Raw genomic sequence first — 86,288 nt, forward strand, 5'->3', positions numbered from 1 at the left:
TGGAGAGATAGGGATTTGAACCCTAGATAGGCTACAAACCTATGCCGGTTTTCAAGACCGGTGCATTCGACCACTCTGCCATCTCTCCGCACGGCCTGCATAATAGGGAAACCCATTGGCTTTGTGAAGCTTTTTTTTAAAAAAATTGTTTAAGTGCTTAAAAAACAATTAATTTGTTTAAAGATAAAACAAAAAACTCATTTTTGGTGGTTAAATGAACTTTAATTAAAAAATAACACTCTATTGATCTACAAAGGTTTGCCCAAACATATAAGAGTTGGTAATCTAATTTTAGTTAAATTATCGAAACAAACATGTTTCACTTAAAGGAGCTCTACAATGGCATTTAATCATTCGTACAATACCGCTAAACCGGTAATGTCGACCATTGAAACAAACAAGGTACTTAAAAACACCTATTTCTTACTGGCCATGACATTAGCATTTAGTGCTGTTACGGCGGGTATTTCAATGGCATTACAATTACCTTACTTTATGGGAATTGTGTTCACACTGGTTTCGTTTGGTTTATTATTTGTTGTAAACAAAAAAGCAGACTCAGCTTCAGGCGTATTTTGGGTGTTTGCTTTTACAGGCTGTATGGGCGCAGGCCTTGGCCCACTTCTTAACTATTATGCGGCTATGCCTAATGGCCCAATGCTTATTATGCAGGCGCTTGGTTCTACTGCATTAATATTTTTTGGACTATCGGCTTATGCATTAAACACTAAAAAAGACTTCTCATTTATGGGTGGTTTTTTAACAGTAGGTTTATTAGTGGTTATTGTCGCAAGCATAGTTAACATATTCATTGGCAGCTCGCTAATGTTTATGGCGCTTAACGCAGCTGTTGTGTTAATTATGTCTGGCTTAATCTTATTTGATACTAGCCGTATTATTAATGGCGGCGAAACTAACTACATTCGCGCTACAGTGGCTTTATACTTAAACGTGTACAACTTATTTACTTCTTTACTGCACCTTCTTGGCGCAAGTGATGACTAATTAAATAGTTCTGTTAAAATAGCCCCTTTATTGGGGCTTTTTTATTGGAATTGTTTTGGCGCGATTTGTTCTTTCTTTACATACTCCTCCTTCAGATCATGACTCAACGCAACGTATTATAAAGTTTGCACATGCATGTTTAGCACAAGGCCACACCATAGATGCACTTTTTTTGTATCAAAATGGTATTTATCACGCATCAACTCATTTTGAGCTGGCCTCTGACGAGCTGCAAATCCCTATGCACTGGCAACAACTTGCAGACAAAAATATTAATTTAATGCTTTGCGTTACTGCAGCAGAAAAACGCGGTTTAAGTACAAGCCAAACCGGTGTGTTTACAGTTGCTGGGCTTGCAGAATTTGCCATGCTAGCCAGTGATGCAGATAAATGGATACAGTTTAAATGAAAAATGTTTTAGTCATGAGCCAATCCAGTCCCTTTGATGAACTTAATACCCGCGATGCCCTAGACATGTCGCTTATATTTGCCGCAGTTGATCAAAATATTAGCTGGCTATTTAGCGGCCCCGCCGTGCTTGCTTTAAAACATAATCAATCAACAGAGCAACTGGGTGTAAAAGATTTTTTTAAAAACATCAAAACGCTTGAAATCTATGAAGTAGAAAACATATACGTATGTGAAAAATCATTACTTGATTACAACTTAAACAAATCTCAATTAATTATTGATTCAATCAGCCTCAATTACACTGAGCAACAACAGTTGATCTGCCAGCAAGATTTTGTGGTGAACCTATGAGTACATTACATATTTTTTCTAAGCCACTGGCTTATTACGACTCAACCCAGCTTGAAAACTTAATCAAAGACACTGATAAAGTACTCCTTGTTGGTGATGCCTGTTACGCCGCTAAGCAATATTTTCAATTAAACGATTCGCTATTGTTGCTTTTAGAGGATGCGCATGCACGCGGGGTTAAACTAAGTCCTGGCCAATCAATTATTAATTACGATGAGTTTGTTGCCCTGACACTATCTACTAACCAATCTATTACCTGGTAACCTATGCTTGAATTTAATAATCAACAAATCGATACAGATAAACAAGGCTACTTGCTCGATTACACCATGTGGACAAAAGAGTTGGCCCCTATTATTGCCGAGCAAGAAAACATTATCTTGAGCGAACAACACTGGGAAGTGATTAATTTTGTTCGCGATTTTTATTTAGAATATAACACCAGCCCAGCGATAAGAATGCTTGTTAAAGCCATGGCTAAAGCACTTGGCGAGGACAAAGGCAATAGTATTTATTTGTATAAATTATTCCCGAAGGGGCCTGCAAAACAAGCGACTAAAATTGCCGGATTACCTAAGCCCGCTAGGTGTATTTAATGGTGAATAAACCAATGCATAACCGCGCAACTAAAAGCACTAACAAACGCACTACAGGTAGAACTTACTCACGCAGTGCATTCACTAAAAAAAGCACAACTTCGCGTGAAGTTAAACCCGCGATAGCAGCTAAAGATAGAAAAATTGTTTTATTTAACAAACCATACGATGTGCTTTGTCAATTTACAGATGATGCCAATAGAAAAACGTTAGCTGAATTTATTCCCATTAAAGATGTATACGCAGCAGGCAGACTCGACCGCGACAGTGAAGGGTTATTACTTTTAACAAACTGCGGAAAGCTTCAAAATACCCTTACCGCACCAAGTAAAAAAACCAATAAAACCTATTGGGTGCAAGTTGAAGGCGAGCCAAGTGCAGACGCTATTAATGCCCTATGTAAAGGTGTTGAACTAAAAGATGGTATTACCTTACCCGCAAATGTAAAAATTATTGATGAGCCTGAAGTTTGGCCTCGCGTGCCACCGGTTAGAGAGCGAAAATCGATTCCTACAACGTGGTTAAGCATTACAATTAACGAAGGACGTAATAGGCAAGTTCGTCGTATGACTGCGCATGTTGGGCACCCCACATTAAGGCTTATTCGCTACAGCATTGGTAATTATACGCTTGATGGCATTGAGAGCGCTCAGTACAGTGTTATCAAAGGTGGTAAAAATGCATAAGCCCCATGTGACGGTTGCTGCTGTAGTAAAAAAAGGAGACCGCTTTTTACTAGTAAAAGAGCGAGATAAATTTACTGCTACTATTTGCTATAACCAACCTGCCGGCCATTTAGAACTAGAGGAAACACTGGCTCAAGCAGCCAGCAGAGAGCTTTTTGAAGAGACAGGTTTAACCTTGACCCCAATTGGTTTAGTCGGTATTTACAACTTACATGCAGCAAACGGAATACATTATTTGCGCTTTTGTTTTCTGTTTGATGGCGCTCAAATCACTACTGAGCCCTGCCCAAAAGATGCAGATATAATGAGTGCTGGCTGGCACACTTTAGAGGACATAAAAACGCTGCCTCTCAGAAGCCATCTCGTTTTAAAATGCATTGAAGACAGCCTGAATCGCCCTATTCAGGACGTTAGCTTTATTTATGACGATAATTAAACATTTTCACTTTGTATAATTCTCAAATCTATATAAATAGTCCAAGGCTATAAATTAACTTAATGCTAAACAATTTCGTCCCTGCCTTTTTGAATAATAAAGTGCGCTATCGGCGGCCTTAACAAACTCTTTTTGATCGCAATTATCATCTTCACCAATCGCGTTAATACCCATACTAAGGGTTAAGTAACCGGTAAAACTATCTTCATGAGGGATACGGAGCTCTTCAATTGCCTTTTGAATATGCTCAGCTATAAACAAAGCCCCTTGTTTATCTGTTTGTGGTAGCAATACAACAAACTCTTCACCGCCATAACGCGCTACAAAATCTTCGGTACGGCTTACCGTACACGCTATTGCTTGCGCCACGTTATACAAACATAAATCACCTTCAACATGTCCGTAGCGGTCGTTAAATAGTTTAAAGTGATCAATGTCAATTAAAATAATCGCTAAATCGTCACCACATTCAACAGCTTTTTCAAACTCTTTACTTAGCTTTTCATCAAAACGACGTCTATTTGCTATTTGCGTTAGTGAATCTAAAAACGCCATATCGCGTAAAATATTTTGATCTTCCAAACGTTTGGTCGCATCGTTAAATACAGCAATATATTCATCCCCTAAGTTAATGCCAGATACTTCCATCGTAATCGTATTACCGTTTTTACATGTAACATGATAATCATGCGCGGGGATGTCTTGCCCTGTTTCATTGCCCACTTCTAACGCCGCTTGCCACGTTTTTTTCACAGATTCTCGATAGTGAGGGTCTGGGTATGCATTAACCCACCATTGCTCTAAGTTAGGTAAGTCATCGACGGTATAACCAAATACATCTATAAAGCGTTGATTAACCCTAATAATATCACCTGTTTTCGCACATACATTAGAGATAGGCATAGGCAAAATAGTAAATAAATGGGCGTAGTGGCTCATCTCGTGGCGCTTCATAGGATGATGCATTTTTTTAGATAAGAAACTGTACGGCGCATCTTCTTTTTCGTGCGAAAGTGAATGTTCCATTGTTAATACAAAGTACCACTCTTTCCACCACTTTTGTGTTGCTTCAATTAAAGCTACTTCAGATTGGTTTATTAAATCTAGAGAACTGGAGACAGAATTAAAAATATCATCAACTGGGCAAGCGTGTTGAAAATCTACAGGTAAGGTATGTTTAAAAATTTCATGGAAAAGTTTATAGGCTGATTGCTTAAACTCACTCGTCGGGTTTTCTAGTAACTGCTTCACGTGAAAACTAGAATTTGTGGTATAAAATGTTATTAAAGTCGAAAGTTTTTTTACCTGAAAGGCGTAGTTCATATATTCATTCCATTGAAAATATTAAGGCTATAAATGCAGAGTTAATACAAAAATCCTGCTTGCCTCTTAAATTATTCTGCAAACACAAGGTAATATGCTCAACATTATTATGTGCTCGGACAATAATGGCACCGAAATAACTTTTTACAATGGCTTATTTAAATTTTTCATCATTTTTTATTTCAAATGCGATTCAGTCTTATTTGCTATTTGTTATATGAATAAAATAACGACAAAAACGTGCGTTTGCGCTACTCCTCCCTTTAAGCAAAAACAAAATGCGTGCTATAATCGCGGCCTTTCCAAGTTAACAGCAATCTGTATAAGCGAAATTATTCATGAGCGTAAATAGTCACATTAAAGTCATCGTTGGTATGTCCGGCGGTGTTGATTCTTCTGTATCTGCATATTTATTACAGCAACAGGGCTACCAAGTAGAAGGCCTGTTTATGAAGAACTGGGAAGAAGACGACAATGACGAATACTGTGCAGCCGCTGAAGATTTAAAAGATGCGCAAGCAGTGTGTGACAAATTAGGCATCGAGCTTCATACCGTTAACTTTGCAGCAGAGTATTGGGATAACGTTTTTGAGTACTTTTTAGAAGAGTATAAAGCGGGCCGAACGCCAAACCCTGATATTATGTGTAACAAAGAAATTAAGTTTAAAGCGTTTTTAGAATTTGCTGCCCAAGCACTTGGCGCCGATTTTATTGCTACAGGCCATTATGTTCGTCGTGAATTACGCGACGACAAGTACGTTATGTGCCGAGGCTTAGACGATAACAAAGATCAAAGCTATTTCTTATACACTTTAAGCCATGAGCATATAGGCCAAACCCTTTTCCCAGTAGGTGATATAGCTAAACCTGAAGTACGCCGTATCGCAGAAGAGCAAGACTTAATCACCCACGATAAAAAAGACAGCACCGGTATTTGTTTCATTGGGGAGCGCAAATTTAAAGACTTTTTACAAAAGTTTTTACCTGCTCAACCAGGTGTGATCGAAGACACAGATGGCAACAACGTAGGTGAACACGAAGGGCTTATGTATCATACACTAGGCCAGCGTAAAGGGTTACTAATTGGTGGCATGAAAGAAGGCTCTGGCGAGCCATGGTATGTTGTAGATAAAGACGTTGAGCGCAATGTACTGGTTGTAGGGCAAGGTAAAGACCACCCTCGCCTTTACAGCAATGGCCTAAACGCTAATCAATTACATTGGGTAGACCGTGTTGGCCCGCAAGGCACCACGCGCTGTACCGTTAAAACTCGTTACCGCCAAGAAGATATTAATTGTACCCTTCTCGTTGGCGAAGATGGTATGGCACGCGTATTGTTTGATGAGCCACAAAAAGCCGTTACACCGGGTCAGTCAGCTGTATTTTATACCGATGAGGTGTGTTTAGGTGGTGGTATTATTGATTCGGTGATCAAGTAATGAATGAACACCAAGTCATGGCGCTTGCCGCCATGTGCCAAGTGGCTAAACAAGTACAAAAAATTGCCCAGTACGGCAGTGCAAACGATTCAGATTTAGATGTGCTTTTTACAAGTATTGTACAAACATCTCCCGCATCACCGGTTGATGTTTATCAAGGTACGCATAACTTACGCGACGGCTATAAAACATTAATGGCACAGCTGACTGCTGGCACTCAAAAAGATGTCGAAATAGTTAAGTACGTAGGTGGTTTAATGCAACTTGAACGTATTTTAAATAACGAGCCAAAAAGCTTAGCTGAACTTGGCCGCCGTATCGACGACATTCATCGTCGCTTAGATCACTTTGCCATAACCGATGACACCGTAGTTGCCGGTTTAGCAGATATATACTCGTCGGTGCTAAGCCCCCTTGGGCACCGAATTCAGGTTTATGGTAAACCCGAGTTATTAAAACAGCAGCAAACGCAAAATAAAATTCGTGCACTTTTATTAGCAGGAATTCGCAGTGCTGTATTATGGCGACAAATGGGCGGTAAACGCCGTCACTTTTTCTTTGCAAAAAGAAAAATTCTCGCTATTGCAAAAACAAAAATTTAATTATCGTTCAAAACTAAAATTTAGGAGTTATTATGGAGCTTTCAGCGTTAACCGCTATCTCTCCAGTGGATGGTCGCTACGGCAGCAAAACCACTGAACTACGCAGTATTTTCAGCGAATTTGGCTTAATCAAATACCGCGTAACCGTTGAAGTGCGTTGGTTGCAAGCCTTAGCTGCAGCAAGCGATATTAAAGAGGTACCTGCATTTAGCGAACAAGCCAATGCACTATTAAATGCCATTGTTGATAACTTCAGCGAAGCAGATGCACAGCGTGTAAAAGACATTGAACGCACCACAAACCACGATGTTAAAGCGGTAGAATACTTACTAAAAGAAAAAGTAGCCGATAACAGCGAAATCAACGCTATCAACGAGTTTATCCATTTTGCTTGTACCTCGGAAGATATTAATAACCTATCTCATGGTTTAATGCTTACAGAAGCTCGCGATAAAGTTTTATTACCATACTGTGACCAATTACTTAACGCCATAAAAGAAAAAGCCATTGAGTACAAAGCAGTGCCTATGATGACGCGTACCCATGGCCAGCCAGCTACGCCCTCAACTATGGGTAAAGAGTTTGCTAACGTATACATGCGTTTAAAACGCCAACGCGACCAAATCGCACAGGTAGAAATGCTAGGTAAAATTAACGGTGCTGTAGGTAACTACAATGCCCACTTAAGTGCTTACCCAGATTACGATTGGCACACTCATGCAAGTAACTTTATAACAAGCCTTGGTTTAACGTTTAACCCGTTCACTACCCAAATAGAACCGCATGACTACATTGCCGAACTATTTGATGCTATTGCTCGCTTTAACACTATTTTACTTGATTTTGATCGTGACGTTTGGGGTTACATTGCCCTTAATCACTTCAAGCAAAAAACCATTGCTGGTGAAATCGGCTCTTCAACGATGCCGCATAAAGTAAACCCTATCGACTTTGAAAACTCAGAAGGCAACCTAGGCATCGCAAATGCTATATTTGCTCATCTTGCTCAAAAACTGCCTGTTTCTCGTTGGCAACGTGACCTTACCGACTCTACGGTACTGCGTAACTTAGGTGTGGGCATGGGCTACACGCTTATTGCTTATCAATCGACACTTAAAGGCGTAAGCAAACTTGAAGTAAATGAGCAACGCTTACTCCAAGAGCTTGATCAAAACTGGGAATTACTTGCAGAGCCAATTCAAACGGTTATGCGTAAATACGGTATCGAAAAACCATACGAAAAACTTAAAGATTTAACGCGTGGTAAGCGTGTAAATCAAGAGATTATGGCCGACTTTATTGATGGTTTAGACCTGCCAGAGCATGCAAAAGTTGAAATGAAAAAACTAACACCAGCCAACTACATTGGCCGCGCTGTTGAGTTTATTGACGATTTAGTTTAAGTAGTCAATTGCAAATATAAAAAGCGAAAGGATAATCCCTTTCGCTTTTTTTGTACTAAAAATTATAGGCCTACTCTATGTACCAATTAAAAATAAACACCCTCAGTGAACAAGAATTTTTAAACCAATATTGGCAAAAAAAGCCGCTATTGATTAAACAAGGTTTTACAGACTTTCAAGACCCAATAGAGGCAGAAGAGCTTGCCGGTCTTGCAATGGAAGAAAGCATAGAGTCGCGTATTGTTACTAACCATAATAACGATTGGCAAGCATACCAAGGCCCATTTGAAGACTTTGAAAAACTCACTGAGCAACACGCAACTTTACTGGTACAAGCGGTTGATCATTGGCATAGCGATGCTACACAACTGTTAGAGCCGTTTAGGTTTATACCTAACTGGCGAATAGATGACTTAATGATCAGCTACTCTACCCCTAAAGGTGGAGTGGGCCCACATTTAGACCAGTATGATGTATTTATAATCCAAGGTGAAGGTAAGCGCCATTGGCGTGTTGGCTTGCCCGACCCTACTCTTAAGCAATTTACACAAAATAAAAAACTACTCCAGGTTGAGCAATTTGAAGCGGTAATAGATTGTATTTTAGAACCCGGCGATATTTTATATATACCACCTGGGTGCCCACATGAAGGCTATGCTATAGAAAACGCCTTAAATTATTCAGTGGGTTTTAGAGCGCCTAACCAACAAGACTTATTTTCGAGTTTTGCCGATCATATTATTGATACTGACAGCGGCCAAAAACGCTATTCTGATCACACATTAACGCTAAGAGACGCTAAAGGTGAGCTTTTAGATAGCGAAGCCAATAAAGTTAAAACCCTTATGCAAGCGCTTCTTAATAACGATGAGTTATTTAAACAATGGCTGGGTAACACCCTAAGTCAGCCCAAGCATGAAATGGACTTAGCACCGCTTGAAGCCCCTTTAACTTGCGAACAAATGAGTGAATTAATAGCCTGCAATAACGATGAGTTTGAGCGTTTAGGTGGCACACGTGCTATTTTTCAGCAATGTGAAGATACCTTACTGCTAAGCATTAATGGTGAGAACTATTTATTACCCCTCTCGGATTTAAAAGCCGTTAGACTTTTAACTGATAATAGTTATTTTAACACTGAAGATTTAGACCAAGCCCAACCTAGCCTAGTTTTTATTCAAACCTTTACTACACTAGTTAATGAGGGAGTTTGGTTTAACTAGGGGTGTTCTATGAGCTATCAAGTTAATAAAGTAGAGTGGGATATACAAAAAGACCTGCTACAACAAATACGTGAAAAGGTTTTTGTATACGAATTACACATCCCCAAACGCATAGAATTTGATAGCCTCGATAAAATTGCTCACCACGTTTTAGTGACTGATGAATGCAAATTGCCTGTTGCTACAGGCAGGCTTTGTACCGACGGGTTAATAGGCCGAATTGCTGTACTGCCAGAGCACCGAAATCGTCATGTATACACATCGCTGCTGACCTTTATTGTTCAACTAGCCGCAAACGACGGCCATAAAGCCATTAGTATTAATTGCATATTAAATGAAGTAGAGCGTTTTAAGCAAAATGGGTTCAAGCAGCAAGGCACTGTATTTATGGAAGCAGGCATACCCAGACAGCGTATGCTCTGTGAAGTATCGCAGTTTGTTACCAAACCCTTTACGTTAGTACATTAAAAAAGGGCGTAAATTGCCCTTTTAGATGTTCATACATGCGTCTTTCTATTTTGGCTCATTGGCCCAAAGTTGCTCGTTTTCATGCATTTCGTATAAACCATGAGCACGGTTTATAAGTAAGTTAGCAAAATCGACTTGGGTTTTATCACGAGCGCCAACACTCATTATTTGATCGGCTTTTAATTGCCATTGTAACGAAAAATAACGCATGGCATCGCGTGCATCTTTTGCTGCACTTACTTCAGCATGATCTGTTGGTAAGCGCCCTGTTATTACCCAATAGCTCTTGCCGTTTTGTGCTTTAAATTTCCACATAGCACACAGTGGCGCTAAAAAACGGCTATCTTTGTCTATTACTGATTTAGGCATAATGCCTTTTTCTGCTAAATATTTTTGAGCGTTTTGAAAACATTCGCGTTGCCAAGCAACACGTTGCTGCTCTATTTGTGCTTGCTCTTGCGCTGTTAATGGTTTTTTTTCTTCTTGCTGCATTTTATTAACCTTTACTGCTTTTTTTTACACTCTAAGTGCATAATAAATAAGGTGCAAGCATAAAACAGCTGCTTTGCACCTTAAATACATCATTTGATTTGTTTTTAGCCACAATTACGTTTAAACAATAATAAATCGCTGTTATTTTATATTATGATCAAACGAGCCCACATCTCCTGGGAACACCACTGGCGATTCAATCCCGTCATTACTTATCGCTGCAACACCAAAATAGTAGTTATCAATAACCACATTTTTAAGTGTGGCCGTTGTAACTTTCCCAACATCTTGGCTAAATTGCCATTGTGGCTCACTGGTATAGCGCCAATAAATACGATAACCGGCTATATTATCATCATCTGACTTTTGCCACGAAAGCGTAGTATTAGCCTTAACCGCGCCTTCAATTTTCACCTGCTTAGGGGGTGCTGGGGCCCACGCCATTGAAGCCATAGTTACAGCGTTAAGCGAGGTAAGTTTTGCAGTGTAGTCAAAATCAACACCATCTATTGTATCGCCATAAACCACGCCATTTTCAGTGCGCAAGTCTTGATGCTGTCGGTCGTAATGCTCGTTAGTTTCCATAATTCTGACTGCAGCAAAACCTGCATCGTTAAAGGGTCTATGGTGCCCACCTCGGCCAAATCTATCTAACCGGTAAACTAACATTGTATCTAAATTTGGGATGTACCTATCAGCAATAGTATCTATATAGCGGGCTAAATTACGGCTCGCTGAGTCTACCTCACCGCCGGTAAATCGCCTCGTACGCGCCTGCTCTTTAGTTTCTACTACACGTGTTCCTTCAGAAAATATGCGTGCCGTTGTATTGTCGGTAACGCCATTAATACCGGTAATGTTGCCAATCATATCGTTATTTAAAACGCCATGAACTTGCCAATCATGCTTTTGCGCATACGCTGTGAGTATTTTACCACCAAACAAGCCTTGCTCTTCGCCCGAAAGTGCCGCATATACAACTGAGCCATTAAATTTATATTTGCTAAGTACACGTGCAGCTTCAATAACACCTGCCACGCCCGAGGCGTTATCATTGGCACCTGGTGAATCACTGGTAAAGTCCATAACATCACTCACGCGCGAATCAATATCGCCCGACATAATCACCATTCGGTTTGGCTCAGTACTGCCGCGCTGAATTGCAACAATGTTTACTACTTCAACAGGATTAGGGATTCGTTTTTCACCTGATATGGTGTCTTTAACTTCAATTACTTCTAGGCAGCCACCACATTGCGCTGATATTTTCTCAAACTCTTTTTTGATCCAACGCCTTGCAGCGCCTATGCCCCGCGTATCTGACTTAGTGTCAGAAAGCGTATGGCGAGTTCCGAAATCCACCAGCGTTTGTATATCACTCCCAATACGCTTAGCTGATACCTCGGCTGCAATATCATGTAGCTTTTGTTGTTCTTCATATTTTATGCTGGCATGAGCGTGTGCTATTAACCCTGCCGTACAAGCAAAAGCTAACGCACTCAATTTAATAAGTTTAGTTGTAATAGAAAAAGGGGTTTTGCGCATTATAAGCTCCTTATTTTTTACCTTACCTTTACTCAACAACCTAGTTAGTGCAACTATTTTGAGTTAAAGCTTTATACAAGTAAGCTCAACTGTAAAAATTAACCACAGTTACACACGCCTCCCTCGTTTATGCACCAAGCGTATTACAAACCTTGTTACATAAATATGTTATATACATTGCGTGTTTTCGTGGCAAACTAACAAGGTGTTTTATTTGTAATTGTAATCTATGCGCCAGCTTAAAGCCGATACGGTCTCTGCCAATTTAATAGCCTCTAGTAACAACCAATATGGGCCTATTTGTGTTTATCAAAATACGGCCTATCGCTGGTTAACACTTTCCCAAAATGCACAAAGCGATATTACTATTCAAGGGGTGATGAGCCTTAATAAAAATGAACAACTACTGATTGCGGTTAATCAATGTATGCTGTTATTTTTACTAAAAACAGCAGAGCCACTTCGGGTTTTAAATTTAGGTTTAGGCACTGCGGGCATTGAACGAGCCATTCATTATTTACATAACAAAACAGCTTATATAAATAACGTAGCTGTGTTTGACAGTGTAGAAATAAACCCCGCGATGATAAGCGTTGCTAAGGAGCATTTTAGTTTGCCCGCTAATCATACGGTGCACGTACAAAATGCAGAGTTGTTTGTTGCAACGTGCACGCGTACATACAATGTCATCACAATTGATATTTTTAGTGGCGATGTACACCAAGACTTTTTATCCGATAGTGTATTTTGGCAAAACATACGTCGCTGCAGTGAGCAAACCGCACAAATTATTATAAATTTAAACCCTAAAACAGGAAAAGAGCTTCAAGCTTTACTCGTCCTGTTTAGGCAACACTTTAGCTGCATCGCCCTTATAGAGTTTAACGAGTACAAAAATATTGTCGTGATACTTTCTCAGCTAAGCTTAATGCACATCAATAAAGAAGAAATAGCTCATTCGCTATTATTTAAAACATGGGCGCCCACCCTTCACACCGACATAAACAGCATTTATCACATAGAGTAATTTATCGCCCAGGTTCGTGTTTTTCATAGCATGGTAAACGGGTTTCTAATTGCTCCCAATTGGCTTTAGAGGTAACAAAATTATGCGAAATGACCTGTTCAGTAATATCACTGTCTATCAACCCTAAACGTATACGCAAGCGTGATTCATCCAGAGCGTTCGCACTGTAAATGGGTGATCCACATGTTTTACAAAAAAAGCGCGCACGCCCAGGTTTAAAATTAAATTCAGTTAAATTATCTTTACCTTTGGTAAGTGTAAAATCGCGAGTATTTACAAAACCATTTGTGGCAAAAGCAGTCCCGCTGTTTTTTCTGCATAGTGAGCAATGGCAATGAATGATTTGAGAAATAGGCCCTTTAATTTCAATGCTTACCGCTTTACATAGGCACGTTCCTGTATACATATAATCCCTTTATTATTTTAATTTGTGTGTTGTTAGCTATTTTACCCGTTTAAAATATAAACGTCAGCAGATTAGATACAACACAATATTGGTTGACTAATTTACAGTAAATTGGTTACATAGATTTCAAGGTTTAAAAATTAAAACCCATGTATTGGTATACCAATTTATATACTTACATTAGTAAAAGAGGGATTATGCGCGTTAAATACAGCTTACTATTAGTGGCCTGCTCAGGATTATTAGCCTGTAGCCAAAACAATCAAAACGCCCCCTCTGCAAAGTGGCTACTAGTAGATAACTTTGAACAACCACTAAAAGGCTGGACAAAGGCCGACACAGACAATCAAACTCAACCTTATGTCGCTAACCCACAAGTGACTAAAATAGAGGTTGAGGAGACAACCAAAGGGATTAACCATTTTTTAATTAAAAAGCCCGCCGAAAAGGGGATTGTTGGAAACCGTAAAGCCCTTAGCTATAAAAAGCTGCCAAAAACAGTGCCAGTTGGCGAAACCTACACTTTTTTTACACGTATTAATGTTGCCTCTTTTCCAAATAACCATGCTTTTGGCTTAAGTAATTTAGAGCCAGAGCAAATAAACGTTCATGGCTACGATGCCTTCGAAGCCACTCTTCGGGTTACAGATAAAACCGAATCAAACGGTTTAGTTAATACCGGTGCGCTAATGGTCAAAACTGATAAGGGCTATAGTAATATCCAAAACTATGCACAAGCGCAATCGGCTCAACCACTTGATACAAACAGTTGGTACAACATATGGTACGTTGTTAATAATGCATCGGTAAAAATGCAAGGTCAGCAATACAATGTATACGTGCAAGGCGGCGAATTTAAAAACCAAACCTTAGTATATAAAAATGCCACCTTTAGAATGAAACGCGAACGCCCACTTAGCTACTTTTTAGCTACCTGCAATACGGGCCCTCACAAAAATCCTTACGGAAATGGGGGGGTACGCTATGACGACATTTACATGATTAAAGGCGTAAACCTTACAAACCCTCTTCGATAAAATTAGCGGTATCATTTAGTCGTTAAAGTTCTACAGTGCGCTCCTTAAATGATATGATCCTTTTCTATTATTTGTCATTTAAGTTTATAAAATGTATCGATTATTCGAAAAAATGACCAACGCATTTCCTGAGCAAAAGCCAACTCAGCCACCCTCTACCTTATTTGCGTTTTGTCGTCATTACACTAAAGGCATGGAATTGTCGCTAGTTTTAATGTCTGTTAGTGCTGCCCTGCTTGCTATTTTAGAAGTATCGTTGTTTAGCTATATGGGCCAATTGGTTGATTGGTTGGGCACCTACACACCACAAACCCTGTTTGAAGAGCAAAAAGCCGAGCTTATAAAAATGGCAGTAGTGCTTTTAGTGGTGTTGCCTATTGTGGTGTTTTTTCACTCGGCTATTGTGCACCAAGCATTACTGGGTAATTACCCTATGTCGATTCGTTGGTTGGCGCATAGATACTTATTACGTCAAAGTGTGAGCTTTTATCAAAACGAGTTTGCAGGGCGTATCGCCACAAAAGTAATGCAAACCTCACTGGCCGTGCGCGAAGCCGTGATGAAGCTGCTCGATGTACTAATGTACATAGTGGTTTATTTTGGCGCTATGGTGTTTTTAGTTGCCGAAGCAGACTGGCGTTTAATGCTGCCACTTTTAGTGTGGGTAATTGCTTATGCCGCCATTCAAATGTACTTTGTGCCAAAACTTAAAAAAATTGCCAGCTCGCAGGCCGATGCACGTTCAGAAATGACCGGCCGAATAGTCGACAGCTATACAAATATATCAACCATTAAGCTTTTTTCGTACACGCAACGCGAAGAACAATACGCTAAACAAAGCATGGATGTTTTTTTAAAACCGGTTTATAAGCAAATGCGGTTAGTAACCAGCCTTAACTTTGCTATTAATAGCCTAAATTACTTATTAGTATTTAGCGTGGCCGCACTCTCTCTTTATTTGTGGTCGTTAAGTGCAATTAGCGCAGGCGCAATTGCAGTGGCTGTAAGTTTATCGCTTAGATTAAATGGCATGGCGCAGTGGATCATGTGGGAAATAAGCAGTTTGTTTGAAAACATTGGTACCGCCACCGATGGCATGAAAACCTTATCGACGCCAATCAAAGTAGCTGACAAACCCAATGCGAGCACGCTTGAAGTTACTAAGGGCAATATTGAATTTACAAACGTGCATTTTAACTATGGTAAAGCCGCTAACGAAACCAATCGTGGTCCTGTAATGAACGGCCTAAACCTACATATAAAACCCGGTGAAAAAATTGGCTTAGTGGGCCGCTCTGGCGCAGGTAAATCAACCTTAGTGAATTTACTCCTGCGTTTTTACGATACTGACTCTGGCACCATTAAAATTGATGGCCAAAACATTACCGATGTAAGCCAAGAAAGCCTTCGCCGTTATATAGCTATGGTTACCCAAGACACCTCCCTGCTGCATCGCTCTGTAAAAGATAATATTTTATACGGCCGACCCGATGCCTCAGAAGCTGAAATGCTCAGCGCTGCCAAGCAAGCTAAAGCGCTCGACTTTATAAGTGATTTAGAAGATAGCAAAGGCAATAAAGGGTTTGATGCACAAGTTGGCGAGCGCGGTGTCACCCTATCTGGCGGGCAACGCCAACGTATCGCTATAGCGCGGGTATTACTTAAAAATGCACCTATTTTAATACTCGATGAAGCCACCAGTGCGCTCGACTCAGAAGTAGAAGCTGCCATACAAGCAAGTTTAGATGACTTAATGACAGGAAAAACGGTTATTGCAATTGCCCACAGGCTATCGACTATTGCGCAAATGGACAGACTTATCGTACTTGATAAAGGTGGTGTGGTAGAGCAAGGCAGTCATGAAGAGCTTATTGCACAAAATGGTATTTATGCTGGCCTTTGGGCGCATCAAACCGGTGGATTTATTGGTGTAGATTAATTTCAGATAAAAACAAAAAAGCGAAGGGACTAACTACAGCCCTTTCGCTTTTTTATACAAACGCCTAAATAGCCTTTAACCACGTGATATTAAGCCAGTAACCTTAAGCCAATTAAAATTAGCATGACAATATTGGCAATAAAACTGATTAAAAAGAAGTAAGTGCGTGGGCTTGGGTTTTTCTCGGTAGCTATAACGTAATACAATACCATATGAATTAATCGCGCTATTACATACACCCAAACACACATAGCAAATATAGGGCTTTGGTAATTTATAACAAATGCAAACAGCACAGTACCAATAAATAGCGCACTGTTTTCTAGTGTGTTATGAAAAGTCCGATGAGCCCTGAATATAAAACTGTCGTGCGATAAATCATCGCTTATTTTACCTGGTACAGCATTAGGCTGTTTAGCTTTGCTAAAGGTAGCAACCGACCACTGTACCACTAACATTATTAAATAAACGTAAAACGCCATATAGGCAGAAAGCGCAACTTCAGTCATTTTTATGTCCTTAAAATTGTTTTAACTTAGTAGTTAAAGCAAGTTTCAAGCCTAAAATAAGTCATTTATAATTAATTACTTATAATTTATAGGGCCAGTAATAATGTAAAAGCTGCAAACCTATTTATAAATGTTACTCACGTATTAACTCCTTAACGTTAGCGTAATTGATACCACTGCATGATCGGTTGTTAAATCGTCTCGTTCGTATTCTGGGTTTATTAAATGCCTGTCGTATGTATGATAATCACTCACTTCATAAAAGCTATCATCGTAACTTGGGTCAAACTCACACGAGAGTAAAATATAATCAAGTACCGAACTACTTGGTCCATAGTAATGGGTGGGGCTGCGCATAAATAACGGCGCAGTATTATTTATTTGCGAAGTAGCTTCGTTTATTGACTGTTGCAGCGCAGCAGAGCCATTACTTTGTTGAGCATTTGTATGGCTGCCAGCGTTTTGCTGTGTGTTGTGCGCCGTAAGTTGGCTCATTTTTAGTGTTTTAAATAACTGCCACGCGTCATTTAAACAATATTTAGCAAGGTAGGCTTTAACGTCAAACGCTGGAGAAAATCGCAACGTTTTCGTTAATAAATGGCTCAACACGCCATCTGCTAGGTCGTTATTAAAATCGCCCATTAACACCATTGGCTGTTGTGTGGCTTCGCGTCGGGTAATCATTTCTATCATTAGTAAGGTGGCTTCACTGCCGCGCTGAATGGTGGAGCCCCATGAACCGGCCACATTTGCTTTAAACGCTTCAATTATGCTTTTTTCGGGCGAAAGTTCGTTATCTGTGATTGCCAATGATTTCGCGTTTTCGTCAGGCTCTAATAATGGCCGTTTAGATTTAAAGTGAACAACGTAGCAATCAGTATTACCTACATGGGGCAATGAAATAGTGGCTCTTAAAACTTTACGGCTAAACGTAAAGTCACTGCAAAGGCCAAGGTCACTTGCAAGGGCATTACTGTGCTTAACCGCAGCAACATCAACAATCTCAAATTTAGACGCTATAGCGACTACCGGGCGTTTAAAAATAAAGTCGTCAACCACCTCTGGCATATCAACCACAGCAAAATACGCGTAACCTTGCTGCGCGATTAACGCTTTTAGCGATTCAATACTAAATACTTCTTGAAAACCGACTACATCAGGCGCGTACTCATTTAAATAATCTACAATCCAGCGTTGTTTGCGGGCCCATTGCTCTGCGGTATAAATTTTTTCAAAATCGTAATACGCATTAGGCGGCTCAAGGTAGTTAAACAAATTAAACGTAGCCATTTTAAATTGCGTGTTTTTTACTACTGGCTCATTTAAATCGTCGGCAGATTCAGCCTCAAGCGCAGTGTGATGTAAAGTCGATTCAAAATTACTGATAACAATAGCCTAGCGTATTAAAGTGCGTTAATTATACCCTAAAGAGTTTAAAGTTCTAAGCCCGTGAATTATTCTCAACATGCAATTTAAAGCCGTAATTTACGCTATACTGCCCTCCTCGTTATTAGCGCACACATAGGTATTATGAACTACTCAAATTTTGGTACTAAATTTACACAACCCAACGGAATAACGCAGCTTATGGAAGATTTAGGCAGCGCTAACGCAAGCAATAATCCAAATATTGTTATGTTAGGTGGCGGTAACCCCGCACACGTATCACAGGTTAATGCCGTATTTTTAGATGAATTACAAAAGCTAGTAGCCAGTAATAAAGTATCGCAAGTATTTGGTTTGTACGATGGGCCAACTGGCAATGACGAGTTTAGAGCTGCCCTTGCTAAACAGCTAAATAGCGAGTTTGACTGGGGTTTAACAACGCAAAACATAGCACTGGGTAATGGCAGCCAAGCTAACTTTTTTGTGTTGTTTAATATGCTTGCGGGCAAAATGAGTGATGGCACTAATAAGCGTATATTGTTTCCGCTTGCACCTGAATACGTAGGTTACGCCGACCAAGGTTTATCTGATGATATGTTTGTGGCAATCAAGCCCGACATCGAAATTTTAAATACACCCAGTGGCTCTAAGCAATTTAAATACGTGATTGATTTTGGTGCGGTTGAAAATGTACTTGCTGAAGATAGCAGTATTAGCGCGCTGTGCGTATCGCGCCCTACCAACCCAACTGGTAATGTCATTACCGATGAGGAAGTACGCCACCTTGACGCCCTAGCACACAAGTACAATATTCCCCTAATTATTGATAACGCCTACGGCGACCCTTTCCCAGGCTGTATTTACACCGATGCAAACCTTACTTGGAACTCAAACATTATATTATGTATGTCGCTTTCAAAATTGGGCTTGCCAGGCCTGCGTACAGGTATTGTGGTTGCCAATAACGAAATAATTAAAGCCATTGGCCGTGTTAATGGCTCAATGGTGTTATCGCCTAACGCTATTGGCCCAAGCTTAGTAACCCGCTTAATTAACGAAGGCGAATTACTGCCTTTATGTAAAAATACGGTATTACCTTTTTATAAAAATAAAGCAGAGATAGCCATAAACCTGTTTGATGAAATTTTTGCAGACTTGCCTGTTTATTTACATAAACTCGAAGGCGCGTTTTTTATGTGGTTATGGTTTAAAAACTCTAAAATAACCAGCGAAATGCTTTATCAAAAACTAAAAGAGCAAAACGTATATGTAATTCCTGGGCATAACTTTTTTATTGGCATTGAAGATAGCTGGGAGCACAAACATCAGTGCGTACGTATTAACTACGCCAACGATGAAGCCACCCTTAGAAAAGGTTTAGAGGCAATTAAAGCGCTTATTATGTAGCGCTTTAATTAACGTTTTACATCGTATTTTTACGAGGTGGTTAATGCTTAGCGTAGCCACTGAGTTTTTTATTTAACCTACTGTTTAGGGGCTAACGCCTTAGTTAACAGGGCAAACAGCAAGCCACCTAGCGCACCTGCTAGTAACTGCAAATAAAAGCCCCATCCACGTGCGCCCGCTATAATATGAATATTCATAATCGACTCAATAGCCACTAAAACCACAGCAAAAGCAGTAATACCCGCAGCAATAAATAACGCCATACTGTATTGTTTAACTTTTTTAGTAAGCTTTGCAGTCACTAAAAACGCAATGGCAAGCGCTATGGCAATAATAGCGCCATAGGTAGGTAATAAACCTAACCAATCATCTAGCGTTAAATTGATACGCTCGCTTAAGCTGACGACTACGCCTACATTAACTAATTGATTGACAACGTATTGGCTATGAAACAAGCTAGCAAGAGTAAAGGTAAGTAACCAAGAAACTAAAAATATAGGGAGTACACGTGTTAAAAATGGCATGGTTATCTCAACTTAAAATAAAGCTTTTTTCTTACAGTAGCAAAGGCTTGCAATGTAAACAACGACTCTCTCAGTTCGCACTATGTTTATATGTAGGGCTTTTTGCATCAACGGCCAGTGCATCTACATTACCTAAAGAGCAGTACAGTACTCACACACTCGCTACCAAATTAAATTCGCCGTGGAGCATGGTTAAACTTCCAAACGGGACATGGCTAATCACAGAGCGCGACGGACACATTGTTATTGTAAAAAACAAAAAGCAAACAAGAGTAAATTTAAACCTTGAAGGCTTATACGTTGCAGGCCAAGGCGGCTTACTTGATATAGTGCTGTCGCCTAATTTTAACACCACCAAAGAAGTCATATTTACTTATGCTCAAGGCACTGCTGAAGCTAACCGCCTTGTAATTGCCAAAGCCACCTTTAATGGCACTGACTTTTCAAAGCCTAACGTTATTTATAAAGTAACGACTGATAAAAACACCCCACAGCACTACGCTGGCCGCGCCCTTATTTTACCCGACAACACCCTAATTTTCTCTACCGGTGATGGCTTTGATTTTAGAGAGCAAGCACAAGTAATAACCAGCCAACTTGGCAAACTATTACGTATAAACCTAGATGGCACCATTCCAACAGATAACCCATTTATTAATCACAAAAACCCAAATGCACACGCTGTTTATTCGCTCGGTCACCGTAACCCACAGGGCTTAGTATATGATTACGATACCAAGCAAATTGTCAGCCACGAGCACGGCCCCGCAGGTGGCGATGAGCTAAACTATTTAACCGCTGGCACTAATTATGGGTGGCCTGTGATCACCTACGGCAAAGATTATTCGCAAGCACGTATTTCGCCCTTTACCGAATATAAAGGAATGCAAAAGCCAAGCGTAGATTGGACGCCATCAATCGCCCCATCTGGCATGGCGTATTACGGCTCTAAACACTCTGCATTCCCTTCACTTGCACAACACGTACTCATCACCACGCTTGTTGATAAAAAGCTCTACAGCGTTAATTTGGCAAATGGTGAATTCACCCAGTCTCACGTATTTCCACAAGCAACAGGAAGATTAAGAGATGTTTATGTAACCACGCAAGGTCATATAGCGATATTAACCGATGGGAAAAATGCTAAACTTATATTGTTTAAAGCTGATTAATTCACAAAGAGAGTTAGAGGCGCTTCGCTTTTAGAGAGGTTATATTAGGGCGCTTTAGCTATTTGCAATTTGATGTCTGAAGTCAAGATTTGACCCCATTTATTTCCACAGAGTAAACTCATTTTAACCGTGTCATTTACACTGGCACGTCTTGGTTTTTCTGACAAAACTCTACACTCCATTTGCAGGGTACGACTTAATTGCTCTATTCACATAACAACTTTATCAGAGGACACTTTCCTCTTTTTATGAGTAATATATGTCCTCTTAATTACTTTTAATATTAATAACAAATCCTGTAACACATTGCCAGCTTTAAACTTTAAGTCAGGCTGTTCTTTTATTAAAATGAAGAAAAGAGGAAAACGTCCTCATTTCTTGACTTAGGAGGAAAAACACTAATACTGTATATAAATACAGGCAAATAGGGTTTGAAATGAAAACTAAGTCCCCTTTCCTTAATAGTATTATCGACTATATGTATAGCCATCATTATGCTAAAAAATCTATTGAAACTTATGTCTTTTGGATTACTGCCTATATCCATTTTCATAATAAGCGACACCCTACCAGTATGGGCAATAATGAAGTAGAAGTATTTTTAAATCACTTAACAGTTACTAAAAAAGTGGCAGCGAGAACACAAGCAACCGCTTTAAATGCACTTGCTTTTTTATATAAACATATTATCAAGAATGAGCTTTCATTAGATTTAAATTTCATCAAAAGTAACCGCCAACAGAAGCTTCCTGTCGTACTTACACAAACTGAGGTATCGCTACTTTTTAGAAATATAAATAAGCGACATTATTTGATAGCAAGCCTGCTATATGGAAGTGGTTTACGGCTGATGGAAGCAGTAAAAATAAGAGTTCAAGATATTGACTTCGACTATAAAAATATACGCATATGGAACGGTAAGGGTAATAAAAATCGTATTGTGACACTTGCTGAAGAATTAATACCAATGCTAAGAAATCAAATAATTCAAGTTGATGAATATTTACAGTTAGATTTAAAAAATGATGCTTACGCCGGTGTATGGATGCCTCATCGACTTAGTAAAAAATACCCAAGTGCTAATAAGTCATTACAATGGCAGTTTCTGTTCCCATCACATAAATTAAGTACAGACCCTGAAACAGGAGAAATAAGACGCCATCACTTAGATCGTTCAGGGGTAAGAAAGGCAGTTAAACTGTCTTCTACAAAAGCTGAAATTAATAAACACGTTACCCCACATACTTTACGTCACTCTTTCGCTACGCATTTGCTGCAAAGCGGCGCTGATATACGTACAGTACAAACACAGTTAGGTCACAGTGATGTACGTACTACACAGATTTATACGCATGTTTTACAACAAGGTGCTAACGGGGTTGTTAGCCCTTTTTCAAGATTATAAATAGCTCAGTAACAAGGCAAAAAGTTAGTTATATAGTTTTTCTACATGAGAAGTTTTTAACGCAGTTAATGAGTTATTTAGAGCGCTAAAATGATCAACGTTTTAATTCAGCGGGTATCCTACGCATGTTTTACAACAAGGTGCTAACGGGGTTGTTAGCCCTTTTTCAAAATTATAAACCTCCCCTATTCAAAACAAAAAAGCACAGCCCAAAAGCGCCATGCTTTTTAAATTCAAGCGTAAAAAACTTACTTTACAAACGAATACCGCCGTCTATTTCAACCACGCGACCGGTAAAAAAGTCGTTTTCGATTATGTATTGTGCAGTATGGGCAATTTCGTTGCTTTCGCCCAAACGCCCTACGGGTGTGACTGCAAGCATACGCTGTTTGGCTTCGGGTTTCATGGCGTCTGTCATCGCGGTGCTTATTACGCCTGGTGCAATAGCCCCTACGCGTATACCAAAACGGCCAAGCTCTTTAGCCCATGTGGTGGTAAGTGCTACTACGCCAGCTTTTGATGCTGCGTAGTTTGTTTGGCCTATGTTACCTGCGCGCGCTACGCTTGACATATTCACAATTACACCGCCTTTGCCTGATTCAATCATGTGGCTTGCAGCTTCTCGCCCTGCTAAAAATACGCCAGTAAGGTTTACATCAATCACCGATTGAAATTGCTCAAGGGACATTTTTTTTACCACTTTGCCGTCTTTAGCTTTTATAAACATGCCGTCGCGTAAAATACCGGCGTTATTTATAAGCACACCAATGTGGCCAAAATCGCCATTAATGGTATTAAATACGTTTTCTACTTCGCTCTCTGCGGTTACGTTTGCAGCGTAGCCTTTAATAGTGCCAGATACACCGTCAAGCTGTTTTAGTTGCTCGCATGCTTTGTTTAATAACTCTTGCGCCATATCTATAAGTGCAATGTTAGCACCCATAAGGGCAAATTTTTGCGCCATTGCAAAACCTAAGCCTTGTGCGCCACCAGTTATTACTACCGTGTTATTTTTAATTTCCACGCCTTGCTCCTACTTAGAAAACAGTTTAAAAATGGCACTAAAATCATCACTGCCTGCACCTTGGTGCTGAAGCATAGTGTATAAATTTTTAGCCATTGACCCCATTGGGGTTGATGAATTACTTTGCTGCGCGGCTTCCATGGCAAGGCCTAAATCTTTAGCCATTAAATCGACCATAAAGCCTGGTTTGTAATCGTTACTTGCAGGGGCTGTATCCATTACACCTGGGCACGGGTTGTAAAGTTCAAGCGTCCAGTTACGGCCAGAACTTGCGGTCATTATGTCGCTAAGTACTTTAGGATCGAGGCCGTTATTTATACCCATTTGTAGTGCTTCGCTGGTGCCTGCCATTAAAATGCTAAGTAGCATGTTGTTACATATTTTTGCAACTTGCCCTGCGCCAATATCACCTGCATGGAATATGTTTTTACCCATATCATTAAGCACAGGTTGTGCGGTATTAAACGCGGCTTTACTCCCCCCTACAATAAACGTAAGCGTGCCAGCCGCTGCGCCTGCAACGCCGCCCGATACCGGTGCATCTACAAAGCTAATACCCTGCTCGCCAAGTGCGCTGCCAACCACACGGGCCGACTCTGCATCTATTGTTGAGCAATCTATCACTAAGGTGTTTTTGCTCAGCACATTAATTAAGCCGCTATCGTCGTTATTGCCTAAATAAAGCGATTTAACATGTTTGCCTGCGGGTAACATACTAATGAGTATATCGGCATTGCTTGCACATGCTTTTGCATTTTCAGCGGCGTGTGCACCTTTACTTGCAAGTTCATTTAAGACCGACTGGTTTAAATCGAATGCCGTAACAGTGTGACCGGCTTTAATTAAGTTAGCCGCCATAGGGCCGCCCATATTACCTAAGCCGATAAAACCAATATTGAGTTTAGTCATCGTCTTTCCTTTATGTGTGTGATGGCGTGTGTAAGCCATTGAGTGGGTGATTTTCGCCAAAACGGTTAGCAAAAAAGCTATCTATTATTGTTTGTGGTACATCACTCAGTGTTTTGTATTGCCAATTAGGTGCGCCGTCTTTATCTATTAGTAGTGCTCTTACGCCCTCTTGAAATTCACCAACTTCGCCAGCGCGTATCGACATACCCAGCTCCATTTTAAAACACGTTAATAAGCTTTGGCCTTTACTGGCTTTTAATTGCTCACTAACCAGTGCACAACTTAGTGGGCAGCCATGCTTGAGTGACTTTTGGGCGCGTTGCAGCCATTTATCGTCAGTAGTTAGGCCTAAAATATAATCAACTTGTTCTTGTAGCGTATTAAATTCAGCTAATTTTTGAATGGTTGCTAAATTAGCTTTAATATAGCCTTTTGGCATACGCGCAGATTGGTTATCTAAATCGGTTAATAACTTTGTTAAACGCTCATGATTTAAACTTGGAGTTTTGCCCCACTTAGCAGCTAAAATTTGCGCTAGCATGGCATCGTACTTTGTGCTGTCGATAAAGTGATCGGCAAGCGATACAAAGCGTGCATCTTCACAATTAATAGAAGCCGACGTTAGCCCTAAAAATAGCCCCACACCTTGTGGCATTTTATGTAAAAAGTAACTGCCGCCTACATCTGGGTATAAGCCTATGGTTTGCTCTGGCATGGCAATGCGCGATGTTTCGGTTACTACGCGGTGGCTAGCACCAGCCATTAAGCCTAAACCACCACCCATTACTATGCCGTTACCCCACACTAGAATTGGTTTATCAAAGGTATGAATAAGGTAATCAAGTTTGTACTCAAGGGTAAAAAACTCTTCAACTAAACTTGTAGGTTTACCTTGCGCCATTGCATGATGCAGGCTCACTACATCGCCACCGGCGCAAAAGGCTTTATCGCCTGCGCCTTTTAAAATAACCATTGCAATTGCATCATCGTCTTGCCAAGCGCGCAGCTGCGGCTCGAGTAATTTGATCATGTCAAAATTGAGGGCGTTTAATGCTTTAGGTACGTTGAGTGTAATAAGCCCAATTAAGCTGCCGTTTTCTGCGATTGCCGTTTCAAATAGCACGGGGTCGTCGGCATTATTTAATAACGTTAAATTACTCATTAGCCATTTACCCAATTAGCGCGGCGTTTTTCTAAAAAGGCATTTACACCTTCTTGTTGATCTTGTGTATCAAACAAACCAACAAACAATTCACGCTCAAGCGGTAATACACTGGCCATAGGTTGATGGCGGCCTTTTTGTATAAGTGTTTTACACGCAGAAACTGAGCTTGGGCTTTGCTCGCTTACCTGGTTGGCAAGTTTTAACGCCGCTGCAAAGCTTTCGCCTTGGGGTACAACTTCTTCTACTAAGCCAATTTGTAGGGCTTTATCGGCTTTTAGGCGCTCGCCACATAAAATCATGCGTTTTGCCCAGCCTTCACCTACAAGCCATGCTAAATTTTGTGTCCCGCCTGCGCATGGTAATAAGCCCACTTTTGCCTCTGGCAATGCCATTTGTGCTTGCTCTTCTGCTATGCGTATATCACATGCAAGCGCCACTTCTAGCCCGCCGCCCATGGCATAACCATTTATTGCTGCAACCGATACCCCTGTAAAATTAGTCAATGCTTCAAAGGCTTCACCAAACACACGCGACATATCAGCAGCAACGCCTTTATCGCCACTAGCAAATACGTTTAAATCGGCACCGGCGCTAAAAAACTTTTCGCCTTCGCCAGTTAGCACTAAAGCATAAATATTTTTGTTGTTATTAAGCTCGTTAACTTTGTTTTTTAAATCTATTAAGGTGTCTTTTGTCCAGGTATTAGCTGGCGGGTTAGACATAGTTAAAATTGCAACATGCCCTTGGGTTGTTAATTCAATACACGGCTTTGATTGTGACATAACTTGCTCCTTATAAAACGTCGCTTGCAGATTCAGCTAAAATACGGCGCGCTATAATTACGCGCATAATTTCGTTTGTGCCCTCTAAAATTTGATGAACGCGCACATCACGTACATGGCGCTCAAGCGGGTATTCTTTTATGTAACCATAACCACCATGTACTTGCAGTGCCTCGTTACACACGGTAAAGCCAACATCCGTCGCAAAACGTTTAGCCATGGCGCAGTAGGTGGTTTTTTCACTATCACCGGTATCAAGTTTAAATGCCGCAAGCCTAACCATTTGCCGTGCAGCGACAAGCTCGGTATTCATATCTGCAATCTTAAACTGCAAAGCCTGAAACGCAGCCAGTGGCTTACCAAATTGAGTGCGCTCTTGTAAGTACTCTTTTGCTGTATTAAGTGCAGCTTGTGCAGTACCAATTGAGCACGTTGCAATATTAATGCGCCCGCCATCTAAACCTTGCATTGCAAATTTAAAGCCTTCGCCTTCTTTACCTAATAAGTTATGTGCCGGTATACGCACATTTTCAAAACTAATTAAGCGTGTTGGTTGTGCGTTCCAACCCATTTTTTCTTCTGCTTTGCCGTACTCAACACCTTGTGCATCGGCCGGTACTACAAATGCCGAAATACCCGCAGCGCCTTCGCCACCGGTGCGCGCCATGACCACTAATACTTCGGTTTCGCCCGCGCCCGATATAAACATTTTTGAGCCGTTAATAACGTACTCATCACCCTCAAGTACGGCTTTTGTTTTTAGTGATGCCGCATCTGAGCCCGAGCCTGGCTCTGTTAAACAATAAGAAGCAAGTAGCTCGCCCATTACTAGTTTTTCTACGTATGTGTCTTTAACTGCGTCGGTACCAAAACTTGCCACCATCCAGGTCGCCATATTATGAATAGTTAACATGGCCGTTGTTGCAGTACAGCCCATAGCAAGCTGCTCAAATATAATGCTTGAATCTAAACGTGATAAACCAAGGCCGCCGGCTTCCTCTGGCGTGTATAATCCGCAAAAACCAAGCTCGCCTGCGGCTTTAATCGTCTCTTTAGGAAAAATATGCTCGCGATCCCACTTTGCTGCATGTGGGGCAAGTTCTGATTCGGCAAATTGGCGTGCAGTTTCTGCAAAGGCGTGTTGATCTTCTGATAAGTTAAAGTCCATGTTAGACCTCTTTAATTGTGTGTTGTTAGTGTGCCCTATTGGGATAGGTGTGAAGAGCGGCAAAGGCTTATGTGTGTGTTCTAGTTGCTTGTCAGCGAGTTTAGCCTTTGCGCTCTTCTTTATTATTATTTTTGAGTGTGTTTATTTTAAATTAATGCTCATGTTTGGACCCGAAGCGATGTCGTCTTCAAACCAACGTGAGGTAATGGTTTTAGTTTCTGTGTAAAAACGTATACCTTGCTTACCATAAGTGTGCGTATCGCCATAAAACGAGCCTTTCCAACCTGTAAACGAGAAAAACGGCAGCGGAACCGGGATAGGCACATTAATACCCACTTGGCCTACTTCAATTTCGTGTTGAAATTTACGCGCCGCAGCACCACTTGAGGTAAATAGTGATGTACCGTTTCCGTATGGGCTTTCGTTAATAAGGGCAATTGCCTCTTCTAGCGTATCTACAAACATACAGGCAAGCACAGGACCAAAGATTTCTTCTTTGTATAAATCCATTTCTTTTGTTACATCGGTAAATAAGGTTGGGCCAACCCAGTTACCTTGCTCAAAGCCCTCTACTGTGAAGTTTGACCCGTCAATTAAACAAGTAGCGCCTTGCTCTTTACCGCTTGCAATAAGCGATAAAATACGCGCTTTTGCAGCTTTTGATGTTTGTGGGCCGTAGGCTGCGTCTTTGTCATCCCATACGCCTGGGCGTACGTTTTCAAAGCCTGCTTTTATTTCATCTACCCACTCACTTGCTTGGCCTACAAACACAGCCACCGAAATACCCATGCAGCGCTGGCCAGCGGCACCAACCGATGCACCAACCAGGTTATTAACTACGTGCGATTTGCTCGCATCTGGCATAATAACCATGTGGTTTTTAGCACCCACACACGCTTGTACGCGCTTAAGGTTTTGCGTGCCTTTAGAATAAATATAGGCACCTACGCCACACGAACCCACAAACGAAATTGCACGTACGGCTTTATCTTCTAGTAGGCGGTCTACTTGTGGTTTTGTACCGTGAACAATTTGTAATACGCCTTTTGGTGCGCCGGCTTCTATAAATAGTTCAGCTAAACGCATGGGAGTGAGCGGGTCTTGCTCAGAGGGTTTTAAAATAAAGGTGTTACCACACACAATAGCTAGCGGAAACATCCAAAGTGGGATCATCGCCGGAAAGTTAAACGGCGTAATGCCCGCACATACGCCTAGGGGCTGCATGTAAGAATAGGTATCTATTTTACGGGCAACGTTTTCCATTGTTTCGCCCATCATTAATGACGGTGCGTTAGCTGCTTGTTCTACTACTTCAATACCGCGCCATACATCGCCTTTTGCATCTTCAAACGTTTTACCTAGTTCGTGGCAAATAATGGTTGCAAGCTCATCGTGGTGCTCTTTTAATAGCGCTGCGTATTTCATCATAATGCGGGCACGCTCGGTAATGGGTACGTCTTTCCACGTTTTAAACGTTTCTGAGGCCGAGGCAATGGCTGCATCCATTTCTGAGTCGGTAGTACATGGAACTTGTGCAAGTACTTCTTGGTTTGCTGGGTTAATTACATCAATAAACTCGTTTGAAGCCGATTGAACAAATTCGCCATTTATAAGTAGTGGAACTTGGTGCATGGGTAAATCCTGTTGTTAGTGTGTTCTTTTAAAAAAATGGCACCGTTTTGTTATTAGTATGAGTACGGTGCATTTTAGTTGCTGTTATTTAATTAACTACTTTGTTAGTAAGCCTCTACAGCCATGGCTACGGCTTCGCCGCCACCAATACATAAAGACGCAATTCCTTTTTTAAGGCCACGGTTTTTAAGTGCGTGAATAAGCGTGACTAAAATTCGCGCACCGCTGGCACCAATTGGGTGTCCAAGTGCACACGCGCCACCATTTACGTTTACTTTGCTCTCATCAAGCTTTAACTCGTTAATAGCAAGCATAGTTACCATGGCAAAGGCTTCGTTAATTTCCCAAAGGTCAACATCAGCAGTAGTCCAACCTGCTTTTTCAAGCACGTTGTTCATAGCGCCTACAGGTGCTAGTGTAAATTCGCTTGGTTTTTGAGAGTGCGTACTGTGCGCTACAATTTTACAAAGCGGTGTTAAGCCTTGCGCTTTTGCTTTTGATTCGCTCATTAATATAAGCGCTGCGCCACCATCAGAAATTGACGATGAATTAGCCGCAGTAATGGTGCCGTCTTTTTTAAAGGCCGCACGAAGGCTTGGTATTTTTTCAGGGCGTGCATTACCCGGCTGCTCGTCAACAGAAACAGTTACATCGCCCTTACGGGTTTTTATGGTGTGCGGGGCAATTTCGTTCTCAAAGCTGCCATTTTCAATTGCAGTATTAGCCTTACTTAACGAGCCCAGTGCAAAAGCATCCATTTGCTCACGGCCAATGCCATATTCATCGGCGGTATCTTGTGCAAAACAGCCCATTGCTTTGTTATCGTAGGCATCTTCTAGGCCGTCGCTCATCATGTGATCTTTAATTTCACCGTGACCCATACGCATGCCGCCACGCGCTTTAGGGATAAAATACGGTGCGTTACTCATGCTTTCCATACCGCCTGCAATAGCGCAGTTTATAGAGCCTGCTTTTATTAAATCGTTTGCAAGCATGGCGGCTTTTAAACCAGAGCCACACACTTTATTTATGGTTGTAGCACCCGTGCCCAGAGCAAGGCCTGCTTTTAACATGGCTTGGCGAGCTGGCGCTTGGCCAAGGCCCGCTGGCAATACACAGCCCATAATTACTTCATCTATTGCATCATTAGCTAAACCAGTTTGTGCAAGGGCACTTGCAATGGCAGTAGCGCCAAGCTCGGTAGATTGTGCATCGGTTAATGCGCCCATAAAGCCACCCATTGGCGTACGCTTTGCAGCTACAATTACCACTGATTCTAAAGTCATAATTAACTCCGTTGTATTTTTATGCAAATAGTTGTTAGAATATTTGCTCTATTAATTTGGTATTCATTTATTATTTAATACCCATACACAATACTAACGTTTACGCTAACGTCAACTAAAAACAGCTTATTTTTTAGTTTTAAAAGTGTAAGGTTTATTTTCCAATAGCGAAGATAAGTTACAAGAAAAAAATAACCGATTGAATACTAATAACTTAATTTAACATTTCACCCTATCACTCCATTATAAACTGTTTCATAACATATCGAGCTTTACCTTTACGTAAACTTCACTTATATTGGAGTTATTCGAATGAGGTAAACACAACTATGAAACCAGATAATCAAACAAACTTTGCAAGCTCTGCTAAAGCACCAAGCAGTAACGATCAAACTTTTAGCATTAGTGATTTAGCTAAAGAGTTTGACATTACTACCCGCTCGATTCGTTTTTACGAAGACCAAGGTTTAATTACCCCCGAGCGCAATGGCCAAACCCGTATTTATTCAAAACGCGACAAAGTTCGCTTAAAACTTATTTTACGTGGCAAACGCCTAGGTTTTACGCTGGCCGAAACAGGCCGTTTGTTTGAACTGTACGACGCTGACAAATCAAGCGCTAAACAGCTGGTTACTATGCTCGATTTAATTGCAGAAAAAAAAGCTGACCTTTCTCAGCAAATGGACGACATAAAAGTTGTGCTTATGGAATTAGTTACAGCGGAGCGTCGCTGTAGAGACACGCTTAATAAAATAGACGAGTAGCCTATTTTAAAAATAAAAACACACTGATAACACACAAACAGGAATGAATCATGAGCACTATTTCACTTTATAAAGAGATGAACTTTGGCCTAGGCGAAACCGCCGATATGATCCGCGATCACGTCAATAGCTTTGCGAGCCAAGAAATAGCACCGCTTGCAGAACAAACCGATATGGAAAACGCGTTTCCTAATCAGCTTTGGCCACAAATGGGCGAAATGGGTGTACTGGGCATGACCGTTCCTGAAGAATTTGGCGGAGCTGGCTTAGGGTATTTAGAGCATGTAATCGCCATGGAAGAAATTAGCCGTGCGAGTGCTTCAATTGGCTTAAGCTATGGTGCACATTCTAACTTGTGTGTAAACCAAATTAACCGTAACGGTAACCAAGCACAAAAAGAAAAATACCTACCTAAACTGATCAGCGGCGAACACATTGGTGCCCTTGCCATGAGTGAACCTAATGCAGGCTCTGACGTGGTGTCGATGAAACTAAAAGCCGAGAAAAAAGGCGATAAGTACATTTTAAATGGCAATAAAATGTGGATCACCAACGGCCCCGACGCACACACGTTTGTTATTTACGCAAAAACAGATTTAGAAGCCGGCGCTAAAGGCATCACCGCATTTATTGTAGAAAAAGGGTTTGCTGGTTTTTCTACTGCGCAAAAGCTCGACAAGCTAGGTATGCGTGGCTCAAACACCTGTGAACTGGTGTTTGAAAACTGCGAAGTACCCGAAGAAAACATTTTAGGTAACCTAAACGAAGGCGTTAAGGTACTTATGAGCGGCCTTGATTACGAACGTGTAGTACTTGCTGCAGGTCCGCTTGGTATTATGCAAGCCTGTATGGATATAGTTGTACCTTATATTCATGAGCGTAAGCAGTTTGACACCCCTATTGGCCAATTTCAGTTAATTCAAGGCAAAGTAGCTGACATGTATACGCAAATGAACGCAGCACGCTCATACGTTTATACCGTTGCAAAAGCCTGCGACCGCGGCGAAACCACCCGTAAAGATGCCGCCGGCGCTATTTTATACGCTGCTGAACTTGCCACTAAAATGGCACTTGATGCCATTCAAATATTAGGTGGTAACGGCTACATAAATGAATACGCTACCGGTCGCTTACTCCGTGATGCCAAGTTATACGAAATTGGCGCAGGTACATCAGAAATACGCCGTATGCTTATTGGTCGCGAACTATTCACTGAAAGCCGCTAAGGATTAAATTATGACGATATTAAAATCGAGCGTTAATCCTCACGATCCTATTTTTGTACAAAATCATAAAAACATGGCGGCTTTAGTTGACGATTTACACAGTAAAGTTGCAACAATTAGTTTAGGCGGTGGAGCTGCACTCAAAGAGCGCCACGAAGGCCGAGGTAAATTATTTGTACGCGACCGCATCAGCACTTTATTAGATGAAGGCTCACCGTTTTTAGAAATCTCGCAATTTGCAGCCTATGGTGTGTACGAGCAAGAAATTGCCTGTGCAGGTGTAGTTGCCGGTATTGGCCGTGTTAAAGGGATTGAATGCATGATCATTGCAAACGATGCCACAGTAAAAGGCGGTACGTATTTTCCGCTAACTGTTAAAAAACACTTACGCGCACAAGATATAGCCGAGCGCTGCCACTTACCCTGTATTTACTTGGTAGACTCTGGCGGTGCTAACCTGCCTGAGCAAGACGATGTATTTCCCGATAAATTACATTTTGGCCGAATTTTTTACAACCAAGCCAGAATGTCGGGTAAAGGCATTCCTCAAATTGCTGTGGTAATGGGTTTATGTACTGCTGGTGGTGCCTACGTACCCGCTATGGCTGATGAAAGCATAATTGTAAAAGAGCAAGGCACAATATTTTTAGCCGGCCCGCCGCTTGTAAAAGCTGCCACAGGTGAAGTTGTCAGCGCCGAAGAATTAGGCGGCGCAGATGTGCACTGTAAAACATCAGGGGTGGCCGATCACTATGCAGAAAATGACGAGCACGCGCTTTCTATCGCTCGCCAATGTATTGAGCGTATTAATTATACGCGCCCTACAGCCCCTCTTTTAGAGGATGTTAAACCACCAAGGTACGATATAAACGAGCTTTACGGCATTGTAGGTACCGATCTTAAAAAACCATTTGATGTGCGTGAAGTTATTGCCCGTACGGTTGATGATTCATCGTTTGATGAATTTAAACGCTACTTTGGTGAAACACTAGTAACGGGCTTTGCCAGTATTTATGGTAACCCTGTAGGCATAGTGGCTAATAACGGCATTTTATTTAGTGAGTCGGCGCAAAAAGGCGCGCATTTTATTCAACTATGTGCACAGCGCAATATTCCTTTAGTGTTTTTACAAAATATTACCGGCTTTATGGTAGGTAAAAAATACGAATCCGAAGGCATAGCAAAACACGGCGCTAAAATGGTGATGGCAGTATCGTGCGCCGATGTACCTAAATTTACAGTATTAATTGGTGGCTCTTACGGCGCAGGTAACTACGGTATGTGTGGCCGTGCATTTGAACCTACCATGATGTGGATGTGGCCTAATGCCCGTATTTCTGTAATGGGTGGCGAGCAAGCCGCCGGTGTAATGGCACAAGTAAAGCAAGACGGCTTAGCGCGCAAAGGTCATAGCATGAGCGAGCAAGAAGTTAACGATTTTAAAAAGCCAATTATTGACCAATACGAAGAGCAAGGCCACCCGTATTATGCAAGCGCGCGCTTGTGGGACGACGGCATTATTGACCCTGCAGATACCCGTAATGTATTAGGCCTTGCTTTAAGTGCAGCTAAAAATGCACCACAGCAAGACTCTAAGTTTGGCGTATTTAGAATGTAACCGGAGCGCAAAATGTCAGTAACACTACAAATAACAAAATCTAATGTGGCTGTACTTGTTTTAAGCCGAGTTGAAAAGCGTAATGCTTTTAACAGTGAAGTAATACATGAGCTAATTCAGTGCATAGAGCATGCAAATACGCTCGATATTCGCGCTTTGGTTTTAAAAACTGAGGGTAAACATTTTTCAGCAGGCGCCGACTTAGCCTGGATGAAATCTATGGCTGATAACAATTACGCCGATAACCTTGCTGATTCAATGCAGCTTGCTAAATTAATGCAGGTATTAGCGACCTCTCCTCACCCTACTGTATGTGCTGTGCAAGGCGCGGCATTTGGTGGCGCGCTGGGCTTAATTGCCTGTTGCGATATTACTCTGAGTAAAGACGATGCCCAATTTTGCTTAAGCGAAGTAAAACTAGGCCTTATTCCTGCGGTAATTAGTCCGTATGTAATTAAAGCCATTGGTGAGCGCGCGGCACGGCGCTACTTTTTAACTGCCGAGGTGTTTGATGCCCACACAGCAAAGCAACTTGGTTTGGTTCATCAGGTTACCGGTAATTTAGACTGTGCGCTTGATAACCTTCTGCAAACATTAATCGACAATGGCCCTGTCGCTGTAAAAGCCGCTAAATCGTTGATTAATGATGTAGCAAATAAGCCTATTAATGATGAACTTATTGAGCTTACGGCCGAACGTATTGCAAACATTCGGGTATCTGACGAAGGCCAAGAAGGACTCAGTGCCTTTTTTGATAAACGCCCTCCCGCTTGGCAACTGTAGGATTAACTATGAACACACACACATTAAAAAAGATACTCATTGCCAACCGCGGTGAAATTGCGTGCCGAATAATGCGCACAGCAAAACAGATGGGCCTAATAACGGTGGCCGTTTATTCTGATGCCGATAAACACGCACAACATGTAAAAATGGCGGATGAGGCCTACCATGTTGGCCCAGCGCCAAGCAAAGATTCATACCTTGTAACAGATAAAATTATACATATTGCGAAAACAAGCGGGGCCGATTGTATCCACCCTGGCTATGGTTTTTTATCTGAAAACAGCGAGTTTGCTAAAGCCTGTGAAGCCAACAATATTGCGTTTATTGGCCCATTGGCTAGCAGCATAGAAGCCATGGGTTCTAAAACTCGCGCTAAAGAAATTATGGCCGCTGCCAATGTACCATTAGTGCCAGGTTACTATGGTGATAATCAAGACCCTACTTTTTTACAATCTGAGGCTGAAAAAATTGGCTACCCCGTGCTAATTAAAGCGGCCTTTGGCGGCGGCGGTAAAGGTATGCGTGTTGTTGAGCAAGCTAAAGATTTTATAAGTGCACTAGAAGGCGCACAGCGTGAAGCAATAGCTGGTTTTGGTAACGACTTAGTACTGCTTGAGCGCTATGTTAACCAGCCTCGCCACGTAGAAGTACAGGTATTTGCCGATAACCACGGTAACTGTGTGTATTTAGGGGATCGTGATTGCTCATTACAGCGCCGTCATCAAAAAGTTATTGAAGAAGCCCCAGCGCCTGGTTTAAGTGATGCACTGCGCAAAGAAATGGGCGAAGCTGCAGTACGCTGTGCCCTTGCAATAAACTACCGCGGTGCTGGTACGGTTGAGTTTTTACTGTGTGGCGATGAGTTCTTTTTTATGGAAATGAACACGCGTCTGCAAGTAGAGCACCCAGTAACAGAAATGGTCACCGGCGTAGATTTAGTTAATTGGCAAATTAATATTGCCGCTGGGCAAACTCTGCCGTTAACGCAATCTGACATACAACTACAAGGTCACAGCTTTGAAGCGCGAATTTACGCAGAAGATCCAAGTAACGAGTTTATTCCTTGCTCTGGCGTAATCGAATCATTAAATACACCGCTTAACAACGAGTTTGTACGTATAGATACTGGCATTGCACAAGGTGATGAAATAAGCCCGTATTACGACCCGATGATTGCAAAACTTATTGTGCATGATGATGATCGCGAGCAAGCATTAGGGCGTTTACGCCAAGCACTTGAGCAATTTCACTTAGCGGGTTTTAGCACGAACATTGGCTTTTTACATAATTTAGCAAGCCACCCTAGGTTCGCTGAAGGTGCGCCAAGTACTCACTTTATTGCCGAGCAAGGCGATGCATTGGTAAGTGTTGATAGCGCCGCGCTTGAAAAAGCACAACTCATTGCAGCTTTTGCCTACCTTGAAACGCTTAGCGCTAAAAACGAAGCTGTTCAAAGTGCAAGCCCGTGGCAGCAATTAAGTGGTTTTACGCTTAACGCCCCACAAAAAGTAGATGTTCCATTTAAAGACTTAACCATCAGTGGTGTTAAAACTAAAACGGGTTATGTTGTAACGCATAATGAAAAGTCGTTCGATATAGCAGGCTCTGTAAACCAAAACGTATGTAATGTGTTTATTGATGGGGAAAAATTTACCGCCCATGTTAGCCACTTTGATAGCAGTATTAGCGTGATGTTTGCTTCGCTACAAATTAAGCTTGCTTTAAACACTAAACATTACATTAGTAGCCATGAAAACGACGCCCTGCCCCTTGCGGCGCCACTTAATGGTACTGTGGTTAAGCATTTAGTTGATGTAGGCAGCACCATCACCAAAGGCGATGCTGTAGTGATTATTGAAGCCATGAAAATGGAATATACACTCAATGCACCGCACGATGGTATTTTACAAAGCTACTGCTTTGATGAAGGTGAATTAGTTTCGCACGGCGCTTTATTAGCAATTGTAGAAGACACCACGGCGCAGGAGGCATCGTAATGGCGGCCTTCCCCAGCGAAGTTAAAATTGTTGAAGTAGGTGCGCGTGATGGCCTACAAAACGAAAAATCGGTTACTGCATCTGATAAAATTTCATTAATAAATGCACTTAGTGATGCTGGCTTAAAAAATATCGAAGCCGGCGCCTTTGTATCGCCTAAGTGGGTGCCACAAATGGCCGATTCAGCCGAAGTAATAACGGCGCTTAATTTACCCAATGCAAATTTAAGTGCGCTTACACCCAACTTAAAAGGTGCCCAAGCGGCCCATGCCGTTGGCATAAAAGAATTTGCCATATTTACCGCCGCAAGCGAATCGTTTTGCCAAAAAAATATAAATTGCAGTATTGAACAAAGTATTGAGCGCTTTAGCGAGGTTATGGCCTTTGCAAAAGCCAATAACATACGTGTACGCGGTTATGTGAGTTGCGTGCTCGGTTGCCCTTATGAGGGGGAAATAGACCCGCATAAAGTACTTAGCGTTTCGCAAAAGCTTTTAGATTTAGGCTGCTACGAAATAAGCCTTGGCGATACCATAGGTGTTGGCACTGCAAACAAAGTTACTACGCTTTTAACACTTTTACTTGATCATATTGAAAAATCGAAACTGGCGGTGCATTTTCATGACACGTACGGGCAAGCGCTCACAAATATTTACGCAGCGTTAAGCTTAGGTATAGCAACGGTTGATGCAGCTGTTGCTGGCCTTGGCGGCTGCCCTTATGCCAAGGGCGCGTCAGGAAATGTTGCCACCGAAGATGTGGTTTACTTACTCAACGGGCTTGGCATCGAGCATGGAATTGATTTACAAAGGTTAAGTAGCGCTGGTTGGAAAATTACGCAAGCACTTGGCAAAACGCCTGTAAGCAAAGTTTCAATTGCATTAGGCAACACACAAAAATAATAGCTTAACTCGCCAATTGGCAGTTAATACAATGAGGAGAGACTCATGGCCGGTTTTGATAAAGTGGTTTCTAGTTACGAAGCTGCGATGGCAGGTTTAAAAGATGGCGATACCATAATTGCTGGCGGTTTTGGCTTATGTGGTATCCCAGAGGGCTTAATTAAACAAATTAAGCAAATGAATACCAAAGAGCTAACCGTGGTTTCTAACAATTGCGGTGTGGATGACTTTGGATTAGGAATTTTACTAAAAGATAAACAAATTAAAAAAGTAATCGCCTCATATGTAGGTGAAAATGCCTTGTTTGAGCAGCAATTATTAAATGGTGAAATAGATGTAGAGCTTACCCCGCAAGGTACACTTGCAGAAAAAATGCGCGCCGGTGGTGCCGGTATCCCTGCATTTTATACTGCAACAGGTTACGGTACGCCTGTTGCTGAGGGTAAAGATGTTAAAGAGTTTAACGGCCGCCCTTATATTTTAGAAGAGTCCATCACGGGTGAATTTGCTATTGTAAAAGCATGGAAAGCAGACCGATATGGTAATTTAGTATTTAGGCACACTGCCATGAACTTTAACCCTATGGCGGCAACAGCAGGTAAAATTACCGTTGCTGAAGTAGAAGAAATTGTAGAGCCAGGCGAACTAGAACCAAGTCAAATTCATACCCCTGGTATTTTTGTAAACCGCGTTATTAAAGGTAACTTTGAAAAACGCATTGAACGTGTAACAACACGAGATTAAGCAGGAGCAGACGTTATGGCATTATCACGTGAACAAGTTGCAATGCGTGTTGCACAAGAACTACAAGACGGTTACTACGTTAATTTAGGCATAGGAATTCCGACACTCGTCGCAAACTTTGTACCAGAAGGTATAGAAGTTATGTTACAGTCCGAAAATGGGCTTTTAGGGATGGGACCATATCCCACTGAAGCCGAACTAGACGCCGATATGATAAACGCGGGTAAAGAAACCGTGACAGCTGCAACAGGCGCAGCCATATTTAATAGTGCAGATAGTTTTGCCATGATACGGGGTGGTCATGTAGACTTAACAGTTCTGGGTGCATTTGAAGTTGACCAAAGTGGCAACATTGCGTCGTGGATGATCCCAAAAAAGCTAATTAAAGGTATGGGCGGCGCAATGGATTTAGTTGCAGGCGCAAAGAATATTATTGTTACTATGACCCATGCCAGTAAACATGGTGAGTCAAAACTGCTTGAGAAATGCGCTTTACCGCTAACAGGCGTTAACTGCGTAAAAAAAATAGTAACGGATTTAGCCGTACTTGAAGTTAAAGACGGCGCTTTTCATTTACTTGAGCGCGCACCAGGCGTATCGGTAGATGAAATTATTAGTAAAACAGCAGGTAAATTACTTGTTGACGGTGAAGTGCCAGAAATGGTTTTTTAACGCTTCACCATGTACCGACCTCATTCCCAGTGCCAATGGCGCTGAGTTACCCAAAATCCCTCGCTAGAGGGATTTTTTTTGCCCGCTTTAAATTTTTTTCACTTTTAATACAGTTGTAGTAAATATTATCTATAATATAAATAACTCTAAATGTAAGCGCTTAAATTTTTTGCACTAATTTGTAGATAGTCTGCACCTTTTTTGTGAACTAGCGCTATATTTAAAATTAAACTATTGATATTATTAATTTAAATTATTGGTTCGATTATTGCCTAATAAAGGCGTCTTTAATTAATTAAACGATTTTTGGAAAACATGCAAACTCCTATTCGAGGCCTCCGCTCTTTTTGCTTTGCAGCAAAAAGCTTAAGTTTTAAACATGCAGCTAAAGAGCTGTACCTTACCCCCTCTGCGGTAAGCCATCAGATTAAACAGCTTGAAGAACAGCTTGGTATAGAGCTTTTTCAGCGACAAACTCGTTCCATTAGCTTAACCGCTGCAGGTAAAAACTTTTTTGATGCTATTTCACCCATTATTTATACACTTGAGAACACCATCAACGAATTTAGTCAGTTACAGCAAAATACTAATATAACCATTACGCTGCCTGAGTTTTTTGCCAGTGAACTACTCATGCCTAAGCTTAGTGAGTGGACCTCAGAGCATCCAAATATAAACCTGCAAATGGATACGCTTAAAACCCGTAAAGAGCTAACCCGACACAGCGATTTATCGATTGTTTTATCATCTAGTAAGCCTACAGAAGGCCTGACAACAGAGTTATTTAATCTTGAATATATCCCTGCGTGTAACGAAGCACTGTTAAAACAGTGGAAAGACGATCATTGCCAAGCATTAAATCAAGTCCCCCTAATTCTGCATAAAGCAAGACCATGGGCATGGCACCAATGGGCTGAAAAAGCGGGCATAGATGACTTTTCTCCTACACAAATTATCCAAATTGATAGTATGTTTGGGGTCGCTCGCGCTGCCCAGCAAGGTATAGGTATTTCACTTATACCGCTACCTATCAGCCAAAGCTGGTTTGATGAAAAATGGCTTTATAAATTGTTTCAGCAGCCCCTTACAACTAAAGATAAATACTACTTAGTGCAGCACGAAGCTAATACGCCCAACCCAGCACTGGATTTATTTGCTAAGTGGGTGGTATCTACATTTAGCAACATTCAAAGTTAGTGTTGAAATAATATACGCCATGGTATTTTTGTTTGGTTACTCCCCTACTTTTAGTGTGCAGCACTTAGCATGTCCTAAGGCTGCACACAGTAAACTGTAGTCCTTCATTATTTTTTACGCTTACCCATAGCGTTTAATCATTTATTATTAATTATATTTTTTTATTTAAACTCTTACTTTTTACTGCAAGCGAGTCATTGAAAATTAACTTATTAAAAATCAATAATATAGAGAGAATACTTAGACTAAAGTCTATAGCTTAATTTTTTTCACTTATTGGTTTTATTTTTATCGTTTGTCTGACAAATACGATTATTTTAAAGTTAACCAATCAAAAGCAAACAGCTAAACATGTTTACTAATTAGATAGTATTTACTGTTTTGCACCAAATAAATGCAACCTTTTTAGATGTGATAGCTCTAATAAGGTAAGAAAAGAATCTTATATTGTGTGTGTAAGATGTTGTCAGTGTGAAAAAGCAGTTCAAGTTAGGTGGTGACTTGGTTTGAACTGTTTTTTATTCCACCAGCAGCACGCAGCAATAACTAAATTAGCTACTGTGTAGCAAACCGAATCTTATATTGTGTGTGTAAGATGTTGTCAGTGTGAAAAGCGGTTCATGTGAGGTGGTGACCTTATATGGGCCGTTTTTATTTTATAAGCACTATTTTTTTCCCCTGCCCTTGTACGTTAATACGCTTAGTTAAATGATCTATTTTGAGGCTAAGAACCATATTAATAGCTGAGTAAAAATTCGCTATTCAATTGTTTTAAATGCGCGTTTTAAACATACACAGCCACACATCACCCCCACCAAATGATTTACTATTATTGCGGATTAGAATCATTCAATTATAAAGTTATGCTTTTGCTTGAGCTGTTTAATGGTATTTTCATTCTCTTTTAAAAATACATTAAACTTTCTAATAAGATGTGGGTGCTTAATGCTCGATAGCATAAACGCTTGATGATCAACTGGCAGTTGATGCTGAAAAAACACAGGTACAGGGGTATCGAAAAACTCCTCAATATTATACTTAAGTACATCGTGTGAAATATATATACAATCAACTCGCTCTTTATGCAGCAAGTAAATCATCTCGATAACATTATCGTTTTCGATTACTTTTAAGTTAGGCATTGAAGTTAATTTATTAAGCCCTTGTAATGTAAAACCACGCACTTTTGCAAGTGACTTGCAATCTTCAAGTTTAATATTGTCTTTTAAACTTGCTATACCTGTATGTGTAACTAATGAAGGCACAGAATAATTAATGCTTTGCTGGTGCTGACGTTTGTAGCTTACTTGCCAATTAGGGTTATCTGGATACTTAAAATCAACATGGTGATGCTCTATAAACTCTTTATATAGGCGAGGAATTGGTAAAGTATAAAACTCAAACTTGATATTTTGCTGTTTTGCAAATAACTCCAGCAGCTCTTTGCTAAAACCAAAATAATCACGTTTGTAAGTACCACTACCATCGTAATAAGGCAGATATTCTATATTTTCTACGCCTATTACATATTTTTCATTTGGCTGTGCTTGGGTTGGGCTTATTGCTATAAGCCCATACACAAGTGCTAAAGTGTTAATCAGTTTGATAGTTTAACGTCACTTTTATTGGTTGATACCTAAACTTATATAACATAATTGCAGTTAATTAAAGTTTATATTTATTTAAAGAAGAGCGAACGAATCGCCCTTAAAATTAGCTTTTGTCGCGGGGTTTAAATTCCAACACTGTAGCATTAATGCAATACCTATCCGTACCTCTAGGCCCTTCACCTATAAATAAATGCCCTAAATGAATACCTGAACTTTTAGATTTAAGCTCAATTCGTGTCATACCCCAGCTTGTATCCTTGTGTTTAGTCACACTATTTTTTACTGGATGCTTAAACGACAGCCAACCTGTGCCCGAATTAAATCTATCTCGAGTATCAAACAAGGGTTCACCACTTAACTTATCTACAAATACGCCATCGGGGGTATTTTTAAATTCCTTATACTCTTTGCAATACGGTCTGTCTGTGCGCTCATGAAATGCCACCTCGTATGCATCACTATCACCTAACTTAAATGCACCCAGCGCTTTATAAAATTCAGCGGGAGACGCGTAGCCTAGATGTGCATACACCTCCTTACCATTTTCTAAAAATAAAATTGTAGGGGTTGCCCACGTTGCCGATTTTATAGTTAACCCCTTGAGCTCATCTGCATGGCGAAAGGTTAAAGGGATTGAGCCTTTATAATCATTTGCTACTAATTTTTTAAATTTTTCGCAGTAAGGGCAATACTCCCGTGAATCTAGTACCACAATGTGCTTGCCGCTTAGTAAAAAGTTATTGTCTGCATCTGCTTTTTTAGTTTTATTAAAAACCACACCTGTGGCGTGATCTGGGCAATAGCCATTAGGGTTCTTCTGTAGATAATTTTGATGGTACTCCTCAGCAGATACAAACCCCTCAAGCGGTTTTATTACTGTTTTTATTTGGCCATAACCTGCTTCTGTTAATAACGGCTGATACTCGGCTTTAACTTGCTCTGCAAGCTGTGCTTGCTCTTTTGTGGTGGTAAGAATAATTGATCGGTACTGCGTGCCAATATCATTACCTTGGCGGTTCAATTGAGTAGGATCATGGCTTTCAAAGTAATTTTGTATCAATGCTTTAGAAGAAATCACATTGCTGTTGTACATAACTTGCACTACTTCAGCGTAGTTATTTTCGTCAAAACGACGAGATTGGTCGGTAATATTTTTATAGGTTGCTTTAAAACCGTGTCCATCAGCATAACCCGACTCTGCATCTATAACCCCCTCTAGTGCTTCGTAACGTTTTTCGGCTCCCCAAAAACACCCTGAGCCTAACACTATGGTTTTTATGTGCATGGTGGCCGCTACGTTGCTGTGCTCTATTTTTTCTGTTGATAGGGCAAAACAGCCGGCGCTAAAGGTAATAGCAGCGCCCAATAAATAAACTGTTCGAGAAAATGTCATAAATACCTCTTAATACCTGCGTGTTTTAATTAAGACCTAACCAACCATGTTTTTATTTCAGCAAATAAATACGTACTAAATTTGTATTCAGTTTGAGTCTACATTTTATTTTCGCCGGTTTTCTTATGGCTAGGTACTGATTAAATTGACAAAACTATGTTAGCTTTGCTTCACGTTGTATAAAAAGATTAAATTATGACTGCATTATCACAGGTATTTACTTTAACAAATAACAGTTTGCTATTAGATGCCACACAGCATAAACAAAACAATGTGTTAGACACTCAAAAAAAAATTTGGGCGCTCACTAAGCAGCTAAAGCAAAGTAACGAATTTATCGATTTAGTCCCAGGCATGAACTCTTTAACGCTTTATTTAAAATCGGCTCATAATTTAGAAAAATGGAAGAACGCTCTCCCAGATTTATGGGACAAAGTTCACGCATCAACATTTACAGGCACTCATCATAAAATACACACTACTTATGAAGGAGAAGATTTAGATTTTGTTGCCAAACAAACTAACTTAACACCCCAACAAATTATTCAAATACACAGTCAAACCACTTACCACGTTTTATTTTTAGGGTTTCAGCCCGGTTTTGCCTACCTTCATGGATTAGACTCGCGCTTGCATATCCCACGCAGAGATACGCCGCGTACTAAAGTCCCTACAGGTGCGGTTGCTTTAGGTTCAGATCAAACCGCCATTTACCCTGCAGAAACACCTGGCGGTTGGCATATTATTGGCCACACTAATACGCCTCTGTTTGATAGCACACACGCAGAACCTTGCTTACTCAAACCCGGCGATACGCTATCGTTTGTTTCAATAAACACAGTGCAAGGAGCATAACGTGATAAAAGTTCTTAAAGCCGGCGTACAACTTACAATTCAAGATAGCGGACGCTACGGTTATCGACATTTAGGTGTTAGCCAAGCGGGTTGTTTAGACCCTTACGCACAAATAATTGCTAATAAATTAGTGGGTAACAAAGATAATGAAGCTGTGCTTGAGGTGACATTAGGCCTGTGCGAGTTACAGTTTGAAACCGATACAGTTATCGCATTACAAGGCGCTGATTTAAACGCTGCGCTTGATGAAACACCCTTGTACCCAGGTTGGAGTTACCAAGTAAGAGCGAAACAAACTTTAAGCTTTGATACGGGTCGCGCTGGTTTGCGTGCCTATGTAGCCGTACAAGGTGGCATTGATGTTAAAGATGTGATGGGCTCAAAATCAACCGATTTAAACGCGCTCTTTGGTGGTTTAGCAGGTAAAGCGCTGAGTGAGGGCGATATTATCCCGATAAAAACATCGCCCGTGCCAATAACGCGCTTTAAACAGCGCGGTGCTATTACCCCGCCTAAATTGAAAGTGATTCGGGTTCATGCAAGTCCGCACGCACAGCTATTAGGTGATACGCTTCTTAAACAGTTTTTTTCTACATCGTTTAAAGTCAGCCATAACAGTAACAGAATGGGACTTAGACTAACAAACGAAAGCCCCTTAACGCATAGTCATTCACTGCCCTCATTGGGCACAGGCCCAGGCTCGATTCAATTACCGCCCAGTGGCGAGCCTATTGTATTACTTAACGATGCTCAAACAACCGGTGGCTACCCATTACTTGGTACGGTAATAGAGGCTGATTTACATCAATTTGCCCAATTTAGACCCGGTGACTCTATTGAATTTAAGCAGGTAAGCCATGAGCAAGCTAAATTGGCAAAACAAAAGCTTGAAGGTCACTTACACCAGCTCAGCTTGGCGCTTAAATACAGTTAATTATAAAGTGGGCAATTAAGCCTCTATTTGGCGGCTATTTAAAATAGCTAACTGCGCTTTGCTTAGAGGCAATAATAAGCTGAGTTTAGGTAGTTAATAACTTTAAACACAAAAAATATACAGTAAGACAATTAAGTTTTACTTTAAATTTCGCACACATTTGGTGCGTTTGTGTGAAGTTCATTTTTTAAAACCATGCGCTAACTGCCTTACTAACGCCACTTTTTATAATAAATTTGGTTTAAATATAAGCTCACCTTCGCACAAAGCACCAACATGGTGCGCAAGCATTGCGCTTGGTGCATAAATTATTCTTAATTAATTGCAAAAGCAGTGTGACTTGAGTAATTATTTCTGATAAAACAAGGTTTCGCAGTACAGCAACGTTGCTTTGCTGCACACATAATAGGAATGAGGAGTTACTATGTGTTCAATTTTTGGTGTATTAGATATTAAATCTAACGCCACTCAGTTGCGTACCCAAGCAATTGAAATGTCAAAGTTACTAAGGCACCGCGGCCCAGATTGGTCTGGTGTATATTCATCTGAAAAAGCGATTTTAGTGCATGAACGCCTAGCTATTGTAGGTGTTTCAAGCGGCGCACAACCATTATATAACCCTGAAAAAACAAATATATTAGCGGTTAACGGCGAAATTTATAATCATAAAGAGCTGGCAGCAGAGTTAGAAGTTGATTTTGAATTTCAGACTCAATCAGACTGTGAAGTTATTTTAGCGTTATACAAACAAAAAGGGCCTGAGTTTTTAGATGACCTAAATGGTATTTTTGCATTTTGTTTATACGATGAAGAAAACGATGCGTACTTAATTGGCCGAGATCACATTGGTATTATTCCACTTTATACTGGCCACGATGAGCATGGTAATTTTTATGTTGCTTCTGAGCTTAAAGCGCTCTCGCCAATTTGTAAGCATATTGAAGAGTTTCCTCCAGGTCATTACCTTTATAGCAAAGATGGAGAGCTTAAGCCTTATTACAAACGTGATTGGGAAACTTTCGACGCAGTTAAAGATAACAGTGCACAAGCGCAAGACGTAAAAGAAGCGTTAGAGGGCGCTGTAAAACGCCAGCTAATGTGTGATGTCCCTTATGGCGTATTGCTATCAGGTGGTTTAGACTCGTCGGTAATTTCGGCTATTACGCAACGTTTTGCTGCTAAACGTATTGAAGATAACGATGAAAGTGACGCATGGTGGCCTAAGCTACATTCATTTTCTGTAGGCCTTGAGGGGTCACCCGATTTAGCCGCTGCGCAAAAAGTTGCGGATATGATTGGCACAGTGCATCACCCTATTCACTTTACCATTCAAGAAGGTATTGATGCGCTTCGTGAGGTTATTTACCACATTGAAACATACGATGTAACCACCATACGTGCTTCAACGCCAATGTACCTAATGGCGCGCCAAATTAAAGCTATGGGTATTAAAATGGTGTTATCGGGCGAAGGCGCTGATGAACTATTTGGTGGCTATTTATACTTCCATAAAGCACCAAACGCACAAGAATTCCATGAAGAGCTAAACCGTAAAGTGTCAAAGCTGCATATGTTTGACTGTTTACGTGCTAATAAGTCAATGGCTGCATGGGGCGTAGAAGCACGTGTACCGTTTCTTGATAAAGAGTTTGTTGATGTGGCTATGCGTATCAACCCTGAAGCTAAAATGTGTAAAGATGGCAAAATTGAAAAGCACATTTTACGTGAAGGTTTCGATGGCTACCTGCCTGAAGAAGTACTGTGGCGCCAAAAAGAGCAATTCTCTGACGGTGTTGGCTACAGCTGGATAGACACGTTAAAAGAGTTTGTAAACGAGCAAGTAAGCGACCAAGAGCTTGCTAACGCTAAGTTTAAATACCCTATTAACACGCCAGATTCTAAAGAAGCGTATTACTATCGCTCTATTTTTGAATCACACTTCCCTGGTGATGCATCAGCTAAATGTGTGCCACATGGTAAGTCGGTTGCGTGTTCAACCCCTGAAGCACTTGCATGGGATGCATCATTTCAAAATAATGCTGACCCATCAGGCCGTGCTGCAGGCGTCCACAACGACGCGTATGCAAGCAAAGGCTAAACGCACCTTTTTATCGCAATGTAGGCTCAAGCAGCCTATGTTGCGGTATATAAAGCATCTCTATTCAGTTCCTGTATTTTCTAGTTCACGTTTTAACTTAGCTGGTTCACGTGCGTTAATTGTTATTTATAAACAAGGGTTAAGTACGCGCGTAATGCAAAATATTGCCGCAAATTCGCAGCACCCTGCTAGCGTTTTTTTAAATGAAAGCGAAATTTCTCGCCATGTATGTAACATTCGCTGGTTTAACCAAACATCAGAAATTAAGCGCTGTGGCCATGGCACCCTTGCTGCTGCAAACTGTTTATTAGCCCACTTTAGCTTTTGCCCTTTATACTTTATTTCGAACGATAAAGAGCGGTTTAAAATGAAGCGTGATAAAGGCCGTGTGCAACTTCAGCTAGCGGCTATTAATTTAAAAAAGGTTGATGAGGAAAATAGCCTTAAAGGTGTATTTTCACATTCTATAAAAGCAACTTACTCAACAGCTCATAAGAGCGGTTATACCGTTGTACTGTTTAAACATATAGTTAATTTAAAGCAATTAGAGGTTGATTTTACGCGCCTAGCAAATATGCATAACAATGCGGTAATTGCATTGCAAATACATAGTATTGATAAAAACAATGCCTGCGCGCATTTTAGGTATTTTGCGCCGCAATTTGGGGTAAATGAAGATTCGGCTACAGGCTCCGCTGTGTCGGTTATAGCGCCACTTATTTTTAGACTACATGGTTTAAATGAAGCAACTCTTATTCAGCAGTCATCAAAAGGTGCGCTGCTAAACTATACGTTTAACAGCAACCAGGTCGTTGTAAGTTAAGCGGTTACATTGGCCTTAGTAGGCAAAGTGCAAAATAGCTTTTCTCGTCCTGCCATGTTTGTTCAAGCGATAAATTAGCTTGGGCAGCAAGGTTTTTAAACGCCTCAAGCGTATATTTGTGCGAGTTCTCAGTGTGAATGCTCTCTCCCGCTACAAAGTCTATTTGCTTATCGTTAATAACCACACTTTGATTACACCTGCTCACTAAATGCATTTCAATGCGGCTATGCACTTCGTTAAATCGCGATTCGTGTTTAAAATTATCTAAAATAAACGTGCCATTTAATTCGTTATTTATACGCTGTAGTAAGTTTTTATTAAAGGCGGCGGTAATGCCGGCTTTATCATCGTAGGCATCTAGTAACACTTGTCGCTCTTTTACTAAATCAATTCCTATTAATACGTAACCATCAACGCCGCACAAACGGTAAAAATTATTCATGATTTCTATGGCTTTTACTGGCGCAAAGTTACCTAGTGTAGAACCTGGAAAATAAACTAAATTTGTTTGGCTATCTAAAGCAGTGTCTTTTGTTAGCTGTTTAACCATTTGGCTATGGGTAAAATCACCTAATAGTGGCGTAATGGCCAGCTCCGGGAATAACGGCGATAAATGCGCTAACGAGTAATTAAGCATTTCTGATGATATTTCAAAGGGGACAAAGGTTTTTACGTTGCTCATATGGGCAAGTAAATACGCGACCTTTTTACCTGAGCCACAGCCTGGCTCAATAATTGATAGGTTTTCTGGCAATATATTAGCGATGGCTTTTGAGTGATTCTCTAAGATAGCAAGTTCAGTACGGGTAACATAGTACTCTTGCAAAGAGGTTATTTGCTCGAATAATGCCGCCCCTTTATCATCGTAAAAATACTTACACGGCAACGACTTTTGCTGTTGAGCAAGTCCATGTAATACATCATTTAAAAAGTCTAGATCGGTTATTGATTGCTGATTAATTGCTGTTACTTGGCTCATAGTAAGTCCTTTGCTAGTCTAATGCCGCTGCACATCCACGCTTGGTGTGGATAAAAAAAGTTACGGTAGGTCGGCCTTAAATGGTTTTTTGGGGTAAACACACACCCGCCACGTAAAACCATTTGGTTATTCATAAATTTACCATTGTACTCCCCTGCATCTCCGCTAAAGGGTTTAAAGCCTGGGTAAGGTAAATAAGCGCTATTAGTCCACTGCCAGCATGTATCACTTAATTGTGAGACGGTATCTGGCTGTTTACATACAGTTGGCGTGAGCAAATTGTTTTGCGGTTGTTTAAGTACTTGTTGCTGGGCTACATACTCCCATTCAAATTCAGTAGGTAGACGCGCACTCACAAAATTAGCGTAAGCTGCCGCTTCAAAATAATTTATATGACTCACTGGCGCATCTAAATTTAAGGGCTGCAATCCGTAAAGGGTAAATTCAAACCACTGCCCCTCAATACACTGCCAGTATAAAGGGTGGCTGACTTGCTGAGCTTTTACATTAGCCCAGCCATCACTTAACCAAAATGAGGGAGTTTTATACCCCCCCGCCTCTATAAATTCTAAATACTCTCTATTTGTCACTAGTCGGTTTGCAAACCTAAACGGATGAATAAGCGCTTGATGTTGAGGTTGCTCGTTATCGTACGAAAAGCCATTTTTGGCATCAGCCCCTATATTGGTTAGGCTTTGGCTAAATTCGGTATATTTTAAAGTGCCTAACGAATAACTCCCCTCGATTAGGTTACTCGGGGCTTGGCGGTAGACAGGAAAACTAGGATTAACCGAAAAATTATATTTAATATCCATCAGCATGAGCTCTTGATGTTGTTGCTCATGATTCAGCCCAAGTTCTATTATATTACACAGTGTTTGGTCAGTGCCTGATTGAAGTAGCTCATTGACGGCATTATCAACATAAGCTCTGTAGCGCATCACCACCTCTAAACTAGGGCGAGATAAACATCCTCTATTCGCACGCTTAAATTGCTCGCCTATGCCATTATAGTAGGAGTTAAACAATACCTTAAATTGTTCATCAAAGAGTGTGTAGTTAGGCAGGTACTTTGCAAGTAAAAATGTTTCAAAAAACCAGGTGGTGTGTGCTAAATGCCATTTTATAGGACTTACATCATCCATTGCTTGTAATTGGCAGTCTTCTGCACTTAAATCTTTTATAAGTGTAAGGCTATGTTGGCGAACTAGCTGAAATTGTGCCTGTGTTTTCTCAGAGCTGTGCACTTCGTTCGCTTGCGTGTTTAGCATATTTAAGTTCGTCCCTTTTCACTCTTTTGTGATTAAAATATAGCCTACCTCAGATTTTACCTTTATGCATGTTACATAATGATTAAACTGGTAATAAACCCGTTCATATTGAAGGGAAATTCATTTACTAATAAACAAATTTTATGAGGTAGCATTAATTTTAGTTTAATAACAAACTAATTTTTAACACTCACTGAATTAACAATAGCTTATATTTCTATCTATAAATAGCATTTAGCACTAAGTAATCAGTGATTTATAACCAAATAGTTTTACATTTACGATTTAACTCATACACTATTAAGGGTATGATCTATGATTAAATTAATTAGTTCTCAAATAAGTTTTATTGTAAATATTGCAACTTACTTTAGAGGTAATTAACTTAGTATTACGCCGGAGCTCTCTGGCTTGTTAGGACAACATAAGAGGTATTCATGAGCGAAAATCATGACAAGTATAGTATTGATAATACGGACTACACCGTAGGTCAAGATAATGTACAAAAATGGGGGTTTGATATACATAATCCTGTTTTTGGTATTAGTGCCGGTTTGATTGTCATCTTTTTAGTCGCCATTCTTGTTACTGATGCGCAAACAGCAAAATCAACACTTGATGGTATTAAACTCGATATAATAAATAACTTTGATGCGTTTTTTATGTGGGCAGCAAACTTCTTTGTTATTTTTTGCTTGGCGCTGATTGTATCGCCATACGGTAATGTCCGTTTAGGTGGAGAAGGAGCCAAACCAACGCACTCGCGTATGTCATGGCTTGCAATGTTATTTGCTGCAGGTATGGGTATTGGGTTAATGTTTTGGGGTGTTGCAGAGCCAGTTGCTTACTTTACAGGCTGGTACGAGACCCCGCTAAATGTAACCGCTAATACACCAGAAGCTGCAAAAGTAGCGATGGGAGCTACTATGTTTCACTGGGGGCTTCATCCATGGGCTATTTATGCTGTTGTAGCACTCTCCCTTGCGTTTTTTACTTATAATAAAGGTCTTCCTTTATCAATCCGCTCAATTTTTTATCCACTATTAGGCGACAAAGCGTGGGGATGGCCTGGTCATATTATTGATATTCTTGCTGTGCTTGCTACTTTGTTTGGCCTTGCAACCTCTTTAGGTTTGGGGGCACAACAAGCTTCTGCAGGTATTAATCATGTATTTGGTACCGATGGCGGTGTAGGCGCACAATTATTGGTTATTATTGGCGTTACCTTACTGGCTATTATTTCAGTTGTGCGCGGTATAGATGGCGGCGTAAAAGTACTTAGTAATATAAATATGCTTATCGCATTTGCCTTACTTTTGTTTGTTGGTTTAGTTGGCTTTGCAGTGGCAATTGGTAATGTACCAAACACGGTAATGGGCTACATCGAAAATATTATCCCACTGAGCAACCCACATGGCCGTGAAGACGAAACATGGATGCACGGGTGGACAGTTTTTTACTGGGCATGGTGGATTTCGTGGTCACCGTTTGTAGGTATGTTTATTGCGCGTGTTTCTCGTGGTCGTACAATTAGAGAGTTTTTAATCGCTGTATTATTAATTCCTACTGCGGTTACTATTTTATGGATGTCTATTTACGGCGGTATAGCCATCGACCAAGTTGTGCAAGGTGTAGGCAGCTTAGGCGTAAACGGTTTAACCGATGTACCTATGGCAATGTTCCAAATGCTAGACGAATTGCCAATGTCGAGCGTGCTTTCGTTCCTTGCTGTGGTTTTAGTATTAGTGTTTTTCATTACCTCTTCTGACTCGGGTTCATTAGTTATCGACTCTATCACAGCAGGCGGTAAAGTAGATGCACCTGTACCACAACGCATCTTTTGGGCTACGGTTGAGGGCTCTATTGCCGCTGCACTTTTATGGATTGGCGGTACAGAAGCAATTCAAGCGTTGCAAGCGGGGGCTGTTTCAACGGGCCTTCCGTTTACTTTAGTGTTACTACTCATGTGTGTAAGCCTATTGTTAGGGCTACGTACTGAGCCTCGTGCTGCTAAGTAGTTAGCTTTAATAACATAACTATAAAAAACGCCGCATTATTTGCGGCGTTTTTATTGACTAAAATAAACGTTGTTTAATAAATTTAAAAATAGATTTAGCTTAGTAACTCAGCCAATGGTGTGTCATCACGGAAATGATATTGCACCTGTGCAATCAGCAACTCTGCTGTGGCTAATGCATCAGTTAGCGCATTGTGATTATGATAAGCAGGCAAAGAGTAGCGACTTCGACAGTCAGTTAGCCTCAGTGAACCTACTTTTTGATTAAACAACCGCCCTATTAACCCTTGTCGGGCGCGCAATGCTCGTTGCTCAAGTTCCATAGTGTCGACTAACGCAAACTGGATCCCTTCGTTAATTCGCGCAAGTAACGCATTATTTAGAAAGTGCCGCTCTATCGCTGCATAATGTACGACCACGACTTTACCACTAAGTGCATTAAGTAGCGGTCTTAGCCGAGAGGTTAAATCAGGGGCATCATCTACCTCTGAGTGAGTAATACCATGAATAACAATCGACTCCTCACTTAAGCTTTTACGCGGTTGTACCACCCAATGTTTAGCATCTGTGCAATACACTCTTTGCAATGTAAAAGGGACTAAGCCAATACTAACTATATCGTCTACCTCACTATTTAGACCGGTTGTCTCAAAGTCAAGAGCCACAAACGAAATGTCTTTTATTGGCGTGTGCGTATCACCATAAGCGTGCTGATAAAACGCTTTTAAATGCTCATTTTTAGCGTTTTTAGCCAACGTTTTATAATGGGCCTGCCAGTCAAAATACGATTTTTTAGCCATTCGTTACTTAACACCCGCATTGGCTGAGTAGCTAAACTTTAAGTAGCTTTGTGCTTTTTCGAGTATGGCAAATGCTTCTTTTAAATTACGTTGCTCAAACGGAGAAAGCAAATGCGGGTCTATGTCGTTATCGGGCTCTTCTTCTTGCTCTATTTGCCATGCTTGATGGCGTATTCGCATCATGGCAATGTATTCTAACGCGTCACGTAAATCTTGCGCTTTACCCTCAGGTAACAGGCGTGACTCTATAATATCTTCAAGGCGTTCAAATGAATTTTGCTTACGAGAGCCTATCGCTAGTGCATGCACTCTTATTACATCAGAAAGCGGCGCGGTGCCTCGTCGCTTTAAGTTCATTGAGCGCTTATGCTGGCCGTTATGCTCCAGCACAAAGCCTTTAAAAAACCCAAGTGGCGGTGTGCGGTTTCGGGCATTAGCAGCCATATTCGCTATAAATACGCGGTTTTGTTTACTTTGTTTGGCAATAAAAATTTTTAGCTCATCGGCCCACTTTGTTTTACCCCACACCCCATCTAAATCAAAAAATATAGAGCTGTTAAGCAGTGCTTGTGGTTTGGGTAAGGCTATCCATTGTGAGAATTGATCAAACCATTGCGAGCGTGTTTTGCGCCACTTTTTAAACGAGGCCATAATCTCGCCACTGCAATAGGTATAACCACATTGCGCTAAGCCATCGCACACAAAATCAGAAATATTTTGAAAGTACTCGTTATGTTTTGCATCATCATAATTGTCATCTAAAATAAGCGCGTTATCTTGATCTGTTACAATAAGCTGCTCATCCCGCGCCATAGAGCCTAACGCTATAAAACAGTAAGGTACTGGCGGCGGACCATACTTTTCTTCAGCTAATACCAATAAGCGCTGTTTAAAAGTACGCCCTATTACGGCCATTGCCGTACCAATCATATGTGAATTAGCATCTTCATTTACCATACGCACAAATACACTCGGTAATTGGCGAGCATAATGTGCCAAATCTTCAATCGTTTGCTGCGCTAAAATACCGCGTACTAAAAGTAAGCTACTTTGCGACTCGTACCTTAAAATATCGGATAATGAAATAACCCCAATGGGACGGCGTTTTTGCACAACAGGTAAGTGGTGCAAGTTATCACGCAGCATAGCAAGCACGGCTTCAAATACATACGCATTTGAATCAAGTAGTACAAGGTTCGTCGACATAATTTTATCTGCGGTAACGTCAAGGCCTAGCCCTTGTGCTACCACTTTTGTGCGTATATCGCGGTCGGTGATAATACCGACAATTTGCCCATCGTCCTCTTCAGGATCGTCACTAATGGGTTTGTCTAAATCGGTAACTAAAACAGAAGATACCGCTTCTTCTGTCATTACTTTAGCAACATCTTGAATGGTTGTTTGAGTACTTAGCGTTACTACATCCCGGTGAATGAGTGATTTAACCTTGGCGGTTGTTAAGTCGTTACTGTCGGCTTGTTCAACTAACGCTTGGCGAAGACGTACATTGCCATCAGCTTCAAAATAATCAGCAAAACTATCAAACTCATCGCAATAACGATTAAACAATTCAAAGTTAATACAATAAACCAGCGTATCTTCCAATGCTTTAGCAGGAAAACGTACTTTACGGTTCATCAATAGGCCCATTTGGCCAAAAATCCCCCCTACATCTAAACGATTATAGAGCTCGTTATTACGACGATATATTTCCACAGAGCCACTGCGAACAATAAATAAATCAGCGATATCTTGGCCCAGCGTTAATATATCAGTTTGCGAGCGGTAGTAAGCAACCTCAACTTGTTGCGCAAGCTCGTTTAACGCGTTTGTGGGTAAGTCATCAAATGGCGGGTGCTGCGCTAGAAATTGCGCAATTTCAACTTGTTCGGCTTGCATTGAGGATTCCTTGTGGCCAGACAAAAGGCATGAATATGCTTAAGAAGCTATCTTAACAAACAAGGTCTGCCAATCAACCCATAAGCATGCCCAGCACATTATAATTTAAGAACATGGCTGGGCATGGCTTTAAGGTTAGTCTATTTTTTCAAGCTCTTGTGCGAGTTGCTTAGATTCATCCCCTCTTGGTGTGGTAAAACGTGCTAAGCCTAAGTAAATTACAGGAGTAAGATAAAGCGTAAACAATACCGCCAATGCTAAGCCGCCAAACACCACCCAGCCTATGGCATTTCGGGCCTCAGCCCCTGCGCCTGTAGAGAGAATTAACGGCAACGCACCAAGCAGTGTCGATATAAGGGTCATTGTAATTGGACGCAAACGCACCATTGAAGCTTGCTCGACAGCTTTTCTGACCGTTAAGCCTTGATCGCGTAACTGATCTGCAAATTCAACAAGCAAAATCGCATTTTTAGCGATTAAGCCTATCAGCATCACTAAACCTATTTGAGAGTAAATGTTTAACGACGTACCGGTTAAATAAAGCGCTAATATGGCCGAGGTAATACCAAAGGGAACAGTTATCATTACCACAATGGCACTATTTACATTTTCAAATTGCGCGGCCAACACTAAAAATACGATTAAAAAAGCAAGTACATAGGTTATGAGTACTTCGCTGGATGTTTCTTCATACGTTAGCGCTTCACCTTTAAACGCAAGAGCAATACCTGGCTCTAACGATTGTTCAGACACGGTTTTTATTTGCTCTACTAAAGCAGCTATGGTTAACGACTCTGGCAGTTCCATGCTGAGCTCTATTGAACGACGCTGAGCATGTCGCTCAAGTTCTGCAGCCACGCCTTCTTCAGAAATATACGCCACACTACTTAACGGAACTAAACTGCCATTACCCGCTCTGATGTATAAATTTGCCAAATCACTTGGACTGTTTATGGTTTGGTTTTGCGCTTGTAGCATAATTGGCACAGACTGATCGCCAATGTTTAAATCTTCTACGTCGTCGCCATTTATTGCTGCGCGCAAGGTAATGGCAATGTCGTTTAGTGCTACTCCTAGCTCTTGTGCACGTCGTCTGTCTATATTTACACGAAGTTGTGGCTGCGATGGTTGATACGAAATACGCACAGGTGCCACCTCAGGAACAGCTTTTTCTAAGGCCGCAGAAAACTGCTGTGCCGCTTTAAATATTTGCAAATAATCTTGACCAAGTAACGCTATTTCAACGCCTCCCCCTTGGCCGCGTAAATTTAAACTATTTGCACCACCTGGGTATGCCGGTGCTCCTGGAATATCGCCAAGCGGTTGTCGTATTTTGTTAATAATTTCTTGTTGGCTAAAATGGCGCTCATCCCAATGCTTTAAAGGTACAGTGATGAACACAATATTAGGGTCCCATTGGCCTACTACAGTATAAATAGACTCGATTTCGCCACTATCGACAAACGGAAGTAAAATGTCTTCCATTTTTATCGCTTGCCTATCCATAAAGTTAAGCCCTACACCATCTGGGCCTCGTGCAAATATACGAATTTTACCTCGGTCTTCTGTGGGCAAAAGCTCACTATCTAAACTGGCGTACAATGCCCCAGAGCCCGCGGCAACCAATAAACACGCCGAAAACGTAAGCCATGCGTGGTTAAGCACCTTGTGAATTGATTTTGTATAAATTGCGCCAAGCCAGTGACCTAACTTTGCAAACGGGTGAAAGCCCCCCTGCTTTAACTTTAATTTAGAGGTAAGCGCAGGCACTAATGAAAGTGCAACAAAGCTTGATATAATCACGGCGCCTGCAAGAACACCGCCAAACTCTCTAAATAAGCGACCCGCCGTAGAGGGCAAAAATGCAATGGGTATAAATACAGCAGCCAGTACTGCGGTGGTTGCCACAACAGCAAAAAACACCTCTCGGGTCCCTATTACGGCAGCTGCTCGACGTCCTAAGCCAAGCCCTCGCTGGCGCTGAATATTTTCACTTACTACTATGGCATCATCAACAATTAGGCCAGTGGCTAATACAAGCGCCAACAAGGTTAAAATATTTATTGAAAAACCCAGTGCCCATATAAGCGCTAACGAACCAATTAAAGCAACAGGAATAGCAAAAGCAGGTACTAAAGTAGCACGCCAAGAACCAATAAATACCCATAAAGTGATTACCACTAACAGTACAGTGAGTAACAAAGAATAAATTACTTCATCGACTGAGCTTCTTATAAATTGTGCATCATCAGAGGTAAGCGTAAATTCCATTTCAGGAAAGCGCGTTTGCATATTTTTTATAAGCTTGAGGACTTCATCTGATATTTCAATTGTATTTGATTGTGCTTGGCGAATAATTTCCATACCAATAACAGGTTTACCGTTTAGCCTTACCATAGAGCGCGGATCGGCAGGCCCAAAATAAACGGCTGCAATATCGCTAATACGGGTGTCGCCTTGAATTATTATATCGCCCACTTGCTCAGGGGTGATTGATGTAGCATCAGCACGGACAATAATTTGCTGATCGTTTGCCTTTAAACTCCCTGCAGGTACATCAAATGGAGCTTGGCTGAGCACTTGTGCTACATCGGGCACAGTTAAATTAAAGCTACTTAGTTTTAGTGGGTCTATACGTACTCTTAATACTCGTTCTCTATCACCGTTTAAGCGTACATCTGCGACACCCTGAATGGTTAAAAATTGTGGCGCTAAGTCAACATTTACGCGCTCTGTAAGTGCTTCGAGCGATAAACTTTCACTGGATACAGTTAGCGATACAACCGCTTCGGCGTCGTTGTCGGCTTTAATAATAGACACACGCTCTACTTCCTCTGGAAGGTCACGCTCTACACGTGCAACAGACTCACGCGTCTCATTTGCAGCGTCATCTAAGTTTATCCCTGGTCTAAATTCGACCACTATACGTGCATTTCCTTCTTCACTTTGTGCACGTATTGATTTAACGCCACTTACACGTGCCACTGCGCCTTCTAATTTACTGGTTACTTCGGTATCAACGGTCTCAGGCGAGCCACCAGGAAACGGGGCCGAAACCGTAATACGTGGTCTATCCACATCAGGAAGCTCTCTTACTTCAACTCCCGCTATAGCCGCAATACCTGCAATAATAATTAATAAGTTAAGCACCACAATAAGGACTGGGCGGCGAATCGCCATCGAGGGTAAATCGTGCATCATAGGTTGCTGTTTCATACCTACTCCTGCGTATCTTGTGCGGGTAAATTAAAGCTTAGTTCTTGGCCTGCACGTAAGCGTTGTACCCCTTCAACGACTAAAATATCGCCTTTAGTTAACGGCCCAGAAACCAATAATCGCCCCGCCAAACGCTGCTCTATTTTTACATCAACACGGGTTGCTTTTTTATCTACACTAGTCCATACGTATGGACCAGTTGCCCCCCACAGTAATGCAGCCTCAGGAATTGCAGCAAAACGCTCGCCTAGCACTTCAATATGTACCCTAAAGCTCATGCCGGGTAAAAATCGTTGTTTTTCATTATTTAGCTTTGCTTTAACGCGTAAAGTACGGGTTTGTGGGTCTACGCGTGAGTCTAAATAGGCGATATCAGCGTTAATGGCAGTCCCTGATTGCCAAGGAAATACCGTTAAGCTGCTTTTATTACGCAACATAGTAATGGCCGACTCAGGCGCATTAAAATTTATATACAGGCTTGTTGTATCATCGATTGTAGCAATAGCGGTTTGCTCGGTTATTCTATCGCCTACCTCTACATCTGTAAGCCCCATTATGCCATCTATCGGCGCAATTACTTTTCTGTCTTCAAGCTCAGTTTGCGCTTGTACTAACGTTACTTTGGCAAGCTCTACAACGGTTTTAGCATCATCAACATCGCTTTTGGGTACAGCCCCTTTGGCCTGACTTTTTTCTAATCGTTTTAATATTCGCCGGGTGTCGGCAAGTCTAATTTTAGCCTCATCAAGCGCAGCTTTTTGCCTACGAGAATCAAGTTCTAGTAAAATATCACCTTTATTTACTTTATCACCTGGCTTAAAAAAAACGCCTGTTACTCTATCGCCTACTGCCGGATACATGACAACCGAATGTATTGCCTCTGTATTTCCAACTGCTTGAACCTGTTGTTTGGCGTTTTCTAATGTGATTTTTTGCACTACAACGTTTGCGCTCATTGCAGGGGTACAGATAAATATCAATGTACTGAGCACACCGATTATAAAATTATGCGATTTCAACACAACACCTTAATTAATTATTATTCCCATTACCTTACGAAGTCTAACACCTCATTGATCAATAAGTAGAATAGAGAGATAAATTAGCGAAACTATAAGATGAAATTAAATTGGTAATACCAATTTGATTTTTAAAAGGCCCCAAAAGGCTGATCATTTATACAAATACAGGCAGGATTAAACTAAAAAGTGGCTATTTAAATAAAAAAGCCCAGTATAAACTGGGCTATGCAAATAATAAGGAGTTAGAGATTATTTACCACGCTGCGCATCTTTTTGAGCTTTTTTAGCTTCTTTACGTTGTTGTAAAACCGCTTGCGCTTCATTACCAATATGCCCTTCACCACGAGCTTGTGCTAATTCTATTTGCTTTTGACGCTCAGCAAAACGAGCACGCTGCTCATCGGTTACATTGTCAATACAGTGATGGCACGAAACACCTTCCATGTATTCTGGCTTTTGCTTTTCTTCTTCTGTAATCGGCATACGACAGGCATGGCATTGATCGTAAGAGCCTTTTTGTAAATCATGATTTACTGCTACACGATTATCAAAAACAAAGCACTCACCTTCCCACATTGTTTCTTCTTTTGGCACTTCTTCTAGGTATTTTAAAATACCGCCTTCAAGGTGGTAAACTTCATCAAACCCTTGCTCTTTCATGTAAGCCGTTGATTTTTCGCAGCGAATACCGCCGGTACAAAACATGGCTACTTTTTTGTGTTTTTCTGGGTCTAAATTTTCTTTAGCCCACTGAGGGAATTCACGGAAAGTTTTGGTATTAGGATCGACTGCATTTTGAAAAGTACCAATTTCAATTTCGTAATCGTTACGTGTATCAATTAAAATTACATCAGGGTCAGATATTAATGCATTCCACTCTTTAGGTTTAACATAGCTTCCCACTACTTTAAGTGGATCAATCCCTTCAACGCCCATAGTAACAATTTCGTTTTTTAGTTTTACTTTAGTACGGTAAAACGGGCATTCGTCATCGTATGATTCTTTAGTTACTATGTCTTTTAGGTTTTCTTGTGTATCTAACCACGCCAGTAAGTTATCTATTCCTTCGCGCTTAGCCGATACAGTACCGTTGATACCTTCAGCAGCAAGCAATAGAGTACCGCGTACTTCGTTTGCTTCCATTACTTCTAAAAGGGGTTTACGTAGTGCTTCAAAATTTGGCAAACCTACAAATTTGTACATTGCACACACTACAAAGTGCTCGTTTGTCACATTATCTTTATGAACAGCAGTCATTTTACTTCCTATTTTGCTTTGATAGCCTTAAGTGGCGTTTACCGAATCGTAAATCCGGCGCATATGGGGCGCGTATTTTACGCTTTTTATAATTAATTGCAAAAAATAGCGCGTTAGAATGGTTTTTACTGTCGGCATAACCCTTGTGTAAGCTATAATGCGGCCATTAATTTAAGTTGCACATTGGAGAACACGACTTTGCACTTTACTGATCTTGGGATTGATACTCGCCTTGAAACACAATTAGCACATCAAGGGATCACCCAGCCCACAGATATTCAAGCACATGCAGTGCCTACCGCACTTGCAGGGCATGACATTTTTGCTCAGTCTAAAACTGGGTCGGGCAAAACATTAGCGTTTTTATTACCTGCTGTTCAGCGAGTTATGAAACAAAAAGCGCTCAGTAAACGCGATCCACGTGTCCTCATCGTTGCACCAACCCGTGAGCTTGCAACGCAAGTATTTACTCAATTACGTTTATTAATTGCGGGCACAAACATTAAAGCTGTAAAAATACTCGGTGGCGAGAACTTTAACGATCAGATTAAAGCGCTTCGTAACGACCCGCACTTTGTTGTGGCAACCCCAGGGCGTTTGGCCGATCACATTACAAAACGCTCATTACAATTAAGCGGGTTAGAGTTATTAATTTTTGATGAAGCTGACCGTATTTTAGACTTAGGTTTTACTGAGCAACTTAAGATGATTAACGAGCAAGCGAATCACCGCTTGCGCCAAACATTACTTTTTTCAGCGACTTTAGATCACGCTCAAGTCGATGCCTTATCGCGTAATTTATTAAAAAAACCAAAGCAAATTACTTTGAGCGCCGCAAACGAGCAACACAGTGATATTAAACAAACACTCTATTTAGCCGATCACCTTGATCATAAAGAAGCGTTACTTGAGCATTTTTTAAAGCAGGACAATGTTGGCCAATGTATTATTTTTACAGCAACCCGTGCTGATACCGGCCGTTTGAGTGAAGCATTAAATGCAAAAGGTTTTAAATCGGTGGCTTTAGCTGGCGATTTAACACAGAGCAAACGCCTTGAGATCATGGACTCGTTTAGCCGTGAAAACTTTAAAATTTTGATCACCACTGACGTCGCTTCACGTGGACTCGATTTATTAAGTGTAACGCATGTAATCAACTTTGATTTACCAAAACACGCTGAAGAGTATGTACACCGTATAGGTCGTACAGGCCGTGCGGGATTTAAAGGTAATGCACTATCGCTAGTAGGTCCTAAAGACTGGGCAAGTTACTTAGCAATTAAGTCGTTTTTGAACGACGAACTGGTTTTTGCAAGCGTTGATGGCCTTAAAGCTAAATTTAAAGGTATAAAACAGAAAAAGCCTGCAACAGCCGCTGTAAAAACTAAAAAAGTTGCACAGGTCAAAAAGCCGCAAGTTAAACGCAAGGCAAAACCTAAAAAACCAGCTGCACCTATAAAAGCCCCATTGAACATTGATGGCAATTCACCAATGCGCCGTAAAAAAAAGCCTGAGCAGGAATAATTATGAGTTACCTAGGAACAACACAAACCTTATTTGTTAAAGAAGTGAGCAATGAAGGTGCTTACCTTGATGGCCACGATTTAGGGGAAGTGTTTTTACCCAAGCATGAAATTAAAGATGAACTCGAAGCTGGAGATAGCATAAGCGTTTTCATTTTTTTAGATAACGCAAACTTACCTACAGCAACAGTAAAAAAACCTCACGCCCAAGTTGGTGAATATGCATTACTTCGTGTTAAAGAAATAAATAGCATTGGTGCTTTTTTAGATTGGGGGCTCGAAAAAGATGTTTTAGCGCCTTTTAACGAGCAAAAGCCACGTATGCAAGAAGGTCATTCCTATTTAGTTCGCTTGTACTTGGATAACGCGAGCCAACGTATTTGCGCATCAAGTAACTTTAATCGCTTTTTATCAAAAGATGAGCCTCAATACACTCACCTTCAAGAAGTTGATTTAATTGTGGCTGGTAAAACCGATATTGGCTACAAAGTGTTAATTGAAGAATCTCACTTTGGTGTTGTTTTTTACAACATGGTATTTAAAAGTTTATTTGTAGGGCAAAAGCTTAAAGGCTTTATTCAAAAAGTACGTGAAGACGGAAAAATTGACGTCATCCTTGAAAAGCCAGGCATGGGTAAAGTAAGTGAGCTTGGTGATAAAATAATGGAAAAACTTAAAAACGAAGGCGGCATACTAGCCATTGGTGATAAATCTGATCCTGAGCTTATCAAAAAAGTATTTTCAACCAGTAAAGCTAACTACAAAAAAGCCATTGGTGGTTTATTTAAGCAAGGCTTGATTGATATAGAAGCAAAATCTATTCGCTTAAAATAGGCGTACACTTTTTATAAGCGCTAACATTATGTTAGCGCTTTTAATTAAAAACGTTTTAAATAGTTTAATTAAATGATTGTTGATAGGTGATAAAACGTTTTGATGAATAAAACGTGAGTTAGCCATTATCACTAACGGCACTTATATTGCCCTACTCTTTGCCTTCACGTTGTAGTGAGTGAAATTTATGAAACAAAGCTAACACTGGATTTTCTCCCCCCAAAATAAGTAGGGAATTGCTAATAGGCATTAGCCCATAATACGCTTATACGGTAACGTACATTCAGTATATTGCTTTGAATAATCAAGTATTTCAGCTTTGGTTTCTAAGCTGAGCGGTGCTAACCTAAATACTTTATTTTCACATTCACTTTGTTTGCTATCGTGATTCGAAATACATTCCGAGGTAGTCACGTTTTGCCGCGTTAAGCGCTCTTCATTTTTATAGCATAAGTGGTGTGCATAGCCATGCATGGTTTGTTTAAACTCAAATAAATCTACGGGGTAATTCGCGACGAGATCAGTAATCGCCGCAACACCATCATATGCTTTACTCGAAAAAACATATTTATTAACTGAAAAAACCGCAACAACGATTAATATAGATCCAAAAATTAACTTCAAAATAAACCCCTTACTGCATTCTTAGTACTAATGTAGCATAAAAATGTATTCATAAAAGGGGTTTAGCACTAAATAATTGCTTTTTGTTAATTTAAATTAGCGAGCTGTTAACATCATTCAAAGTTTGCACTGGATTTGATGATTGTGTGATTGGTCTACCAATCACTAAGTAATCGCTACCGGCTTCAATAGCTTGCTTAGGTGTCATAATCCGCTTTTGGTCGCCTAAATCACTTCCCGCAGGGCGAATGCCTGGGGTAATTAACTTAAATTCGCTACCAAAGTGTTCTTTTAACACTTTAGCTTCTTGAGCTGAGCATACCACCCCATCAAGCCCTGCTTCTTTTGTTAATTGTGCTAAATGGATAACTTGTTCTTGCGCTGATTTTTCAACGCCCAATCGCTTTAACTCAGTTTCATCCATGCTGGTTAGCACTGTTACTGCAATTAATAAAGGTGCTTTATCGCCAAACTTTTCAAGTGCCAGCTTTGCTTTATTCATCATTTCAAAACCACCTGATGCATGAACGTTTACCATCCAAACGCCCATATTAGCCGCTGCGGTAACCGCTTTTGCCACTGTGTTAGGGATATCATGAAATTTTAAATCTAAAAATACGTCAAAGCCTAAATCAATTAACTGTTTAACGAATGCAGGCCCGAAATAAGTAAACATTTCTTTGCCTACTTTTAATCGACACGACTCTGGTGAGAGTTTTTTTACAAAATTAAGAGCCGCCTCTTGTGAATCGTAATCTAGGGCAATAAGAACTTTTTTTGTATCTTCTAAAGACATAACTATCCTAATGAATGGCAGTAAAGTTATAAATAGTTGGGGGTTATTAAAATCCGTCTAGGCCTCTACTTGGTACAATGGTTTCCCAATGTTTACAAGATGGGCAGTTCCAATAAATGGTGTGGCTTGTAAAACCACAATGTTGGCATTGAAAGTCTGGTTTTGTAGATATATATGACGTAACTAGCTTATCAATTTCATCAAGTACCTCTTTGGTATTTGGATTTTTATCAGCCATTAGCTGTAATAAAAAGCTAAAACCTCTAATTGTTGGCTGACGTTTTAAGCTGTCAGTTAAAAACTCAAATGCCTGTCTGGTATTTCCCTGCTCTAACAATGCTTGGCAATGTTTTATTTTTATTAGTACCCCACCTTTGTCGAGCAAGTCACATAATAAATCATGAAATTGATGCGTTAAATTTAAGTGCTTATAACTATGTGCAAGCTGGTCAATAAACAAAGGCGCAAACAATGTAAATTGGCAGACTAATTCACGCCAATAATAAATAGCTTTTACGTAGTCTTCGCTTGTGTAAGCCGATAACCCCAATTCGTATAAAGGGCGAACCGCTTTGTAATTTAAACTAATGGCTTTGCTCATTAATTGCGGCTTATTTTCGCTTAAGGCAGCTTCGCTGTAAAAATTAGCAATGGCTTTAAAATGCTGCTCTTTAACAAATAACTCACCGTGTGCTTCGAACATATTAATGCCCTTTTCCCACTCTCGAGTTTGCGAATAAAGAGCAATAATAGGGTCAAGCGCTTGTTCATGCCCAGCTTTAACAAGCCACACTAAATGTTCTTCTGCACCGTCTAATAAGCCGGCCATAATATAATCTTCGGCTAGTTCTAAACGGCTAGTGGCAGCTTGTTGCTCATTTAAACTTGGGTGTTTTAAAAGGAGTTCATGGATTTTTATTGCGCGGTCAAGCTCACCTCTTCGGCGAAACATGGTAGCAAGGGTTGAATAGTGGTCGACAGAATCAGCAGCAACCTCTAATAGATTGATTAGATGCTCTAAGCCCTGATCTTCTTCTCTGTCTAGTAAAAACTTTAAGCCTTTACTGTATTCAGAAGTAATTTGACGGTTGAGTTGATGAGCTTGGTTTTTTGCACTATTTTTGCCCATAATCCAGCCGTAACCGGCAGCAACAGGCAGTAGTAAAAACAAAAGCTCAATCATGATTAGGTGTCTTTATTAGCAATAAGCTTACTATTATTTTTTTCTGGCGCTAATTGTTTTTTTAAGCGGTAGTTTTGCCACTTTAATTTAGAAAACAATTTAAAGCTAATAAAACACCCTATTGTTACACCCAGTATAAAGCAGATACTTATTATTACAGCGAGTGGTAAGGTATTACTGGCAATAATGTAATTTATTTGTACCAATTGTGGATTTTGAGAACCCAATAAAAATGCGCAAAATAGGCATAGTACAACCAGAATAATTTTTAATACCTTAAACAAGTAACTACTCCAACTGGTTAACTAGGCAATACTCTCATTTACGCGATCGCGTAATTCTTTGCCTGGTTTAAAATGAGGTACATGCTTACCATCAAGCTCTACTGTATCGCCAGTCTTAGGATTACGACCTGTGCGAGGAGCGCGGTAATGCAAAGAGAAACTACCAAAACCTCTGATCTCAATACGATCTGAAGTAGATAATGAGCCGGCCATTTGTTCAAGAATTTCTTTTACTGCATTTTCAACATCTTTCACTGGAACGTGTGCGTGCTGTTCGGCAAGTGTTTCTATCAGTTCTGACTTAGTCATAGCGTTTCCTTAAAGAGAATAGTGGAAGGGCAAAACTGCCCTTCCAATTAAAAACTAATTAGTAATTAGTCTTTTTGTGCATTTGCGAAAGCAGCTGCCATTGCGTTTTCAAACACTGGCTCTTCTTTCTTAAGCTTCTCTAGTACTTCTTTCTCTTCTGCTTCGAAAAGAGCTTTAACAGATAAGCTTAAAGTGCGGTTCTTACGATCAACGCCAACGTATTTAGCTTCGATTTCGTCGCCTACAGAAACAACAGTCGTTGCATCTTCAACGCGCTCTTGAGCGATATCAGCTACACGGATGTAACCTTCAACGCCTTCGATAAGCTCTACAGTTGCGCCTTTCGCATCAACTTCAGTCACTTTACCTTTAACAATAGCACCTTTTTTGTTTGCATCAAGGTAGTTATTGAACGGGTCAGCTTCGATTTGCTTAACACCTAGAGAGATACGCTCACGCTCTGGGTCAACTTGCAATACGATAGCAGTGATTTCGTCGCCTTTCTTGAATTCACGTACAGCTTCTTCGCCTGGCGTGTTCCAAGAAATGTCTGAAAGGTGTACAAGACCATCAATACCACCGTCAAGACCGATAAAGATACCGAAGTCAGTGATTGATTTGATCTTACCAGTAACTTGGTCGCCTTTGTTTTGTAGACGAGCAAATTCCTGCCAAGGATTAGCAATACATTGCTTAAGACCAAGCGAAATACGACGACGCTCTTCGTCGATTTCAAGAACCATAACTTCAACAGTGTCACCTAGTGAAACAACTTTTGAAGGGTGGATGTTCTTGTTAGTCCAATCCATTTCAGAAACGTGAACTAGACCTTCAACGCCTTCTTCGATTTCTACGAAGCAACCGTAATCAGTAAGGTTAGTTACACGACCAGAAAGCTTAGAACCTTCTGGGTAGCGACCAGCGATAGCTGCCCATGGATCTTCGCCAAGCTGTTTAAGGCCTAGAGATACACGAGTTTTATCTTTGTCGAATTTAAGAACTTTAACTGCGATTTCGTCGCCAACATTAACGATTTCTGAAGGGTGCTTAACACGCTTCCACGCCATATCAGTGATGTGTAGTAGACCATCAACACCACCAAGGTCAACGAATGCACCGTAGTCAGTAAGGTTCTTAACGATACCTTTAACTTCTTGACCTTCAACAAGGTTAGCAAGAAGCTCTTCACGCTCTTGTGAGTTTTCAGATTCGATAACTGCACGACGTGAAACAACAACGTTGTTACGTTTTTGGTCAAGCTTGATTACTTTAAATTCAAGCTCTTTGCCTTCAAGGTGAGTTGTGTCACGTACTGGACGAACATCAACAAGTGAACCAGGTAGGAAAGCACGGATTGAATCAACTTCAACTGTGAAACCGCCTTTAACTTTACCGTTGATAACACCAGTAACAGTCTCTTGCTCTTCACATGCTTTCTCAAGACGGATCCACGCTTCGTGACGCTTCGCTTTCTCACGAGAAAGGATAGTTTCACCGAAACCGTCTTCGATTGCATCTAGTGCAACATCTACTTCGTCGCCTACAGCAACTTCTAGTTCACCAGCAGCATTTTTGAACTGCTCTGCAGGGATAGCACTTTCTGATTTAAGACCAGCATCTACAAGTACAATGTTATTCTCGATTGAGATTACTGTACCTTTAACAATAGAGCCTTGCTCTGCTTCAAAACCCTTTAAGCTTTCTTCAAATAACTGCGCAAAATTTTCTGACATACGAATATACGTCTCATATATTAATACCAATAAGCAACCATGCTGCATGGGGTTGTTAAAATAGCACTGGCGTCCTGCTGGTGCATAAAATGTGTTTAGCTTCGCTTGGGAAGCTTACCTTCTGAAATAGCAATATCTACTAAAGTTATAACTTTATCAAACACTTGCTGAGCATTAAGCTCGCTTGTGTCTATTTCAATTGCATCATCAGCAGGAACAAGCGGTGCAACCGCACGATTCATATCGCGCTCATCACGAGCTTGAATGTCCTGTAATAGACCACTTAGTGTAACATCAAGACCACGCTCATTCAACTCAACATAACGTCTGCGCGCGCGTTCTTGTGCACTGGCGGTTAAATATATTTTTAATGGAGCGTCTTGAAAAACCACGGTGCCCATATCTCGGCCATCAGCAATTAAGCCCCGCTCGGTTTTAAACGCTCGCTGGCGTCGAAGTAACGCTTCACGTACACGGGGTAATGCAGCCACTTTTGAAGCAGCAGCCCCAACCTCTTCATTACGAATTGTCGAGGTTACATCTTCGCCTTCTAAAATAACTTTTCCAGCATTAGTTTGGCTATCAACCAAAAACTGCACATCTAAGTTTGCAGCAAGCGGGACAAGCGCTTCTTCGTTGTCTAATGCTATTTGGTGATGAAGTGCGGCAAGGGATAATACACGGTAAATTGCGCCGCTATCCAATACATCCCACCCCAATTTGTCGGCTAACAAGCGACAAACAGTTCCTTTACCTGAACCACTTGGGCCATCAACGGTGATTACGGGCATTAATAACGCCTGCATTTAGAACCTCCTGCAATGCACACCTAAATAAAACCGCGATATTATACGTCACTTCTACAAATAGATCCGCTTTAGTGTGTAACTTTTTATAATTATTTATAAAAGCTCTACTCACTCACTGATGCTAAAACCTTGAAAAAGGTTGGAAAAGTTTTGTATGTGCACTTAGGGTCGTTGATAGTAATAGGCTTTCCGCCTACGGCTACCATCGCAAAACACATTGCAATACGGTGATCATCATACGTATCAATAGCAACATCATTAAACGAATTTGGCGGCGTAATTTCGATAAAGTCATCGCCTTCTATAACCTCTGCTCCCACTTTACGAAGTTCAGTAGCCATTGCATATAAACGATCAGTTTCTTTTACACGCCAATTATATATATTGCGAATAGCGGTAGGCCCCTTGGCAAATAACGCAACAGTGGCAAGTGTCATTGCAGCATCGGGTATCGCATTAGCGTCAATATCTACGCCTTTTAATTCACCTTTACGCACAACTAGGCGTTCGTCATACCAATCAATCTGGGCGCCAACTTGTTCCATCACTTTTGCAAAACCAATATCACCCTGTACTGATTTAGCGCCAACCCCTTTAATTTCAATTTCGCCACCGGCAATAGCCGCTGCCGCAACAAAGTAAGACGCTGATGATGCGTCACCTTCAACCATAATACGCTCGAGTGATTGGTATTGTTGGCCGCCTTTCACTTTAAATGTTGTGTAATTGCTGTGCTGAACGGTCACCCCAAAACGTGCCATTACATCTAATGTAATATCAATGTATGGCTTAGAGACCAAAGTACCCTTAATAGAAATTTGCGTATCACCACTAAATAAAGGGGCAGCCATTAGCAATGCAGTTAAAAATTGGCTAGAAATACTGCCATCAATTTCAACAGTACCGCCTTTAATTTGCCCACCAATTATTTTTAGTGGTGGGTAGTCTTTATGCTTTGTGTAGGTAATATCGCCGCCAAGTGCTTGTAGCGCATCAACTAGGTGGCCTATTGGGCGCTCTTCCATGCGCGGCTCACCTATTAGCTCATATTCGCCAGATACAGCAGCAAGTACCGCGGTTAAAGGACGATACGCAGTACCTGCATTTCCTAAAAATAAAGGTTCACTTGGTGTTTTAAATATACCGCCAACCCCTTCAACAGTTGCCACAGTGCGGTCATCATTAAGCGTTACGTTAACACCTAGTAGATTTAATGCACCCAACATATGGCGAATATCATCACTATCTAGCAGGTTTTCTACAACGGTAGTCCCTTGAGCCAGCGCTGCTAACAATAAAATACGGTTTGATAGGCTTTTAGACCCTGGTAAGGTAACGCTGCCATTTACACGAGAAATAGGCTCTAAACGAAGTTGTTCCATTAGCTGTGCTCCTTTGCAAATGCCGCCATAAAGTCAACTAAGGCTTGAACACCTTCAAGTGGCATTGCGTTATAAATACTTGCACGCATACCCCCTACTATTCTGTGTCCTTCAAGTGCAAGTAAGCCAGCCTCTTTAGATTGCATTACAAACTTTTCGTTTAAGCTTTCATCATTTAGCCAAAAGGGTATATTCATGCGAGATCGGCAGTGCGCGGCTACTTTATTGGTATAAAAAGGCGATTCATCAATAAAATCATAAAGCAGCTTAGCTTTAGCAATATTGTGTGCTTCCATTGCCTTAACGCCACCGTTTTGCTCTAACCATTCAAATACTTCGGCTGCTAAATACCATGCAAAGGTAGGCGGTGTATTAAACATGCTGCCTTGTTTTGCTTCAAGTGCGTAATCTAAAATACCTGGTTTAGCCAAACCTTCACGCTCAAGTAATGTTTTGCGCACAATAACGATAGCTATACCTGATGGACCTATATTTTTTTGTGCACCGGCATAAATTAAATCAAACTTGTTTACGTCAATTTCACGCGACAAAATTGTTGACGACATATCAGCAATAATTGGCGCCGTTGGGTGACTAGGCACATCAAAAATTTCTAATCCGTCTACCGTTTCATTTGGGCAGTAGTGAATATAAGATGCATCTTCAGGTAAGTCCCACTGTGCCACTTCTTTTATAGAAAACAGCCCGTTAGCGTCATTTCTGACATTGATTGAGTGAGTTTGAGTAAATTTATTAGCTTCGTCAGTCGCACTTTTAGACCACACGCCGTTCTCGCAATAAACCGCCGCTTTACCATGCTGATGCAAATTTAATGGCACAGCGCTAAATTGACCGCGGCCCCCACCATGCATAAACAACACTTCAAAATCATCGCTAATATTCATTAAACGACGAAGGCTGGCTTCGCATTTTGCAGTAAGCGCTAAAAAATCTTTACTGCGATGGCTTATTTCCATCACAGATACGCCTAAATCTTGCCAGTCTAAAAATTCTTTTTGTGCTTTTTGCATAACAGCTTGCGGAAGCATAGCTGGCCCCGCACAAAAATTATATTTACTCATTACCTTTGCCTCATTCCAGTAATTTAAACCTCTTTGATAAACAAAAAAGGATTATTAATTTTTTTCAACATGATTAAAAAAAGCGGCCTTAGCCGCTTTTTCAATTTCAGTTATTCAGAAGGTGGATTATCATCCGTTGCTTCTTCATTTACTGTATCAACCGTTTCAACGTCTTCAATATCAACTAAGTCACTGTCTGTAACTTCAATCTCTTCGATACGTTGTAAACCAACTACTTGCTCTTCGTCAATAGTTCTGATCAAAATAACGCCTTGGGTGTTACGTCCAACCGTCGATACTTCGTTAACGCGGGTACGTACTAGCGTACCACGATTAGAAATAATCATTATTTCATCGTTGTCGTCAACTTGTACAGCGCCAACTACTGCGCCATTACGCTCACTCACCTTAATAGATACAACACCTTGTGTTGCACGGCTCTTCGATGGGTAATCTTCAAGTTGAGTACGTTTACCGTAACCATTTTCAGTCACAGTTAAAATAGCACCATCAGACTTAGGCACAATTAATGACACTACGCGTTGGTCGTCGGCCATCTTAATACCACGAACACCGGTAGCAGTACGACCCATAGGGCGAACACCTTTGAAACGAACCTCAGGGTTGCCTTCTTCATCAAGTACCGGATTGCCGTTTTCATCAACAACAGTAGACTCTTCGGCTTCTTTAAAGCGTACCACTTTACCAGCATCAGTAAACAACATAATTTCATTGCTACCATCGGTAATATCAACCCCAATTAGGCTATCGCCTTCGTTAAGGTTTACAGCAATAATACCGCTTGCGCGTTGGCGGCTGTATGCCGTTAGTGGTGTTTTCTTCACGGTACCAAATGCAGTTGCCATAAAGATGTACTTATCTTCTTCGTACTCGCGTACAGGTAGAATAGCAGTAATACGCTCATCATCTTCAAGTGGCAGTAAGTTAACAATTGGCTTACCGCGTGCGGCGCGACTTGCCAGTGGTAACTGGTATACTTTAAGCCAGTACAAACGACCCGCAGTAGAGAAACATAAAATGGTATCGTGGGTATTCGCAACTAAAAGACGTTCAATGAAATCTTCATCTTTCATCTTCGTTGCTGACTTACCTTTACCACCACGGCGCTGCGCCTCATAATCAGACAATGCCTGATACTTAACGTAACCTTCGTGCGACAAGGTCACAACAACATCTTCTTCGTTGATTAAATCTTCAAGGCTAATGTCGTGCGCGGCAGCGTTAATTTCTGTACGGCGCTCATCACCATACTGCTCTTTAATTTCAACTAACTCATCACGAATAACTTCCATTAGACGCTCAGGGCTGCTTAAAATGTGGAGTAACTCAGCAATTAAATCTAACAGCGATTGGTACTCTGCTAAGATTTTTTCATGCTCAAGGCCGGTTAGTTTGTGTAAACGTAAATCAAGAATCGCTTGCGCTTGTTGCTCAGAAATATAGTACTGACCATCTCGAATACCAAGCTCACTTGCTAGCCAATCTGGACGTGCTACGTTGTCTTCCCCTGCTTTTTCAAGCATAGCTTTTACATTACCCAAATCCCATGGACGTGCCGTCAAGGCCAATTTAGCCTCAGCTGGGGTTGGTGATTTACGAATAAGCTCAATAATAGGGTCAATGTTGGCAAGCGCAATTGCTAAACCTTCAAGGGTATGAGCACGGTCACGGGCTTTACGTAAATCAAATACGGTACGGCGTGTAACCACTTCACGGCGGTGAATAACAAACTCTTCAAGCATTTCTTTTAGGTTGAAACACTTAGGTTGGTTATTAATTAATGCAACCATATTCATACCAAACACAGTTTGTAACTGAGTTTGTGCATATAGGTTGTTTAGAATAACTTCACCAACATCGCCACGCTTAATCTCAATAACGATACGCATACCGTCTTTATCTGATTCATCACGTAGTGCGCTAATGCCTTCAATTTTTTTATCTTTAACAAGCTCAGCAATCTTTTCAATTAAGCGGGCTTTATTAACCTGATAAGGGATTTCGTGCACGATAATAGTTTCGCGGCCTGTTTTTTCATCGGTTTCGATGTCGGCACGTGCTCGCATGTACACTTTACCACGGCCTGTTAAGTAGGCATCTTCAATGCCTTTTTTACCATTAATAATGGCAGCCGTTGGGAAGTCAGGACCTGGAATGTAATCCATTAATTCATGAATCGTTAAATCAGGATTTTGAATAAGCGCTAAACAGCCATTCACCACTTCAGTTAGGTTATGTGGAGGAATATTTGTAGCCATACCTACCGCAATACCCGATGAACCGTTTACCAGTAAGTTAGGCACTTTGGTCGGTAAAACGTCAGGAATTTGTTCGGTACCGTCGTAGTTTGGAACGAAATCAACCGTTTCTTTTTCAAGATCGGCTAATAACTCATGCGACATTTTTGCCATACGTACTTCTGTATAACGCATTGCCGCTGCTGAATCACCATCAACCGAACCGAAGTTACCTTGGCCATCTACAAGCATATAACGTAGTGAGAATGGCTGTGCCATACGCACGATGGTGTCATAAACTGCACTGTCGCCGTGTGGGTGGTATTTACCAATTACATCACCGACCACACGGGCCGATTTTTTGTAAGGCTTATTCCAGTCATTACTAAGCTCGTTCATTGCAAACAAAACGCGGCGGTGAACAGGTTTTAAACCATCACGTACGTCTGGTAATGCACGTCCTACGATTACACTCATTGCATAATCTAGGTAGGAGTTTTTTAACTCGTCTTCAATATTGACTGGCAGAATTTCATTGGCGAGATCAGTCATTTGATATCACATTCCTTCAGTATCAGCTCTTTGCAACCCGGTATTGGGTGCCAAGAGTATTTGTTATTATTTCTAAGCGACCATGCTATCACAATTAATTTTAATTTACAGGCGCAAAACTTTGCGATTTATCAATTTAGGCCTATATAATGGCCTCAGATTGACGAGGAAGTATTTTATGACCGAACATCAAAATGTAGATAACGCAGAAATAGCAAAATTTGAAGCCATTGCTGAGCGATGGTGGGACCAAGACGGAGAGTTTAAACCTCTTCACGAAATTAACCCATTACGATTAGACTTTGTAGCTAACAAAAGCCAAGGTTTATTTGAAAAAGAAACACTCGATGTAGGTTGTGGTGGCGGTATACTTAGTGAAAGCATGGCGCGCATGGGGGCAAACGTAACCGGTATAGACATGGGCCAAGAGCCACTCACCGTAGCCAAACTACACAGCCTAGAAACGGGTGTAAATGTTGACTATATAAAAGTACCTGCAGAGGAGTTTGCAAACCAGTACCCTGCTCGCTTTGATGTAATAACTTGCATGGAAATGCTTGAGCACGTCCCTGATCCTGCCTCTATAATTCGTGCAGTAGCAAAGCTTGCCAAGCCCGGCGCTGATGTATTTTTCTCAACTCTTAATAAAACGCCTAAAGCATACTTGTTTGCTATTGTAGGTGCTGAAAAGCTATTGAAAATGGTGCCCGAAGGCACACACGACCACAACAAATTTATCAAACCTGCACAACTAATTGCATGGGCTGAGCAAGCAGGCTTAAAAGTACGCGCCAGTGCAGGTCTTAGCTATAACCCGCTTTCTAAGCAATATTCATTAAATACAGATGTAAGTGTTAATTATATACTTCACTTTGAGAAGTTAGCGTAATGGCTAGCTCTTCTACTCCAGTAACTCCTTTTGAGTACGATGCTTTTTTATTTGATTTAGATGGCACTTTACTTGATACAGCTGATGATTTAGGTGCAGCATTGAATGCTGTGCTTAAAAGTGAAGGTGTTGCACAAGTTACACCTGAGGCGTACCGAAAAGCTGCTTCTAATGGTGCAGGTGCATTACTTGAGCTCGGCTTTAAAGAACAATGGGCCACGCAACCTCAAGCACAGCGGATAAAACAGCTAGTGAGTTACTATAGCCAAAACCTAGCTAATCACACACGTTGCTTTGAAGGTATAGAATCATTACTCATAGCCCTTGAGAACCAAGCTATAAAATGGGGGATAATGACCAATAAACCTGGGTTTTTAACCGACCCTTTAGTGGCAGCTATCCCCGCATTAAAAAATGCACATGTGGTGATCAGTGGCGATACACTTACCGAAGCAAAACCGTCTCCTTTACCCTTATTACACTGTACAAAACTGATGAACGTTGATCCTAAGCGTTGTTTATATGTAGGTGATGCACAACGTGATATACAAGCGGGTAAAGCTGCAGGTATGCATACCGCTACAGCGCTTTGGGGCTATATACCAAGTATTGAGGAGGCGTTGCGCTGGGAAGCCGACTTTAATTGGCGCAGCCCTATTGATGCTTTTAACCATATATAGTGCCATTAGCTCTATTAAACACTATATATTGTGATTGTGTTAGTTTTTATGCAAAGCTTGATGATAAAAAAAGCAGTCAAAATTTATTTTCAAAATGCGCAAATTTAGCTGATCATTAGTTGATTTTTACCTATTTCAACTTAAATGATTGTTCAAAGGTGAGTGACTACTAACACAATTGCTTTATCCCAAAGTTATCCACAAATAGGGGCAATTATGTCCCTTGCAAATCAACTCAGACCACACTATCTTGTGATCTCTAAATTGAACAACACCAGATATTGTGGCCAAATGTTATTCAATTAAATTCGCCCATACGGTGAAACTTATAATAAATGAATACGTACCTTGCTTTAGCGAGGTATAAAACATTGGTCAAAATACTCAATTCCCAAGGAATACAGGCAAAGCTATGAACCAACAGTTATCTGTAAGCAAGCGTGACGGGCGTAAAGAGCCGCTAGATCTTGATAAGATCCATCGCGTTATTGAATGGGCCGCCGAAGGTTTAAACAACGTATCGGTTTCACAGGTTGAATTAAAGTCGCACATTCAATTTTACGACGGTATTCGTACAAAAGACATTCACGAAACCATCATTAAAGCAGCAGCCGATCAAATTTCAAAAGAGTCGCCTGACTACCAGTACTTAGCTGCCCGCTTAGCTGTATTCCACTTACGTAAAAAAGCGTATGGCCAGTTTGAGCCTCCACGTTTATTTGACCATGTTACAAAAATGGTTGAAGACAAACGCTACGATGCTCACTTACTTGTTGATTACACAGAGCAAGAGCTTGACGAGCTAGATGCGTATCTTGATCATTCGCGCGATCTTAACTTTAGCTACGCAGCCGTAAAGCAACTTGAAGGTAAATACCTGGTACAAAACCGCGTAACAGGTGAAATTTACGAAAGTGCTCAGTTTTTATATATTTTAGTGGCTGCGAGTTTATTTTCTGACTACCCGCGCGAAACACGTATTGATTACATCAAGCGTTTTTACGATGCTGTATCAACGTTTAAAATCTCTTTACCTACACCCATTATGTCGGGTGTACGTACCCCTACTCGCCAATTTAGCTCATGTGTACTTATTGAATGTGGCGATAGCCTTGATTCAATCAATGCTACATCATCTGCGATTGTTAAATACGTATCACAACGTGCGGGTATTGGTATTAACGCCGGCCGTATTCGTGCGTTAGGTAGCCATATTCGTAACGGTGAAGCGTACCACACTGGTTGTATTCCTTTTTATAAGCACTTTCAAACAGCTGTTAAAAGCTGCTCGCAAGGTGGCGTTCGTGGCGGTGCAGCAACCTTATTCTATCCGCTTTGGCATTTAGAAGTAGAAAACCTGCTTGTACTTAAAAATAACCGTGGTGTTGATGATAACCGTGTTCGTCACTTAGATTACGGCGTACAGTTTAATAAACTAATGTATTCTCGTTTGATTAAAGACGATTATATCACGTTATTTAGCCCATCAGACGTACCAGGTCTTTACGATGCATTCTTTGAAGACCAAGATGAATTTGACGCACTATATATAAAATACGAGCAAGACGAGTCTATTCGTAAAAAGCGTATCAAAGCGATTGAGCTATTCTCAATGTTTGCGCAAGAGCGAGCTAGTACAGGTCGTATTTATTTACAAAACGTGGATCACTGTAACACTCACAGCCCGTTTATTTCTAAAGTTGCGCCAATTCGCCAATCTAACTTATGTTTAGAAATTGCATTGCCAACTAAGCCGTTAAATAACGTAAACGACGAAGAAGGCGAAATTGCCCTTTGTACGCTATCTGCATTTAACTTAGGTGCTATTGAATCGCTTGATGAACTGGAAGAGCTTGCGGAACTGGCAGTACGTGCACTTGATAATCTACTTGATTTCCAAGACTACCCAGTACCGGCTGCACGTAATGCCACAATGGGCCGCCGCACATTAGGAATAGGTGTAATTAACTACGCTTACTACTTAGCTAAAAATGGTAAACGCTACTCAGATGGCAGTGCTAATGCACTGACTCATAAAACGTTTGAAGCAATTCAATATTACTTAATGAAAGCATCAAACGAGCTTGCTAAAGAGCGTGGCGCGTGTCCTAAGTTTAACGAAACAACGTACTCTCAAGGTATTATGCCAACGGATACATACAAACGTGACTTAGATAAAATTTGTGATGAGCCACTGCACTTAGATTGGGACTCATTACGTGCCAGCATTAAAGAGCACGGCATGCGTAACTCAACACTTAGCGCATTAATGCCTTCAGAAACATCGTCGCAAATCTCTAACGCGACTAACGGTATTGAGCCACCACGTGGTCACATTAGCGTTAAAGCAAGTAAAGACGGTATTTTAAAACAAGTAGTGCCAGAGTACGAACGCTTAAAAGATAACTACGAGCTGCTGTGGGATATTCCATCAAACGATGGTTACTTACAGTTAGTGGGCATAATGCAAAAGTTTATTGACCAAACTATTTCGGCCAATACAAATTATGATCCAAGTAAGTACGAAGGCGGTAAAGTACCTATGAAAGTCTTATTAAAAGACTTACTGGGTGCCTACAAATTGGGTGTTAAAACACTTTATTACCATAACACCCGCGATGGTGCATCAGATGCACAAGACGATACGCCAGAAGTCGAAGATGACGATTGTGCAGGCGGCGCGTGTAAAATTTAATAGATAAACTTAAAGCGGGCTCTTTGCCCGCTTTGTCCTGATAGTTTTAGTGATAGTTTTTGAGTGATAGACATGTCTTATACTACTTTTAGTCGTAACCATAATGATCAAATGCAAGAGCCAATGTTTTTTGGCCAAACCGTTAACGTTTCGCGTTACGATCAACAAAAATACCCTATTTTTGAAAAATTGATTGAAAAGCAACTTTCGTTTTTTTGGCGTCCAGAAGAAGTAGACGTAAGTAAAGACCGTTTAGATTTTCAAGCGTTACCTGAGCACGAAAAGCACATATTTTTAAGTAACTTAAAATACCAAACGCTGCTTGATAGTGTACAAGGCCGCTCACCAAATGTTGCCCTACTTCCTATTGTGTCTATTCCTGAACTAGAAACATGGATAGAAACCTGGGCATTTAGTGAAACTATTCACAGCCGCTCTTATACCCACATTATTCGTAACGTAACACAGTCACCAGAACTAATTTTTGATGACATTGTAAGTAACGAAAAAATCAGCGAACGTGCTGATGCGGTAACCACCTACTACGACGATTTAATTAATGGCGTGTCGCTTTATAATCTGTATGGGGAAGGCAAGCACGACATTAACGGTCAAACCGTTGTGATTAGCTTATTTGATCTTAAAAAGAAACTTTACCTTGCGATGATGTCGGTAAATATTCTTGAAGCTATTCGTTTTTATGTTAGTTTTGCCTGCTCATTTGCCTTTGCAGAACGTGAATTAATGGAAGGTAACGCTAAAATCATCAAGCTAATCGCTCGTGATGAAGCGCTACACCTTTCGGGTACACAGCATATTTTGAACATTATGCAAGATGGTAAAGACGACCCTGAAATGGCGATTGTCGCTGCGCAGTGCCGTGAAGAAGCCATTAAAATGTTTGTAGAAGCAGCAGAGCAAGAAAAAGAATGGGCAGAATACTTGTTCAAAGATGGCTCAATGATTGGCTTAAATAAACACATCTTGTGTCAATATGTTGAATACATCACTAATGCACGTATGACAGCAATTGGCTTGCCTGCGCAGTTTGAAAACAACAGCAACCCTATTCCATGGATCAACTCTTGGCTTGTGTCTGACAACGTGCAAGTTGCGCCGCAAGAAGCTGAAATTAGCTCATACCTTGTAGGTCAAATCGACTCTCAAGTAGATGCCTCAGAATTTGGTGACTTTGATTTATAATGAGTGACAAACCCACTGCAAGTATAACGCTTGCAGATAACAGCCAGTGTATTGAATTTAGCACTGGCTGCCCTTCTGTTTTACATTGCTTAGAAAACCAAAAAATAGACGTAGCCTATCAGTGCCGCGAAGGCTATTGCGGCGCGTGCAGAGCCACGTTAGTCTCTGGCCAAGTGCAATATAACGAAGAACCTTTAGCGTTTGTACGTGAGGGAGAAATACTGCTGTGCTGCTGTAAACCCAATGGCAATATAAGCATAAACTTAAAATAAAGTTATACCAATGCGCATAATTAAGTATTATTGCAAATGAGTATTACTGCGTCTTATGAATCTGCTTTGGTTCGAACCGATAGTGCCCTGTGATTTTATAATCAAAGAGCATATCGGTTTTTTCAGGACCACGCCCAATATTATGTACAATTAAAGGATTGCCGGTTTGTATAGAGTACTCATTAACGACCATGCCAATATGAGGAAGATTCCCGGGTAACATCCAAGTTATTATATCACCCGCTTTGTAGTCATTAGGAGCACCAGATATTGCTAAATTTAAACCGTGTCTTTTAAAGTAAATTTGTAAATTAGGCACTCTTCGGTGGTCGATATTTTTATCCGGTTTAGTCAGCCCCCAGATTCGTTTAGAGGGGTAAAGCGCAAAGTTATTTTTTATATCTTCATGTACTAATTTTTGTAAATCTACACCTAACTTTCTGTAGCTTCTGATAATAACATCAGTACATACCCCAATGTTACTTGGCACATCTCCCCCTGGGTATGTAATTGAATAATATGCACCATTATAAATAACCGAGTGAGTTGTTCTTTCAATTAAAGCAGCGCTTATATCTTCGGTAAAAGTGTTTGCACCACAGGTTGAGGATATAACCGACAATAAATATAGATAATAGCGAATCATATAAAATCCTTTTAAAGCTGTTTAGCTACAGGGTATTTGCAACATGCCTTGGGATGTTAATTCCCTCGCCCGCATGGGTAAAATGTGCATCGAGTTCATAAGCCATCAACTCAAGTGGTGCATTGTGATAACCAAGCTGCTGAATCTCACTCAAGTAACGCTGCATAAATGCTATTGAGCCAAGCTCACCCCACTGTGCTACGTGAACTAATTCATGAAAATGTACACGAAGATTATCTTGCATGTGCGGCAGAACATAATAGGTGTTTTTATAGGTTATGCCTGCAGCGTCCATGTCAATAAAATCGCTCACTCCCATAGAATGTAATTCATCAAAGTCTGGCTTTGGGATTTTATCAACCACAACATAAAAAGAGTTACTCAAAAAATCTAAAGGGTAAAAGTCACTAAATTCATTCTTAAATTAACTGCAGCATACCCTTTGTGATGTGTAATAAGTGTTAGTTTTATCAATCCATTGTTCTATTTTTTTCAGCACATCCTTACTCCAACATTCACTGATGACTACAAGTTTAAGTTTTAATCTTCTTCAATAAGTGACTCAAGCAGCTCGTGTATTTCTGCTTTGAGTTCTTTATCTTCAATTTTATTAGCACTTACCTTGGCACTTTTAAGGCTATTAATCGCCTCATCTTTTTTACCTAGCTCTATTTGTAAAGTGGCCATTGAATAAGCTATCGATGCCATATGATCTTTATTATTTATTGCAATCGACTTTTCTAGCGCTTTCTCGTATGTAGTGAGAGCGTCTTCAAGCTCTTCGGTAAAGTCAGCTAAGGTTTCCCACTGTACAGGGTGATCTTTTGAGGTATTCTCGTTTTCTTCACAAATCGTTTTAAGCCTAGAAAATAATAATTCAAATCTTTTGCGGTCGTTTCTATTTGCAGCCTCCATCAACTGTTCTGCTAAATCATGTACTGCTTTATATACTTTGGTGTTCATCATCAAGAACTATCCTCAACTAACCGCTAAACTAACTATTTAATTTAGCAAAAATACTATTTATAGGCGTCCTGATCTTATAAGAACGGCTAATTATCTAGGTGTAATGATACATTAATAATAGATAACCGGTTGTAATTAAAAGTGTGGTTTTAAAATTATATATAAAAAGTAGCCCACGTTAGTTACAGTGATACACTGAGAAACTTATAAATTCCTAATATACTGGCTAAAAATGAAAGAGTGCAACCAATGTGGCAAATGTTGTATTAAATACGGGGGTGGTGATTTAAGCGCAACTGTACAAGAAATTGAAATGTGGGCACTGTTTAACCCAGAGATTTATCAATATGTTAAAGATGATGAAATTTGGTTCGATCCACATACGCAATTAAGGCTTATCGTTTGCCCCTTTTTAGAAATAGCGCCTAAAAAAGCGCCCTCCCATAAAACAATGTATACCTGTAGCATTTACCTGGATAGACCAGAAGATTGCCGCCAATACCCCAGCTTGGTTTCTGAGATGATACGTGATGAATGCGAAATGATAGAGCCTAAGGATATAAATAACCAGCCTAAAGCGCAGCGTAAACTCAATATAATTATGCTCGATAGCCGCTCTTAAAACAGCTTATCTTATTCGCGTGTTTATTCATCGAAAAAAATTAAGCTATAGTATAACATTGTTGATATGTCAAATACGCAGTGTTATATTATATCACAACATAGTAACCGCGAACCTTTAAGATAATGACAAAGTTAACATTAATTTCTTCTGCAGTTTTTTCTGTTTTATGTTCTCATTCAGCACTTGCTGCTACCGTTACCGGTAAAATAACAGATGATAAAAACCGACCTATTGAAAATGCAGCTGTGCACGTACATGGTAAAGACCAAGGTGTAAAAACCAACGCACAGGGCGAATTTTCTATTGATGTAGACTCTCAAAGCCAATTACATGTAAGTAAAGACAACTTTATAGACTCGCGTATTGCCGTAAATGAAAACTCAAACAATGTGACGGTTTCACTTACCCCTACCTCGGTAGAAACCGTTGTTGTATATGCCTCTGCACTGCATAAAAACAGCCTAGAGATGATTTCTCCTGTTAGCGTTTTATCAGGTGATGAGCTTAAAAACAAATCAAAACCTACCCTTGGTGAAACGCTAAAAGGCTTACCAGGTGTAAATGCCAGTTACTTTGGCCCGGTATCGTCAAGCCCTATTATCCGTGGTTTAGATGGCCCTCGCGTTAAGATTACCCAAAACGGTTTAGATGCTAGCGATGCATCGCGTATTGGTCCAGACCATGCAACTTCAAGCGACAGCTTAGCGGCTGAACAAATTGAAGTATTGCGCGGACCAAGCACCCTACTTTATGGCTCAGGTGCAATTGGTGGTGTAGTAAATGTAGTTGATAACCGTATACCAACGAGCAATCTAGATGATTTATCCGGCGCTGCTGAATACAGCCATGACACGGTATCTAATTCAAATACGGTGGCTGCAAAACTAGAAACAGGCAATGATGGATTTAACTTTCATTTTGATGGTACCAAACGCAGTGGTGATGACTATGAAACACCGACCTTTAGTATTACAGATGAAGATGGTGACGTTGAAACAGCAAACACTGTAGAAAACACCTTTATAGATAGTGATACATTCAATGTGGGTACTAGTTATGTGGGCGATCATTTAACGGTTGGCTTTTCTTACGGTAGCATTGACACCGATTACGGTATCCCTGGGCATGAGCATCATGACCATGACCATGAAGGTGAAACCGAAGAAGAACACGACGATCACGCAGAGGAAGAAGAAGAGTCTGTTTATGCTCATCTTGAGCAAGATCGTTGGCAAGGCCTGATTAGTTATGCGCTGGATAATAACTGGGTTGAGAATATTAACCTTCGTGTTGGCTACACTGATTACTCACACAGTGAAATTGAAGACGGTGAAATTGGCACTACCTTTAAAAACGAAACAACCGAAGCGCGCTTAAACGTAGAGCATAAATTAGCTCAATGGCACGGTATGATTGGCTATCATTATAGCGAGTCTGATTACGACGCCATTGGTGAAGAGGCCTTTACTCCTGCAAGTGTTACCACTACTCATGCACTCTATCTACTAGAAGAGCGTGAATTTGGAGATGTAACTGTAGAGCTTGGTGCACGTATTGAAGACTATGAGATTACAAGCACAATTACAGAAACAGAGCACGACCACAGCCATGATGAAGAAGAGGAAGATCATGATGAAGGGGAAGAAGAAAGTATTGCATACAGCGAAAGCTTTACTAATGTAAGCGCCTCAGTCGGCGCCATTTGGCAATACACACCTGGGCAAAGTGTAGCGCTTAGCTTATCTCACTCTGAGCGTGCTCCTCTTTCTGCTGAACTTTTATCTAATGGTTTACACATTGCTACAGGTACTTATGAAGTAGGCCTTGGCTATCATATTGAAGATAACGAGGTACACTTTGAGCCAGAAGACATTAAGCAAGAAAAATCGACTAACCTTGATTTAAGCTTTAGACGCTTTAGCGGTGATTTTGGCTACACAGTAAACTTTTTCTATAACGATATTAAAAACTTTTATTACCAACAAAATACAGGCTTAGTTTACGACGAAGAAGATGGGTTAGAATCAGCGATTGGTGCACACGATGATGCGGTTGCTGTTTATCAATTTGCCAGTAAAGATGCTGAGCTATATGGTATTGAGTTTGACGTGCACTACCAAATAGACCCAAGTACGATGATTAAAGTTTTTGGTGATTCAACTCGCGCTAAGCTTAAAGATGATGCGGGGAATTTACCACGCATTCCTGCTAATAAATTAGGCTCTGAATTACAATACAACGTAGGCGATTTACAACTAACGCTCACCGGTACGCACTACTTTGAGCAAAACGATATAAGCGCCTTCGAGACCAAAACAGATGGCTACACAATTGTTGATGCACAAGCTAATTATCAATTAAGTTTAGGCGCTATTGATACGCAGCTGTACTTAAATGTAGATAACATTACCGACGAACTTGGCTTTGTTCATAGCTCGTTTATAAAAGATAAAGCCCCACTACCAGGCAGAAACTTCCGCTTTGGTATTAGAGGTTACTTTTAATAAAGCTTTAGCATTTATTTAGTTAGTTTTAAAACCGCATTTTATATGCGGTTTTTTTATGCCACTTCATTTAATTAACTAGGTTATTTAATTGATGTTTATAAAGCAGTAAGCGTGAGACGTGGATTTAATACCATCGCAGTACTAAATAAATTTAAGTATTAAATGGTGCGCTATTGAGGTTAAAAAGTTCACATATAAAGTAACCCAACAGCGTATTGTTGCCTAGCTAGCAACACGGTTATCTGCCCTCACCATAGCCTACTTCTTCAAACTGTTTGGACTACACTAGTAAAGGCCTGAGAATTGGTATTAAACTACGTATTACAAAAAAGCCGCGGTCTAAGACCACGGCTTTTTAAATACTGACTTAATTACTAAATTAAGAAAGGATTTCGTGTAGCTCAACGTCAAATATAAGCGTTGAGAAAGGTGCAATTGCAGCACCTGCGCCACGTTCACCATAAGCAAGCTCATGAGGAACGTAGATACGCCATTTAGTGCCTACAGGCATCATTTGTAATGCTTCTGTCCAACCTTTGATTACGCCACCCACTGGGAATTCAGCAGGCTGACCGCGCTCGTAAGAGCTATCAAAAACAGTTCCGTTAATTAGGGTACCGTGGTAGTCAACACGTACTGTAGACTCAGCTGTTGGCTTTTCGCCTTCACCTGTTGCTAGTACTTCGTATTGTAAACCAGACTCTGTAACAGTGATTTCAGGACGCTTAGCGTTTTCTTCTAAGAATGCGATACCTTCAGCAGAGAGTACTTTTGCTTCTTCTTCACGACGCGCTTGGATCTCTTCGTTAATTTTTTCAAATGCAGCTTGGATCTCAGGGATCTCAACTTGAAAAGCGCTACCAGCGTACGCATCTTTCATGCCTTCAAATACTGAATTTAGGTTTAAGCCTTCAAAAGGGTTAGACTTAAGTTGCTCACCCATTTGTAAGCCAATACCGTAACTTGCTTTTTCAGCATCTGTAGTAAAATTATCTGACATAATGTGTTTTTCACGTTTTGTTAGTTAAAAGACGCGTACATGCTAACATAAAATAAAACCGGTTTGGGGCTAGTTTTTACTGTGTTTCACCTTAATTTTGCCAACTATGTAGCTAAAAAGGGGTAAACTGAATAAAAACCCAACAAGCAGTGGCCATGCTATTAAACCGCCACTGCCAAACAACACTAGCGGCACTAATACTAAACCTACTAAAGCAATAAAAGCGGCGCCAATTATAGGCCAATGCGTATCGTATTTAGTAATAAGGTGCGCAGTTAAAACATTAAAGCCAATACCATATGCAAAGGCAGTGATAAGCGTTGCGTCTGGTTGCACATCTGCTGCCATTTTTATTAATAAATTAATCGCGCTTTGATAACAGTAACCAAATACAATCCACAGTAATACATGCTTTACTAAGCGTTGCGATGTAGTAAGGTTTGCTTCTTTTGACATTTATTAAACTCCACAAAGCAAAAAACCGCCCATAAGGCGGTTTTTTTAAATAATGGTGGAGAGATAGGGATTTGAACCCTAGATAGGCTACAAACCTATGCCGGTTTTCAAGACCGGTGCATTCGACCACTCTGCCATCTCT

78 protein-coding genes, 1 tRNA gene and 1 pseudogene are annotated in these 86,288 nt (G+C 40.7%); 41 read left to right on the forward strand and 39 right to left on the reverse strand.

All coding sequences use genetic code 11. From position 1 onward, the window contains the following. Nucleotides 1-88: transfer RNA gene (locus tag AN389_RS11600), tRNA-Ser, on the reverse strand. Between the two features lie 251 nt (nt 89-339). Here AN389_RS11600 and AN389_RS11605 point away from each other — a divergent pair. The 7 genes from AN389_RS11605 to AN389_RS11635 are packed head-to-tail and all read left to right on the forward strand — an operon-like array spanning nt 340 to nt 3,485. Next, nucleotides 340-1,005, forward strand: a complete 666-nt coding sequence (locus tag AN389_RS11605; protein WP_055019843.1) for a Bax inhibitor-1/YccA family protein — start codon at nt 340-342, stop codon at nt 1,003-1,005. A 55-nt stretch (nt 1,006-1,060) separates the two neighbouring features. Beyond that, on the forward strand, nt 1,061-1,414 hold the full coding sequence (tusD, locus tag AN389_RS11610; RefSeq protein WP_055014280.1) for a sulfurtransferase complex subunit TusD: 354 nt from the start codon (nt 1,061-1,063) through the stop codon (nt 1,412-1,414). Next, nucleotides 1,411-1,767: a DsrE family protein gene (locus tag AN389_RS11615; RefSeq protein ID WP_055014281.1), complete on the forward strand. Its 357-nt coding sequence runs from the start codon at nt 1,411-1,413 to the stop codon at nt 1,765-1,767. The genes tusD and AN389_RS11615 overlap by 4 nt, the downstream gene beginning before the upstream one ends. Then, complete coding sequence (gene tusB / locus AN389_RS11620) at nt 1,764-2,030, forward strand: sulfurtransferase complex subunit TusB (RefSeq protein ID WP_055014282.1); 267 nt, start codon at nt 1,764-1,766, stop codon at nt 2,028-2,030. Before AN389_RS11615 ends, tusB begins: the two co-directional genes overlap by 4 nt. 3 nt (nt 2,031-2,033) lie before the next feature. Continuing rightward, nucleotides 2,034-2,363, forward strand: coding sequence for a TusE/DsrC/DsvC family sulfur relay protein (locus AN389_RS11625; protein ID WP_055018461.1), 330 nt, complete (start codon nt 2,034-2,036; stop codon nt 2,361-2,363). Continuing rightward, nucleotides 2,363-3,049, forward strand: a complete 687-nt coding sequence (locus AN389_RS11630) for a pseudouridine synthase (protein WP_055014284.1) — start codon at nt 2,363-2,365, stop codon at nt 3,047-3,049. Before AN389_RS11625 ends, AN389_RS11630 begins: the two co-directional genes overlap by 1 nt. Continuing rightward, nucleotides 3,042-3,485 (forward strand): NUDIX domain-containing protein, encoded by a 444-nt coding sequence (locus tag AN389_RS11635; protein ID WP_055019844.1) that lies wholly within the window; start codon nt 3,042-3,044, stop codon nt 3,483-3,485. Before AN389_RS11630 ends, AN389_RS11635 begins: the two co-directional genes overlap by 8 nt. Nucleotides 3,486-3,539: 54 nt before the next feature. Here AN389_RS11635 and AN389_RS11640 read toward each other — a convergent pair whose 3' ends face one another. Next, nucleotides 3,540-4,808 carry a sensor domain-containing diguanylate cyclase gene (locus tag AN389_RS11640; protein WP_055018462.1) on the reverse strand — a complete coding sequence of 423 codons (1,269 nt, stop codon included), beginning with the start codon at nt 4,806-4,808 and terminating at the stop codon, nt 3,540-3,542. 338 nt (nt 4,809-5,146) lie between these two features. Between AN389_RS11640 and mnmA the strand changes: the two genes are divergently transcribed. The 5 genes from mnmA to AN389_RS11665 all read left to right on the forward strand — a co-directional run bounded on the left by mnmA (nt 5,147) and on the right by AN389_RS11665 (nt 9,943). Further along, the gene (gene mnmA, locus AN389_RS11645) at nt 5,147-6,247 is read left to right on the forward strand and encodes a tRNA 2-thiouridine(34) synthase MnmA (protein WP_055019845.1); all 1,101 of its coding nucleotides are present in this window, start codon (nt 5,147-5,149) and stop codon (nt 6,245-6,247) included. After that, nucleotides 6,247-6,849, forward strand: a complete 603-nt coding sequence (hflD, locus tag AN389_RS11650; RefSeq protein ID WP_055014288.1) for a high frequency lysogenization protein HflD — start codon at nt 6,247-6,249, stop codon at nt 6,847-6,849. The genes mnmA and hflD overlap by 1 nt, the downstream gene beginning before the upstream one ends. Nucleotides 6,850-6,881: 32 nt before the next feature. After that, nucleotides 6,882-8,252, forward strand: a complete 1,371-nt coding sequence (purB, locus tag AN389_RS11655) for an adenylosuccinate lyase (RefSeq protein WP_055019846.1) — start codon at nt 6,882-6,884, stop codon at nt 8,250-8,252. Nucleotides 8,253-8,329: 77 nt separating this feature from the next. Next, nucleotides 8,330-9,475, forward strand: coding sequence for a cupin domain-containing protein (locus tag AN389_RS11660; RefSeq protein WP_055019847.1), 1,146 nt, complete (start codon nt 8,330-8,332; stop codon nt 9,473-9,475). 9 nt (nt 9,476-9,484) lie between these two features. Then, nucleotides 9,485-9,943 (forward strand): GNAT family N-acetyltransferase, encoded by a 459-nt coding sequence (locus tag AN389_RS11665; RefSeq protein WP_055014291.1) that lies wholly within the window; start codon nt 9,485-9,487, stop codon nt 9,941-9,943. Nucleotides 9,944-9,988: 45 nt separating this feature from the next. Here AN389_RS11665 and AN389_RS11670 read toward each other — a convergent pair whose 3' ends face one another. Continuing rightward, the gene (locus AN389_RS11670) at nt 9,989-10,435 is read right to left on the reverse strand and encodes a DUF4826 family protein (protein WP_029772653.1); all 447 of its coding nucleotides are present in this window, start codon (nt 10,433-10,435) and stop codon (nt 9,989-9,991) included. 141 nt (nt 10,436-10,576) lie between these two features. Beyond that, complete coding sequence (locus AN389_RS11675; protein WP_055019848.1) at nt 10,577-11,980, reverse strand: M28 family metallopeptidase; 1,404 nt, start codon at nt 11,978-11,980, stop codon at nt 10,577-10,579. A 229-nt stretch (nt 11,981-12,209) separates the two neighbouring features. Between AN389_RS11675 and AN389_RS11680 the strand changes: the two genes are divergently transcribed. Next, nucleotides 12,210-13,007 carry a hypothetical protein gene (locus tag AN389_RS11680; RefSeq protein WP_055019849.1) on the forward strand — a complete coding sequence of 266 codons (798 nt, stop codon included), beginning with the start codon at nt 12,210-12,212 and terminating at the stop codon, nt 13,005-13,007. Between the two features lies 1 nt (nt 13,008). Here the strand turns inward: AN389_RS11680 and AN389_RS11685 are convergent, their stop codons facing one another. Next, nucleotides 13,009-13,413: a GFA family protein gene (locus tag AN389_RS11685; protein WP_055019850.1), complete on the reverse strand. Its 405-nt coding sequence runs from the start codon at nt 13,411-13,413 to the stop codon at nt 13,009-13,011. A 197-nt stretch (nt 13,414-13,610) separates the two neighbouring features. On the opposite strand from AN389_RS11685, the gene AN389_RS11690 reads away from it, so the two are divergent. After that, the gene (locus AN389_RS11690) at nt 13,611-14,450 is read left to right on the forward strand and encodes a hypothetical protein (RefSeq protein WP_055019851.1); all 840 of its coding nucleotides are present in this window, start codon (nt 13,611-13,613) and stop codon (nt 14,448-14,450) included. 91 nt (nt 14,451-14,541) lie between these two features. Beyond that, a complete protein-coding gene (locus AN389_RS11695) occupies nt 14,542-16,389 on the forward strand; it encodes an ABC transporter ATP-binding protein (protein ID WP_055019852.1) in 1,848 nt (615 codons plus the stop codon). A gap of 89 nt (nt 16,390-16,478) precedes the next feature. Here the strand turns inward: AN389_RS11695 and AN389_RS11700 are convergent, their stop codons facing one another. Both AN389_RS11700 and AN389_RS11705 read right to left on the reverse strand, forming a co-directional pair. Next, a complete protein-coding gene (locus tag AN389_RS11700) occupies nt 16,479-16,898 on the reverse strand; it encodes an MAPEG family protein (protein ID WP_055019853.1) in 420 nt (139 codons plus the stop codon). Between the two features lie 144 nt (nt 16,899-17,042). Next, the gene (locus AN389_RS11705) at nt 17,043-18,188 is read right to left on the reverse strand and encodes an endonuclease/exonuclease/phosphatase family protein (RefSeq protein WP_235575968.1); all 1,146 of its coding nucleotides are present in this window, start codon (nt 18,186-18,188) and stop codon (nt 17,043-17,045) included. Between the two features lie 240 nt (nt 18,189-18,428). On the opposite strand from AN389_RS11705, the gene AN389_RS11710 reads away from it, so the two are divergent. After that, the gene (locus AN389_RS11710; protein WP_055019854.1) at nt 18,429-19,691 is read left to right on the forward strand and encodes a valine--pyruvate transaminase; all 1,263 of its coding nucleotides are present in this window, start codon (nt 18,429-18,431) and stop codon (nt 19,689-19,691) included. 77 nt (nt 19,692-19,768) lie between these two features. On the opposite strand, the gene AN389_RS11715 is transcribed toward AN389_RS11710, so the two are convergent. After that, nucleotides 19,769-20,215 carry a hypothetical protein gene (locus AN389_RS11715; protein ID WP_055019855.1) on the reverse strand — a complete coding sequence of 149 codons (447 nt, stop codon included), beginning with the start codon at nt 20,213-20,215 and terminating at the stop codon, nt 19,769-19,771. Between AN389_RS11715 and AN389_RS11720 the strand changes: the two genes are divergently transcribed. Both AN389_RS11720 and AN389_RS11725 read left to right on the forward strand, forming a co-directional pair. After that, on the forward strand, nt 20,200-21,387 hold the full coding sequence (locus AN389_RS11720; protein WP_055019856.1) for a PQQ-dependent sugar dehydrogenase: 1,188 nt from the start codon (nt 20,200-20,202) through the stop codon (nt 21,385-21,387). The two genes, AN389_RS11715 and AN389_RS11720, sit on opposite strands and share 16 nt — an antisense overlap. A 436-nt stretch (nt 21,388-21,823) precedes the next feature. Further along, the gene (locus AN389_RS11725) at nt 21,824-22,792 is read left to right on the forward strand and encodes an integron integrase (RefSeq protein WP_055019857.1); all 969 of its coding nucleotides are present in this window, start codon (nt 21,824-21,826) and stop codon (nt 22,790-22,792) included. A gap of 253 nt (nt 22,793-23,045) precedes the next feature. On the opposite strand, the gene AN389_RS11730 is transcribed toward AN389_RS11725, so the two are convergent. The 7 genes from AN389_RS11730 to AN389_RS11760 form a co-directional block, all read right to left on the reverse strand. Further along, a complete protein-coding gene (locus AN389_RS11730) occupies nt 23,046-23,816 on the reverse strand; it encodes an SDR family oxidoreductase (RefSeq protein ID WP_055018395.1) in 771 nt (256 codons plus the stop codon). Between the two features lie 9 nt (nt 23,817-23,825). Further along, complete coding sequence (mmsB, locus tag AN389_RS11735; protein WP_055019858.1) at nt 23,826-24,725, reverse strand: 3-hydroxyisobutyrate dehydrogenase; 900 nt, start codon at nt 24,723-24,725, stop codon at nt 23,826-23,828. 10 nt (nt 24,726-24,735) lie between these two features. After that, nucleotides 24,736-25,887 (reverse strand): enoyl-CoA hydratase/isomerase family protein, encoded by a 1,152-nt coding sequence (locus AN389_RS11740; protein ID WP_055019859.1) that lies wholly within the window; start codon nt 25,885-25,887, stop codon nt 24,736-24,738. Then, the gene (locus AN389_RS11745) at nt 25,887-26,672 is read right to left on the reverse strand and encodes an enoyl-CoA hydratase (RefSeq protein WP_055019860.1); all 786 of its coding nucleotides are present in this window, start codon (nt 26,670-26,672) and stop codon (nt 25,887-25,889) included. The genes AN389_RS11740 and AN389_RS11745 overlap by 1 nt, the downstream gene beginning before the upstream one ends. Before the next feature lie 10 nt (nt 26,673-26,682). Next, entirely contained in the window at nt 26,683-27,840 is a 1,158-nt protein-coding gene (locus tag AN389_RS11750; RefSeq protein ID WP_055016026.1) for an acyl-CoA dehydrogenase family protein, read from the reverse strand. A 141-nt stretch (nt 27,841-27,981) separates the two neighbouring features. Further along, complete coding sequence (locus AN389_RS11755; protein WP_055019861.1) at nt 27,982-29,472, reverse strand: CoA-acylating methylmalonate-semialdehyde dehydrogenase; 1,491 nt, start codon at nt 29,470-29,472, stop codon at nt 27,982-27,984. Nucleotides 29,473-29,576: 104 nt separating this feature from the next. After that, nucleotides 29,577-30,758: an acetyl-CoA C-acyltransferase gene (locus AN389_RS11760; RefSeq protein ID WP_055016028.1), complete on the reverse strand. Its 1,182-nt coding sequence runs from the start codon at nt 30,756-30,758 to the stop codon at nt 29,577-29,579. A gap of 329 nt (nt 30,759-31,087) precedes the next feature. On the opposite strand from AN389_RS11760, the gene AN389_RS11765 reads away from it, so the two are divergent. From AN389_RS11765 to AN389_RS11805, 9 genes are all read left to right on the forward strand, one after another. Next, on the forward strand, nt 31,088-31,522 hold the full coding sequence (locus AN389_RS11765; protein ID WP_055016029.1) for a MerR family DNA-binding transcriptional regulator: 435 nt from the start codon (nt 31,088-31,090) through the stop codon (nt 31,520-31,522). 50 nt (nt 31,523-31,572) lie between these two features. After that, complete coding sequence (locus AN389_RS11770; RefSeq protein WP_055016030.1) at nt 31,573-32,748, forward strand: isovaleryl-CoA dehydrogenase; 1,176 nt, start codon at nt 31,573-31,575, stop codon at nt 32,746-32,748. 10 nt (nt 32,749-32,758) lie between these two features. After that, complete coding sequence (locus AN389_RS11775) at nt 32,759-34,366, forward strand: carboxyl transferase domain-containing protein (RefSeq protein ID WP_055016031.1); 1,608 nt, start codon at nt 32,759-32,761, stop codon at nt 34,364-34,366. 12 nt (nt 34,367-34,378) lie between these two features. Continuing rightward, a complete protein-coding gene (locus AN389_RS11780) occupies nt 34,379-35,149 on the forward strand; it encodes an enoyl-CoA hydratase/isomerase family protein (RefSeq protein WP_055016032.1) in 771 nt (256 codons plus the stop codon). Between the two features lie 8 nt (nt 35,150-35,157). Continuing rightward, the gene (locus AN389_RS11785) at nt 35,158-37,149 is read left to right on the forward strand and encodes an acetyl/propionyl/methylcrotonyl-CoA carboxylase subunit alpha (RefSeq protein WP_055016033.1); all 1,992 of its coding nucleotides are present in this window, start codon (nt 35,158-35,160) and stop codon (nt 37,147-37,149) included. Then, nucleotides 37,149-38,051: a hydroxymethylglutaryl-CoA lyase gene (locus AN389_RS11790; RefSeq protein ID WP_055016034.1), complete on the forward strand. Its 903-nt coding sequence runs from the start codon at nt 37,149-37,151 to the stop codon at nt 38,049-38,051. Before AN389_RS11785 ends, AN389_RS11790 begins: the two co-directional genes overlap by 1 nt. A 45-nt stretch (nt 38,052-38,096) precedes the next feature. Further along, complete coding sequence (locus AN389_RS11795) at nt 38,097-38,795, forward strand: CoA transferase subunit A (protein ID WP_055016035.1); 699 nt, start codon at nt 38,097-38,099, stop codon at nt 38,793-38,795. Between the two features lie 15 nt (nt 38,796-38,810). Continuing rightward, a complete protein-coding gene (locus tag AN389_RS11800) occupies nt 38,811-39,467 on the forward strand; it encodes a CoA transferase subunit B (protein WP_055016036.1) in 657 nt (218 codons plus the stop codon). A 315-nt stretch (nt 39,468-39,782) separates the two neighbouring features. Next, nucleotides 39,783-40,664, forward strand: a complete 882-nt coding sequence (locus AN389_RS11805) for a LysR family transcriptional regulator (RefSeq protein WP_055018402.1) — start codon at nt 39,783-39,785, stop codon at nt 40,662-40,664. Between the two features lie 845 nt (nt 40,665-41,509). Here AN389_RS11805 and AN389_RS11810 read toward each other — a convergent pair. Then, a complete protein-coding gene (locus tag AN389_RS11810; protein WP_235575969.1) occupies nt 41,510-42,244 on the reverse strand; it encodes an ABC transporter substrate-binding protein in 735 nt (244 codons plus the stop codon). A gap of 133 nt (nt 42,245-42,377) precedes the next feature. Then, nucleotides 42,378-43,667: a peptide-methionine (S)-S-oxide reductase MsrA gene (msrA, locus tag AN389_RS11815; RefSeq protein WP_055019862.1), complete on the reverse strand. Its 1,290-nt coding sequence runs from the start codon at nt 43,665-43,667 to the stop codon at nt 42,378-42,380. Nucleotides 43,668-43,862: 195 nt separating this feature from the next. On the opposite strand from msrA, the gene pxpB reads away from it, so the two are divergent. From pxpB to AN389_RS11835, 4 genes are all read left to right on the forward strand, one after another. Then, on the forward strand, nt 43,863-44,522 hold the full coding sequence (gene pxpB, locus AN389_RS11820; protein WP_055018404.1) for a 5-oxoprolinase subunit PxpB: 660 nt from the start codon (nt 43,863-43,865) through the stop codon (nt 44,520-44,522). 1 nt (nt 44,523) lies between these two features. Continuing rightward, nucleotides 44,524-45,456, forward strand: coding sequence for a biotin-dependent carboxyltransferase family protein (locus tag AN389_RS11825; protein ID WP_055019863.1), 933 nt, complete (start codon nt 44,524-44,526; stop codon nt 45,454-45,456). A 424-nt stretch (nt 45,457-45,880) separates the two neighbouring features. Then, the gene (gene asnB, locus AN389_RS11830) at nt 45,881-47,554 is read left to right on the forward strand and encodes an asparagine synthase B (protein WP_055016042.1); all 1,674 of its coding nucleotides are present in this window, start codon (nt 45,881-45,883) and stop codon (nt 47,552-47,554) included. Continuing rightward, nucleotides 47,538-48,377: a PhzF family phenazine biosynthesis protein gene (locus AN389_RS11835; protein ID WP_055019864.1), complete on the forward strand. Its 840-nt coding sequence runs from the start codon at nt 47,538-47,540 to the stop codon at nt 48,375-48,377. The genes asnB and AN389_RS11835 overlap by 17 nt, the downstream gene beginning before the upstream one ends. A gap of 4 nt (nt 48,378-48,381) precedes the next feature. On the opposite strand, the gene egtD is transcribed toward AN389_RS11835, so the two are convergent. Beyond that, a complete protein-coding gene (egtD, locus tag AN389_RS11840) occupies nt 48,382-49,356 on the reverse strand; it encodes an L-histidine N(alpha)-methyltransferase (RefSeq protein ID WP_055018406.1) in 975 nt (324 codons plus the stop codon). Beyond that, nucleotides 49,353-50,627, reverse strand: a complete 1,275-nt coding sequence (egtB, locus tag AN389_RS11845; protein ID WP_055019865.1) for an ergothioneine biosynthesis protein EgtB — start codon at nt 50,625-50,627, stop codon at nt 49,353-49,355. The genes egtD and egtB overlap by 4 nt, the downstream gene beginning before the upstream one ends. Before the next feature lie 437 nt (nt 50,628-51,064). Here egtB and AN389_RS11850 point away from each other — a divergent pair, with 437 nt between their 5' ends. After that, complete coding sequence (locus AN389_RS11850) at nt 51,065-52,645, forward strand: BCCT family transporter (RefSeq protein WP_055018408.1); 1,581 nt, start codon at nt 51,065-51,067, stop codon at nt 52,643-52,645. 94 nt (nt 52,646-52,739) lie between these two features. Here AN389_RS11850 and AN389_RS11855 read toward each other — a convergent pair whose 3' ends face one another. The 5 genes from AN389_RS11855 to AN389_RS11875 all read right to left on the reverse strand — a co-directional run bounded on the left by AN389_RS11855 (nt 52,740) and on the right by AN389_RS11875 (nt 60,838). Next, nucleotides 52,740-53,444 carry a 3'-5' exonuclease gene (locus tag AN389_RS11855; protein WP_055016047.1) on the reverse strand — a complete coding sequence of 235 codons (705 nt, stop codon included), beginning with the start codon at nt 53,442-53,444 and terminating at the stop codon, nt 52,740-52,742. Between the two features lie 3 nt (nt 53,445-53,447). Further along, entirely contained in the window at nt 53,448-55,343 is a 1,896-nt protein-coding gene (locus AN389_RS11860; RefSeq protein ID WP_055016048.1) for a DUF294 nucleotidyltransferase-like domain-containing protein, read from the reverse strand. A gap of 135 nt (nt 55,344-55,478) precedes the next feature. Continuing rightward, complete coding sequence (locus AN389_RS11865; protein WP_055019866.1) at nt 55,479-58,559, reverse strand: efflux RND transporter permease subunit; 3,081 nt, start codon at nt 58,557-58,559, stop codon at nt 55,479-55,481. A 2-nt stretch (nt 58,560-58,561) separates the two neighbouring features. Then, a complete protein-coding gene (locus AN389_RS11870; RefSeq protein ID WP_055016050.1) occupies nt 58,562-59,578 on the reverse strand; it encodes an efflux RND transporter periplasmic adaptor subunit in 1,017 nt (338 codons plus the stop codon). Between the two features lie 252 nt (nt 59,579-59,830). Further along, complete coding sequence (locus AN389_RS11875; protein ID WP_055016051.1) at nt 59,831-60,838, reverse strand: rhodanese-related sulfurtransferase; 1,008 nt, start codon at nt 60,836-60,838, stop codon at nt 59,831-59,833. A gap of 198 nt (nt 60,839-61,036) precedes the next feature. Here AN389_RS11875 and AN389_RS11880 point away from each other — a divergent pair, with 198 nt between their 5' ends. Then, the gene (locus tag AN389_RS11880) at nt 61,037-62,362 is read left to right on the forward strand and encodes a DEAD/DEAH box helicase (RefSeq protein ID WP_055018411.1); all 1,326 of its coding nucleotides are present in this window, start codon (nt 61,037-61,039) and stop codon (nt 62,360-62,362) included. Nucleotides 62,363-62,364: 2 nt separating this feature from the next. After that, a complete protein-coding gene (locus tag AN389_RS11885) occupies nt 62,365-63,195 on the forward strand; it encodes a S1 RNA-binding domain-containing protein (protein ID WP_055019867.1) in 831 nt (276 codons plus the stop codon). 249 nt (nt 63,196-63,444) lie between these two features. Here the strand turns inward: AN389_RS11885 and AN389_RS11890 are convergent, their stop codons facing one another. The 10 genes from AN389_RS11890 to gyrA form a co-directional block, all read right to left on the reverse strand. Further along, entirely contained in the window at nt 63,445-63,819 is a 375-nt protein-coding gene (locus AN389_RS11890) for a hypothetical protein (RefSeq protein WP_055016054.1), read from the reverse strand. A 91-nt stretch (nt 63,820-63,910) separates the two neighbouring features. Continuing rightward, entirely contained in the window at nt 63,911-64,615 is a 705-nt protein-coding gene (gene pyrF / locus AN389_RS11895) for an orotidine-5'-phosphate decarboxylase (RefSeq protein ID WP_055016055.1), read from the reverse strand. 46 nt (nt 64,616-64,661) lie between these two features. After that, complete coding sequence (gene lapB, locus AN389_RS11900) at nt 64,662-65,798, reverse strand: lipopolysaccharide assembly protein LapB (protein ID WP_055018412.1); 1,137 nt, start codon at nt 65,796-65,798, stop codon at nt 64,662-64,664. A gap of 2 nt (nt 65,799-65,800) precedes the next feature. Then, a complete protein-coding gene (locus tag AN389_RS11905) occupies nt 65,801-66,082 on the reverse strand; it encodes a lipopolysaccharide assembly protein LapA domain-containing protein (RefSeq protein WP_055018413.1) in 282 nt (93 codons plus the stop codon). Between the two features lie 21 nt (nt 66,083-66,103). Then, a complete protein-coding gene (ihfB, locus tag AN389_RS11910; RefSeq protein ID WP_004587872.1) occupies nt 66,104-66,391 on the reverse strand; it encodes an integration host factor subunit beta in 288 nt (95 codons plus the stop codon). Between the two features lie 65 nt (nt 66,392-66,456). After that, on the reverse strand, nt 66,457-68,124 hold the full coding sequence (gene rpsA, locus AN389_RS11915) for a 30S ribosomal protein S1 (RefSeq protein ID WP_055016073.1): 1,668 nt from the start codon (nt 68,122-68,124) through the stop codon (nt 66,457-66,459). Nucleotides 68,125-68,219: 95 nt separating this feature from the next. Continuing rightward, entirely contained in the window at nt 68,220-68,930 is a 711-nt protein-coding gene (gene cmk / locus AN389_RS11920; protein WP_055016057.1) for a (d)CMP kinase, read from the reverse strand. Between the two features lie 107 nt (nt 68,931-69,037). After that, a complete protein-coding gene (gene aroA, locus AN389_RS11925) occupies nt 69,038-70,315 on the reverse strand; it encodes a 3-phosphoshikimate 1-carboxyvinyltransferase (RefSeq protein ID WP_055018414.1) in 1,278 nt (425 codons plus the stop codon). Continuing rightward, nucleotides 70,315-71,397 (reverse strand): 3-phosphoserine/phosphohydroxythreonine transaminase, encoded by a 1,083-nt coding sequence (gene serC, locus AN389_RS11930; protein WP_055016059.1) that lies wholly within the window; start codon nt 71,395-71,397, stop codon nt 70,315-70,317. Before serC ends, aroA begins: the two co-directional genes overlap by 1 nt. A gap of 110 nt (nt 71,398-71,507) precedes the next feature. Beyond that, nucleotides 71,508-74,207, reverse strand: coding sequence for a DNA topoisomerase (ATP-hydrolyzing) subunit A (gene gyrA, locus AN389_RS11935; protein ID WP_055016060.1), 2,700 nt, complete (start codon nt 74,205-74,207; stop codon nt 71,508-71,510). A 178-nt stretch (nt 74,208-74,385) separates the two neighbouring features. Between gyrA and ubiG the strand changes: the two genes are divergently transcribed. From ubiG to yfaE, 5 genes are all read left to right on the forward strand, one after another. Further along, nucleotides 74,386-75,096: a bifunctional 2-polyprenyl-6-hydroxyphenol methylase/3-demethylubiquinol 3-O-methyltransferase UbiG gene (gene ubiG / locus AN389_RS11940; RefSeq protein WP_055016061.1), complete on the forward strand. Its 711-nt coding sequence runs from the start codon at nt 74,386-74,388 to the stop codon at nt 75,094-75,096. Beyond that, entirely contained in the window at nt 75,096-75,776 is a 681-nt protein-coding gene (locus AN389_RS11945) for an HAD family hydrolase (protein ID WP_055018415.1), read from the forward strand. Before ubiG ends, AN389_RS11945 begins: the two co-directional genes overlap by 1 nt. 412 nt (nt 75,777-76,188) lie before the next feature. After that, nucleotides 76,189-78,471 (forward strand): class 1a ribonucleoside-diphosphate reductase subunit alpha, encoded by a 2,283-nt coding sequence (gene nrdA / locus AN389_RS11950; RefSeq protein ID WP_055018416.1) that lies wholly within the window; start codon nt 76,189-76,191, stop codon nt 78,469-78,471. A gap of 72 nt (nt 78,472-78,543) precedes the next feature. After that, on the forward strand, nt 78,544-79,674 hold the full coding sequence (gene nrdB / locus AN389_RS11955; protein ID WP_055016064.1) for a class Ia ribonucleoside-diphosphate reductase subunit beta: 1,131 nt from the start codon (nt 78,544-78,546) through the stop codon (nt 79,672-79,674). Continuing rightward, nucleotides 79,674-79,946: a class I ribonucleotide reductase maintenance protein YfaE gene (gene yfaE / locus AN389_RS11960; protein WP_055016065.1), complete on the forward strand. Its 273-nt coding sequence runs from the start codon at nt 79,674-79,676 to the stop codon at nt 79,944-79,946. Before nrdB ends, yfaE begins: the two co-directional genes overlap by 1 nt. A 43-nt stretch (nt 79,947-79,989) precedes the next feature. On the opposite strand, the gene AN389_RS11965 is transcribed toward yfaE, so the two are convergent. The 3 genes and pseudogenes from AN389_RS11965 to AN389_RS11975 form a co-directional block, all read right to left on the reverse strand. After that, nucleotides 79,990-80,592 carry a DUF1287 domain-containing protein gene (locus AN389_RS11965; protein ID WP_055018417.1) on the reverse strand — a complete coding sequence of 201 codons (603 nt, stop codon included), beginning with the start codon at nt 80,590-80,592 and terminating at the stop codon, nt 79,990-79,992. Nucleotides 80,593-80,617: 25 nt separating this feature from the next. Then, a pseudogene (locus AN389_RS11970) lies at nt 80,618-81,091 on the reverse strand (hypothetical protein). Nucleotides 81,092-81,132: 41 nt separating this feature from the next. After that, the gene (locus AN389_RS11975; protein WP_055016068.1) at nt 81,133-81,558 is read right to left on the reverse strand and encodes a hypothetical protein; all 426 of its coding nucleotides are present in this window, start codon (nt 81,556-81,558) and stop codon (nt 81,133-81,135) included. 232 nt (nt 81,559-81,790) lie between these two features. Between AN389_RS11975 and AN389_RS11980 the strand changes: the two genes are divergently transcribed. Together AN389_RS11980 and AN389_RS11985 are read left to right on the forward strand one after the other, a co-directional pair. Beyond that, the gene (locus AN389_RS11980) at nt 81,791-82,180 is read left to right on the forward strand and encodes a YkgJ family cysteine cluster protein (protein WP_055016069.1); all 390 of its coding nucleotides are present in this window, start codon (nt 81,791-81,793) and stop codon (nt 82,178-82,180) included. 125 nt (nt 82,181-82,305) lie between these two features. Continuing rightward, entirely contained in the window at nt 82,306-84,687 is a 2,382-nt protein-coding gene (locus tag AN389_RS11985) for a TonB-dependent receptor domain-containing protein (protein WP_055018420.1), read from the forward strand. A 382-nt stretch (nt 84,688-85,069) separates the two neighbouring features. Here AN389_RS11985 and AN389_RS11990 read toward each other — a convergent pair whose 3' ends face one another. Both AN389_RS11990 and AN389_RS11995 read right to left on the reverse strand, forming a co-directional pair. Further along, entirely contained in the window at nt 85,070-85,690 is a 621-nt protein-coding gene (locus tag AN389_RS11990) for an FKBP-type peptidyl-prolyl cis-trans isomerase (RefSeq protein WP_055018421.1), read from the reverse strand. A gap of 69 nt (nt 85,691-85,759) precedes the next feature. Next, entirely contained in the window at nt 85,760-86,146 is a 387-nt protein-coding gene (locus AN389_RS11995; protein WP_055019868.1) for a hypothetical protein, read from the reverse strand. Nucleotides 86,147-86,288: the final 142 nt, after the last annotated feature.

The sequence above is a fragment of the Pseudoalteromonas sp. P1-7a genome, assembly GCF_001401855.1.
Lineage (GTDB): Bacteria > Pseudomonadota > Gammaproteobacteria > Enterobacterales > Alteromonadaceae > Pseudoalteromonas.

Bases quoted from the DNA above. Each gene is read 5' to 3' on its own strand.
- AN389_RS11605 (WP_055019843.1), top strand. From the start codon at position 340: ATGGCATTTAATCATTCGTACAATACCGCTAAACCGGTAATGTCGACC.
- AN389_RS11615 (WP_055014281.1), top strand. From the start codon at position 1,411: ATGAAAAATGTTTTAGTCATGAGCCAATCCAGTCCCTTTGATGAACTT.
- tusB (WP_055014282.1), top strand. From the start codon at position 1,764: ATGAGTACATTACATATTTTTTCTAAGCCACTGGCTTATTACGACTCA.
- AN389_RS11625 (WP_055018461.1), top strand. From the start codon at position 2,034: ATGCTTGAATTTAATAATCAACAAATCGATACAGATAAACAAGGCTAC.
- AN389_RS11630 (WP_055014284.1), top strand. From the start codon at position 2,363: ATGGTGAATAAACCAATGCATAACCGCGCAACTAAAAGCACTAACAAA.
- AN389_RS11635 (WP_055019844.1), top strand. From the start codon at position 3,042: ATGCATAAGCCCCATGTGACGGTTGCTGCTGTAGTAAAAAAAGGAGAC.
- AN389_RS11640 (WP_055018462.1), bottom strand. From the start codon at position 4,808: ATGAACTACGCCTTTCAGGTAAAAAAACTTTCGACTTTAATAACATTT.
- mnmA (WP_055019845.1), top strand. From the start codon at position 5,147: ATGAGCGTAAATAGTCACATTAAAGTCATCGTTGGTATGTCCGGCGGT.
- hflD (WP_055014288.1), top strand. From the start codon at position 6,247: ATGAATGAACACCAAGTCATGGCGCTTGCCGCCATGTGCCAAGTGGCT.
- purB (WP_055019846.1), top strand. From the start codon at position 6,882: ATGGAGCTTTCAGCGTTAACCGCTATCTCTCCAGTGGATGGTCGCTAC.
- AN389_RS11660 (WP_055019847.1), top strand. From the start codon at position 8,330: ATGTACCAATTAAAAATAAACACCCTCAGTGAACAAGAATTTTTAAAC.
- AN389_RS11665 (WP_055014291.1), top strand. From the start codon at position 9,485: ATGAGCTATCAAGTTAATAAAGTAGAGTGGGATATACAAAAAGACCTG.
- AN389_RS11670 (WP_029772653.1), bottom strand. From the start codon at position 10,435: ATGCAGCAAGAAGAAAAAAAACCATTAACAGCGCAAGAGCAAGCACAA.
- AN389_RS11675 (WP_055019848.1), bottom strand. From the start codon at position 11,980: ATGCGCAAAACCCCTTTTTCTATTACAACTAAACTTATTAAATTGAGT.
- AN389_RS11680 (WP_055019849.1), top strand. From the start codon at position 12,210: ATGCGCCAGCTTAAAGCCGATACGGTCTCTGCCAATTTAATAGCCTCT.
- AN389_RS11685 (WP_055019850.1), bottom strand. From the start codon at position 13,413: ATGTATACAGGAACGTGCCTATGTAAAGCGGTAAGCATTGAAATTAAA.
- AN389_RS11690 (WP_055019851.1), top strand. From the start codon at position 13,611: ATGCGCGTTAAATACAGCTTACTATTAGTGGCCTGCTCAGGATTATTA.
- AN389_RS11695 (WP_055019852.1), top strand. From the start codon at position 14,542: ATGTATCGATTATTCGAAAAAATGACCAACGCATTTCCTGAGCAAAAG.
- AN389_RS11700 (WP_055019853.1), bottom strand. From the start codon at position 16,898: ATGACTGAAGTTGCGCTTTCTGCCTATATGGCGTTTTACGTTTATTTA.
- AN389_RS11705 (WP_235575968.1), bottom strand. From the start codon at position 18,188: ATGGCTACGTTTAATTTGTTTAACTACCTTGAGCCGCCTAATGCGTAT.
- AN389_RS11710 (WP_055019854.1), top strand. From the start codon at position 18,429: ATGAACTACTCAAATTTTGGTACTAAATTTACACAACCCAACGGAATA.
- AN389_RS11715 (WP_055019855.1), bottom strand. From the start codon at position 20,215: ATGCCATTTTTAACACGTGTACTCCCTATATTTTTAGTTTCTTGGTTA.
- AN389_RS11725 (WP_055019857.1), top strand. From the start codon at position 21,824: ATGAAAACTAAGTCCCCTTTCCTTAATAGTATTATCGACTATATGTAT.
- mmsB (WP_055019858.1), bottom strand. From the start codon at position 24,725: ATGACTAAACTCAATATTGGTTTTATCGGCTTAGGTAATATGGGCGGC.
- AN389_RS11740 (WP_055019859.1), bottom strand. From the start codon at position 25,887: ATGAGTAATTTAACGTTATTAAATAATGCCGACGACCCCGTGCTATTT.
- AN389_RS11745 (WP_055019860.1), bottom strand. From the start codon at position 26,672: ATGTCACAATCAAAGCCGTGTATTGAATTAACAACCCAAGGGCATGTT.
- AN389_RS11750 (WP_055016026.1), bottom strand. From the start codon at position 27,840: ATGGACTTTAACTTATCAGAAGATCAACACGCCTTTGCAGAAACTGCA.
- AN389_RS11755 (WP_055019861.1), bottom strand. From the start codon at position 29,472: ATGCACCAAGTTCCACTACTTATAAATGGCGAATTTGTTCAATCGGCT.
- AN389_RS11760 (WP_055016028.1), bottom strand. From the start codon at position 30,758: ATGACTTTAGAATCAGTGGTAATTGTAGCTGCAAAGCGTACGCCAATG.
- AN389_RS11765 (WP_055016029.1), top strand. From the start codon at position 31,088: ATGAAACCAGATAATCAAACAAACTTTGCAAGCTCTGCTAAAGCACCA.
- AN389_RS11770 (WP_055016030.1), top strand. From the start codon at position 31,573: ATGAGCACTATTTCACTTTATAAAGAGATGAACTTTGGCCTAGGCGAA.
- AN389_RS11775 (WP_055016031.1), top strand. From the start codon at position 32,759: ATGACGATATTAAAATCGAGCGTTAATCCTCACGATCCTATTTTTGTA.
- AN389_RS11780 (WP_055016032.1), top strand. From the start codon at position 34,379: ATGTCAGTAACACTACAAATAACAAAATCTAATGTGGCTGTACTTGTT.
- AN389_RS11785 (WP_055016033.1), top strand. From the start codon at position 35,158: ATGAACACACACACATTAAAAAAGATACTCATTGCCAACCGCGGTGAA.
- AN389_RS11790 (WP_055016034.1), top strand. From the start codon at position 37,149: ATGGCGGCCTTCCCCAGCGAAGTTAAAATTGTTGAAGTAGGTGCGCGT.
- AN389_RS11795 (WP_055016035.1), top strand. From the start codon at position 38,097: ATGGCCGGTTTTGATAAAGTGGTTTCTAGTTACGAAGCTGCGATGGCA.
- AN389_RS11800 (WP_055016036.1), top strand. From the start codon at position 38,811: ATGGCATTATCACGTGAACAAGTTGCAATGCGTGTTGCACAAGAACTA.
- AN389_RS11805 (WP_055018402.1), top strand. From the start codon at position 39,783: ATGCAAACTCCTATTCGAGGCCTCCGCTCTTTTTGCTTTGCAGCAAAA.
- msrA (WP_055019862.1), bottom strand. From the start codon at position 43,667: ATGACATTTTCTCGAACAGTTTATTTATTGGGCGCTGCTATTACCTTT.
- pxpB (WP_055018404.1), top strand. From the start codon at position 43,863: ATGACTGCATTATCACAGGTATTTACTTTAACAAATAACAGTTTGCTA.
- asnB (WP_055016042.1), top strand. From the start codon at position 45,881: ATGTGTTCAATTTTTGGTGTATTAGATATTAAATCTAACGCCACTCAG.
- AN389_RS11835 (WP_055019864.1), top strand. From the start codon at position 47,538: ATGCAAGCAAAGGCTAAACGCACCTTTTTATCGCAATGTAGGCTCAAG.
- egtD (WP_055018406.1), bottom strand. From the start codon at position 49,356: ATGAGCCAAGTAACAGCAATTAATCAGCAATCAATAACCGATCTAGAC.
- egtB (WP_055019865.1), bottom strand. From the start codon at position 50,627: ATGCTAAACACGCAAGCGAACGAAGTGCACAGCTCTGAGAAAACACAG.
- AN389_RS11850 (WP_055018408.1), top strand. From the start codon at position 51,065: ATGAGCGAAAATCATGACAAGTATAGTATTGATAATACGGACTACACC.
- AN389_RS11855 (WP_055016047.1), bottom strand. From the start codon at position 53,444: ATGGCTAAAAAATCGTATTTTGACTGGCAGGCCCATTATAAAACGTTG.
- AN389_RS11860 (WP_055016048.1), bottom strand. From the start codon at position 55,343: ATGCAAGCCGAACAAGTTGAAATTGCGCAATTTCTAGCGCAGCACCCG.
- AN389_RS11865 (WP_055019866.1), bottom strand. From the start codon at position 58,559: ATGAAACAGCAACCTATGATGCACGATTTACCCTCGATGGCGATTCGC.
- AN389_RS11875 (WP_055016051.1), bottom strand. From the start codon at position 60,838: ATGACTGCTGTTCATAAAGATAATGTGACAAACGAGCACTTTGTAGTG.
- AN389_RS11885 (WP_055019867.1), top strand. From the start codon at position 62,365: ATGAGTTACCTAGGAACAACACAAACCTTATTTGTTAAAGAAGTGAGC.
- pyrF (WP_055016055.1), bottom strand. From the start codon at position 64,615: ATGTCTTTAGAAGATACAAAAAAAGTTCTTATTGCCCTAGATTACGAT.
- lapB (WP_055018412.1), bottom strand. From the start codon at position 65,798: ATGATTGAGCTTTTGTTTTTACTACTGCCTGTTGCTGCCGGTTACGGC.
- ihfB (WP_004587872.1), bottom strand. From the start codon at position 66,391: ATGACTAAGTCAGAACTGATAGAAACACTTGCCGAACAGCACGCACAC.
- rpsA (WP_055016073.1), bottom strand. From the start codon at position 68,124: ATGTCAGAAAATTTTGCGCAGTTATTTGAAGAAAGCTTAAAGGGTTTT.
- cmk (WP_055016057.1), bottom strand. From the start codon at position 68,930: ATGCAGGCGTTATTAATGCCCGTAATCACCGTTGATGGCCCAAGTGGT.
- aroA (WP_055018414.1), bottom strand. From the start codon at position 70,315: ATGGAACAACTTCGTTTAGAGCCTATTTCTCGTGTAAATGGCAGCGTT.
- serC (WP_055016059.1), bottom strand. From the start codon at position 71,397: ATGAGTAAATATAATTTTTGTGCGGGGCCAGCTATGCTTCCGCAAGCT.
- gyrA (WP_055016060.1), bottom strand. From the start codon at position 74,207: ATGACTGATCTCGCCAATGAAATTCTGCCAGTCAATATTGAAGACGAG.
- ubiG (WP_055016061.1), top strand. From the start codon at position 74,386: ATGACCGAACATCAAAATGTAGATAACGCAGAAATAGCAAAATTTGAA.
- AN389_RS11945 (WP_055018415.1), top strand. From the start codon at position 75,096: ATGGCTAGCTCTTCTACTCCAGTAACTCCTTTTGAGTACGATGCTTTT.
- nrdA (WP_055018416.1), top strand. From the start codon at position 76,189: ATGAACCAACAGTTATCTGTAAGCAAGCGTGACGGGCGTAAAGAGCCG.
- nrdB (WP_055016064.1), top strand. From the start codon at position 78,544: ATGTCTTATACTACTTTTAGTCGTAACCATAATGATCAAATGCAAGAG.
- yfaE (WP_055016065.1), top strand. From the start codon at position 79,674: ATGAGTGACAAACCCACTGCAAGTATAACGCTTGCAGATAACAGCCAG.
- AN389_RS11965 (WP_055018417.1), bottom strand. From the start codon at position 80,592: ATGATTCGCTATTATCTATATTTATTGTCGGTTATATCCTCAACCTGT.
- AN389_RS11975 (WP_055016068.1), bottom strand. From the start codon at position 81,558: ATGATGAACACCAAAGTATATAAAGCAGTACATGATTTAGCAGAACAG.
- AN389_RS11980 (WP_055016069.1), top strand. From the start codon at position 81,791: ATGAAAGAGTGCAACCAATGTGGCAAATGTTGTATTAAATACGGGGGT.
- AN389_RS11985 (WP_055018420.1), top strand. From the start codon at position 82,306: ATGACAAAGTTAACATTAATTTCTTCTGCAGTTTTTTCTGTTTTATGT.
- AN389_RS11990 (WP_055018421.1), bottom strand. From the start codon at position 85,690: ATGTCAGATAATTTTACTACAGATGCTGAAAAAGCAAGTTACGGTATT.
- AN389_RS11995 (WP_055019868.1), bottom strand. From the start codon at position 86,146: ATGTCAAAAGAAGCAAACCTTACTACATCGCAACGCTTAGTAAAGCAT.